Source organism: Pseudomonas sp. P9_35 (assembly GCF_034008205.1).
Lineage (GTDB): Bacteria > Pseudomonadota > Gammaproteobacteria > Pseudomonadales > Pseudomonadaceae > Aquipseudomonas > Aquipseudomonas kilonensis.
In genome coordinates, this window is sequence record NZ_CP125373.1 from 4232513 (window position 1) to 4346643 (window position 114131).

Genomic DNA, 114131 nt, shown 5'->3' on the forward strand with positions numbered 1-114131 from the left:
CCGCTGGCCGATGTGTTGCCGCAAAGCGTCGGCCATGCCGGCGGCGAAGCCAAGCACAGCCTGGAAATCGCCTCGGGCGCCATTGCCCTGTCGGGTATCCTGCTGGCCGCCCTGCTGTTCCTGGGCAAGCGTCGTTTCGTCACGGCGATCGCCAACAGCGGCATCGGGCGATTCCTTTCGGCCTGGTGGTTCGCCGCCTGGGGCTTCGACTGGATCTACGACAAACTGTTCGTCAAGCCATACCTTGCGATCAGCCACATTCTGCGCAAAGACCCGCTCGACCAGACCATTGGCCTGATCCCGCGCATGGCCAAGGGCGGCCACACTGCCCTGAGCCGTACCGAGACCGGTCAACTGCGTTGGTATGCGGCTTCCATGGCGGCTGGCGCCGTGCTGGTTATCGGCGCCATCGTGCTGGTAGCGGTCTGATATGAACCTTGCGAACTTGCGAAAGGAAACGAGCCCGTCATGATTCTGCCCTGGCTAATCCTGATCCCCTTCATCGGCGGCCTGCTGTGCTGGATCGCGGAGCGCTCCAGCTCCACGCTCCCGCGCTGGATTGCGCTGCTGACCATGTCCCTGGAACTCGCGCTCGGCCTCTGGCTGTGGGCGACCGGCGACTATTCATTTGCTCCGGCTCCTGGCGCCGATCCGACCTGGGCGCTTGAATTCAAGCATGCCTGGATCGCGCGCTTCGGCATCAGCGTGCACCTGGCCCTCGACGGCCTGTCGCTGCTGATGATCCTGCTGACCGGCCTGCTGGGTATCCTCTCGGTACTCTGCTCGTGGAAAGAGATCCAGCGTCACGTGGGTTTCTTCCACCTGAACCTGATGTGGATCCTGGGCGGCGTCATCGGCGTGTTCCTGGCGCTGGACCTGTTCATGTTCTTCTTCTTCTGGGAAATGATGCTGGTGCCGATGTACTTCCTCATCGCGCTCTGGGGTCACAGTTCTTCGGACGGCAAGAAAACCCGGATCTACGCGGCGACCAAGTTCTTCATCTTCACCCAGGCTTCCGGCCTGATCATGTTGGTGGCGATCCTTGGCCTGGTGCTGGTCAACTTCAACAACACCGGCGTGATTACCTTCAACTACGCCGACCTGTTGAAAGTGCAGATGTCCAAGACCACCGAGTACGTGCTGATGCTCGGCTTCTTCATCGCCTTCGCGGTGAAGCTGCCAGTGGTGCCGTTCCACTCCTGGCTGCCGGACGCCCACGCCCAGGCGCCGACCGCAGGTTCCGTGGACCTGGCGGGTATCTTGCTCAAGACCGCGGCCTACGGCCTGCTGCGCTTTGCCCTGCCGCTGTTCCCCAATGCGTCGGCCGAGTTCGCGCCGATTGCCATGACCCTGGGCCTGATCGGGATTTTCTACGGTGCGTTCCTGGCGTTCGCCCAGACCGACATCAAGCGCCTGATCGCGTTCTCCAGCGTTTCGCACATGGGCTTCGTGCTGATCGGGATCTACTCCGGCAGCCAGCTCGCCCTGCAAGGCGCGGTGATCCAGATGCTGGCTCACGGCCTGTCGGCGGCAGCGCTGTTTATCCTCAGCGGCCAGTTGTACGAGCGTCTGCATACCCGGGACATGCGTGAGATGGGTGGCCTGTGGTCGCGCATCGCCTACCTGCCGGCCATCAGCCTGTTCTTCGCGGCCGCTTCCCTGGGCCTGCCGGGCACCGGCAACTTTGTCGGCGAGTTCCTGATCCTGATCGGTTCGTTCGTCAGTGCACCGTGGATCACCGCCATCGCCACTTCCGGCCTGGTGTTCGGTTCGGTCTACTCGCTGATCATGATCCACCGTGCCTACTTCGGCCCGACCAAGTCGGACGAAGTGCTGCGTGGCATGGACGGTCGCGAACTGATCATGGTGCTTGGCCTTGCGGTGCTGCTGGTTTACCTCGGCGTTTCCCCGCAACCGTTCCTCGACACCTCTGCCGCCACGATGCATGGCGTGCAGCAGTGGCTCGGCACCGCCTTCTCTCAACTCGCTTCGGCCCGGTAAGAGCGCTATGGAATTCACGATTCAACACTTTATCGCGCTTGCGCCGCTGTTGATCACCAGCGCCACGATCATCGTGGTGATGCTGGCGATCGCCTGGCGGCGCAATCACTCACAGACCTTCCTGCTGTCGGTGGCGGGGCTGAACCTGGCCTTGCTGTCGATCCTGCCGGCCCTGAAAGTCGCGCCCCTGGCGGTCACCCCGCTGATACAGATCGACAGCTTCGCCTGCCTCTACATGGCGTTGATCCTGGTCGCCACCCTGGCCTGCGTCACCCTCGCCCACGCCTACCTCGGCGATGGCGGTTCGGGTTACCCGGGCAACCGCGAAGAACTGTACCTGCTGATCCTGATGGCCGCCGCCGGTGGCCTGGTCCTGGTCAGCGCGCAGCACCTGGCCAGCCTGTTCATCGGCCTGGAACTGCTCTCGGTACCGGTCTACGGCCTAGTGGCCTACGCCTTCTTCAACAAGCGCTCCCTGGAAGCCGGCATCAAGTACATGGTGCTGTCGGCGGCCGGTTCCGCGTTCCTGTTGTTCGGCATGGCCCTGCTCTACGCCGAAGCCGGCACCCTGAGCTTCGTCGGCATTGGCCAGGCCCTGGCGGCCACCGGCCTGCCTAGCCCGATCGCGCAACTGGGCCTGGGCATGATGCTGATCGGCCTGGCGTTCAAACTGTCGCTGGTACCGTTCCACCTCTGGACCCCGGACGTCTACGAAGGCGCCCCGGCGCCAGTGGCGGCGTTCCTGGCCACCGCGTCGAAAGTGGCAGTGTTCGCGGTCATGGTGCGTCTGTTCCAGATCTCGCCAGTGGCCAGCAGCGGTGTGCTGAGCAACGTACTGACCATCATCGCCATCGCGTCGATCCTGTTCGGTAACCTGCTGGCACTGACCCAGAGCAACCTCAAGCGTCTGCTGGGTTATTCGTCCATCGCCCACTTCGGCTACCTGCTGATCGCCCTGATCGCCAGCAAGGGCCTGGCCATGGAAGCCATCGGCGTGTACCTGGTCACCTACGTGATCACCAGCCTCGGTGCGTTCGGCGTGATCACCCTGATGTCCTCGCCGTACAACGGCCGCGACGCCGACGCCCTGTACGAATACCGCGGCCTGTTCTGGCGCCGTCCGTACCTGACCGCCGTGCTGACCGTGATGATGCTGTCCCTGGCGGGCATCCCGCTGACCGCCGGCTTCATCGGCAAGTTCTACATCATCGCCACCGGCGTCGAGGCTCACCAATGGTGGCTGGTCGGCTCCCTGGTGCTGGGCAGTGCCATCGGCGTGTTCTACTACCTGCGCGTCATGGTCACCCTGTACCTGATGGAACCGAACCTGCGTCGCCACGACGCCGAGTTGCACTGGGAACAGAAGGCAGGCGGCGTGATGCTGCTGGCCATCGCCGCACTGGCGTTCTTCCTCGGTGTGTACCCGCAGCCGTTGCTGACCCTGGTTCAGCAGGCTGGCTTGACGGGCTGATCGCGTAGCGGTAGCTCGTAGAAAACAGAAACGGCACCTTCGGGTGCCGTTTTTTTATGCGTGTTGCCCGATTTAGCTCATGACCCAGCCCGCCACGGTGCAAGCGCCCCTTCGAAAAGTGAAAAGGCTCCATGCAGGAAACGGTTGAAGCGAGCGGCATCACGCCGTAGCCCAGCCTGTTGACCGCCAATCAGGCACAGATGAGCCACCTGACCAATCACTTCTGCTTCGCCTGGCATAGGGACCAAGCGGCGACACGTCCGTATCGCGAAGTCCAGTCGTCTTGTGTCAACACGCTGCTGAAACTCGCCTACCAACGGATCGTGCAACGACCAGGCTCGGATGGAAACTTCCCGCCCAGGTTGTTTCTCAGCGGCAATACTCAAATAGCGTTTCAGGATTTCGCCCGCGCTACTGCCCTGCCCCGCATAAGCGAGCATGCGCTCCGTGTAGTCTTCTTCCCACGCAGCCAGCAGGGTGCGGACAAAATCTTCACGATTGCGGAAATGGTGATAGAACGATCCGCGGGTCACATTCAATCGGCGCGATAGACTCTCGGCCGAAACGCCGGTATGCCCTATTTGGTCGAGGGCCTCAAAACCAGCCGCGATCCAATGGTTACGAGTTAGCTTTCTCACCGGTCATTTCGCTCCCTATTTAGCACCATACAGACTGTGTAGGGTGCGTAACCGATCGATACGCTGCGAACACCCGCAAAGATGGCCGTTGCGTTCTGCACGCCAGCACTTTTCATGGAGTTCGCCTTGAAGAAAATCGTTCTGGTTGCTTTCGACCAATTCACTGATATCGACCTATTCCTGATGTGGGACATCTTAGGCCGCAACACTGAGGACTGGCACGTCCGAATATTGGGTTCCAGCCCTGTCGTACGATCGGCGCACGGCCTGCCTGTTTCGGTACACGGTCCACTTTCAGAGGCCAACAGTGCCGACGCGGTATTGTTCGTCAGCGGCAAGGAAGGGATACCCGCTGCACTGGCCGCCCCGGATTTCCTGCCGTCGTTTGAACTTGACGCCAGACGCCAGCGAATCGGCTCCATATGCGCCGGCGCTTTCATTCTTCAACGGCTTGGGCTGCTCCGCGACCAGGCAACAACACACCCGGATGCACGATCGGGCTTGCAAGCGCTGGGACTTGAGCCCGTGGACCAGCCTCTTGTATGCCAGGGCAACGTTGCAACCGCTGGCGGGTGCCTTTCGGCGCTCTATCTGGTGGGATGGTTGGTTGAATCCTGGTTCGATGCCGACAAGCGCCGTGCGACGTTGCTCCCTGTCCTGCCGGCTGGACAGCAAGCGCTGTACGATGTGCTGATCGGGCTCAGTATCCGACAAGGAGAAGTTGGCGCCGCCCAACAAGAAACGCGACATGGCATGTCATCCAATTGGTAGTTAGAACTCAGGAAGAGATCCCCGATGCCCCGAGAATTTGAGCTCATTACGCCCGTGCCAGTCCCCTCGAGGTCCGGCATCACCCACCTTTACAAGTCGACGAACCTGGCGGACGCTTTTGCGATTCGGCTCCCCGCGGGCACATCCAGCGACCCAGACTTGCTTGCGCGATTCATCCTTTCCCACCAGCCATCCTGGATCGGATGGCTCATGAAAGTCCGAGACACTGTCGTTGCCTGTTTTGGTCTCAAGACAGCCAGACATCTGGCGACACTTGCTCATCGGATTCAGATCTTCAAGGTCTACAGCACGAACCAGACTGAAATCGTGTTGGGAGAGGACGACAAGCACCTCGACTTCCGGATATCGATCCTGTGTTCTGAAGAGGCAGAGCCAGAAGGCAGTCGCCAACTGGTTTTTTCAACCGTGGTCCAGTGCCACAACCGTCTAGGCCGGGCCTACATCTTCGTTATTGCGCCCTTTCACCGCATGGTCGTTAAAGCCAGCCTCCTGCGTGCAGCACGTGTCGGTTGGCCTCTGGCTACCAGCCCCCAAGGCTGAGAGCGTGAGCGATCAAATCAAACCTGCACTATAAAAGCCCCTTCACCATCGGAACACACGCCAGTTGAAGCCCCGAAGGGGAATGGTAGATCGCAGGTACCTCACCCACGAAACCGCAGCGTCGGTAAAAGTCAGCCGCATTCAAAGTCGCATCAAGCTTGACTTCCTCCAGGCCCAACTCCCGCGCCAGGCATTCGAGGTGATCCAGGACTCTCCTGCCAATACCGCGCTGCATAAAGTCAGGATGCACAAAGATCGCGCCGATTTCGCTGTTCTCCAGGTCAAGCATTCCTGTCGCCACCGGCTCTCCGTCAATACAGCCCAGATAGAAGTGCTTCTCCATCAGCGTGTCATAGCCATCCTCGGCCGTACCAGCTGTCCAGGCTAATAGCTGCGCCTGGGTATAGGCGCCGATGCACTGATGCCGGATCGCTAGAAGGCGAATGTCGAATGCTGTCTGGGAATCGCTGTGGCTGGCTCGTCTAATCTCGAACATTTCATTCTCCGTCAGCCATGTTCGGACGGAGAACTGAAAAGCCCCGTCCATCTCTGGCGGGGCTTGGGGGTAACACGTCAAATTCTATGCACGCATGACCTCATGGCCCGCCAGAGGCGGTCATGGAGGAACACATCATGTTCATTCGGCGTATGTAAATCATGGTCGGATAGTGCTGAGGATGGCCAGACAAGTCAATCTCGAGGCGGCTTTGCACTACCTGCGCATGTTCCGACATGCTTTTGAGTATCCGGAGCTGTTACGAATGGAGTGCTTGACGCTACAACATTATTCAATATGATTCATTCTTAATCATTTCGCCGAACAAATATTCAGTACTATTCACCGATAGTAAGTAGCCCCGGAAGCGGTTGCTCAGAAGACTGGCTTGTACTGCCAATTGCCTAAGAGAAATCCACCATGACAACCACCGCGAAAACCCGGTCGGTCACAGCTCACGTCCCGGTGCACCTGGCCGAAAAAGTCGACCTGATGGCCGAGCGCCTTGAGCGCTCCAGGAACTGGATCGTCAAACAAGCGCTATCTGCCTGGATCGAGCAGGAGGAGGAGCGAAGCCGCCTGACCCATGAGGCCTTGGCCGATGTTGACGCTGGCCGAGTGATTGACCACCAGGCTGTCCAGGCTTGGGCCGATAGTCTCAGCACCGACGCCCCGTTGCCGGTACCGCGCTGATGGAGTTGAAGTGGACCAGCAAGGCGCTTTCCGACATTGCTCGACTTTATGAATTTCTGGCGTCGGTGAATCAACCCGCGGCCGCGCGAACAGTGCAACAACTCACGGCCGCGCCAACCTCTCTGCTGGCCAACCCGCGCATTGGTGAACGCCTGGAAGAGTTCGAAACTCGAGACGTACGCAGAATCCAAGTGGGGCGCTACGAAATGCGCTATGGAATAGTCGGTTCCACCCTTTACCTGCTACGCCTGTGGCACACACGTGAGGATCGATGACTTGGGCTCGAGCGGACTGACTGCCATCACGCAGAATCTTTTTTCATTCGACGACCGGCAGGGATGAGCGTCGATATCGAATGCGTGGTGGTCGGCGCAGGCGTCGTTGGCCTTGCCGTGGCACGGGAAATGGCCCGAGCCGGTCATGAAGTGCTGCTGATCGAAGCCGCCGAAGCCATCGGCATGGGCATCAGTTCGCGCAACTCCGAAGTCATCCACGCGGGCATCTATTATCCGCCGGGCAGTTTCAAGGCGCAGCTGTGCGTCGAAGGCCGGCACCGGCTGTATGACTATTGCGAAAGCCACGGCGTCGCCACCCGCCGGCTCGGCAAGTTGATCGTTGCCACGGATCAGCCGCAGGTGGCCGGACTCGAGACATTGCTTGAGCGGGGCTTGATGAACGGCGTGGACGACCTGCGCCTGCTCGACCAGGAACAGGCGCAGACTTTGGAACCGGCCCTGGCCTGTGTTGCGGCGCTGTATTCGCCTTCCACCGGTATCGTCGATTCCCACGCTCTGATGCTGGCCTTGCTGGGTGACGCCGAAGCGGCCGGGGCGGACATTGCTTTCCACACGCCGTTACTGGGCGCTCGCGTCATCACTGGGGGGTTCATGCTGGAATTGGGCGGCACAGCGCAGATGACCCTGTCCTGTCGCCTGCTGATCAACGCCGCCGGCCTCCAGGCACCCGCCCTCGCCCGCCGCATCGAAGGCCTGGAGATGCAATCGGTGCCCGAAGACTTTTTGTGCAAAGGCAATTACTTCAGCCTCACCGGGCGGGCACCGTTCCGGCACTTGGTCTATCCCGCCCCGGAAGCCGCCGGCCTGGGCATCCACATGACGCTGGACCTGGCCGGCCAGGCGCGTTTCGGGCCAGACACCGAGTGGGTCGAGTGCGAGGACTACCGAGTGGATCCGGCCCGGGCCGAAGCGTTTTACCCGGCGATCCGCAATTATTGGCCGGGCCTGCCGGACCAGAGCCTGCAACCGGCCTACAGCGGCATCCGCCCGAAGATCTCCGCCCCCGGCGAACCGGCCCGCGACTTTGTCATCAGCAGCGAGGCCGAACACCGGGTGCCAGGGTTGATCAACCTGCTCGGGATCGAATCGCCCGGGCTGACGTCCTGCCTGGCACTCGCCAGCCGGGTCCGACAACGGATCGAAAATGTTTAGCCACCAGCGCAAAGTGCAACGCGTTTTGCACCCCGCTCATGCAGCTTGCACGACCCGCGAAATTATTAGCCTTGCAACCTATTGTTTTTAGAGGGTTTTAAATCGATCTTCGGCTGGCACAGCTGATGCAATTCAGCTCCTACGCGGCGTTGGCGCTCGAAGCCTGCCCGCATCCGTGTATTGCCGAGGAGCTACCTATGAATGCCATCGATCTGTTGAAAGCCGACCACGAACGCGTCAAAGCCATCCTGACTCAACTGAGCGAGTCGACCGAACGCGCCGTGAAAAAACGTACCGACCTGTTGGCGAAACTGGAAATGGAAATTTCCATTCACACCCGCCTGGAAGAAGAAATTCTTTATCCGGCTTTCAAGCAGGCTGGTGGCAAGGACGAGGCCGAAATGTATTACGAGGCCAAGGAAGAACACCGTACCGTCGACTCGCTGGTGCTGCCGGACCTGAAAGCCACCGATCCCACCCAGCCGGAATTCGCCGGTCGAGTGAAAGTGGTCAAGGAACTGCTTGAGCACCACATCGAGGAAGAAGAAAAGGAAATGTTCCCCCACGCGAAAAAACTGCTGGGCAAGGCCAAACTCGATGCCTTGGGTGCAGACATGGAAACCATGAAAGCGCAGTACAAAAAAGAACTGAGCAGCGCCAACCTCGCCGCCTGATCAAAGCGCCGTAGATGCTTCAGCCGTCATGTGACGGCTGAATGCGTTGCGGCGCTTTATTGCATTTGTTCACGCAAGAATTCCACCAACGCCTGCACGGGGCGTGCACTTTGCCGATGCTGGGGATATACCGCCGACAGCGCCAGTGGTTCGGTCTCGAAGCCTTCCAGGACCTTGATCAGCCGCCCATCCTTCAAGGCATCGCCGAGGATGAAAGCGGGCAGATAGGTGATGCCCATGCCGGCGATGGCCGCGTCCCTGAGCAAATCCCCGTTATTGGCGCGCATGCGTCCCGTAACCTCCAGGGTCAGCGGTTTGCCGGCCCCCACGAAACGCCACTGCACCTGACGGCTGTGACCATAGGGCAAGCAGTAGTGATTGCGCAGGTCTTCAGGCCGCGCGGGTGTGCCTTTTTGCGCCAGGTAGGTCGGGCTGGCGCAGTACACCCGCTCGATGGTCGCGATGCGCCGGGCAATCAGCGTCGAATCCTCCAACACGCCGATGCGCAGCGCCAGGTCGTAGCCCTCTCCCAGCAGATCCACCGAGCGGTCGCTCAAGTCCACCTCGACGCTGACACCCGGATAGCGCTGCAAAAACAGCGGCAGCAAGCTGCCCAGGTGCGCCACGGCGAAGGACAGCGGTGCGCTGAGGCGAATGGTGCCGCGGGGCTCGCTGGTCTGGCCGCTGATGCCCTGCTCCACCTGTTCGACTTCATTGAGCAGGCGCAGCGCCGCTTCGTAATAGCGCTGGCCCAGCGGCGTGACGTCCAGCCGCCGGGTCGAGCGATTGAGCAGACGCACACCCAGGCGTTGTTCCAGTTCCATCAGCTTGCGGCTGACGAACTGCTTGGACAGCCCCAGTTTTTCCGCCGCGGCGGTGAAACTGCCCGACTCCATGACCTGGGCAAAGATGCGCATTTCTTCGAAGGGGTTCATTGTCATTCCAGGGGTGGACAGTCAGGGGGGATTGGCTGGACATTGTGGTCTTGGTAAGTCTGATTGCCTAGCTGTTGAATGTGCCACCGCTATCGCGAGCAAGCTCGCTCCCACAGGGTTCTTGTAATCACCAGGATCCCCTGTGGGAGCGAGCTTGCTCGCGATAGCGTCGGCACAACTTGCGAGGCGTTAACGCCAAACACAAAAACGCCCGCACAAGGCGGGCGTCATTCAGCATGGACCGCTTACTTGGCCGTCAGGGCCGAGTAGCTGTTCATCAGGTTGCGGTAGTTCGGAATGCGCTGGGACAGCAGGTTGCCCAGGCCTTCGATGTCGTTGCGCCAGTCGCGGTGCAGCTCACAGGCCACCGAGAACCAGTTCATCATCTGCGCGCCGGCAGCGGTCATGCGTACCCAGGCGGCCTGTTGCACGGTTTCGTTGAACGTACCCGAGGCGTCGGTCACGACGAACACGTCGAACCCTTCAGCCAGCGCCGACAGGGTCGGGAACGCCACGCAGACATCGGTGACCACGCCAGCGATGATCAGTTGCTTGCGGCCGGTGGCCTTGATCGCCTTGACGAAATCTTCGTTGTCCCAGGCATTGATCTGGCCTGGACGGGGGATGTACGGCGCGTCCGGGAACATTTCCTTGAGCTCCGGCACGATCGGGCCGTTGGGGCCTTGTTCGAAGCTGGTGGTCAGGATGGTCGGCAGCCCGAAGAACTTCGCCAGGTCAGCCAAGGCCAGCACGTTGTTCTTGAACTCGTTGGGCGAGAAGTCCTGGACCAGGGAAATCAGGCCGGTCTGGTGATCGACCAGCAGGACGACCGCGTCGTCTTTGTTCAGACGGTTGTAGGCGGGAACGTTGCTCATGGGATGACTCCTTTGGATGGTTTGTGACAAAACCCTGTGGGAGCGAGCCTGCTCGCGATAGCGGAGTGTCAGCTTGCGGCGATGTCGGGTGTGCCGACGTCTTCGCGAGCAAGCTCGCTCCCACAAGGGGAAATCCGCGTGTTAGTCAAAAGGCAAAGCAGGAACAGCCAAACGCGCCCCAGAAGCCTTGGAAATCGCTGACCGGGACGTTCGACAACCGCGCCCGTTCATGGCTGTGGGAGTGCACCGTGCACGGACCGCTGCACTGGTGGATCTGGGCCTGCAACGGTGACGCCGGGCGCCAGTGACCCGGGACCTTGACCACCGGCGACCAGTCGGGCAGCACCGGAACGCTGGCCGGCCCGAGTTTCTCGAAGTCGCCGGCGGCATACACCACCTTGCCGTCGACCACGGTCAGCACCGACTCGATCCACTTGATGGCTTCTTCCTCGACGCTGAAAAAGTCCGCGCTCAGGGCCGCCAGGTCTGCCAGTTGACCAACCTTGATCTGGCCTTTCTTGCCCTGCTCCGACGAGAACCAGGCACTGCCGTGGGTGAACAGTTCCAACGCGGTCAGGCGCGGCAAGCCCTCTTCGTGCAACGACAGGCCGCCGACCGTGCGCCCGCTGACCATCCAATACAACGAGGTCCACGGGTTGTAGCTGGAGACGCGGGTGGCGTCGGTGCCAGCGCCCACCGGCACGCCTTCAGCCAACATGCGCTTGATCGGCGGCGTGGCTTCGGCGGCCTTGGCGCCGTAGCGGTCGACGAAGTATTCACCCTGGAAGGCCATGCGATCCTGGATCGCAATCCCGCCGCCCAACGCCCGTACGCGCTCGATGTTCTTCGGCGTGATGGTCTCGGCGTGGTCGAAAAACCAGGGCAGGCCGTTGAACGGAATGTCGCGGTTGACCTTTTCGAACACATCGAGCATGCGGCTGATGGATTCGTCGTAGGTGGCATGCAGGCGGAACGGCCAGCGCTGCTCCACCAGGTGCCGGACCACCGGTTCCAGGTCTTGCTCCATGCCCGGCGGCAGGTCCGGGCGCGGCTCGAGGAAGTCCTCGAAATCCGCCGCCGAGAACACCAGCATTTCCCCGGCGCCGTTGTGCCGCAGGAAGTCATCGCCCTGGTGCAACTTGACGCTGCCGGTCCAGTTCTTGAAGTCGCTGAGTTCTTCCTTGGGCTTCTGGGTGAACAGGTTGTAGGCGATGCGCACCGTCAACTGCTGCTCGCGGGCCAACTGCTCGATCACCGCATAGTCGTCCGGGTAATTCTGGAAGCCGCCGCCAGCATCGATGGCACTGGTCAGGCCCAGGCGATTGAGTTCACGCATGAACTGGCGAGTGGAGTTGACCTGGTACTCCAGCGGCAGTTTCGGCCCTTTCGCCAGCGTCGAGTAAAGGATCATCGCGTTGGGCCGCGCCACCAGCATGCCGGTGGGCTCGCCCTTGCTGTCACGCACGATCTCGCCACCCGGCGGGTTCGGCGTGTCACGGGTGTAGCCGGCCACCCGCAGCGCGGCACGGTTGAGCAAGGCACGGTCATACAGGTGCAGCACGAACACCGGCGTATCGGGAGCGGCCTGGTTGAGTTCTTCCAGGGTCGGCATGCGTTTTTCGGCGAACTGGAATTCGTTCCAGCCGCCCACCACGCGTACCCATTGTGGCGTCGGCGTGCGGTCGGCCTGGTCCTTGAGCATGCGCAAGGCATCGGCCAGGGATGGCACGCCTTCCCAGCGCAGCTCCAGGTTGTAGTTCAGGCCGCCGCGGATCAGGTGCAAGTGCGAGTCGTTGAGCCCGGGAATGACGGTGCGGCCCTTGAGGTCGATGACCTGGGTGCCGCTACCACGCAAGGCCATGGCCTCGGCGTCGGTGCCGACCGCGACGAAGCGGCCCTGGCTGATGGCAACCGCGCTGGCGCGGGGCTTTTCACGGTCGACGGTATGGAACTGGCCATTGAACAGAATCAGATCGGCGTTCATCGGTTTTTCCTTCAACAATGGATATGCGGGCAAATCCGTGGCGAGGGAGCTTGCTCCCGCTGGGCTGCGAAGCGGCCCCAAAAAGAGCGGACGCTACGCGTCCAGCGGGAGCAAGCTCCCTCGCCACACAGTGCTTGTCACAAAAGCATCGGAGCTGCTTAGGGCTCCAGGTGCACGTGAGCTTTCGAGTCCTCAAGCCACGGCGCGAACAAACGGGTCGCCAGCGGCATGCACACGTACACCACCGAAAGCACGATGGTCAGGGTGATCAGGAACGTGGCCACCACGTAGTTGGAAAGAAAACTGTTGAGTTGCAGCAACGGCCCCCAGATCAGCGGCACCAGCAAGGTATGCGGCAGGATGACCAGCAGCGTCACGACGGCCTGCTTCCAGCGCGGCGGCGGTGTGGCCGCATCGGCCAGCGGGGTGAACCAGAATTCCTTGTGCGACCCGACTTCGGTCTGGTCACCGTCGGCCAGCAACGGCAGGGCCTCCTCCACCAGCTCGCGGCGCTCGGGCGAGTCCAACCAGCGCTGCATGGCCTCGGTGGAACAGAAACGCAGCACGCAAGTGAACAACGCTAGCCCGCCCTGCTTGCCCCTCACTACATCCACCCCCAAATGACCCGGCCACTGGCCGGCCACGCGCACCGTGCGACGCAACCAGGCCTCGTAGGCAGCCTCCTGGCCAACCTTGATCCGGTGCTTGACCACCAGGGTCACGATTTCATCGAAGCCGGGCCTGGCCGGGCTCGCGGTGGATTCAACGGTTTGAGACTCAGACATGGCGAAGCACTCCAACAAAACGCGTATTGATTGCCAGGCGTCCGGGCCCGGCGATAAACACACTGGTAAATATGATCAGCAGCAGCCAGCCGAACTGGCCTTCTTCAAGGCTCCATTGCGGGTGCACCAGCAGCAGCGCCACCGCCAGGAGCAACAGGATCGGCAGGCACGCCAGGCGCACCAACACACCGGCCATGATCAGCAGCGGACACAGCACCTCGGCGAAAATCGCCAGGATCAGGGTCGGTGCTGCGCCAAGGTGAAACGGGTCTTCGATGCGGGTCAGCTCGACGCTGTAGTGCAACAGCTTCGGCAGCCCATGGACCCACAGCAGAAATAGTCCGCCGCTCAAGCGCAGGAACAACAAGCCCAGGTCCTGCAGCGGGCGCTCATCGGTCATGTTCATCGGTGGGCTCCGTCCGCAGTTATCGAGGCCGCCGCTGGCAGCGGTTGGGACATGTGACTGGCAATGCGCGAACGCAGCCAGCGCTCGGCCGGGTCGTTGTCATGCACCCCGCTCCAGACCATCGACAGCTCGGCGGCATTGATATCGAACGGCGGGTCCTCGGCGCGCAGCGCGCAGCCTTCCACCAGCGCGCAGGCGGCATAGTCGGGCACGGTGGCGATCAACTCGGTGCCGGCCAGCAAGGCCCGCAGCCCACTGAATTGCGGCACCGCCAGCACCACTTTGCGGGTCCGGCCGATGCGGGCCAGGTCCAGGTCGATGTTGCCGCTCAGGTCGCCCGAAAACGAAACCATGGCGTGGGGCCGCGAACAGTATTCATCCAGGGTCAAAGGCCCCGGGCGCTTGTCGCCACGCAAGACTTTGCAAGGAATGTCCCGCAGTTTCTTGCGCTTGGCATTGGCCGGCAGATCGGTGGTGTAGCTGACACCGACGCTGATTTCACCGCTGGCCAGCAGCGATGACATCAGCAGGAAATTGGCTCGGCGCACCACCACGATGATCCCCGGCGCTTCTTCGCGCAGTTGGCTCAGCAACGGTGGAAACAGGCCGAATTCAGCGTCGTCGGACAGACCGATGCGAAACACGTCGCAACTGGTGGACGGATCGAACGCCTTGGCCCGGCTGACCGCGCCAGAGATGGTGTCCATGGCCGGTTGCAGCTCTTGCAGGATCGCCAGGGCCCGCGGCGTCGGCTCCATGCCGCGACCGTGGCGGATCAGCAACGGATCATCGAACAGATCCCGCAGCCGCCCCAGCGCCGCGCTCACCGCCGGCTGGCCCATGAACAGCTTTTCGGCGACGCGGGTCAGGTTTTTCTCGAACATCAGCGCCTCGAAGATCACCAGCAGGTTCATGTCGAGACGGCGTAAATCGTTGCGGTTCATGGGTGTGAGGTCCCGTTTTAACTGTGGGAGCGAGCTTGCTCCGGGCGGCGTTCCGACGATAGCGATGGGTCAGCTTGCATCGATGTTGAATGTAATGACGCCATCGCGAACAAGCTCGCTCCCACAGGTTTATGGCTTGATCAACCCTGGATGAATGCCAGCAGGTCCGCGTTCAGGCGGTCCTTGTGGGTGTCGGTCAGGCCGTGGGGGGCGCCGGGGTAGACCAGCAACTGCGAGTGCTTGAGCAACTTGGCGGCGGCAATGCCGGCAGCTTCGATGGGGACCATCTGGTCGTCATCGCCATGCACCACCAGGGTCGGCACGTCGATGTTGCGCAGGTCTTCGGAAAGATCGGTCTCCGAGAACGCCTTGATGCAGTCATAGGTGTTCTTGTGGCCGGCGAGCATGCCCTGCATCCAGAACCAGTCGATCATGCCTTGGGAGACTTTGGCGCCCGGACGGTTGGCACCGAAAAACGCGCTGGCCACATCTTTGTATAGCTGAGAACGGTCGGCCAGGGAGGCCTGGCGGAAACCGTCGAACACTTCCACAGGCAGACCGCCGGGGTTGGCCGGGGTCTTGAGCATCAGCGGCGTCACCGCCGAAATCAGGCCGAGCTTGGCGACACGGGCAGCGCCATGGCGGCCGATGTAGCGCGCCACTTCGCCACCGCCGGTGGAGAAGCCGAGCAACACCGCGTCCTTCAAGTCCAGCCGCTCGATCAGCTCGGCCAGGTCATCGGCGTAGGTGTCCATGTCGTTGCCGTCCCAGGGCTGGCTGGAGCGCCCGTGCCCACGACGGTCATGGGCGATCACCCGGTAGCCATTGGACGCCAGGAACATCATCTGCGCTTCCCAACTGTCCGAGTTCAGCGGCCAGCCGTGGCTGAAGACCACCGGTTGACCACTGCCCCAGTCCTTGTAGTAAATCTCGGTGCCGTCGCGGGTAATGAAGGTGCTCATGACGTGACTCCTTGAGGTGGGTGGATCGCTTTATGGTCCGGCCACGGGAGGCACCTGCGTGAGTTAAACGTTGTTAATTTTTTCGGAACCGGCGTGTTAAAAGCCTGCTTTTGTGGCGAGGGAGCTTGCTCCCGCTGGGCTGCACCCGTAGGAGCTGTGTAGGAGCTGTCGAGTGCAACGAGGCTGCGATCTTGTTCCAGACAATTGAATCGAGAGCGAAAGATCAAGATCAAGATCAAAAGATCGCAGGCTTCGCCAGCTCCTACAGAAGCCCAGCGGGAGCAAGCTCCCTCGCCACAGGTTCGGCGTCTGGAAGGCTGGAAGTAGAGCCTGCGCCGTTGCGCTTGACGCAAAACCTGAGGAATATGCTCGGGTAAAGCCCAGGCACCGGGACCAGAACATTGAGAGCAACATGAGCCAATACCTCAGCCTGCCCGTCGAACAGACGGTGCATTTCGGCCCTTACCGGGTCCATCCTCGCCAGCGCCTGGTGCTCGAGGGTGGGCAACCGTTGCGCCTGGGCAGGCGGGCCGTGGAGATTCTGCTGGTGCTGCTCGAGCACGCTGGCGAGGTGGTGAGCAAGCAGCAACTGATCGCCCGGGTCTGGCCCAGGAGCGTGGTGGAAGACACCAACCTGCGCGTACACGTCGCGGCACTGCGCAAGGCCCTCGGGGATGGCCAGGCCGGGCAGCGCTACATCGTCACCGTGGCGCAGCGCGGCTACAGTTTTGTCGCGCCGCTGTCATTCGAACCGCTCGACCAATGGGCGCACATCCCTCATCCGTCTTTGACGCGCAACCTGCCGCTGCAACGCACGCGCATGATCGGACGCCAGGCCCTGGTGGAAAACCTGGTGGGCCAGCTACCGCGAAAACGCTTCATTACCCTGGTCGGTACCGGCGGCATCGGCAAGACCACCGTTGCCCTGCGGGTCGCTGAACGGCTGATCGGCCAATACCGTGACGGCACTCATCTGCTGGACCTGGCATCGCTCAACGACGCGGCCATGATCGCCCCCAACCTGCGCGCATTGCTCGACCTGCCACTGCAGGACGGTGATCCGCTGGACGCCATCGCCCGGCAGCTCAAGGAGCGGCATCTGCTGCTGGTGATCGACAACTGCGAGCACCTGATCGACGCCATCGCCCTGCTCAGCGAAACCCTGCTGCGCGGCGCCCCTCACCTGCACATCCTGGCCACCAGCCGCGAAGGCCTGCGCGCCGAAGGCGAACACGTGCAGCGCCTGGACGCCCTGGCGTTCCCGCCTCGGGAGATGCCCATCGAGGGTTATCCCGCCCTGGAATACCCGGCGCTGCAACTGTTTGCCGAACGCGCGATGGCCAGCCGTGACGACTTCGAACTGACCGACCGCGAGGTGCCGTTGGTGATCGACATCTGCCAGCGGCTGGATGGCATTCCCCTGGCCATCGAACTGGCCGCTGGACAACTCGGCCGCTTCAGCCTGGAGGAACTTCACCGGCAACTGCAAGACAACGTCGCCCTGCTTCACAACGAAACCGATGCCGCCCCGCGCCAGCAAACCCTGCGCGCCACGCTGGACTGGAGCTTCGCGTTGCTCACGGCCTGCGAGCAGACCTGCCTGCGGCGGCTGGCGGTGTTCATGGGCAGTTTCAACCTGGCTTCGGCCGCCGCAGTAATCGTCGGCCAGTATGTCGCGCCCGACCAGGTGCTGGTGTCGGTCAGCCAGTTGGTCGCCAAATCGTTGCTCAATGTAGAGATCGGCGATGAAGAGGTGCGCTATCGCCTGCTGGACACCACCCGCCGCTATGCCCTGGAGCAACTGGCCGAGGCCGGCGAGCTGGCGGCCAGCCAGGAACGCCACGCCGAGCGCTGCCTGGCGCTCATGGGACAAGCGGAAAGCGCTTGGGAAAACACCCCCACCCGACTGTGGATCGCCCGCTACGCCGACTATCGCGACGACATCCGCGCGGCGCTCGACCGAGGCTTGGGCCCGCAAGGTTCACACGCCGTCGCGATCCGCCTGACCGCCCGTACCCTGCCCCTCTGGCAGGAGCTGTCGCTGCTCAAGGAACACGGCCTCTACGTCAACAAAGCGCTGCAATTGTTGCGGGCCAGCCCCGCGCCATGCCCGCGCTTGACCCTGGCCCTGGAACTGGCCCACGCCAGTTTCAACTACCACACCGAGGGCGGCACGCCGGCCACTGTCCGCGCCTTCGCCACGGCCCGGCAACTGGCCCGGCAATGCCAGGACCTGGCCGGCGAACTGCGGGCCGTGTCCGGGCAAATGACCGTCGACCTCAGTTGCGGCGACTACCAACAGGCCTTGGCACACAGCCTGGATTTCGACCGGTTGGGCTTGCAGGGCGACCCGACCCTGTCCTTGAGCACCCAACGCCTGCGGGTGCTGGCGTTGCATTTCACCGGCGACCAGGGCGCGGCGCGGCGCGAAGCCGAACAGGTGATCCAGCGCCTGGCCCAGAGCGGTCACCTCAGCCGCTTCAGCCACGGCTTCGGCGTGCAATACGATCAGAGCGTGGCCGCGCTGACGGTTCTGGCGCGCATCCTCTGGCTGCAAGGTTTTGCCGAGAAAGCCCGGCGCACCGCCAACCTGGCGCTGCAGATCGCCTTGCAGATCAACCACGGCATTTCGATCTGCTACACCTTGGCGCTGACCGGTTGCGTGATCGCCCACTACACCGGCGATCATTCGACTGCCCGGGAAAGGCTCGACCTGTTGAAGCAGCAAGCCAAGAAACATTCGGTGATGCTGTTCCATGACTGGGCTTGCCATTACGACCGCGCATTCGATGGCCTGCCCCTGGCAACACGCCCGACAAACGGCTTGGTCCAGGACATCGCCGTCACCCTGCGCAGCGACTTCGTCAGCCCGGCGCAAATCGAACGGGCGCGCAGCGGCGCCGCAGGCTGGTGTTCGGCGGAGATCCTGCGGGCCGATGCCGAGACCTTGCTGGCCCGCAACGAACCGTCTCTTGAAGAAGCAGCCGAAGCGCAACTGCTGGCCGCCCTGGACATCGCCCGTCGTCACCAGGCCCTGGCCTGGGAGCTGCGCAGCGCCACGTCCCTGGCCCGTTTGTGGCAGCGCCAAGGGCAGGCGCAAGCTGCGCAGGCGCTGCTCGGCCCCGTCTATCGACGCTTCACCGAAGGTTTCCAGACCCCCGACCTATTGGAAGCCGGCGCGCTGCTCCAGGCGCTGACTTGACGGTTGGGGCCTTGAATGCCGGACTCCCCAAGCGCCTTGCAACACGTAACGCCGATGAAACACAGGCCACTGACCACTGCGCCGCAGTTTGTCCATGGCATAGGCGCGAGTGGTGTGGAGCAGATGGAAGCGCACCCCTTCGGCAAGCGGCTCGACCATCAGCAGTGACACGCCCACCAGTCGCGACAGCAGCGAGGGTAATTGCCCGACGCTCAGTTCAGCGCAACTGATCACGGCCAGCGCCGCCTTGAGCGTAAACGGCCCCTCGAACACCGCCAGACGCTGGAATGCGGTTTTTTCGTCAGCGCTCAAACGCTCGAAACTCGAGTCCAACACCGCCTCCAGGCTGCGGTGCCGGGCCACCGCCGTACGCCGCCCATGGCTCAAGAGTGATAAACCGTGATCCAGTTGTTCCAGGACCCCAGCCACTCCCAGAGCATCAACCTGGGCCGCCGCCAGTTCCAACGCCAGCGGCAATCCGTCCAGGCGCTGGCAGATCTGCGCAAGCGTCGGCCAGTCGCGACCACCCGGCCTGAAACCCTGCTGCCGGGCGCCAACCCGCTCGATCAGCAACTGCACCGCCGGGCATGCCTCGATCTGGTGCGCAGGTTCCAGGGGCGACGTCACGGCCAGGCCCGGCAGTGACACAATCCTTTCGTCCGGCAAGTCCAAGGGTTCGCGACTGCTGACCAGCAGCGACACCCCGGGCGCCGTCGCAGCCAGTGTCTGGACCAGTTCGCGACAGGCATCGAGCAGGTGCTCGCAACCGTCGAGCACCAGCAACATCCGACAGGGTTCGAGAGCGCGGGCCAAAGCCCCCTGCTCCACGCCCAGCACACCGGCCACTTGCGCCACCACTTGTGAGGGATCGCTGACGGCCGCCAGGTCAACGAACCAGGCACCGTCCTTAAAGTGTTCGAGCAGCAGCTCCGCCACCCGCACCACCACGGTGGTCTTGCCGACCCCGCCGGGACCGGTCACGGTGGTCACGGCTTGACGGGGCACCTGCGCCAGTAACCGCCCCAGGACTTTGTCGCGCCCCACCACCGGGCTCAAGCGCGTGGGCAGGTTGTGCCGCTCGGTTTGTGGACTGAAAGGCAACTCAACGCGCTCTTGCGCTACCAGGGGCAGCGCAAGGCAATAGCCTTGTCGAGGATGATTGAGGATATAGCGAGCGCCGCCCCGTCCGTCACCGAAAGCCCGCCGCAGCGCCGCGATGTGCACCCGCAGGTTGATGGCCTCCACGACGCTGTCCGGCCAGACGTGGGCGATGAGTGTTTGCTTGCTGACGTAGTGGCCGGCGTGCTCCACCAGCACCTGCAGGACATCCAGGGCACGGCCGCCCAGCGCGAGGGGCTGGCCGTCACGGGTAACCAGCCGCTGCTGCCGGTAGAAGGCAAACGGACCGAAGCCCACCGCCGGCTCGCTATCGGGTTTGACGAAACTGTTCATGGGCGATCCAGCGCCGGATAACCGGTACGGGCGTCAGCGTGCGGATCACCGAACACGTCTGCCCTGGCTCCTGCGCATCCTTTCCAAAGGGTTCGCCGTTATCTTGGCAGGCGCAGGCCTCAGGACAATGCTGGCACAGGGAGCGCCACGGACATCACAGTGCCCTGGACGGACACCGATGGCTCAACTGAACTGCTGGCGATACTGCACCGGGGTCAGGCCGAGCTTTTCACCGAACAAAAAGCGCATGTGCCGCACGCTGCCGAAGCCGCTGCGAAACGCCACGGTCTTGAGCGGCAGTTCGGTGGTTTCCAGCAACTGACGCGCCCGGTCGATGCGCGCGCCTTGCAGGAACTCCATGGGTGTCATCTTCACCTCACGGGCGAAGACCCGGGCGAAATGCCGCGAACTCATGGCGGCCAACGCGGCCATGCGCTCGATGGTGAAGGGTTCTTCCAGATGTTCCATCACATGATTCTGCACGCGGGTAATGGCCGATTCCTGCGTCGACACCGCCGCCACCGAGGGGCTGAACTGCGCCTGTCCACCCTGGCGTTTCATCACCACCAGCAGCACCTTGGCGACGTCCAACGCGACTTTGCGACCGTGATCCTGGGCGACGATGGACAGGGCCAGGTCGATCCCGGCGGTGACGCCGCCGGAGGTGATCAGGCGCCGGTCCTGCAGGAAGATCCTGTCGGTTTCCACCAGGGCCTTGGGGAAACGTTGGATCAGGCGTTCGGTGTAATGCCAATGAGTGGTGACGCGATAACCATCAAGCAAGCCCGCCTCGCCGAGCACAAAGGCCCCGGTGCAGATGGAGCCGTAGCGCGTAGCCCGTTGCGCCGCGGCCCGCAACCAGGTGTGCAGCCCCGGATGCTGGTCGTTATAGGCCCCCGGCCCGCCCGGCACCAGCAACACGTCATAGGCTGCCCATGCCTGGTCGATATGGATATCGGCCTGCACCGTCACGCCGTTGGACGCCCGCAACGCCCCACGCTCGGTTCCCAGGGTCAGCAATTGATAACGCTGATCCGAAGCGAGGTAACGATTGGCGATGGAAAACACCTCCAGAGGCCCGGCCATGTCGAGCAGCAAAAAGTCCGGGAACAGCACCATTGCAATGGTTTTCATCGGGGATACGCCAAAAAATCCAGAAACGATAAATGCCCCTGTGGGAGCGAGCTTGCTCGCGATAGCGCTGAGTCAGTCACATCAATTCCAACTGACACGACGCTATCGCGAGCAAGCTCGCTCCCACAGGGTTTATCGTCAGCATTATGTCGAAGCGAAGCATCTGCCGGTAGGGCTCTCTATTGTCCACCCAAAGCGGACAGTCTTTCGTTTTCTACCTGCTTATTGAACATATGGATAACCATTAACCTTCTTCTGAACCCGGCGAACGGCCCAGCCGTTGCCCACAGACATCAGGAGAATTGACCATGCTGACCCTTCGCAAAGCTTCGGACCGCGGCATTGCCCGCCACGGCTGGCTGACCTCGTTCCACACCTTCTCGTTCGCCAGCTACCGTGACCTCAACGAACAAGGCTTCTCCGACCTGCTGGTCATCAACGATGACCGGGTCGCTGCCGCCAAGGGTTTCGGCCAGCATCCCCACCGGGACATGGAGATCTTTTCCTATGTGCTCGAAGGGGCGCTGGAACACAAGGACACCCTGGGCACAGGCTCGGTCATTCGCCCGGGTGACGTGCAGTTGATGAGCGCCGGCAGCGGCGTGGCCCACAGCGAGTTCAACCATAGCGCGGACGAGCTGGTGCACTTCCTGCAGATCTGGATCGTGCCCAACGTCAGCGGTGCAACACCACGCTACCAACAGGAGCATTTCAGCAGCGAGCAGAAACGCGGTCGCCTGCAATTGATCATCTCCCCCGACGGCACCGACGGCTCGCTCCAGGTGCGCCAGGATGCGCGGGTCTACGCCGGGCTGTTCGATGGCGAGCAAAGCGCCACCCTGACCCTGGCGCCGGAACGCTATGCCTACGTGCACGTGGCCCGAGGCGCTGTCGAGCTCAACGGCATACCGTTACAGGAAGGTGATGGCGTGCGGGTGCGCGAGGAGCAGGTCCTGACCTTCAGTAACGGCCAGGATGCCGAAGTGCTGGTGTTCGATCTGCGGCCGCGGGAACTGCCACAGATGCCATGAAGCAACCGTGACCCCTTGTGGGAGCGAGCCAGCTCCCACAAGGATTATCTTGCGCAATAAGCGAAGAAAGATTCGAAAGTCCTGAATCCATGATCAATAACGTATTTCAGGCGAAAAACATCTAAAAAAAGTCAGGCAACCTGAATAATTCAGGCTTTGATAATGGAGGGTGGTGCATTCGGAAAGATTCACTGGGCCGCCTCAAATGCGTTCGTCCGTTGCCACGAGCCAGGACGACCTATAAAGTTCCTGAAACAACCTTGTTTCTGACCAATGGTCGTTGGATGCTATCCAACGCAAATTGACCCAATGCACGCACCAAGGCAAAATGATTTCATTTTGCCATTGATTCTCCTGACTTGCTTATTCACGGAAGAAAGCATGAAAAACGCTATATCCCTCGCGTTACTCTCTATTGCGTGCAGTGCGGCCGCGGACGTCCAGAACATCAAGTACTTCTACGATGATTCGGATGCGGTGTACTCCATCGTTTCGTTTGTCGACAGCGGTTCAGCCATCCAGGCCACCGTACAAAGATCGGGCACTTACTTCACCAACTACACAAAGCTTGAACTCGACTGCGCCAACCGCAATGTTCGGCACATGGGGATGTACAACAGTCTTTCAGGGGTGGAAAAAGCTCAGTTCGACCAGATGGAAGGGCGAATCATCGACGGCTCGATAGCCGACGAAGTTGGCAAAGTGCTCTGCAACGACACCTCCTTGACCGCTTCGAAAGCCGCGCCACAAACTGAAGACCTGCCCACCGAAACACAAACAGACGATAACACCTGACTTGTATTCGTCGCGCAGGAACTGTGTGGGAGTAAAGCTTGCCCCCACATAGCTCCTGCGCTACGGCGCGGCAACGCCCTCTCCCCCCAAAAAACTCATCTCTGATCTGCCCGCATCTTCATCGCACGGTTTGCTTGCGCTCCGATTTCGAGCGATAGCTACCAGGCGGCACACCAAAAAAATCCCGGAAACGACGCTGGAAGTGCGGGGAGCTGACGAAGCCCGTCGCCACGGCGATTTCGGTCACGGATCGATTGGTTTGCTGGATGAGCTGGCGGGCACGCGTCAAGCGCAGTTCCAGGTAATAGCGCGTGGGGGTCGCACCAAGAAAACTGCAGAACCGCCGCTCCAACTGCCGCTTGGAAATCTTGACGCACGCCGCCAGCTCATCGATGGTCAACGGCTCTTCTACGTTTTGCCACATCAGTTCCAGAGCCAGCTTGAGGCTTTCCGGCAACGTCGGGTCAGTCTCGACGAAGACCGGCGGCAAGTCCGTCGCATCATCGCCGGACTCGTCACAGCGAAGAATTTCCTCGATGGCGCCCACGAGCGCCGCCCCGCCCGTCTGGCGAATCAATTGGAGCATCATGCGCAGCGAACTGTTGGCACCCGCGCAACTGACCCGCTCCCGATCAACCACATAGGCCCGGCTGGACACCTTCACATGAGGAAACACCTCCGCCATCATGGCGCGGCTTTCCGGGTGGACAGCGCATTCGAAACCGTCCAGCAGATTGGCATCGGCCACGAAAAAGGCACCGTTCCACAACCCGCCCAGGATCGCCCCGCACGCCCCATGGGCGCGGAGCTTGCGGCGCAGCAAGGGATGGCCTTGCAACTTCACGCGAAAGCCCCCGGCGACAATCAGCACGTCCTGGTTTTCCGGCATCTGCGCCAGTTCGATGTCGGTCGAGATGACAATGCCCAGGTCGCTCGTGACTTGCCCACCTGAAACCCCCACCGTCAGCACCTCGTAGAGGGGCATGTCGCTCATCAGGTTGGCGGTCACCAGCGCATCCACCGCACCGGTGAAGGACATCATCGAGAAATTATCCATCAATACAAACGCGACGCGGATCGGCGCCTGGCTGGCTGGCGCCGCGCCGAGCGGGCGATAAGCCATGTTCTTGTTCTTGAGTACGCTCTCGAATGCGCTTGGCATAGGGCCTCGTTTATACATTAAAGACGATGAGGATTTGCTGCACGAGAGTGCCTTGAACCCCAGGGCGAAGGCGCAGGGCAAACCACGCTATCTTCCAGACTAGTGAAGCCGGCTGCAATCGCGCCTGCGCCGTCTACCGATCATCCCGCGCCAAAATGGCAAGCCTCAAGTGCCTACAACTTTGGTCGATACACTGGCAGTAGGCATGGGCGCTTTTCCCTTCCAGAGACTCGCAACGCCAACCACTGCTGTTTCCGCCGTTCCAACACTTAAAATATTCCGCGGGAGAAGTCATGAATATCAAACAGAAGCTGACATGGGCGTTCGCGGCCATCGCCTGCCTTCCGGTTATCCTGGTGGCGGTGCTTGTCGTGCTGAACCTGCGCGACGCCGCAAAAGCCAACTTCCTGGACAGCAGCGGTCGTGAAATCCGTCAGATCGACAACGGCATGAAGCAGTTTTTCGATGGCATCAGCCAGAACGTCGAACTCTTCGCCAGGGATCCGCGGGTCATCGCCGCCAAGGGCTTGAAAAACTATTCCAGCGCCGACGCCGCACAAGCCCCCTTCCCTGAGATCAATCAACAGCTTCTGGAGATCTTCGAAAGATTCGCCAAGAGCCATCCAACCACCGCCTATCTTTCCGTGGGCATGGATGACGGCGGCTACGCGAGCTGGCCGGACGATCCCAAAATGGCCAAGTACGATCCGCGCGTGCGTCCATGGTACAAGGCCGCCATGGCCGCACCGGGCACGACTGTGCGCACAGATGCCTATTACTGGGCGCCGGATGATGTGTCGCTGATCGGCACCGTACAAACTGTCGCTGACGCCAGCGGTAAATTGGTGGGTGTTGTTTGCCTGGACGTGTCGCTCAAGCAGCTCACCGAACTGGTCAAGAACATCAAGCTGGGTGAAAGCGGCTACCTGATGCTGGTCGAAGCCAACGGCAACGTCCTGGTGGATGCTGCCGATGCCAAGCACAACTTCAAGCCGTTGGCCGACTTGGGCCCCAACTATGCCGCGCTGGCCAAAAGCAGCGATGGTGTGACCCAGATCGAAATCGACGGTGTGCCCTACATGGCCAACGTGGTCAGCTCCAAAGGGTTGGGCTGGCGCTTCATCGGCCTGATCAAACGCGATGAAGTGATGGCCGAGGCTTCGAGCCTGACTTGGCTGATCGCCGCCATTGCTGCCGTACTGGCTGTGGTGTTCGCTTTGGTAGGCGCCAGTTTCGCCAGCGTGATCGTGCGGCCGATTCGCGGTGTTGCCAACGGCCTGCAGGAAATCGCCGAAGGTGAAGGCGACCTCACTCGCAAGCTCTCGGTGCAAGGCAAGGACGAAACGGCGACCCTGGCGGGCTGGTTCAACCAGTTCCTGGGCATGATCGCGCAACTGATGCAGCGCATCGGCAACGCCTCTTCCGACCTGCAAACTGCCGCAGCCGATACCAGCCACGTGGCCCAGAACATGAACGACGCTGCCGGGCGCCAGCGCCAGGCCGTGGAACTGGTGAGCACCGCGTTCAACGAAATGGTCGCCACCGCCAACGAAGTGGCCCGTTCCTGCAGCCAGGCCGCCTCCAGCGCGGACGAAGGCTATCGCGACGTACACGATGGCCAGCATCACATCGGCGAAGCCACCGGCAGCGTGATGAAACTGAGCGACGACCTGCAAAAGTCGACCCAGACCATGCAGGCGCTGGAGCAGGACAGCAAGAACATCAACACCATCCTCGACACCATCCGTTCGATCGCCGAACAGACCAACCTGTTGGCTCTGAACGCCGCCATCGAAGCTGCACGGGCCGGCGATCAAGGTCGCGGGTTTGCCGTAGTCGCCGATGAGGTCCGAGCGCTGGCCCGGCGTACCGCCGATTCCACCGGCGAGATCGACAGCCTGCTAGGCAACCTTGCTCGGCGCACCCAGGAAGTCACCCAGCAGATGCAAAGCAGCCTGCAGGTGTCGCAAACCAGCGTGGAACGCATCCAACAGGCCCGCGACAGCTTCGACAAGATCCGCAACTCGGTAGACTCGATTCGCGACCAGAACACCCAGATCGCCACAGCGGCAGAGGAGCAGCACCAGGTGGCCGAAGACATCAACCGGCACATCGCGCAGATCCATGCCGATGCCCAGTTGGTCGAGGAATTCGCCCACTCGGCGCAGACTGGCTCGGGGCGTCTGACGGATATTTCCGGTCAGCTCAAGGGTTTGGTGGGACGCTTCAAGTTCTAAACCGGGCTGACGTCCGCTGAAGACCAAATGTGGGAGCGAGCTTGCTCGCGAATGCGTTGTCACAGCCAATGAATATGCTGGATGTGCCGACCTCTTCGCGAGCAAGCTCGCTCCCGCAGGGAATCTGGGGTGTTCGACGCAGGCCCCTTGTGGGAGCGAGCCTGCTCGCGATGGCGGCGGCACAGTCAATATTGATGCAAGCTGACCCACCGCTTTCGCGAGCAGGCTCGCTCCCACAGGGAATATGCGCTCGATGGAAACAGGCCGCTTTGCTCAGGAACTAATAGCCAGATCGTTGAGTATCTGCCAGACCACTACCCTTTCGCTTTGATCGCATACATCCCACCCGCAATCACCAGGCACGCACCCACCACCGTCCAGGTGTCTGGCAGCTCGCCGAATACCAACAGGCCAATCAGCGTGGCAAACACCAGCAGCGCGTAGTTGAACGGCTGGAGTGTGGCCGCCGTTGCAAACTTCAGTGCCTGGAGAAATAACAGCTGGGCCACCACGCCTGTCGTGGAAAGCACCGCAATCAGGCCCCATTGCATCGGGCTCGGCGCCACCCATCCGGGAAGGCCCAACAACGTGATGGTGATCGCGCCAAAAAAGCCCATGTAAAGCATGTTCGTGGCGAACGAATCGTGTTGGCTGATCCGACGGGTCAGTACGCTGAAGACAGCGAACCCCAAGGCAGACAAAAGCGGGATCAGTGCTACAAGCTCGAAAACACCGGTGCCAGGCCGAAGGATAACCAGCGTCCCCGTGAAGCCTATGGCCGCGGCAACCCATCGACGCACACCGATGAACTCACCCAGAAATACCCCAGCCAACGCCAGAGTCATCAACGGGAACACCGCATACAGGGCATGCATTTCCGCCAGCCCCAGATAGCGCAACCCCAATCCAAACAAGACAATTTCGCCCACCCCAATCAGGGCACGGATGACCTGCTGGTAAGGATGACGGCTTCGGCACGCGGTCCGCAGGCTTCCCTGGTAGACGCTATAACCGACAGCAAAAGCCAGGAATACCCAATAACGCATCATCACCAACTGCGCGACCGGGAGGTCTTTGACCAGCACCTTGGTGATCCCATCCTGGCTGGCAAACACCAGCATGGAGAGCAGGCACAAGAGAATGCCGAACTGGGGCCGGGGTACATCGTAAGCAGGTGCCGCACTGTCCAACTGATTACTCATAGACCATTCCATCTGAAGGAGACTGCGGCTTCGTGATGACAGACATCATTCACGCCCGGCACACCATTCACATAATCGTAAGTCCAGGCCCATCGTCAGGCGAGGTCAGATTCGAGAGCGATCAATGGCTCAAGAGCAACCTTGAGTACATCGATTTTATCAGCGGACAAACGCGCCAAGGGACGACGTGGATTTCCCGCCCCATAGCCAGTGATCTCGGCAGCGGCGTAGACCGACTGCACATAATCACCCTGCCAGATCAACGACATCACCGGCTCGATCGACCGCCAGATCTCCCGGGCAAGTGCCCAGTCCCGCTTCATGGCGGCATCCACCACGGCAACGCACGATCGCGGCGCCATGTTCGCCCCACCCCAGATCAGGCCTGCGGCACCGGCGAAGAGCGCGTAGGGCGCCAGCGGATCGGCGCCATTCATCGTCGGCAGACCTGTGCGGATCAGCGAGGCTTGGGCGGCGAGATCACCACTGCTGTCCTTGATCGACACGAAGTTCGGAATCTCGCTCAACTGGCGAAACAACGACGGGGTCACTTCTACCCCCACCGCCTGAGGCACGTTGTAGCCGATGATTGGCAACCCGGCTTCAGACACTGTGGAATAGAAATCGACGATGCCCTGGTCGTCAGTTGGGCCTTCGAAAAACGGTGGCAGCACCATGACGCCATCGGCGCCACATTCAGCCGCATGGCGGGTGCGCTGCACCACCTCGTCCGCTAACAAGGCAGACGTTTGCACGATGACGCGAGCACGCCCATTGATGACTTTCGCGCCAAAGGCAACCAGTTGCCTGGATTCTTCCTGGCTCAGGTAGACATGCATGCCGGTTCCGGAACTCAGGACAAAGCCCTGCACGCCGGCAGCGAGATAGCGCTCGAGCAAGGTCTCGAAGCGTGGATAGTCGATCTTGCCTTGGGCATCGAACGGTGTGGTAACGGCCAGGTTGAGGCCGGAAAAAGCGAATGCGGACATTGGATCGAGCCCCCTTTATTCTTCTTGATCGGACGCACCCACAGCCCTTCCCGGGCTGTTTGCACGCAGTCGCCATGGCCAACGCAGAAAGCGCCGGCCATCGTTGCAAGAAAATCAATCCACCGATGTGAGTGGAATCTGGGCCTGGAGGCGCGTCAGCAGGGTTTCGCAGTACCAATCGTCAAACTGGCAGACACCATTTTCCGCAATGTCCGAAAAAGGTCCCGGCTCGTAAGACGGTGAGGTCACACCGGCCTGCGTTCCTTCCACCAAACGACGGTCTTGATCGTTGGTGGCCAGCCAAACCTTCGTCAGCCGGTCAATCTCGTAGTCAACACCTTCAACAGCGGTATTGGGCACAAGCCATTTGGTGGTCACAAGCGTTTCGCCAGGCCCGATCGGGAGTACCCGGAAGCTCAATGCGTGATCGCCGAGAAAGTGGTTCCAGGTGGACGGGTAGTTAAAGTAGAGCAAGGCGCCAATATCCGGCTCGCCGCTTTTATCCAGGCGCCCCGCAACAGCCGGTTTACCGTCCATGGTGTAACTCACGGCACCCGCGGAAAGGGGGATGCGCGTCATACGAAAACGGCCCTTCGGGTCCATGACAAGCTTGCTGGGCATACCGGCGATTTCGCAGCGATTCCAGTGGGCGGTCAGTTCCGGATCATCTTCGCCCCCGACGCCTGCCACCGAAAGGTTCTCGACAAAAGAGTTCATCAACTCGGGATGGGTACCGTCACAGTGGAAACACTCGCGGTTGTTTTCAAACACGAGCTTCCAGTTACCTTTTTCCACGAGGTTGGACTCGAAAGCCACCTTGCAGTTATCCAGGAAATGGGGGGCGATGAAAGGGCTTACAGAATTCCTGAAACTTTCGAACTCAGGCGCCTCGTCAGCGACGCAGACATAAATGTAGGCATGAACAATTTCACAGTGAACAGGTTTCAGGTTGTATTGAGACCTGTCGAAATCGGCCCCCATATTACCGGCGAACAAAAGACTGCCGTCCAGTTCGAAAGTCCATTTATGATAAGGACAAACTAATTTTGCGACTTTGCCTTGGGCGTGCTCACAAACTTTAGAGCCACGATGACGACAAGCATTGTGGAAAGCCCGGACTTGGCCACTTTTATCCCTGATGATTAAGACTGGATAATCACCAATCTGCAAGGTCAAGTATTGCCCGGGCTTTTCAAGTTCAAAAGTATGCCCGGCAAAAATCCAATCCTTGTGCCAAATCTGCTCAAGATCCTGACGAAAAACCTCAGGTTCAATATACAGTTCACGGGGAAGCGCGTGGCGCGCCTTACGCTTTTGAATCAGGTCGATCACGGATGCCTTGGTATTCATTATTATCCTCTACGCATCAACCTGACGGTTAATGGCAAGTACGCCCAGAAAACGGTGTCATGGCCAACGAATCCTGCGCGGAAAACCGTCCAACGCAACCGCTGAATACGCATGTTTTAGCCATGTTTAACACAAAGGGTACGACAGCCTATCCAGTTGGCAAAACTACATTTTCGTCGCTCAACTGATAACTTAACGTTATGACCCACTGAATCCAGACAATACTTTGCTTACCATTACCACCGACCGAGCAGACTTAAATACTCATACGCTCCACCTGGAAAACTTCGAAAGAATCCAGTCCCGCACTCTCCGACAGGCATCTTCGTATTCAGTCCTTTCATTACAGGCCACATAATGAAGACTGTTTCGAAGCGTCACCTGATGCTCGACGGGACGAACGAGCTGCCCTCTCTCGACCATTGCGCCGACAAGCTGGTTCCAGCCCAGTGCAACGCCTTGATGAGTCAAGACCATGTTCATGATGAGGTTGTAATCATTGGCATGAAAAATGGGCGGGCAGTCGGCAGGACGCTCATCGATATCAACGTTCAGAAACGCCAGCCACACCCCCCAGTCCACATGCTCAGCCACGCCCGACCGTCCATAGGGACTTAGATTGAGTAGCGAAGAATCGCGCACCCCTTCAAGCGAGGTCAGTTCGGGATGCATATCCAAAAACGCCGGCGAGCACACCGGGTAGATAATATCGTGGCACAACTGATAACTCTTATACCCATCCCCCACCTTGCTAATCTTTGAGATGATGATGTCCGGTTCTATGCCAGGCTCCATATTCACAAAGTTTTGAGTGGTGATCAGGTTGAACTCAATATCCGGGTTAGTCGCCCGAAACTCTGGAAGATGTTCGGACAGCCATAATGCAGAGAATGCGGGTGAACAACAAACCGTCAGTATATGTTTCTGCGTCGGAGCGGTACGAATCCTTTCGGCCGCCTGTGCAATATTAACGAACGACAGTTGCGCCGCTTCAAAAAAAATTTTTCCTTCGGCGGTTAGTTCTACCGTGCGCCCGGCACGCATAAACAACTGAGCGCCCAACGACTCCTCAAGCTCTCGAATCTGACGACTGATCGCTGCTTGCGATACACACAGTGCCTCCGCCGCCCGAGTGAAGCTTTCATATTTAGCGGCGGCGACGAATGCTCGGACAGCCCGAAGGGAAGGCATTCTTAGCAGTAATGTATCGGGGTCAACGTGTCTGCTGAGCATGGTAAGCCCTCATACTCCTATCATCCGCGAAAGCGGCGGAGCGTAACCCAATAGCCTAGCCCAGGCCATACAAAAGCGTCGTGATTGCACCAAGACGGTCGTTTCGGCGGGCCTCGATAACGTTAGGTTATCCATAAAGCCCTGTAAATGTTGTTGGATTTAAGATCGGGATACTTATAGATTGAAAAAAAGCCCGAGCCCAAGGGCAAACAATAAAAAACAGGTACGTGTCATGCGCAGATCTATCTCTTATTACTGCCCGCCTAAATTACCAACGCTCGAGCTCAATTCGATTTCGTGTGCTTGTAGCGTTACACGCAAAGGAGGGACGCGATGACTAGTCCAGACGAAATCATTTCTGTTAAGAACGTTTTTAAAATATTTGGTGCACAGCCAGAAACGGCGATGAAAATGCTCGCCGCCGGGGCAAGCAAAAAAGAAGTCTTTGAGAAAACCGGCCAAGTTATTGGTGTTTTCGACGCCAGCTTCGCGGTCAAGCGTGGCGAAATCTTTGTGATCATGGGGCTCTCAGGTTCTGGGAAGTCGACGATGGTGCGATTGTTCAACCGTCTTATCGAGCCCACGTCAGGCAGTATTTACCTGAACGGTCGCGAAATTACCGGGCTGGCTGATAAAGCCCTCCTTGATGTCCGCCGCAAAGAGATGGGCATGGTGTTCCAATCCTTTGCCTTGATGCCGCACATGAGCGTCCTGGAAAACACCGCCTTTGGCCTGGAGATTTCCGGCATCAGTGAAAAGGAACGTCATTGCCGTGCCAGGGAAGCCCTCGCCCAAGTCGGTCTTGCCGGGCAGGAGCACAGTTATCCGCATCAACTTTCCGGCGGCATGCAGCAACGGGTGGGCCTGGCCCGAGCGCTGGCCAACGACCCGACCATCTTGCTGATGGACGAAGCCTTTTCCGCCCTTGACCCCCTTATCCGCAGCGAGATGCAGGGAGAACTCATTCGCCTGCAAGCCGAGCAAAAGCGGACCATCATCTTCATTTCCCACGACATCGAGGAAGCCGTTCGTATCGGTCATCGCATCGCGATCATGGAGGGCGGCCAGGTGGTACAGATCGGCACACCTCAAGAATTGATCAGTCAACCGGCCAATGACTATGTACGCACGTTCTTCAAAGGCTTCGACAGCTCCCGGATTCTCAAGGCCGGTGATGTGGCCAGGCTTGATCCGGAGTCGGTTCGTAAAGCGAATGGCCAAGCCCCGCATTTCAAGGCCGGCCTACCGTTTGGTTATTTGATCGACGAACTGGGGCAGCTCCTCGGAGTCGTCGATATCGATACCAGCGGCGCGGGTGGCAGCACCCACTACACCCAACACAAACAGCAGCCCGTGTTTACCGATACCCCCCTGCACGAAGTACTGGAGATTGCGGCCAACCTGCCGTACCCGGTCCCTGTACTCGACCGTTCGGGCGCACTTACCGGGACCCTGTCAAAGAGCGAGTTACTGCAAACGCTGAGCCGCCATTAATACAGGCGCGTCCCTGACCTGAAGTACCTGCGGCCTTCATAACGCCGCTGCGGTGATGATGAAGAGGTAAGCCCCGATGTCCGATTTCAGTTTTCTCGACCCGTTTCAAGCCCTCACTATTCCATTGGGTGATTGGGTGGAAAGCACCCTCAATTTTCTGGTGCACAACTTTCGCGATGTGTTCCGCGCCATCCGCTGGCCGATTGACCAAGTACTGAACGGCGTCGAATACACGCTGCAAAGCATTCCACCCAGCATCGGGATCCTCCTGTCTTCATTGCTGGGATGGCAGCTAGCCGGCAAACGCATGGCGTTGCTGTGCTTTGTGACGCTCACGCTGCTGGGCCTTATCGGTGTCTGGTCCGAGTCGATGACCACCCTGGCGCTCGTACTGACGTCGGTGCTCTTTTGCGCCCTGCTGGGTATACCCCTGGGTATTCTCTGCGCCCGCAGTGACAATTTGGAAAAGGTCCTGCGGCCCGTACTCGATGCCATGCAGACATTGCCGGCGTTCGTTTATCTCGTGCCTGTCGTCATGCTGTTCGGCATCGGCAACGTGCCGGGCATCCTGGTGACCATTGTCTTCGCCCTTCCCCCTCTGGTGCGCCTGACGAACCTGGGCATCCGCCAGGTACCGGAGGACAAAATAGAAGCCGCCCGCGCTTTTGGCTGCACACCGCGGCAGATGCTGACCCGCGTTCAGTTGCCACTGGCGACGCCAACCATTATGGCGGGACTCAATCAGACCCTGATGCTCTCGCTGTCGATGGTGGTCATCGCTTCGATGATCTCGGTGGGCGGCCTTGGCCAAATGGTCCTGCGCGGCATCGGCCGCCTGGACATGGGCTTGGCCACGGTCGGCGGGACTGGCTTGGTGCTGCTCGCCATCTTCCTTGACCGTTTGACCCAAGCCATGGGCGCGCGCACCGGAGCCGATCCGAGCCTGCGCTGGTATCACACCGGTCCCGTAGGCCTTCTGCTGCGCCTGTTTGGCACGAGACAGCCCGGGGGACGGAGCAAGACCGCTTGAACCTTCCTATTCGAATCTGCCGCTCTTGAAGATAAAAACCCAAAAAGGTACGCGACAATGTCTGAATTCAAGCTTTCCCGCAGCATTCTCAATTGCGCTACAGCCCTCGCCATTGCGGCCATGTCCCTGTGCGCAAACGCGGCGAACCAACCGGGAGACGGGGTAAAGGTCACCCCCATCTTCCCTTCTATCGCTGAAGAACGATTCCGTGGCGAAGTGGCGATGGAAGGTCTCCGCGAGCTGGGTTACAAGGTGCAGGAACCCAAGGAGACCGAGTACGGCGTCATGATGATGGCGCTGAGTAGCGGTGATGCGGACTTTACGGTGCACCTGTGGGACAAATTGCACGATAAGTTCTACCAGCAGGCCGGGGGCGATAAGACCATGGTCAAGGCGGGCGACATCATGCCCGGTGTACTCCAAGGTTATTTGATCGACAAAAAGACCGCTGACGCCCATGGCATCAAATACATCACCGACCTGAAAAAACCGGAAATCGCCAAACTGTTCGACACCAACGGCGACGGGAAAGCAGACCTGACGGGATGCAATCCTGGCTGGGGCTGCGAGCTGGTCATCGCGCACCACATGAAGGCCTACGGCCTCGAAAAAACGGTAACCGTCAACCAGGGTTCTTATTTCGCCCTGATGGCGGACACCATCACGCGTTATAAGGAAGGGCAGCCGATTCTCTACTTCACCTGGGTCCCACAGTGGATCGCTACTGTTTTGGTCGAAGACAAGGATGTGGTATGGCTGGAAGTACCGAAAACCGACTTGCCTGATGGCAACAATGATGTCGACACGATGTACAAGGGCAAGAATCTCGGCTTTGCAGTAGACAAAATCCAGGCCGTCTTGAACAAAGACTTCGCCGAGAAAAATCCGGCGGCCTTGAAGTTCCTTTCGGTCATGCAAATTACCACGGCCGACGAAAGTGCCCAGAACTTGAAAATGCAACAGGGCGAGAAAAAGCCTGCGGATATACGCCGTCACGCCAAGGAATGGGTAGCCGCCCATCGCCAGCAATTTGATGCATGGTTGCAAACCGCTCGCGCTGCGGCGACACAAGCCAGCAAATAATAGGCATACCGAGGTGGGGCACGTCGATGACGGCCCCGTCCTTTAATAGCATTGCGTTCGTAGCCGCACTTCGCCTCACAACATAGTTAATTGAACTGCAAAGTCTTAACACTTACGTCCGTTGGATTCTCAGCTCACGTGAAGTTATCGAGCACCCTTTTTTGCATGACTGGCATCGGCTCGGTTGAATGAACAGGATCTTGAAATGTTGAAAGTCTCTTCGTTACCTGCCGATGATCAAACTTGCGGGTGGTACCACTTGAGCAAGGGGCGCCAGATCAAGCCCGCCCATCAAGGCCATAGCAGCGCCCGTTGGGTCATTGTCGGTGCCGGCTTCACAGGGCTTGCCGCTGCCCGTCAGCTCGCGGCTCATTTCCCCGACGATCAGATCGTGTTGATTGACGCCCAGGAAGTGGGTTTTGGTACTTCCGGTCGCAATGCCGGGTTCGCGATCGACTTACCCCATGACATCGCCGCCGAGGATTACATAGGCGACATCGCCACGGCCAAAACAACGCTAAAGCTGAACCTGAGTGGCCTGGGCTATTTAAAAGAGTTGGTTGAACGCCACGGCATCGATTGCCAAATGAAGCATTGCGGCAAATATCAGGCCGCCGTTGAACCAAGAGGCATCGCCGTCCTGGAGGCCTACCGTCGCGGACTCGATAAACTGGACCAGCCCTACCAGATGATCGAGGCCAGCGAACTGCCCGAACACATCGGCACGCACTTCTACCGCAAAGCGTTATTTACGCCGGGGACTTCTTTGCTCCAGCCTTCGGCGCTGGTCAAAGGGTTGGCCGACAGCCTTCCCAGCAACGTTACGCTTTATGAAAACACTGCGATCACTCATGTGGAGTACGGCACCAAGACGGTGCTCAAGCACGCCGCGGGGTCAATCACCGCCGACAAACTGATCCTGACCAATAATGCCTTTGGCATGAGTTTCGGCTTCCTGAAGGGGCGCATGCTGCCGGTGTTCACCTATGCCAGCCTGACCCGCCCCATGACCGAGCAAGAACAAGCTCGCCTTGGCGGCCGACCTTATTGGGGGGTCATTCCTGCGGATCCATTCGGTACCACGGTACGTCGCACACCGGACAACCGTCTGTTGATCCGTAATAGTTTCAGCTTTAACCCGGACGGGCGCAGCGATGCAAAATACTTGAAACGCTTTGTCGCCCGGCATCAGGCCTCTTTCGAGCAACGCTTTCCCATGCTGCCTGAAATGAAGTTCGAATATACCTGGGGCGGCGCACTGGCTCTTTCACGTAACCATATGGGTTATTTCGGCGAACTTTCACCTAACGTCTATGGGGCACTGTGCTGCAACGGATTAGGTGTTACTCGCGGGACGGCGACCGGCAAACTCTTGGCTGATTGGCTGGCGGGGGAACAATCCGAGCTCATCGACTTTGTCTTGAAATCACCCGGCCCCTGCCCTAACCCACCCGCGCCGCTAGTTTCAGCAGGCGTCAATATAAGTTTGCGATGGGGACAGTACCGAGCGGGTAAAGAAAGTTGATCCGGCCCGACAAACTTGAAGAAGTTGAGTCCACTTGTTCGATCGTCAGCAAGCGGCCTTCCTTGGTTTAAAAATTGGCTGCGCTGACTCTGTCGAGCTAGCGCCGCTTGATAGGCAGTGACACTAACTGGAGCGAGATTAATGAAATTTGAAGGCATTTACACACCGGCCGTTACGCCTCTGACCGCTGACGGCAGTATCGATAAGACCGCCTTCGCCGACGTCCTGGAGTATCTGGTGGACTCCAAGGTACACGGCATCATTATCGGCGGCTCAACCGGCGAATATTATGCCCACACCGCTCAGGAGCGTTTCGACCTGGCCGCCCAGGCCAAGGACGTGCTGCGCGGCCGTCTGCCGCTGATCGTGGGTACCGGCGCCATCCGCACTGAAGACTCGGTCGCCTACGCCGAAGCGGCGAAGGCCATCAAGGCCGATGCGTTGTTGGTGGGCTCGCCACCCTATGCACTGCCGACGCAAAAAGAGATCGCCCTGCATGTCAAGGCGGTGGACCGCGCCGCCGGTCTGCCCATCATGCTTTACAACTATCCAGGCCGCATGGGCGTGAGCATGGGCGAGGAGTTCTTTGACGAAGTCCGCGATGTGAAAAACATCGTTGCCATCAAGGAAAGCTCCGGCGACATGGCCCAGATGCACCGCTTGGCCTGCAAATACCCGCACATCGCCCTGTCGTGCGGCTGGGACGATCAAGCCCTGGAGTTTTTCGCCTGGGGCGCCCGCAGTTGGGTGTGTGCCGGTTCCAACTTCATTCCCCGCGAGCACGTCGCGCTGTACGAGGCCTGCGTTGTCGAGAAAAACTTCGACAAAGGCCGCCGCATCATGGCAGCGATGATGCCGCTGATGGACTTTCTGGAAGGCGGAAAATTTGTCCAGTCCATCAAGTACGGGTGTGAACTGAACGGCTTGAGCACCGGTGGCCTGCGCGCCCCTCTGCACGGCCTGGACCCTGAGGAAAAGCAGGCGCTGCAAGGCGTCGTCACCGAGCTCAAGCGCAACATCGCGCAGATCACTGGAGGTGTCTGAAATGGCTGATTTACTGAGCAAAAAACAGTACGCGGCCATCGCCGCCAAATTGGAGTTCCCGACCCAGGCATTCATCAACGGCGAGTTCCGTGATGCACTCTCTGGAAAGACCTTCATCACGACGAACCCGGCCACGGGTGAACAGCTTGCAGAGATAGCGGCGTGCGATACCCGTGACGTCGACGTTGCCGTGGCGGCCGCCAAGCAAGCCTTCGAGGATGGTCGCTGGCATAAGCTGTCGCCCGGCGCACGTAAGCAGGTGCTCCTGCGTTTCGCCCAATTGCTGGAAGACAACGCCCACGAGCTCGCCGTGCTGGAAAGCCTGGACAGTGGCAAGCCGGTCAGCGAATGCCAGAACGTCGACGTGCCCGATACTATCCATACCTTGCGCTGGCACGCGGAGTTGATCGACAAGGTGTACGACAGCACCGCGCCGACCGGCCACGGTGCCGTGACCCTGGTGGTGCGCGAAGCGATCGGTGTCGTCGGCCTGGTCCTGCCTTGGAACTTCCCCTTGTTGATGCTGGCCTGGAAGATTGGTCCCTCCTTGGCCGCCGGCTGTTCCATCGTGGTCAAACCAGCCAAGGAAACCACCCTGACCGCGCTGCGTGTTGCCGAGCTGGCCCATCAGGCCGGTATTCCGCCAGGCGTGTTCAACATCACCCCTGGCGGCGGCCGGGAGGCTGGCGAGCCAATCGGTCGGCACATGGATGTGGCGATGGTCAGCTTCACCGGTTCGACCGATACGGGCCGGTTGTTCCTCAAGTACGCGTCCGAGTCGAACCTCAAGCGCGTGGTGCTGGAACTGGGGGGTAAAAACCCCGCCGTGGTGATGAATGACTGCGAAGACCTTGATCAGGTTGCCCAGTATGTGACGGCTGGCGCTTTCTGGAACATGGGCGAGAACTGCTCGGCCTCCTCGCGGCTGATTGTCCATAAAGACGTCAAGGATGAGCTGCTGCAACTGATCGGCAAGCATCTGCGCGATTGGAAAATGGGTGACCCGCTCGATCCTGAAAATCGCCTCGGCGCCATGATCAGCAAAACCCATTTCGACAAAGTTCGTTCTTATCTGGAATACGCAGCCGAGCACAAACTCAACGTGATGCAAGGGGGCGAGACCGAGTCCGGCGTGTTCGTGCAGCCGACGATCATCGATGGCGTCGAACGTGACAGTCGCCTGTTTATCGAGGAGATCTTCGGGCCGGTCCTGAGCGTGACCAGCTTCAGCACGATCGACGAAGCCATCGAGCTGGCCAACGACACGGTCTACGGCCTGGCGGCCTCTGCCTACACCGGCAGCCTGCGCAATGCCTTGCGCCTGTCGCGGGAGATTCGGGCGGGCGTGGTCACGGTCAACTGTTTCGGTGAAGGCGACGCCTCCACGCCGTTCGGCGGCTACAAGGAGTCTGGCTTTGGTGGTCGCGACAAATCCGTCTGGGCGCACGATCAGTACACCGAGCTGAAGACCATCTGGATTGACGCTTCGTAACCCGATCGAGATCGCGATTTGTGGCGGCTGTACTGGCCTCATCGCGAGCAAGCTCGCTCCCACAGGGTCATGTGTAAGCCGAAGGAATATGGGTGCCAGCTTGCCCCATGTGTACGCCGCAGGAATGTGGGAGCGAGCTTGCTCGCGATGAGGCCGGCACAGCTGGCAATACCTCAAGCAGACTGAACACTGGACGCCACCATGACAACTTCACCTTTTTCGATTCCAACCAATGCGCGGCGCATCGACCCGGCCAGGCAGCGTGCAACTGCATTAAAAAAAGATGGCTCCGTCAATGACAACGACCGCGTCGAAATAGGCCCCACTCCCCTGGCGTTCGCGGAATGGGAGCGTTTGGGCCTGGAGCCGCCCCACTTGCCCACCCTGCGTACGTACCGATTGCAACGAATAGTGGATCAGTTGGTCGCCCGTGACTTGGGCGGCATTCTGTTATTCGATCCGCTGAATATCCGCTACGCGACCGACACCACCAACATGCAGCTGTGGACGACACATAACCCCGCACGGGCATGCTTCGTCGCCGCCAGCGGGCATGTTGTTTTGTGGGACTTCCATGGCTGCGATCACCTTTCCGCCCACTTGCCGCTGGTGACGGAGTTGCGCAGCGGTGCATCTTTTTTCTTTTTCGAGACGGGCGAGCACACGGATCGACACGCCAGGCATTTCGCCGCACAAATCGACGAGTTGCTGCGCCAACACGCCGGAGCCAACCGCCGGCTAGCGGTAGACCGAATCGAAGTCGCCGGCGTGCGCGCACTGGATGCCCTGGCGATCGAGATGTGCAGCGGCCAGGAAGTGACCGAGTTCGCGCGCATGATCAAGGGCCCGGATGAAATCAAGGCGATGCGCTGTGCGGTGGCCTCGTGCGAAGCCGCAGTGGCCGAAATGCACCAGGCGATGCGCGCCGGCGTGACCGAAAACGATGTCTGGGCCGCCCTGCATGCCGGCAATATTCGCCGCGGTGGCGAATGGATCGAGACGCGAATCCTCAGTTCCGGCCCTCGCACCAACCCCTGGTTCCAGGAGTCTGGCCCACGGGTGTTGAGCGACGGCGACCTGCTGTCATTCGACACGGATCTGATCGGCACCTACGGCATGTGCGTGGACATGTCCCGCAGCTGGATTTGCGGAGGGTTGGAGCCCACGGCCGAACAGAAGCGCCTGTATCGGATTGCCCATGACCATATCACCCACAACACCGAGCTGATCAAGCCTGGCGTGCGCTTCACGGAACTGACCGCCAAGGCGCATCGGCTGCCCGAGCCCTGCCGCGCCCAGCGGTACGGCGTGCTGTTCCATGGTGTCGGCCTGTGTGACGAGTACCCCAGTATCCGCTACCCCGAGGACCTGGAATCCTACGGGTACGAGGGCGAGCTGCAAGCAGGCATGGCCCTGTGTGTCGAAGCGTACGTGGGTGAAGTGGGCGGCCGCGATGGCATCAAGTTGGAGAACCAACTGCTGGTTACGCAGTCCGGTTATGAATTACTCACCCACTACCCTTTCGATGACAGCTTCCTGCGGGATACGAAGCACACCTCATGAACCAGATGATTGAGCCCCAGAAAACATCGAGCGTGGGGTTCCTGTTGCTCGATAACTTCTCCCTGACGTGTTTCACCCAATGCCTGGACGTGCTGGTGACCGCCAACCTCATCCAGCCCGGGTCGATAAAAATCCATACCTTCAGTCGAAACGACTCTGAAGTGATTAGCGACCTGGCAATCCCCATCAGACCAGACACACCGTTGACCGATATCAGGATCGCGGCACTGGATTTGATGATTGTATGCGGCGGGCTACGCACGCCCAGGGTACTCCCCAACGGGTTGGTAACGCTTTTGACCAAGCTTGCGAACATGCCCATTGCGCTCGGCGGGTTATGGAACGGCGCCTGGTTCCTGGGCAAGGCAGGATTGCTGGATGGTTACCGATGCGCCATTCATGCAGAACAACGAATGGCCCTGTCAGAGTGTGCACCGAAGACGACGGTGACGCTGGATACGGTGGTGTTCGACAGGGACCGATTCACGGCGTCAAACCCTGCCGGCGCATTTCAAATCATGATGAAGTGGCTTTACGCCGCGCTCGATCAGAACGTCGCGAATGCCGTGTTTGAACTGTTGGATCATGAGTCTCGATTCCGTACCTCGGCAAAGATGCTGGACCGCAAAGTCAGTGCATCCCTGCGAGAAGTCATTGCATTGATGGAGTGCAATCTTGAAGAACCATTAGGCCTGGATCTGCTCGCCCAATGCGTTCAACTTTCCAAGCGTCAGATCCAACGTCTGTTTCGAAAACAAATCAATATGTCTCCCCAACGGTATTATCTGGAGCTACGGCTGACCGAGGCACGACGCCTGCTACAGAACTCCAGGCTGAGCGTCACTGATGTCGCCATTGCCTGCGGCTTCGTTTCCACCCCGCACTTCAGCAAGTGCTACAGCACGCTCTTCGGCTGTCCGCCTTCAAAGGAAAGTCGTTACGAAATATAGTCTCTGCTGACGAGCCGCCAGGTATTTCCTGGAAACGTTTCTCCTGTCTCGCGCCTATCAAGGCACACCATTGCTACCGCACTCTTTGCGAAGCCGTCGTGCAATGCTGTGGCGTTTCGTGTCTTTGTCCAACAGTTCGACCGCTACAAACTCTTCGATACCCGCCCCGGCCTCAACCTTCTCAATAAAAGTCAGAATGGCCTTTTTCATGAACCAGTGGGACGTTCGGTCCAACTTGGCAGACGCCGACTTCAGCCTCGCCCGCGTTTCTTCGTTCAACTTTACACCTTGCGTGGTGACCCTCATCTTGCCTCCTCTGAATGGCGAGCTCATTGACTTTTATAACGAGGCACTAATGCATCAGGCCCCACAGTGCCAGTAGCGGGACATCCGTTGAACTCATCGCGTGGACACAGGATGGCGGATTGAATACAAAGCCCCCTGCCCCGGGACTCCACCAGCCCACGTCCTCCCGATACCAGTCGCCCGGCGAAAGAACGAGGTAGAACTCGGCAGGCGGGTGTTGGTGATAGGGGTAGCGGGTCTCGGGCATCATCAGCGCCAACCCCAAGGTCAAGGTGGAACATTCAAATAGCGCTCCAGGGCCAGCGATCATCCCGTGGCGATGCCGCTCCACGAAAGCGCTGTCCTGGTCGGCCCGGGCTTGGCGGTTTATCCAGGGAAGATGGGGCAAGAGCGTGCTCAGCGCAGCCAGTATCGATATCAGGTCATCATCGGTCCTGGGCGCAGCGTCAAGCGCCTCGGAGAGATGGCGCTCCAAATAATCTGGCAGCGCCTTTGAAACCTGCGCAGTCTTGCTGATATTCCATTGGGCCGTACTTAGAGACGCGGCATGTGCTGGCGCCTCATCGCAACCGCAGCCCGACAGGACGCTCTGGAGCGAACGCCTGAGCAACTCTGCGCTACGGATAATGTCCTGGTCCCACGATGGATCTTCAGTGCTGTTCATCATCGTTTTCGATCCCATTTCCTGAGCAATATATCGAACTGGCTTACAGACGGCTCAGCTGTTCCAACAGGTCAACGGGAACACTGATCCCATCATTCTGTGCGGTGAGCGTTGAGTGTTGCCGTTCCCATCCCGGCCTGTGGACGCCTATCTGCGTCAGGCGGCTCAGTTGGCTGGAAAGTCGCTGTTCAAACCCGTTTGAAAAGAATTCCGGCGCCAGGAGCAGGATCAACAGGCCACAGCCAGGCGTCTGGGTTCCTTGATTGAAAGCCGGCGCATCCAACGACCAGTTGGCACCCGTGAGCCCCGCCGCCAGGACCTCGACCATGAGCATCAGATTGGCCCCACGGTGACCACCAAAAGGCAGCAGCGCACCGCTCAGCGCCGCCAAGGCATTACGTGTGCCGTTGCCCTGTTGGTCCACCGCCCAACCGTCAGGGATATCGCTGCCCGTCGAAGCGGCGTGGGCGATATTCACGAATGCCGCGGCACTGCACGCCTGGTCGAACAGCAGCGGGATGCCATCGACTGAAGGCGCGGCAAATGAGAGCGGATTGGTCGAGTAGGTCTTGCCCTTGGCACCAGGAACGGCGACCAGGGCCGGCCCGTTTGCGACCGCCAATGCAATCAGCCCGGCCTGGGCAAACCGCAACGTGTAGTCACCCAGCTCGCCGCTGGTGAAACTGTTGCACTGGCTCAGCGTGGCCATGCCATTGGCGTGCGCGGCATGGCACAACGAATCGAAGCATCGATCGACACCCAGCTGGGCAATTCCGCCTCGGGCATCGGACTTGAAGATAATCGCGCCAGCGCGGGAGATGCGTGGTTCGGCACGTGGATTGATTCGTCCGGAAGAAAAGCCCGGCAAGTAATCGGCGAGGTGCCGAAACCCCACGGCCTGGTTACCGCGCGCTTGCGCCGCTACGGTGGCGTGGGCCAATGAGTTGGCAACCGCCGGTGAGCAGCCCTTCGCTTCGCAGAGATGCGTCACCCAGTCGATCGCTTCATCAACGGTAAAGCGACGATAAGTTGTGGTCTTCAAGGGTATCGCCTGAATATTCGTTCGATGCATCCGATGCCCTTCACCAAGGGCACCGGACTGCAACACAACTATTGGAAAGCAACGATCTTACTGGGACGGTGTGGCGGAGGCGGTCTGACTGCCGAACATCGCCTCGAAGCGAGGCTTGTTGGCGGCGTAGTACTCTGCAACGACTTTGTCTGCCGAGCTGTCACGAGCGGTCGACATCAACTTCTCAAGGTCAGCCTTGGGGATCTTGAAGTTGGCGAAGAACCGGGCGACATCAGGATGCTCGGCGCTGAAGCCTTTGCGAGCAACCGCATGGATTTGTTCAGCACCACCGAAAATCTGCTTCGGATCATCCAGGTAGCGCAGCGGCCACTTGGCGAACATCCAGTGGGGACTCCAGGCGTTGATCAACGCCCATTTGTCGCGCTTGATGTTGCGATCCAGCTCGCTCAGCATTCCAGACTCTGAAGAGGCGACCATCTTGTAACCATCGAGCTTATATTCCTGGATGGCCTTTTCCGTGAGCTTGTATTGGCCGTTACCCACTTCCGAAGTCAGGATCTTGCCGCCAAGTTTCTCCCGCACTTCTGGCTTATTCAGATCCTCGACACTGGCGAGTTCGCTGGTGGGAATAGAGGTTGGCACGGCCATACCGATCCGACCTTCATACAGCACGCCGAGGTCTTCGAGCTTGTCCTGGTATTTGTCGTAAAACGCCTTGTGAGTGCTCGGCAGCCAGACCATCGGAATCAGGTCGATATTGCCGTTAGCCAGGGCCTGGAACTGAATGCCAATATCGGCGAGTACCAATTTGACCGGTTGCTTCAAGTGGTCGCGCAATGCCGTATCTGCCAGCTTCACAGCAATTTCCGTATCCGACCAATTCACCCATCCAATACGGATAGGCGTGGGTTCCTCGGCCTGGGCCATCAGGCTGCCGGCGACCATCGCCAGGCCGGCAAGCCAGCCGATACAAGTTTTACTGGACAACGTCATCATGGTGCATCTCCGCGTACTGTATTAATAGTTATTGGCAGGGCAGCAGAAGAATTAACGTTCCCTCATCAAAGCAGAGCCATTACACCCTCGAGGGATCTTATGTTGTGCATGGATAAATTCTAGTTATGGGAAAACCCTTCATGTATTCCGGTGGTTCGGCCCTCCTCCGCCCTTTGGCGGAACTTATGAATGCAAACACTCACAATGCTTTTTCAAGTGCCGGTAATGCTTCGAACAAATCCGCCACCCACATGTAATCCGCCACCTGGGCAATCGGCGCCTCGGCGTCCTGGTTGATCGCAACAATGACCTTTGAGCCGCTCATGCCCGCCAGATGTTGAATGGCGCCGCTGATACCCGCGGCGATGTAAAGCTCTGGCGCGACGATTTTCCCCGTCTGCCCGACCTGCAAATCATTGGGGGCAAAACCCGAATCCACTGCGGCACGCGAGGCCCCTACGGCACCGCCCAGCTTGTCCGCAACGCGCTCGATCAGGGCGAAATTTTCTTTGCTCTGCATCCCACGGCCACCGGACACGACGACGCGGGCGCTGGACAGATCGGGCCTTTCGCTGGCCGTCAGTTGTTCGCTCACGAAACGCACGTTGCTTGCGCTTTGCCCGCCCTCCACCGCCACCACTTCGCAACGATGTTCATGGGACAAGGCCTGGGTGAACGCCGAGGCACGAACGGTCAGCAACTTGAACGGGTCAAGGGACTGCACCGTGGCGATGGCATTGCCGGCATAAATGGGACGCTGGAAGGTGTCCGCCGAGACAATCTGGGTGACGTCGGAGAGCATGCCGACATCCAGGCTGGCCGCGACCCGTGGCAACAGATTGCGACCCATGCTGCTGGCGTCGGCAACGACGTGCGTATACCCCTCGGCCACCAGTGAAGTGATCAGCGGTTGGGCATTTTCAGCCAGGGCGTTTTCGAACATCGCACCTTGTGCGAGCAGCACCCGGTCCAGGCCCTGGGCCAGCGCCGCTTGTTGCGCCACTGCCGATGCGTCCGTCCCGCCCATCACCAGCAAATCCGTCTCGGCACCCAGCGCCATGGCAGCGGTCACGGCACTCCACGTACCTGCCGTCAGCTCACCTGCACTGTGCTCGGCGATCACCAATGTGCGCATCAAATCACCCCCGCAACGTTCTTCAATTTATCCACCAGCTCGGCCACCGAACCGACGTTGATGCCCGCTTTGCGCACCGCAGGCGGGACCACCCCTAATAATCGAGCGTGTTCCTTCACGCTCGCGCCCAAGGTGTCAGCGGCAATGATTTCAAGCGGTTTTTTCTTGGCTTTCATGATGTTCGGCAACGAGGCATAGCGCGGTTGATTCAGGCGCAAGTCACACGTCACCACGGCCGGCATGGCGAGGGCGAGCATCTGGCTGCCACCGTCGACCTCACGCTCGACGACCCATTGCCCGTCGACGTGATTGATTGCCGAGGCGTAAGTGGCCTGACCGCTGCCAATCAGCTGCGCAACCATTTGCCCGACCTGGTTGTTCTCCTGGTCGATCGCCTGTTTGCCGAACAGGATCAGTTGCGGCTTTTCCTGATCGATCACTCTGCTCAGGTACTTGGCGACGTTGAGCGGCTCGAGTAGCGCACTCGCCTCGACCAGCAGCGCCCGGTCCGCACCGAGTGCCAATGCCGTGCGCAGTTGCTCCTGGGCGGCCGAAGTGCCCACCGAGACCACCACCACTTCGGATGCCAGCCCTTTCTCCTTGAGGCGAATCGCCTCTTCCACCGCGATTTCGCAGAACGGATTCAAGGCCATCTTCACGCCATTGAGCTCAACGTCTGAACCGTCGGCTTTCACCCGGACTTTCACATTCGGGTCGATGGCGCGCTTTACCGCAACGAGTACTTTCATGGTTCTTCGCACAGCCCCTTGCACTTTGGATCGATGCGCGATGGCCGGCCGCACGAGCCGGACCACCCCTGTTTCGACTGGATGGTAATCCTGGTTTTTCCGCCACGCAAGAAAAATGTACACCAGTGTCTCAATCGTTGACACACATGAACATTCGACATACCGTTATGTCAAACCAAGCCTGATGTTCTGTTCCCGGAGCGCAACACCATGTCCAGCGATCCTCTGCTGCAGCCCTATAAGATCAAACACCTGACCCTCAAGAACCGGATCATGACCACCTCCCATGAGCCGGCTTATCCTGTCGACGGCATGCCGAAGGATCTGTACCGCGCCTACCACGTTGAACGCGCCAAGGCCGGCGTGGCGCTGACCATGACGGCGGGCTCCGCCGCCGTTTCCCGGGACAGCCCGCCGGTGTTCAACAACGTGCTGGCGTACAAGGACGAAGTGGTCAAATGGATGAAGGACCTGACTGACGAATGCCACGAACACGGCGCGGCGGTGATGATCCAGCTGACCCACCTGGGACGGCGCACACGCTGGGACAAGGCCGACTGGCTCCCGGTCGTCTCGCCGTCCCATCGCCGCGAAGCGTCCCACCGGGCCTTCCCGAAAAAGATGGAAGAATGGGACATCGACCGGATCATCAAGGATTACGTCGACGCCGCCGAACGCATGAAGGCCGCCGGTCTTGATGGCTTGGAACTGCAGGCCTACGGGCACCTCATGGATCAGTTCTGGTCGCCACTGACCAACGATCTCGACGGGCCCTACGGTGGTTCGCTGGAAAACCGGATGCGCTTCACTTTTGATGTGTTACGCGGCATTCGCCTGCGTTGTGGCGAGGATTTCCTGCTCGGGGTGCGCTACACCGGCGATGAAGACCTGCCCGGCGGCTTCGGTGCCAGCGACGGCCTGCAGATTTCCCACATGCTCAAGGACAGTGGGCTGGTGGACTTCCTCAACGTCGTTCGCGGGCACATCGATACCGATGCCGGCCTCACCGACGTGATTCCGATCCAGGGCATGCGCAACTCACCGCACCTGGATTTTGCCGGCGAGATTCGTTCGGCCACCGGTTTCCCGACGTTCCATGCGGCCAAGATCCCGGACGTCGCCACGGCGCGACACGCCATCGCCTCCGGCAAGGTGGACATGATCGGCATGACCCGGGCGCACATGACCGACCCGCACATCGTGCGCAAGATCATCGAGAAGCGTGAAGAAGAAATCCGTCCCTGCGTCGGCGCCAACTACTGCCTGGACCGCATCTATCAGGGCGGCGCGGCGTATTGCATCCACAACGCCGCCACTGGCCGCGAAACCACCATGCCCCACGAAATCCCCAAGGCGTCGGTCAAGCGCAAGGTGGTGGTGATCGGCACCGGCCCGGCGGGCCTGGAGGCGGCACGGGTGGCCGGCGAACGTGGCCACGACGTCACGGTGTTCGAGGTGGCGGATCAGCCCGGTGGGCAGATCCGCTTGACTGCCCAGAGCGAGCGTCGCCGCGAAATGATCAGCATCATCGACTGGCGCATGGCGCAATGCGAACGGCTGGGGGTGAAGTTCCAGTTCAACACCTGGGCCGAAGCCGAGACCGTCATGGCCGAAGCGCCGGACGTGGTGATCGTCGCCACCGGCGGCTTGCCCCATACCGAGGTACTCAAGCACGGCAATGAACTGGTGGTGTCGACCTGGGACATCATTTCCGGCGACGTAAAGCCCGGCCAGAACGTGCTGATCTTCGACGACGCCGGCGACCACGCGGCGCTACAAGCGGCCGAGGTCATCGCCAACAGCGGTGCGAAACTGGAGATCGTCACGCCGGACCGGTCGTTTGCGCCGGAGGTGATGGCGATGAACCTGGTGCCTTACATGCGCAGCCTTCAAGACCTGAACGTCACCTTCACGGTCACCTATCGGGTCGATTCCGTGGAGAAACGCGATGGTCAGTTGGTGGCCAACTTCGGCAGCGATTACGGCCAGGTGCACAAGCAGCGTGTGGTCGATCAGGTGGTGGTCAACCACGGCACCCTGCCCCTGGACGATTTGTACTTCGAACTGCGCCCGCATTCGAGCAATAACGGCGCAGTGGAACAGCACGACCTGATCGCCGGGAAAACCCAGAATATCGTGACCAACCCGCAGGGCCGTTTCCAGTTGTTCCGGATCGGCGACGCGGTGTCGGCACGCAATACCCACGCGGCCATCTACGATGCGCTGCGGCTGGTCAAGGACATCTGAAGTCATGCCCCTGATCGTAAGGGTCAGGGACTGATGTTGCATTTAAGGCGTTCGATGAACCTGTGGCGAGGGAGCTTGCTCCCGCTTGAGTGCGAAGCACTCACAGAATGGGGCTGCTGCGCAGCCCAGCGGGAGCAAGCTCCCTCGCCACGGGTTTATCGCTCTCTCAAGTAACAGCATTGCAATTAACACGAGGCTCTTCCATGTCAGCACAGACCTTGAAATCAAGGGCTGCGGTCGCATTCGCGCCCAATGAACCGTTGCGGTTGGTCACCATCGATGTGGCGCCGCCCAAGGCCGGTGAAGTCCGGGTTCGCATCATCGCCACTGGCGTTTGCCATACCGACGCTTTCACCCTTTCGGGCAGCGATCCCGAAGGCATTTTCCCCACGGTGCTGGGGCATGAAGGTGGCGGTATCGTCGAATCCATCGGCGAAGGCGTAACGTCGCTGCAAGTCGGCGACCACGTGATCCCGCTCTATACGGCGGAATGCCGGCAATGCAAATTCTGCCTCTCGGGCAAGACCAACCTCTGCCAGGCTGTCAGAGCCACCCAGGGCAAAGGCTTGATGCCCGACGGTACCTCGCGGTTTTCCTATGAAGGTCAGCCGCTGTTCCATTACATGGGCTGCTCGACTTTTTCCGAATACACGGTGCTGCCGGAAATTTCCCTGGCGAAGATTTCAAAAGATGCGCCGCTGGATCAGGTTTGCCTGCTCGGCTGCGGGGTGACCACGGGGATTGGCGCGGTACTCAACACGGCAAAAGTCGAAGCGGGTGCCAGCGTGGCGATCTTCGGCCTGGGCGGTATCGGCCTGGCCGCGATCATCGGCGCAAAAATGGCCAATGCCGGACGCATCCTGGCCATCGACATCAACCCAGCCAAGCGCGACGTTGCCCTGTCATTGGGCGCGACGGACTTCATCAACCCCAAGGACGATGACCGCCCCATCCAGGACGTCATCGTCGAACTCACCGACGGTGGTGTGGATTACTCCTTCGAATGCGTCGGCAATGTGCAACTGATGCGCGCAGCGCTGGAGTGCTGCCACAAGGGTTGGGGCGAGTCGATCATCATCGGTGTGGCCGGTGCCGGCCAGGAAATCAGCACCCGCCCGTTCCAGCTCGTCACCGGTCGCGTATGGCGCGGCAGCGCCTTCGGCGGCGTGAAGGGCCGCACCGAACTTCCCAGTTATGTGGAGAAGGCCGCTCGTGGGGAAATCCCGCTGGAAACCTTCATCACCCACAACATGCCCCTGGACAAGATCAACGACGCCTTCGAGTTGATGCACAGCGGGCAAAGCATTCGCACCGTCATTCATTTCTGAGTGTCGGTCGATCGTCCAACTACCCCATAGAAAGGAAACCAAGATGTCTGTTTTTACCCATGTCACCGTCGGCACCAACAACCTGGCAAAAGCACGTGCGTTTTATGATGCCACCTTGAAGGAGATCGGCCTCAAGCGTGTTGCCGATCTCAACGAGGCCGGTTCCATCTGGGGTGTCGATAAGCCTTCGTTCTTTGTACTCAACCCGGCCAATGGCAGTGCGGCGACCATTGGTAACGGTGTTACGGTGAGCTTCGAGGCACCGAACCGTGCTGCGGTTCTGGCGTTCCATACGGCTGCCTTGGCGAACGGTGGCGTATGTGAAGGCCTGCCTGGGCCGCGTGGCTGGGCGGACAATGCCTATGCGGCTTATGCTCGGGATCTGGATGGGAACAAGCTGGCGGTGTATTGCTTCAAGGCTGAATAGGATTTGAGGTTGGCTTGAGGAAAACGGCGCCTTTCGTTTTTGGAGGAGTGCCGTTTTTTTGATTTTTTTATCTGGGGGGTGGGGGTGAATATCCGTTGCTGCGGTAACGGCGGCTGGCGGTTCCGCTCTTACAGCGGCTCACTTTTGAAGAGCCCGGGAGCCGGCCCAGTCAAAAGTAAGCAAAACGCTTTTGCCCCACCACTCGGCACCTCGCCTAGGCTCGGTGTGCCTGAACGAAGGCATTGCTCCGTGGGCCGCCGCGAAGGGCCATCCATGGCCCAGCGCGGCTAACCCGGCATCCATGCCGGGTTGCCCACTGCGCAATACCTTCATTCAGCCAGCGTGGTTAACGGGGCGGCCGAGATCAACGTCCACCGCGAGGCGGCCTAACAGCCGACCTGGTTCTTGGTGGGATCGCGTTTTTCCTATGGGAGCGAGCTTGCTCGCGATGCGGTGGTGGCCGTTACCCGACCCCGATCGTTTTATCAGGCTTGAAGCCCCTTGCGGGCCACCGCGGCACCTGCTTGCAACGCCCTTCCAATCTGCTCTTCGAAATGCCCCTGGGTCATTGCCTGCAAGGCGGCGGCCGTTACACCGCGGTAGGCCACCAAGGCGTCGATCATCTGCTGGGCATCACGGTTGGCCAGCAACTGGCTGCTGTTGACCACGACATTTTTCGCCGCAAGCTGGGCGATATCGCCAGGTATACCGGCCAGCATCGCCTGATTGACCAGCGCCGTCATCAACAAGGCCGCAAAGGCCGGGCCAGTACCTGAGAGTGCCGAGAGGTAATCGATGAAGTCTTCTTCCTGGACTTCAGCAGCGGTGCCCACACCTTCAAACAAGCGCTGCACCAGGATTTTCGTCGTCGCCTCTACCCCGCCCGAACAATACCAGGGCGTAAAGGACTGCTCGATTTCCACCGCCGCATTGGGCATCGCCCGTACGACTGCCGCAGCCAGGGTCTGTGTAGCAATTGCCTGTGCCGTGATGCCGGCCATCAAGGAGATCACGGTTTTGCCCGTCGCATTGATGTTCAAGCTGGCGAACTGCTCGGGGCGAACCGCGATGATCACGACGGCGCTGCGATCCACCAGGTCCTGGTTGTCCGTGACCAGGCTGGCACCTTGTTGGACCAACGGGTGGTTTCCCGAACGATTGGAAATGATCAGGTTTCCCGCCGGCACCAGTCCCTTTGCCAGGACGGCCTTGGCAATCGCGCCGCCCAGCCAGCCGGTTCCGCCAATGATCCCCACGATCTCATTGATCATCGCTGCTGCCTTCGAACGTGTCTGTCAACGGAACAAACACCCCGGGCTCTTTTTCGGCATAGCCGAACTTCCCATAGAAACGGTCCAGCTCACGCTGCTTGGGGACTTTGCCGGTGAAGATGCTCACGTAATGAGGAATGCGCTGGAAACGCACGGTGATCAGCTCACTCGTATTCATGGTGATATAGCCGATTTGAGTCAGATAAATCGTTCGGGCCCGGGTATCAGCTCCCTGGCTGTCATAACCAAAGCGCTTGAACATGTTCGCCAGGGCGTTCATCCGCTGCTCGTCTACCGCAGCGACCTCTTGGGCCACTTCAGCGGACTGCAACGCCCAGCTGCGCACGGCAAACTCGAACTGCGAGTCGAACAATTGTGGGTTGAGCCAGCACTCGAACACATTCAGGATCGCCTCGGAGATGCTTTCGGCATAGCTTTCACTTTGCCGGATCAAGCCCCCTGTATTGGTTTCTCGCCAACGAGACAGCAACGCCGCCAGCAGTTGCTCGCGATCTTCGAAGAACCAGTAGAAGCTGGTGCGTGACAAGCCCAGGCGCTTGGCCAGCGGCATGACTCGAACAGCATCGATGCCCGATTCCTTCAGGGCCTCGTAGGCCGCTTCCAGCCAGCCCTCCGGCGAGCCCCGCCAGCCTGCGTCCTGGGCCTTACTACGTGCCTTCCCTACCTGGGGCATCGTGCGCCTCCTTCTTCAAATACGTGATTGAAATGTACTCTGATGATTCTTTAATGTACACCTGAGTACATTTTGTTGACTTGATCGTCTAGAGCACTTAAAGTCCAACGTCATGGAGAGCTGACCATCGTTCCAATCGAACAAGCCGGACTCAGGCATGAAACAACATGTCCGTGAGACGCGCCTGATTGATCTCTCCGAGAGGCAAGGACTCTAAAACAACAACAACGAGCCGCCATTATGATTTTTTGCTGCACACCTCTGAAAGAACTTCGACATCCGGCCAAAGAATGCCGGAACGACTGCCTTTGTCATACCGTTCAGCTGTCATCCACTGCCCAAATTTAGATAACTGCCAAGACGAGTTCATCGCGCAGGCGCTCTGTGCTGCCCGAACCCTTGGCCCACAGATATCAACCATTTGAAGCGAGGTCATAGATGCTCCAGCCAGGACAGAACCTAGCGCCCGCCAGGTAATTTGCATCGCCAAGCGATAACAGAACTCCAAGCCCGCCGTGCGATTGGATCAGCCGTACAGTCCTGTGCCCAGGTGGTTGCGTTCGCCAGTCTTTCTTCCATCAGCCGGATTAGTGATATGTGGATTACACAAGAGAAACTTCCCCTGGGCGAAATCATTGCCCGGTATGTCGATTGGTTGACGCAGCATGGCGCAGACGTATTTGACGCTATATCGCTGGCGTTGTCCGGGACCATCACAGCTTTCACTCAGGCCCTCCTCTGGTTCAACCCCCTGGCTTTAATCGCGATATTTGCGCTCCTGGCTTATTACATCCAACGCAAGGTCAGCCTGACGCTCTTCGTCGCCGTCTCATTCCTGTTGATCCTCAACCTGGGCTACTGGCAGGAAACCATGGAGACCCTGGCCCAAGTGACGTTCGCCACACTCGTGTGCGTGATCATCGGCGTGCCGCTGGGTATTGTTGCCGCGCACAAGCCGATGTTCTACACCCTGATGCGTCCGGTGCTCGATCTGATGCAGACCGTGCCGACCTTCGTTTACCTCATTCCTACCCTGACCCTATTCGGGCTGGGTGTGGTCCCAGGCCTGATCTCCACGGTGGTGTTCGCGATTGCCGCGCCCATCCGCCTCACCTACCTGGGCATCCGCGACGTACCGGACGAACTGATGGACGCCGGCAAAGCCTTCGGCTGCTCCCGCCACCAACTCCTGTCACGTATCGAACTGCCCCATGCGATGCCGAGCATCGCCGCCGGTATCACCCAGTGCATCATGCTGTCGTTGTCGATGGTGGTGATCGCCGCACTGGTGGGCGCCGACGGGCTTGGCAAACCAGTGGTCAACGCCTTGAACACCGCCGATATCTCAATGGGTTTTGAAGCCGGCCTGGCGATCGTGCTGCTGGCCATCATCCTCGACCGAATCTGCAAACAACGTGAAGCCGTGAAAAGAGGTGACGTATGAGCATCATCCGTTTTGAAGACGTTGACGTCATCTTCTCTACCCGTCCGAAGCCCGCCCTGGATCTACTCGACAAAGGTTTTTCCCGCCCGGAGATTCTTCAGAAAACCGGTTTGATCGTAGGCGTGGAGAAAGCCAACCTGGAGATCAACAAAGGCGAGATCTGTGTGCTCATGGGCCTGTCCGGCTCCGGCAAATCCAGCCTGTTGCGCTGCATCAATGGCTTGAACACCGTCAGCCGCGGCAAGCTGTTCGTCGAACACGAAGGCCGGCAGATCGACGTCGCCGCCTGCACCCCCGCCGAACTGAAGATGATGCGCACCCAGCGCATCGCCATGGTGTTCCAGAAGTTCGCCCTGATGCCTTGGCTGACAGTACGCGAGAACATCAGCTTCGGCCTGGAAATGCAGGGCCGCCCTGAGAAAGAACTCCGCAAGCTGGTGGATGAGAAGCTGGAGCTGGTGGGGCTGACCCAGTGGCGCAACAAGAAGCCCGACGAGTTGTCCGGTGGCATGCAGCAACGGGTCGGCCTGGCCCGTGCCCTGGCGATGGACGCCGACATCCTGCTGATGGACGAACCTTTCTCAGCCCTCGACCCGCTGATCCGCCAGGGTCTGCAAGATGAGTTGCTCGATCTGCAGCGCAAATTGCACAAGACCATCGTGTTCGTCAGCCATGACCTGGACGAAGCCCTGAAGCTGGGCACGCGCATCGCCATCATGAAAGACGGCAAGATCATCCAGTACAGCAAACCCGAAGAGATCGTGCTGAACCCGGCCGACGACTACGTGCGTAACTTCGTCGCCCACACCAACCCGTTGAATGTGCTGTGTGCGAAAAGTTTGATGACCCCGCTGGACCAGTGCGTTTTCGTCCGCGACGAATATTGCCTGGATACAGCTCAGAACCTGTGGATGGTGGTGAACCCGCAGCGTCATTTGACCAGCCTTCGAAAAGGCGCCACGGCGGCTCACGTCCAACCATGGAATCCGACCCAGCAAATCGAGACCCTGGCTCGACAGCCCACTTGCGTGCCGGCGGCGACCACCATGCGCGACGCCCTGCAGATTCGCTACGAAACGGGCCATCCCTTGATCGTGCGGGATGAGGCCGATACCGTCCTGGGCATCTTGGGCGACGGTGAACTGTATCGGGCACTATTGGGGCACAACCTGTCCCACCCCGTGCCTGCTGAACCCGCAAGAGAATCTTCGGTGGCGTGAGTTACCAGGCACGGCGTTGGAACACACCTATGCAACCCAAAGATATCGATAAAAAGGTCAAGGGCTATCGGCGGTTGATACCGTCGATGACAGCGCTGCTGGAATTCGAAGCCGTAGCACGCTTGGCCAGTTTCACCCTGGCCGCCCAAGAGCTGGGCGTGACCCAGGCCGCCGTCAGCAAACAGATCCGGTTGTTGGAAGATACCCTGGGGACCAAGCTGTTTCATCGACTTCATCGGTCGATCAAGCTGACTCACGAAGGCTATGTCCTGCATCTGGTCGTCGCAGAGTCCATTCATCGCATGGCCAGTGTCTTCGACAAAATTGCCGAGGGCATTGGTGAACAAGAGATCACCATCGCCTGCACGGAAGCGTTTTCCCACTCGAGAATACTCCCCCGGTTGATTGCACTGCGCACCCTGCAACCGAAGCTGAAGTTGCGCTTGCTGACGCAACAGGTTTCGCCCAGTTCATACCGGGATGACGTCGACCTGGCCATCCGTTTCGGCAACGGGAAATGGGAGGATGGAAGTTCGGTTTTCCTGTTCGATGAAGAAGTGTTTCCCGTTTGCTCGCCGGCCTGGCTGGCCGCCAACGCGGCCCCTTCATCCGTTGCCGATTTTTTGGACACGGCGCTGATTGACTCCGATTCCACCCTGGAAGGCTGGATGACCTGGAACCGTTGGTGCCGGGAACTCGGCGATACGCGCCCCAAGCTCAACTATTCATTTCGCTGCAGTTCCTACAACGATGCGATCGAGGCGGCTATCCAGGGCCACGGCATTGCACTGGGCTGGAGTCGGCTGATCGCGCACCGGCTCAACAGCGGTGAACTGATCAGAATCACGCCCTACGTGGTCAAGCCAAAAGACGCTTATTACCTGGTCATTCCGAGCGGTCGGAAACTTGAGCCCCTGACCCAGGCACTGGTCGATTGGTTGCGCGATGACAGTTATATAACCAACTGATAATTAAAAATTTAAAGTCAAACTTCACGCATAACGCAAAGTTATGCGAGCGTGAAAATAAAGCGCGTTGACGGTCTTATCCCACCTTTCCAAACTGTACTCGCCGCCTGATCAACTTTGCGTTTGAGCGAGACCCATAATGACAATTAATACCGTGAAGACCCATCGTGAACTCCTGGCCGACCGCACGCCCGGCCATGGCATGCCAGGCGGTTTGTTTGGTCGCCAGGATATTTTTGAAACCGACGTCGATGTCTTCTTCACCCAGCATTGGATTCTGGTGGGTGTCACCAGCGACGTCCCCGAACCCGGTGATGTCTCCACCCTTGATATCGGCAAATCATCCATCCTCCTGGTGCGCGACGATGACGAGCATGTGCAGGCATTTCGCAATGTCTGCCGGCACCGCGGGGCTCGCCTGAAACAGGCCGGCAAGTCGACGGTGGGCATGCTGGTCTGCCCCTACCACCAGTGGAGCTACGACCTGGATGGCAGCCTGAAACACGCGGCACACATGGGCAAGGACTTCGACCCTAAATGCAAAAGCCTGATCCCTGTGCACACCCGGGTGATCGGCACCCATGTCTTTGTCTGCCTGGGCGACGAACCACCAGAAGACATCCTGTACCTTGACCAGGTCATGACGCCGCGTTTCGCCCAATACGACATCGCCCACTCAAAGATCGCCTACGAATCGGAGATCATCGAGAACGGCAATTGGAAACTGGTGATCGAGAATAACCGCGAGTGTTATCACTGCGCCGCCACGCACCCGGAATTGACCGCTTCTTTCCTGCCCGAAGATTTCGGTTTCTGCACCGATGGGCTGGGCGAGGATTCACTTCAGGCACTGGCCGAATATCACCGCCGCAATGCCGACACCAAGGCCAACTGGGAGCGCGAAGGCTATATCTGCGATGCCATCGAACACCTGGGTGAAGATGCCGTGACCCAATTCCGCTCGCAGCGACTGGCCATTGCCGGCAATGGCGAATCCCAGACCCTGGACACCCGCGTGGCGTGCACCCGGCTGTTTGGCGACCTCACCCGCCGCGACTTGGGCGACGTGCATCTTTGGACGCACAACTCCTGGACCCACATCATGAGCGACCATGCCGTGGTCTCCTACATCATCCCGCTGGCGCCCGATAAAACCCTGGTGCGCACCAAATGGCTGGTCCATGCCGATGCCGTCGAAGGCGTCGACTACCAGGTGGATAAACTGACCGAAGTCTGGGCGGCGACCAACCTGCAGGACGCCAGCCTCGTCGGCATCACCCACAGCGGCACCCAGGATCCCGCCTACACGCCCGGGCCGTTCTCGGCCTTTACCGAAACCTATGTCGACCAGTTCTCGCGCTGGTACGCGGCGCGTCTGGCCGCCCACGGCGTGTGAGGAATGAACATGACGACTTACGAAAACCTGCCGTGCCCTGGAAACACCAGCGCGGTCCAGCGCTTTACCGACCCGACCACCTGGAGCACGTTCGGCTCGCAATGGCACAGCGGTGAACAGAAAACCCTGCAATGCTGCGCCGTACGTCAGGAAACCCATGACGTAAGAACCTTCATTTTTCGCTGTGCGGACTTCAGCGCACTGAGTTTCGAACCCGGTCAATTCATCACGATCTCACCGGTCATTGGCGGGCAGACCCTCTTCCGTTGCTACACCCTGTCGTCCTCCCCGACCCGGCCCTTTGCGTTTTCCATTACCGTCAAGCGCGTACCGGGAGGCGCGGTATCTAACTGGCTGCATGACCATCTCAAGCCCGGCGACAACCTGAAGGCGTCCGGTCCGGCGGGCAGCTTTACACCGGTCGGTCATCCTGCAAGCAAGTTGTTGTACCTGTCGGCCGGCTCGGGTGTAACGCCCCTGATGTCGATGACCCGGGCCGCCTGCGACATGGCCGGCAACCTCGACATTGTTTTTGTACACAGTGCCCGCACGCCCACCGACATCATCTTCCATGCGGAATTGACGCGCATGCAGGCCGCCATGCCGGGACTGCGGCTCATCAGTGTGTGCGAAGGACTTGGCGACACCGCTCAATGGCAGCAACCGATAGGCCGGCTCGATTTGCCGTTGCTGAGCCAGCAAGTGCCGGACTACAAGGAACGGGAAATCTTTACCTGCGGTCCCCAGGGCTACATGGAAGCGGTCAAGTCGCTGCTCAGGGAAGCGGCGTTCGATTTCGCCCACTACCATCAGGAAAGCTTCGACATCACCGCACTGAATGAAGAACCGTTGCTCGAGCAGGCCGCTACGCCCAATCAGCAGGACGTGTTCACAGTGACCCTGTCGCGTTCAGGAAAGACATTCAGCATGCCGGGCAACCAGACCGTGCTGGCCGCCGCAAAGAAAGCCGGCGCCATCGTGCCCTCCTCCTGCAGCCAAGGCGTTTGTGGCACCTGCAAGACCGCCCTGCTACAGGGTACGGTCGAGATGAATCACAACGGCGGTATCAGGCAACGGGAAATCGACAAAGGCCTGCGTCTGCTGTGCTGCAGCAAGCCCACCTCTGACCTGGTCCTTGATCTTTAGCCTTGCCTCAAGCGTCAACCGCTTGCGCCAGTGACTGATGGCGCCTCTGGCAGATACGGTCGACGCTTGCGCCAGGCGACCTAGCCGACTTTCACATTCATGGTGATGCGCGCCGTGAAGACCTTCACCCCAGCCTCGTCGAAGATCTCGACCGGGACAATCTTGTCGCCCGAAGTCTGCCAGTCGATTTCGCTACCGTCGGCAATCGCATGGATGGAGCTCTTGGCCTTGGCCAGGTATTCGACGGTCATGCCTTTGGGAATCCAGCGCGCGCCGCCGGGAATGGACACCTCGGTCATCATGCCGCCCGCCAACTCTGCCGCGTTGCACAGCGCGATCGCGTGAACGGACGCCAGGTGATTGGTGATCTCCTTGCGAAACGGCACCTTCACTTCACCGCGGCCGGGGGTCAACACAGAAATTTCCGGGTTGATGGTACCGAAATACGGTGCCATCTGGCAGGCCATATTGCTGAAAGCGGACGGGCCAACGCTTTGGTACATGCTGAGAGTCTGGCTCATGGGGGATCTCTGGTCAGGTGGATTGAAGTCACGGACAGAACATCACTCCATTACAGAATATTGCTCTGTTACAGAACAATATTCTGTAAATATCCCTCCTGTCAATCGCTCGTGCCTGGTCGTCGTTTCAATTACCATGGCCCCTTTTTGCCTGGGCCGAAAAATGGAACCTGTCGATCTCCTCGAGCGTTGCTACCCAGGGCGCCGTGCCGAGTCCAAGCGGCACATCCTGCGATGTGCCCTGGCGTTGTTTAATCAACAGGGCATAGAAGCGACCACCATTGACATCATCCGGGCCGAAAGCCAGATGAGCGTGGGAGCGATCTATCACCATTTCGATAACAAGGAAGGCTTGGTCGCGGCGTTGTACATGACCGCCCTGGATGACCAGGCACGGCTCAGGGACAGCTACCTCGGCGCTGTCACGTCAACCAGGGAATGGGTCCACGCCTTGGTGTTCAGCTACGTGGATTGGGTGGTCAGCCAACCCGATTGGGCGCGGTTCCAGTACCAGGCTCGCTTTGCGGTCGCACGCAGCAGCTTCAACGAGCGGCTCGCCGAAGCGAATGCCGCCAGGAACGCCGCGCTCAAGCAGTGGTTCAGCGACCCTGCCCACCAGCAGGATTTGCAGGACCTGCCTTTTGAACTGATCCCGTCACTGATCATCGGTTCAGCGGAGAGCTATTGCCGCGCCTGGCTCTCGGCCCGAGTCAAACGCAGCCCTGAACTCTACCGGCAGCAACTGGCCGAGGCCGCCTGGCGCGCCGTTGGCATCCCCCCAAGCCCCTCGCCCTGAGGTTCTGATCCATCCGAACAGACTCACTGCCTAACTTCCCAATCTCAGTTACGTACTGTCGTCCATGGCTGATAGCCGGAACTGGTCGTAGGGCACGGACCTGCTATCTTGGATACAGACCTGAGTAGTTGCGATCCCATACGTATTCAGGTTTGAGCAATGGAGTGATGAAGTTGGAAGCAGTGGAACTGCTCGTTATTGATGAATGGAGCACATCATCTCTACGTGGCGAGTGTGATGTGATCATCGTCAATTACAATGCCGGTGAACTTTTGTTGGCGTGTGTAAGGTCGGCGTTTGCCGCCGGCGCTTCGAACGTGATCGTGGTGGACAACGATTCCCACGACGATAGCCTGATGCTGGTGGAGCGAACCCACGCTGCCGGCGACTCGCTTCAAATCCTACGCAATACCGCCAACCTCGGCTTCGCCGTGGCCTGCAACCAAGGTGCCCGCCTGTCAGCGGCCCCCAATTTATTTTTCTTGAACCCGGACACCGTGCTGGCCGCCGATGCCATAGACCACTTGCTGCTGGCCCTGCGCAGCGCGCCGGAGATCGGCATGGTCGGAGGGTTCCTGTGCAACCCGGACGGCAGCGAGCAAGCCGGTGGGCGCCGGGTATTTCCAACGCCCAGACGCGCCTTCATGCGGGCTTTCGGACTTTCGCGGCTCTCAGCACTTTTCCCATCACTGTTGTCCGACTTTTTATTGCACAAGGAGCCGTTACCCAGTGTCCCCATTGTCGTTGAGGCCGTCTCCGGGGCGTGCATGCTGGTCAAGCGCGAAGCGATCGAGAGTGTCGGGTTGTGGGACGAAGACTATTTCCTTCATTGCGAGGACCTGGACTGGTGCATGCGCTTCCATCAGGCCGGCTGGCGCGTACTGTTCGTGCCAGATGCCCGTGTGATGCATGTATTCGGTGGCTGCAGTCGCCAGCGTCCCTATTTCGTCGAATGGCACAAACACCTGGGGATCCTGCGTTTCTATCGCAAGTTTTTTCGCCGCAAATACCCCGCAGTGCTATGGGTCAGCGTGGTGATCGGGGTCTGGTTTCGATTCAGCCTGATGGTCCTTCGCCACGCAGTTACCCGGTTTAAACATGCATGGAGCCTAAGATAAGAGACCTCAATTGCGGATAGGAATATTGGGCGGCTCCAGCCTCTTGGGCGAGCACGCCCTGCCATTGCTGGCACAAACCGGTCTCCCGACGAGCGCCTTCACTCGAAGCCTGCCCACGGTGTCATGGCCCGGTGTGACGTGGCGAAATGCTGACGACTGGCACGGGCTGACGCTGGACACCTTCCTGTCCTTTGCCCCTATCTGGGTGTTACCCGACTATCTGGAGCGCCTGGCCAGCACCCACGTCAAACGCGTTGTCGTGCTGTCCTCCACAAGCCGTTTTGCCAAGCAAGCATCGCCCGATGCTCGGGAACGGGACGTGGCGCAACGCTTGATACGCGCAGAAGAACAGCTCGAGCAGTGGGCGATCGAACGGCAAGTCGAATGGGTGATCCTGCGGCCGACCATGATCTATGGCTTTGGTCGCGACAAGAACATCTCGCAAATAGCCCGTTTCATTCAACGCTTCGGATTTTTCCCGCTTATCGGGGGTGGTACCGGATTGCGCCAGCCGGTGCATGCTGATGACGTGATCCAGGCGTGTCTGTCCGCCATGAGTACGCCTGGCCTGCCCAGTGGCGGCTATAACCTCTCAGGGGGGGAAGTCTTGCCGTATCACACAATGGTGAGGCGAATATTCCAGGCCATGGGGCGTCCGGAGCGAACGCTGCCCCTCCCTGCCCAGGTGTTAAGCCGGGGCGTTTCGATCATGCGGTGTCTGCCGCGTTATCGACATCTTTCAAGTGCGCTGGTGGGGCGGATGAACGAGGACTTGGTGTTTGACCATTCGCCCGCCAGTGACTGGCTTGGTTTTGCTCCTCGGGCGTTTCATCTGATGGGTGAGGATTTGCCTGGGCGCTGAGATAGTTTTTGGTGAATAGGCGGATGGTGCTTCTCTGGGGCGGGGGATATCCGTTGCTGCGGTAACGGCGGCTTAGGGTTCCGCCCTTACGGCGGCTCACTTTTGAAAAGCCCGGAAGCCGGCCCAGTCAAAAGTAAGCAAAACGCTTTTGCCCCACCACTCGGCACCTCGCTTAGGCTCGGTGTGCCCTCACTCCGGCATTGCTCCGTGGGCCGCCGCGAAGGGCCATCCATGGCCCAGCGCGGCTACCTCGGCATCCATGCCGAGGTGCCCACTACGCAATACCTGCGTTCGGCCAGCGTGGTTAACGGGGCGCCCGAGATCAACGTCCACGCCGAGGCGGCCTAGTAGCCGACCTGGCTCTTGGTGGGACCGAGTTTCTCCTGTGGGAGCGAGCTTGCTCGCGATGGCGGTGCGTCAGTTTTTGGTGATGTTGGATGTGTCGACGTCATCGCGAGCAAGCTCGCTCCCACAGGGTTCTGCGGCGTGTATGCATTTTGTGGCTGCCGAAAATCCATGTGGGAGCGAGCTTGCTCGCGATGGCGGTGCGTCAGTTTTTGGTGATGTTGGATGTGCCGGCCTCATCGCGAGCAAGCTCGCTCCCACAGGGTTCTGCGGCGTATATGCATTTTGTGGCTGCCGAAAATCCATGTGGGAGCGAGCTTGAACTGGTCAAGTAAATCCGGACACCAGTTACGGTGTTTATGCTGCTTTTTGCTCCATGGCTATTGGCGATAGGTAGTCGTTGTAGCTGTGGAGCCTGGTGCGGTTGTAGTACATGAAGAAGCGCACCATATCGGTTTGTGCTTCCTCGCTCGTGCTGTAACCGTTGCGAGGGACCCATTCTGACTTCAGGGTGCCGAAAAAACGTTCTGTTGGAGCATTGTCCCAGCACTGCCCGCGATGACTCATGCTTTGCAAAATGCCATTGCGCATCAACTCTTCTTGAAACTTGCGGCTGGTGTACTGACAGCCCTGATCCGAATGAAACATCAATCCAGGTGGGCATGTTCGAAGCTCTATCGCCATGCGTAACGCCTTGCTGACCAGGTTGGCGTCATTGATCAGCGAAAATGCCCAACCAATGACCCGGCGAGCAAACAAGTCGATCACGATGGCCAGATGAACCCAGCGTTTACCCACCATCAAGCTTGTAACGTCGCCACACCAGACGCACACCAGACCTGATTGACCACGGTCGGCTTGAAATTACGCTTGAGCAGATTGGGTGCGACAAATGCTTCAACTCCTTTGGACCTGAATGGGTGAGGCTGGCGTTGTTTACTGACAATGTTGGCTTCCCTCATCAGTGTTCTAACAAGGCTTCTGCCGACCGCTATGTTTTGGGCCTTCAGATGCTTGCTGATCGTTCTGGACCCCATGGCTTCCCGGCTTTCGCTGTGTAGTTCAACCACCTTCCCCTTGAGTTCTTCGCGCTCGATCTTAGGCCGCGAGAGCCGCTGTAGCCACTCGTAAAAGCTGCTGCGCTTCACATCGAAAACGCGACACAGGATGGCGGTCGGGAATGACTCTCTTAGCTCCGCGATCATCGAAAACGATCGGGATCCGACATCAAGAGAGCGGTAGCCTTTTTTAAGATTTCGGCTTCCATTTCCATGCGTTTGATCTTGGCTTTCAGATCCTGAATCTGCCGTTGATCCTCAGTAATGGCCTTGGTGCCTTGAACTGGCTGACCTTTTTGTGAGGTGGTCAACTTTTTCCGGACACCTCAATCGGTGTTTTCAGGCTGTTTGCCGCTCGTACTGATTGGGCGGCAAATAGTCTAACGATGAATGCATTCGTCGTTCATTGTAGAACCGCACAATGTAATCCGTGACGTCCTTGATTGCTTCATCATGGTTGGCATAGTCCTTCCTCCAAACGCGCTCCATCTTCAGGTTCAAGAAGAAACGCTCCATGACTGCGTTGTCCCAGCAGTTGCCCTTGCGGCTCATGCTGCAGCGCAAGCCATGTCGTGTCAGCAAGGTTTGGTAAGTAACGCCTGCATACTGGCTGCCCCGATCTGAGTGCGCGATCAGACCCGGTTCAGGCTGTCTCTGTGTGATGGCCAGTTGCATAGCGCCGCACACCAACTCTGCGCGCATATGCGGTGCCATGGCCCAGCCCACGATCTTGCGTGAATACAAATCCATGACAGCCGCCAAGTACAGCCAGCCGCTTCGGGTGCGAATATAAGTGATGTCAGCAACCCATGATTGGTTGATCTGCTCGGGGTTGAACTGGCGGTTGAGCAGGTTCTCAGCTACCGGGAAATTATGATTACTGTCGGTGGTATGAACGAACTTGCGCTTCCAGATCGGGCGTAAATCCTGTTGTTTCATCAGCCGACGGACCTTGTGCCGCCCAATGGATACGCCATCGCTACGCAGCGCTTTCATCACCCGACGACTGCCATAACAGTGCTCATTGGTCATGAACGTAGCTTTGACCCGAGCTGCAATCGGACAGACAGCTTTTGGCTTAAAAGACCGCTGACGAGCTTCATAGAACCCCGAACGGCTGATCCGCAAAACCCGGCAGATACGTATTAGCGGGTAGGCCTTGCATTGCATTTGGTGAACCAATTGGTGGATCACTTCAATTCGCGGGCAAAGAAGGCCGTAGCTTTTTTTAATATGTCGTTGTCCGTCTTCAGCTCGCGGATCTGCTGCTCAAGCTGACGAATACGCTGTTGCTCGCTGGTTAACGGTTTGCCAATCCCTGTACCACCTAACTGCTCGGCTTGGTACTGCTGGACCCAGCGGCGCACGGCCGTGTCACTCAAGTCTAAATCGGTACAAACGGAGTTCACGCTCAGGCCCTGGTCAACAATCATCTTGCAGACTCTTAGCTTGAAAGCGGCGTCGAATTTTCTGTACTTCTTGGTCATGGAATACTCCTCAATAGGTGTAGTTTCACCTATTGAGGTGTCCGGGACTATTAGACCAGCTCACTTGTCCCCCGTTTCCACCCCAGGCTCGTCGCGATGAACGTGGGCTTGCCAAGCGCCCCATTTGCTTTCGAAGTACGCCTGGTTTTTGTCCCAGAGGGCCTGGTACTCACCACTGGCGATCAGCTTCCTGAACGATGCCTGCCCGTAATGATGGATAAACGCGTCTTCGGCGCAGACCGTCCGGTAGCCGGCCGCCTGCACGCGACGGCTGTAGTCGTCGTCCTCGAACATTCCGATACCGAATGCTTCATCCAGATACCCCACCTCTTCGAGAATGCCTCGGCGAAAGGCGACACAGAACATGGCGAGCATCGAGATGTCGAACGACTGCCCCTTGTGGGCTTCGGTGTAGCGGTCTGCAAAATCTTGCATCTGTTGAATGTCGGTGTAGGAAACTTCGATTTTCGCTTCGTTTCCTACCGCATTCGTGACCGGTCCGATCAAGCCGATACTCGGGTCGCTCAAATGCCTGACCAGCGGATCCAGCCAGCCGTCAGGCACTACCGTGTCGTTATTGAGCAACAGCAGGATGTCACCGTCGGCTTCTCGCAAGCCCTGGTTATTGGCCGCAGCGAAGCCTCGGTTGTCTGGGTTGAGGATGACCTTCGCGGTCGGCACTTCCTGGCGCAGGCGCTCGAGATAATCGCCCGTACCATCCTCCGAGCCGTTGTCGACGACAATGAGCTGGTAATTGGGCCAGGTGGTATTGCGCAGAATGCTGTTTACACATTGAATCGTCAGATTGAGGTTGTTGTACGTCACGAGCACGATGGAGACTTTTTCATACAGCCCGACGATAGCCAGTTGCATGCTATCGAATCGATCTTTCCAATCATTGGCCCGGGCAAGTTCTACGCGTCGTTTGTACAGGGCCAGGTCGCGCTCGGCCAAGGCACCCTCGATCTGCTCGATGAACTCATCGACTCCGGTTGCGAAGTACAACAGGTCTTTGTAAATGCTCATCTCCGCCAAAGGCGTGGAAATCACCGGTTTGCCTGCACTGATGTACTCGTAGAACTTCACCGGATCGACCGCGTGCGTCACGTTGTAGAGCCTGAAAGGAATCAGGCAGGCATCGAAATGATCCAGGTAAAGCGGCATTTGCGAGTAAGGCTTCCTGCCCAACAACTGGACATTGGGCTTGTGCTCAAGGCCCGCCAGATCGTCGACAAAAATATCCCCCACCAGGATGAAGTTCCACTCTGGCCGCCTGTCCGCCAACGCTGCCAGCAAAGGATAATCGAGCCATTGCGCCAGGGCGCCGTAGTAGCCAATGACAGGCCCGGCAAGCCCGCCCAGCACATCATTGGTAAAGCAGTGCTGCCGAAAAAAAGCGAAATCCACCGCGTTTCGCACCAGTACGCAACGTGGGTTATGGGTGCACCACTTTTGGTAAAGCAACGCGGCGGAAACGGTCACCAGGTCGGCCTGGGCAATCAGGGTCTTTTCCTCGCTCAGCAGCTGTTCGCCGATGTTCGGGAAACCATCCCAGTCATCCATGCAGTCATAAAGAATACGCCAGCCATGCATGGCGCGCAGGCTGCGTGCCACGGGGCTCCAGTAGGCAATATGCACCACCGCGAGGGCGGTTCTTATCTGCATATCGGCGACCAGTGCGGCCATCGCGAGCAGCAAAGCCTGATGATTCTCAGGCGTCACTACTTTTTCGTAATACGCTTCTTGCACATCACGCTGCAGCGCCACTTCAAAAACATTGGGCGCCACTGAGGTCAACCGATAGAGCTGTCCCTGTTCCGGCACGCTGGAGGGGACGATATAAAACACCCGGTAACCATTGCTCGCAAACTGGTTCATCAACTGCTGCGGGCGCTGGAAGCGTGCAGCCCACTCAATGTTGGCGAAGCAGAGAATATCCAGGCGCCCTTTCGTGGCAAAATCCGGGTCCACGTCAGGGTTGGGCAACGGCTGCGGTGCGGCCGGGTAGACGATTGCAGCGGCCGTCTCGGGGAATTCCTGCATGGCGCTAAAACCATAACGCATCAACCGGAAAAGCGAGCGCAGTGGTCGGGTGAAACGCCACGAACGGGTGTTTTGCAGGAAGTCGACTTTTGCCAAGGCAATATCGCGCTCATTGATGGCCGCATCTCTTTGAGCCAAGGCGGCGTCGCGGTCGATCAAGGTGCTGTCGAGCTTAAGCACGTGGGTATCCATGCAGTGGAGTGCTGTCGCCCGGCGGCCACATGGAACTGAGGGACCCCGGTCGGTAGAACGTTGCCGTCAGGCTGCGGCGGGAGGAATGGCAGCCGCTCACCACGGGCGTGACCGCATGCCAGGAGTTATCCGAACGCACCAGGATCGCCGAGTTGCCCACCAGGGGCTCGATCTCGGCCGCCACGGCAGTGGGATCGTTGCGGTGCAGGATGTTCAGGCACCCGCCGTCGTTGCGGTCCCAGGACTCATTGAAATACAGGATATGGGTGACCAGTTTATCGGGCAGGTCCGGATGGGCTCCCAGGCTCGCGCCAGGACCGTAATGAAAAACGTTGACCTCCATCGGCACGCTGCGCAGATCAATCCCGGTCAGCTCCGACATGGCCTCTCGATAGCCGGCCGAGCCAAGGTCCTGCGCCAGCCTCAACCATGCCTCGCTCAGTTCTTCGGGGAAAGCGATGGTATGGGTGCCCATGCCTACCAGGGCGCGGGCCTCATAGTCATAGTTTTTTTCGCCACCATAACCACTCACCGTCTTGAAGTGATCATGAGGGAAGGACGCCGCCAACGCGGCGGCATCCTCGGTCGAATACAGACTGCCAATTTCAGCCCATGAGAACGGGTGAGACTTTAGCGCCGCTGGCGTGAGACGAGAGAGATCTAGCATTGTCTGTTCTTGTTCGCTGTCAGGTTTCTGATACCACGGGCGATGGAACGCAGTGGTGCGGTCATTCGGAATGAATTGGAGTTCTGCAACTCAAGCATCCTGGCGTCACTGAGGGCCAGTTGCTGACTGAGCTGGGCGATCTGTTGCTGCTGGGCAAGCGCTTGTACTGCCGGCTCCGGCGTCGGTTCGATGACCTCAGGCTCCGGCATGGCGGGGCTTGCCGGACATTCAGCCGACATTTGATCACGCCCCTCGGCCGCGGCTTCGAGCAGGTTGGGTAGATGTTGTAGAAATGCACCCAACACCGGCTGGGACGAGGTTTTGCCCTGGCGAATGATCGCAGCGACACGGTCCCAATGCTCGACCAACCGATCCGCCGCCGCACGCGCCGCGGGCGATGGATGGGTCTTGCCCACCCGCGCTAGAAACCATTGCGGATCGACCGTCGCCGCGTCCGGCAACGCATGGAGTGAATCGAACTCCGCCAGCGCCGTGTACTTGCCCGTCGTCAGATCCGCCGAGCAGAACACCGGGACGCCAAACGCCAGAGCGGTGATTGCCAGGTGGTAGCTATGGCCGATCACCGCTTGGGCCTGGCTGAGAATTTCCGCCATCAGCAACGGCTCTGGCCAGAACGACAAGGTGATTGCCTGGGGCAGGCGCGCCGCAATGACCGACGGATCGTCACCCAGGACAGGGCCAATCGGCACCACCAGGAACTGATAGCCCTGGAATGCCTCGGCGTGGTCTTCGAACAGTTTTACAAAAGATTCCACCACATGAATGGCGTGGATCACGATGTAGGGCCCGGTCAGCCCGGCGTGCTCGCGCAGGCGAATGAACTCAGCGGAGGGCTGCTGCTCATCGATCAGGCGGGGCAAGCCGAACGCGGTATCGGGCAGCACTTCAATCTCGACCTGCCGGGTGAGCGCGCCGAGGGCATCGCGCGACAGTGCATCACGGACGCGCACGTACTGGCTCTGCTCAAGAGCCATCGTCAACAACGGCCTGGCCCAGTCGGGAATACTGTTGCAATGCATCCCGGGGGCATTCCACATGACCGGAACCCCGTGCTGCTGCGCGATGAGCGCAGGGGTCAGCCAATAACCGGTAGGGTGATGGATATTGGCGGTTGTCGGACCATAGCCGTGGGCAACGACTTTATCGAATCGGATCAGGAAGCCACCACCGATCAAAACGCCATCCAGGCTGGCCGCTACATGAGGCAACTGCGTCAACGACGTCACCGCATAGGGCCATTGCGATCGGGTTTTCCCGTGATAGGAAAACCGATGCAGGTTGACTGAACCCAAGCGCCGGGCCAACTCCGCCTCGGCGATGATCGGAAACAGCAGGTCACCGTAGTTTTCTACATCAAAGGTGCCGAATATTGCGACCTGCCACGTGCGCTCGTCCAGGTGTTGCGTCAAAACCTTCTCTCCTTGAGTCCCGCAGGCCTTGGCAAGCGACTCGACTGGTCGAGGGTCGATCCTCTGCAATCCCAGGTCAACCATGCCCAGGAAACTCTTGTGGTTCGGCAACATGTCGAACGCCAAGGGCGCCACCTGTTTCTCGATCAGTTGCGAGGTGTCTTCCGTCGCGCCGTGCAACAGCTTGAGCGTGACATGATAGCGCCCCTCGGCGAGGTTGGCCGGGAAGCGCACCGTGATCGCTGCACGCCGCCAGCCATTCTCGGCCGGGCCTGGTTGCAGTGCGAAGTTGCCCCCGCCGATCACCAGCAACCTGGCTTCCTGGATGGTGAAGCTGAGGTTGGGTTGCGTGATCGACTCATGCAGCAACGCCTCGACGCGAATCTCGATGTCGTCGCCATACAGGTAACTGGAGGAGAGCTGCTGGGTATTGGTGAAGCAGGCAGCGCTGATGTGCCCCTCTTCGGTCCCGAAGGCCATCCCCTCCTGCCCGCCCATGAATGACTTGCGCGTAACCGGTATGACTCCGCCACTGGCCCAGCGGCGTTGCTCGTCGCGCATGTCGAGCAAATGCAGCTCGGCCATTTCATCGGGCGAACCACTGGCAACGACCCGGCCTGCGCGCAGGTAGATGACCCGGTGGCAGAAGCGCTTGACCATGCTCATGTCATGGGAGACGAACAGCAGGGTCGTGCCTTTGGCCGCCAGTTCTTCCAGCCGATTCAGGCATTTGAATTGAAAGGATGCATCGCCGACGGACAGGGCTTCATCGACGATCAGGATCTCGGGCTCGACACAGACCGAAACGGCGAAGGCCAGCCGTACCAGCATCCCGCTGGAATAGATTTTGGTGGGCTGGTCGATAAAGTCGCCGATATTGGCAAAGGCGAGGATATCTTCGAAGCGGGCGTCGATTTCCGCGCGACTCAAGCCCAGCACCGCCGCATTCACATAGACGTTTTCCCGACCGGTGAACTCCGGATTGAAACCGGACCCCAGCTCAAGCAACGCGGCAATCCGGCCATGCCCCTGGACACTGCCCCGGGTTGGCATCAACGTTCCGCAGATCAGTTGCAACAGGGTGGATTTACCACTGCCATTACGGCCGATGATACCGACGGTCTCCCCCCTTGCGATGGTCAGGGAAACATCGTCCAGCGCCCAGAACTCGCGATAGAAACGCTTCCTGCCGCGTACCAGCATCTGCAACAGGCGGTCCTTGGGGGCATCGTAAATCTGATAACACTTGCTCAGGTTTTCGGCGCAGATGGCCACTTCAAACGACATCGGTAAAACCCTTCCATGAATCACGGCCATTATTGCGGCGTTACTGAATCAGTCCTTCGCTGGGGGCTGCGGATGAGTTAAGCACAGATGGGATAAAAAACTGCGAATGAATCTACACTAGACCTACCCTCCATGAGGATGCACTCAAGGAGCATTCGATATTGTCTTTAGGATCAAGCACCGATGCAGTCGTTCAGCACGTCCCCTGCCGCCATGGTCAAGAGTGTCCTGATCAATCGAATATTGATCTACGTGTTGATCCGCAGAGAAGTCATCGGCCGCTACAAAGGCTCGATGCTCGGAATTCTATGGTCGTTCTTCACGCCGGTTTTCATGCTGGTGGTCTACACGTTCGTGTTCAGCGTCGTGTTCAAGGCCCGCTGGTCTGGCGGCGGTGAATCCAAGAGCGAATTCGCCCTGGTGCTGTTCGCCGGCCTGCTGGTGTTCAACCTGTTTTCCGAATGCGTGAACCGAGCGCCGGGCCTGGTGCTGGCCAATACCAACTACGTCAAGAAAATTGTGTTCCCACTGGAAACCCTGCCCCTGGTGTCGCTCGGCGCAGCGCTGTTCCACATGGGTGTCAGCGTCCTCGCCTGGCTGGTCTTCTATATCGTCCTGTTCGGTACCCCTCCGGTAACGGCTCTTCTGCTGCCGGTGGTGCTGTTCCCGTTGGTGCTGCTGACGCTGGGAATCTCCTGGTTTCTCGCCTCGATAAGCGTCTACCTGCGCGATATAGGCCAGTTCATCGGCATTATCATCACGGCGATGCTGTTCCTCTCACCGATTTTCTATCCACTTTCGACACTGCCCCAAAGCTACCAGGCCATCTTGCAGGCAAACCCCCTGACGCTGCCGGTGGAAATGGTTCGCGATGTCCTGTTCTGGGGCAAGACGCCGCAATGGGAGCACCTGGCCGCTTATTCGGCGATTTCCGTGCTGATTGCCTGCTCAGGGTTCGCCTGGTTCCAGAGGACCCGCAAAGGCTTTGCCGACGTCATATGACGTTTGTATGCGTGGCGCCCCGTCCAGCAGCCGCTATGATGATTGATGGCACGGCTGGAGCCTGGGCCTGTCTGTTGATTGAAGCCAACGTCGATCCTGCAAGACCGAGTATGCGTTGCCGTATTAAATAAAGGACCAGAAAACCGCATGGACCAGATCAACCGTCTTGTTGATTGCATTGACAAATTGACTCGCTCAACACAATCCAGATCCATTGAAGCCTTGCAACTGGTCAAGGAAATCGAGAATCGAGATCGGCTTATCAAACAACTGAACCTTGATTCAAAAGCGCTTCGCACCCGTCTGTCGCTTCAAGAAGGCAAGACCGGGCGGCTGCGCGAGCAATTGCGGGTGGCCGAACAGCGCCTCAAGGACGCCGAGGCGTTAATCCAGACAAAGGAAAGCGAGGCTGTCGTGCTTTCCGATTGGGCGGTGGATCTACGTGCGCAACTGGCGGCCAAGCAGGCCGAGCTGTTCAAGATTTCTGATTGGGGCAACGCCATCGAACGCGCACCGCTGCGTTATTCGATACGCAAGCAGTTGTATAAATTATCGCGCCGGGTCTACGCCTGGTTGCCACTCACCGCACAGCAGAAAAGCAAACTGGCACGTCGACTTCGAAGCTGGTTGAAACCCGGCAAGGCAACACCAGGCGAATCATCGGCAGACGCTGGTTTTGCCCTGCAACCTCTGCCACCGCCCGTAAACCTTGCAGTACCGTCTAGCCTCGGGCAGCCCATGATCCTGATGTTCGGCGTGATCGACTGGCACTTTCGCATCCAACGCCCACAAAACCTTGCCAAGGAGTTGGCCCGGGCCGGACAAACGACCTTTTATATCTCGAACGACTTCATCGACGACGATGCCCCCGGCTTCGAAGCAGAGCCCTTGGAGGGCTCCAACCGGCTGTTCCAGATCCGTTTCAAGGTGCTCGGTGCACCGGCCATTTATCATGCCCCGCCGTCAGCAGCCGCCATTCGCCAGTTGTGCGAAGGCCTGGCCATGCTCCTGCAATCGGCGAACGTCGATGCCGTGGATTGCATTGTCCAACACGCCTACTGGTTCCCGCTGGCAAGGCGTGTCCCCAACGCCACGCTGGTCTATGACTGCATGGATCACCACGAAGGCTTTGGCAACGTTGCCCAGGAGTTGCTCGACCTGGAAATCGCCCTGATGCGCAGGGCCGATCTGCTGGTGGCGACATCCGACTGGATCGAACAACACGGCAAGCGGGAAAACCGCAACGTCGAGGTGATCCGCAACGCCTGCGAGTTCAGTTTCTTCAGCCGACGTCCCGACAAGGTCTACCGGGCCCCCACCAACAGAAAGATCATCGGTTACTATGGCGTCATTGCCGAATGGTTCGACCTGGACCTGGTCAAGCGGGTCGCCCAATCCTTCCCACAGCACCTGATACTGTTGATCGGCAGCGATACCGTCCAGGCGAAAAAATACTTCAAGGCCTGCCCGAATGTGGTCCTGGAAGGCGAAGTCCCGTATACCTCCCTGCCTTACTACCTCCACGCCATGGACGTTTGCCTGCTTCCGTTCAAGGTCATGCCGTTGACCCTCGCCACCAACCCGGTCAAGGTCTATGAATACCTGAGCGCGGGGAAACCGGTGGTGTCGGTGAAACTGCCGGAGTTGAACCAGTTTGGCAAATTGGTCTGGGCAGTTGAAGAGCCGACGGAGTTCATCTCTACCCTACGCGGTGTCCTGGGCGCACTGCCAGAGGCCAGCGCCACGCTGGAGGCCCGTCAATCGTTCGCCCGGGGCCAGACCTGGCAGCATCGGGCCGCCAGCCTGCGCGAGGCCATTGCGACATTGCCCCTGCCCAAAGTCAGCGTGGTGGTGTTGACCTACAACAACCTCGAACTGACCAAGGCCTGCCTCGACAGCCTGTTGACCCAGAGCCAATACCCGAACCTTGAAATCATCGTTGTCGATAACCACTCCAGCGACCAGACCCCGGCCTACCTCACCGCCTGGGCCAAGGGACACCCAGACCGGATCGTCATCCTCAACCCGGACAACAAGGGATTTTCCGCCGGCAACAACCTGGGCCTCGCGGCAGCCAGTGGCGACTATCTGGTCATCCTGAACAACGACACGGTCGTCACCGCTGGCTGGATCAAAGGCTTGATCCGTCATCTGCAGGACAACAAGGAAATCGGCATCATCGGCCCGATCACCAACAACATCGGCAACGAGGCCAAAGTCAGCACCCGCTATGACCGGCTGGATGACATGCCCGCCGAAGCCGCGCAAATGACCCGCGCTCGCATGGGTGAGTGGTTCGAAATCAACACCCTGGCGTTTTTCTGCGTGATGTTCCCGCGTTCGACCTACGAGCAAATCGGTGGCCTGTGCGAAGAGTATGGCCTGGGGTTCTTCGAGGATGACGATTACTGCCGTCGCGTGCAGCGTCGTGGCATGCGCGCGGCCTGTGCCGAAGACGTCTTCGTTCACCACCACCTGTCCGCCTCGTTCGACGCCTTGGGTGCCAAGAAAAAACAGGCGCTTTTCGAAAAGAACCGGGCGATCTACGAGAGCAAGTGGGGATCCTGGGTCCCGCACACGTACCGAGATGTATAAGCAGCCCCTTTGCATGCAATGCCATTTATTCAAGGGAGCTGATGAATCCGTGGCGAGGGAGCTTGCTCCCGCTGGGCTGCGAAGCGGCCCCGAACCCAGCCTCCGCAGCGTGTCAGGTTGGTCGCATCCTGCCTTTTTGGGGGCTGCTGTGCAGCCCAGCGGGAGCAAGCTCCCTCGCCACGGATCCTGGTTTGCCTCAATGGACAGCATTGCCCCTTTAGCCGAGACGATATTTTGCCCAGATTCAGCCTGAAATACGCAGTGGTGTTGTTGGTTTTACTGGCGAGTTCGGTGGTCGGCGTATACGGTTTTTCGACGCTTGAACTGGCGTCCATGAACAGCGGCACCCGGACGATATTGCTGTCACTGGCAAGCCTGGCCGCCCTCACCGTCTTCACTCGCAAGCCACCGATCATTCTTTGCCTGGGTTTGCTGGCGTGCCTGTCCATTGCCTGCGCACAGATTTGGCCGGTGATGGTCGTCGCGGCGTTCGCACTGTCTTCGACCGTACTCGGCAGGTGGATGCTCAGGCAAGAAACCTTGGCCGACTGGAGCGTCCACCTGCTGGTGGGAGCCGGTACGTTCGGCACACTGACAGGCCTGGCGGCCTACTTGCCGATCAACTACCCCTGGCTGTATGGCGCGCTGCTGTTGTTGCCGCTTGTATTGGGGCGTAGACACGTCACCTCGATAGGCCGTGAACTGTTGCGGCAGATCCGGGCCAGCCGCTCAGCGCAAACACCCCTCCAGACGGGGCTCGACGTGCTGATCGGCAGCTTCGCCTGCCTCTATGTGTTGGTCGCCTTCATGCCGGAGGTCGGGCATGACGCGTTGGCCATGCACCTCTTTGTCCCGTCACACCTGGCCCAACAGCATCAATGGAAGTTCGATGCGAACACCTATGTGTGGGCGGTCATGCCCATGCTGGCCGACTGGATCTACAGCATTGTCTATATGCTGGCCGGTGAAACCGCCTCGCGCCTGAGCAACAGCGCGTTCACCCTGCTGCTGGCGTGGCAGATTCGCAACATGACCCTCTGGGCCGGAGGCTCCGCCACAAGCGCCCGCTGGGCCAGCCTGATCTTTCTGTCAACGCCCCTCGCCTTCGCCGAAAGCAGCAGCCTGCACATCGAATCGGCGTGGACCGCCTTCATGATGGCCGGGACGCTGGCGATCCTGAAGGTCTCAAGCTCTACGCCGGAGCCCAGGGAGCGCCTGTCGCAATTGCTCCTGGCGGGCCTCCTGCTGGGCTTCGCCATGGCGACCAAGGCCGTGACCCTGAGCGTCCTGCCGGTCCTGCTGGTGATCCTCTTGCTGCACTACAAGGCCTGGGCCGTCCAAGGGATCGTCAAGACGCTCCTGCTGGGCTGTGTCGCCCTGATACTGGCCGGTGCGACCCCTTACGTCTCTGCCGGGTACTTGACCGGCAACCCCGTGTTCCCGTTTTTCAATGCCATTTTCCATTCGCCGCTCTGGCCGAACATCAATTTCGAACCACCGGCCACTTTCGGTACCGGGGTGACCTGGGACACCCTCTATCGAATGGTCTTCAAATCGCCTCAGTTCATCGAAGGGCGGGTTGGCGCGGCGGGCTTTCAATGGCTGCTGCTGCCCACGGCTGCCGTCGCCGTGCTGTTGAGCGGCAACAAAAAAGCCCTGTGCATCCTCCTGGTCGGCGCCGGCGCGATGTTCATGACGTTCCACTCAACGGCCTACCTGCGTTATGTGTTCCCCTCCTTCGCGCTGTTCTCAGTGATCCTGGCCCTGCCCTTTTCCGACGCCAGGATCTTCCCGCGCAGCCTCGCCATCGTGGCCGGTGCCGTGTTGATCCTGACCAATACCCGTTTCATCCAGGCCGCGACTTACTATGGCGAAATCAAACCCTCTGCACTGTTGAGCACGGCAGGTCGGGATGCCTATCTATTGGAACGCCTGCCCATCCGGAAAATGGTCGACACCGTCAACGCCTTGAATACCGGGCATCAGCCCGTGGCGGTCTTTGCGTCGCCCTTGATGGCGGGTTTGCATGGCGATGCCCTCTACGCGTCGTGGTACAACCTGAAATGGAAAAGCGAATTCGATTCGGCGGCCTCGCCATCAGAACTTGCCCAGCGCTTGCGCCGGCGCCAGGTAAGCTGGCTGGTGATCGACCTCAAGTCCCTGCCCCAGGCGCCACTCGATCGGCTGCTCACGGTGTCCACGTCGTATGCCAGACTGGGTGACATGGAACTGCGCAAACTCAATGACACGCGCTACGAACACCTGCTCAACCCAGGGCTGTCCAGCCTCGAGGGCTGGAGCCTGACGTCACCCTCGACCTATGACGCGGCGCGCAAGATCCTGACCGTCAGTGTCAAGACACCGGCAACCCAGCGTGTCGACGTGACGCCGGGGCTGACCTACATCAACAGCGTGTCGGCACGCTGCGCAACGACAGCCACGGCCGGAAGAATCCAGGCCAATTGGATGGACGAACAAGGCGACTTCATTACCACCAGCATCGAGACGTTTGACTGCACCACGCAATGGGAGACCCATGAGATGAACGTCGTAGCCCCTGCCAATGCCACGTCCGTGATCATTTACGCATCCGGGCATACCGACACTCCCCTGGAGTTCAAGTCACTTTCATTCAGGCAATAGTTGGCGATATCGATGAACTCAAAAACAGCGCTTTTCACGGACGAGCAACGCGTCGCCGTCGTCATCCCCAGCTATCGGGTTACCGCTCATATAGGCGCCGTCATAGCGGCCATAGGGCCGGAGGTCTGGCGCATCTACGTCATCGACGATGCCTGCCCGGACGGTTCAGGCGGGCATGTCCTGGCCTCCTGTAACGACCCCCGGGTCAAGGTGCTGCCCCATGACGTCAACAAAGGCGTGGGCGGTGCGGTCATGACCGGCTATCGAGCCGCCCTCGACGACGGCGCAAGTATCATCGTCAAAGTCGATGGGGACGGCCAGATGGACCCGACCCTGATCCCGCTGTTCATCGAGCCGATCCTGGCGGGAGAAGCCGACTACACCAAGGGCAATCGGTTTTTCGATCTGGAAGAGGTCCAATCGATGCCGCGCATTCGCCTTTTCGGCAATGCCGTGTTGTCGCTGATGGCCAAACTGTCGACGGGTTACTGGGACCTGTTCGACCCCACCAACGGCTACACGGCGATTCACCGTGACGTCGCCAGGCTTTTACCCCTGGACAAGGTCAGCCAACGCTACTTTTTCGAGACCGACATTCTGTTCCGCCTGAACACCGTGCGCGCCGTCGTGGTGGATATTCCGATGGAAGCCCGATACGGCGATGAGGTCAGTCACCTCAATATCTCGAAAATCGTCGGTGAATTCCTGTTCAAACACCTGCGCAATTTCACCAAGCGCGTGCTCTACAACTATTATCTGCGCGACATGTCCCTGGCTTCGATCGAACTGCCGATCGGGATTCTCATGTTCTTGTTCGGCACCCTTTTCGGCAGTTATCACTGGTATGAATCGGCGCGCAATGGCATCGCGACGCCAGCCGGCACCGTGATGCTCAGCGCACTGCCCATGCTCATGGGGTTGCAACTGATCATGGCGTTCCTCGGTTATGACATCGCCTCCGTACCCAGCAGGCCAAGGCAATCCAGGCGTGGTAGAGCAACCTCATTGCGGGAAGAAAACTCATTAAAGCGCTAAGAGATTTTTTAACGGACCCGTCGCTCAAGGCACTGGATGTCGATGGCAACGAACGCCTCGAACTTCACGGCAAAGTGCTTGAGCGCAAGCGGATGCTTCGGGAAGTATTCGTGGAGTTCCACCACGCGTTTCATCGCCTGGCAGACCGCTATTTCAAGGTCGAAGGTCTTGAGGTGGAGTTGGGGGCAGGCATCGCACCCATGCGCAATTCGTACCCTGAAGTATTGGCGACGGACATTGTCGCCACCGAGCAACTGGACATGGCGCTCAATGCCGAGGCAATGAGCCTGGACGATCACTCGGCGAGGGCCTTTTACGGCCAGAACTGCTTTCACCACTTCCCTCATCCCGATCGTTTCTTCACGGAGCTGGAAAGAACCCTCAGGATCGGCGGCGGCGCCATTTTGATCGAACCCTTCCACGGTCCCTTTGCCGCTTTTCTCTATAAGCGCCTGTTCAAGTCCGAAGGCTTCGACATGCACTTCCCTTCTTGGGAAACCCCGTCGACCGGGCCCATGAACGGCGCCAACCAGGCCCTCAGCTACATCGTCTTCGTTCGCGACAGGCAGGCGTTCGAACGCAAATACCCAGGCTTGGAAATCGTCCACCAGGAAATCTGCGGCAACTATCTGCGTTACCTGGTTTCCGGCGGCTTGAACTTTCGCCAGTTGCTGCCCGACGCGCTGATCCCTGTGCTCAAGGTCATCGAAAAACTGCTGTATCCGTTGAGGCGAGTATTGGCGCTGCACCACATCGTGGTCATCCGGAGGAAGTCTTGACCTTTATCCGGTACGGCACCATCCAACTCGTGGCTTATGCGCTGGACATGGGGACCTTCTTGCTGTTGATGGCCTTGTTCAACGATCAACCCATCCTGGCCAACATCGCCGGTAAAGGCGTCGCCGGTGTGTTCGCGTTCTTTTTGCATCGGCACTTCACGTTCCAGTCGACCGGCGGCAGCAGCAAGGTTCAAGCGGTGCGCTATTTCTCGTTGCTTGCCATCAATATTCCACTCGCTTCGGCGCTGTTCAGCGTGGGGCTGTATTTCGTCAACAGCCCTGCCCTGGTGAAATTTGTCTCCGATGTGGCCTGCGTGGTGCTGACTTACTGGATCAGCAAACTGTTCGTGTTTCATTCCGCTGCGCACCCGCCTGTTCCCACTGACCGCGCCGAAGGCGCATGACGATGAAGCTACTGATTACCGGCGCGACAGGCTACATCGGACAGCGCTTGTCAGCCCTCGCGGCGGCCAGCGGACACGAGGTCATGTGCGCCACGCGCCAGCCGTGCCCCGCCACCTACGCCTGGCTCCCTTATGACCTGCGGGGCCCGGCGCCCAAGTGCCCGGCGGGCACCCAGGTGTTGATCCATTTGGCGGCCGACACATCGACAGCTGCCACCGGCGCAGACGACGAAGTCAAGGCGGCCCAGGCGCTGATCCATTGCGCCCAACAAGGCTCGGCCAGGTTCATCTTCATCTCCAGTCAAACCGCCGAGGCCACGGCTCCTGGCGCTTATGGCCGGACCAAGTGGCGTATCGAGCAGCACGTGCTGGCCGCCGGGGGCACCGTGATCCGTCCCGGCCAAGTGTATGGTGGCCCCGAACGCGGGCTCTTTGGCTTGTTGTCAGGGTTGGTGCGCCGAAGCCCGTTTATTCCGATCCTGATGCCGGCACCAGGCGTGCAACCTATTCATGTCGACGACTTGGCAGCCTCGATATTAGCGGTCGTCGAACGGAATGACATTCACGCCGAGATCCTCAATCTGGGCGCCGTGAAACCGATTGCCTTTGGCCGCTTCCTGATGTCGATTGCGGAGCACCGGGTGCGTGCCGCTCGTCTGCCAGTCCCTCTGCCGGTGGCATTGCTCAGGCTATTGCGCCTGTCACTCGGACGATCCTTGAGCGCGAAATTGGGCCTGGAGCGGATTTTTTCCCTCATCCACCTGCCGCCCATGGACAGCGCGCGGTCCCTGCAAAAACTCGGCATCCAGTTGCGCCCCCTTGCCCACGGCATGCATCGATCCGGCCATGGGCAACGTCGCGGGCTTCTGCAAGAAGCCGCGGGCCTCTTGCACTACCTGCTCAAACGCCCGCCGCAAAGAAGCCTGGTCAGTCGTTACGCCAGGGCATTGGAACGTGCGGGTAAAACCCGACCCATCATTCATTCACGCTTGCTGATGCGCTGGCCGATACTCCTGGCGCTCCTGGACAATCCCGGTGTCCTGCACAAGCCCGACGGCCAGGAACTGGCCTGGCGCCTGCAGGTTGCACTCGGTATCGCCGAAGCCAGCCCCCAGGGCGCGCAGGTGTTTCTCGGCGCCCAACAGCCGTGCAGCCTGGTCGCCACGCTGGTTGCGCTGGGACTCACCTCGGTCAAAGCGCTGGCGTGGAAGATAGCGGCGCTGTTAGGCCGCCCCTTTGCCCGCCAGTTGTTGCGTGGAAGTGAAGTCCACCGTGAAGCCTGAATTTGATGTGATCATTGTCGGCAGCGGCCCGGCCGGGACTTCGGCAGCCTATCCGCTGGTCAAGGCGGGCCTGAAAGTCCTGATGGTCGATGCCCAGGCCGATACAGGCTCAGCGACGCCGCCGACGCGTCCATTTCTCAGCGCCAGGGCAAACGATGAGCATCAGTGGAAATGGATGATCGGCGAAAACTTCCACGCCTTGAACCAACTGGACGCGGTATCGCCCAAGCTGAAGACGCCGACCCACGCCCATGTTTTCGAAGGGTTCAGCGCCCGCAATCGCATCGAGACCGACAACTTTATCGGCATCGGTTCACTGGCCACCGGAGGCCTGTCCAATGCCTGGGGCTGCGGCGTGGCAACGCTTGGGGCCAGCGACTTTACCGGGCTGCCCATCGAATATTCCGAGATGCAGGCGTCCTATGAAACGGTAACTCGCCGGATCGGTATCAGTGGCCGGATCGACGATGACCTCTCAAGCTACTTCGGCCTCGATGAGTGGTCGCAACCGCCCCTGCCATTGGACACACTGCACCAGCGCCTGCTCGATCACTACACCCGGCGCCGACCGACGTTTCCCGAACAGGGGTTTCGCCTTGGCCGCTCCAGGGTCGCCGTCTTGAGCCAGCCGCTGGACGAGCGCAAGGCCTGCGACCTGTCTGGAAACTGCTTGTGGGGCTGTCAGAACCAGGCCTTGTATAGCGCCTCGCAAGAACTGCAAAAACTCAAGCAATACCCAGGGTTCCAGCACGTCCAGGACTTCCTCGTGGAGGACCTGCAGAAACTGGACGGTGCATGGGCGATCACCGACCATCGCTCCGCCCGGCGCTTCTGCGGTACGCGCCTGCTGCTGGCGGCGGGGACCCTGGCCACGACCCGGCTCGCCCTCAAGGGCCTGAACCATACGGCCGCGATCCCACTGCTGTCATCACCGACGGCGGCTTTCCTGCTATGGCTGCCGAAAATGCTCGGAACCCCAAGGGTGTCGACATTCGGCCTGGGCCAGCTATCGTTCGCCCTGGAGCTGACGGCCAGCGCCACGGCGTTCGGTTCGACGTTCAGTACCACAGGCTTGCCGATGACCGAGTTTGTCAGCCGGATCCCCATGAGCAAACGCTACAGCATCGAACTGCTGAAAAACCTGCTCAGCGCATGCCTCGTCGGGAACATCTTCCTTCCCGGGCACCTGTCCAACAACACCGCGGTCTTGCGCCCCGACGGTTCGTTGCGCATCGAAGGCCAAGTGCATCCCGAGCTCCCCGGGCTCATGAAAACTGCCGAGGCGAAGCTGCGCCGGGTCTATTGGAAAATGGGCGCACTGTTGATGCCCATGAGCTTCACCGTCGGCAGACCGGGGGCGGATATCCATTATGCGGGGACCCTGCCCATGCACTCGACGCCCCGGATCGGGCAGACCGATCGCCTTGGCGAAGTCGCGGGCCTTGGCGGTGTGCATATTGTCGATGGCGCCTGCCTGCCCAGCCTTACCGAGAAATCCCACACGCTGACTCTCATGGCCAACGCGGACCGGATAGCACGCTCGCTCGTAACAACGATAGGAAATCACAAGGCATGACCCGCAAGGTACTCTGCATCGTCGGTACGCGTCCGGAGGCCATCAAAATGGCCCCCGTGATCAAGGCGCTCCAGGCCGAAAAGAATATCGTTTGTCGGGTGCTCGCTACCGCCCAGCACCGAGGCTTGCTGGACCAGGTGCTTGAGGGTTTCGCAATCACTGCCGACCTGGACCTGGACATCATGCGCCCCAACCAGTCATTGGCGGCGCTGACCTCACGCTTGCTGCTTGGACTCGACGGCGTACTGCAAGCCGAGAAACCGGATGTCGTGCTGGCCCAAGGCGACACGACCACGGTCATGAGTGCTGCACTGGCGTGTTTCTACCTGCAGATTCCCTTTGGCCATGTCGAAGCGGGCCTGCGTACCGGGGACCTGCGCACTCCGTTCCCCGAAGAAGCCAACCGGGTGATCACCGGCAAGCTGACCCGCTGGCATTTCGCGCCTACCCAGCAGGCCGTGGACAGCTTGCTGCGCGAGGGTGTCGCCACCAGCGATATCACCCTGACCGGCAATACCGTGATCGATGCCTTGCTGATGACTGCCGCACAAGACTCAGCCCTGACTGTCCCACTGGATGCCAGCAAACGCCTGGTGCTGGTGACCGCCCATCGCCGGGAAAATTTCGGCGAACCGTTCCAGAATATCTGCCAGGCACTCAAGCACCTGGCCGAACGGAACCCGGACATCCAGATCCTCTATCCCGTCCATCCCAACCCGAACGTCAAGGATGTCGCGCACCAACTGCTTGGGCGGACCCCGAACATCATCCTCTGCGCACCGCTGGATTACGCACCGTTCATCGCGGCAATGAAGCGCTCGTACCTGATCATCAGTGACTCGGGGGGCGTGCAGGAAGAAGCCCCGGCCCTGGGCAAACCGGTGCTGGTCCTTCGAGAGGAAACCGAACGCCCGGAGGCGGTCGACCTCGGCGTGGTCAAGCTGGTCGGCGCCAACCGGGACACCATCGTCGAAGCAGCACAGCGGCTGCTCGATGATCCGCAGGCTTATCAGGCCATGGCACGTGGGGTTTCCCCCTATGGCGACGGCAAGGCCGCCGCGCGCATCGTCGACGTTTTAAGGCAGCACTTCCAGCCATGCGCATGATCTACCTGTCCCCGGTGCCATGGGCCAGCTTCAGCCAGCGCCCCCATCACTTCGTCAACTGGTATCAAAACCAGACCGGGGCGCCAGTACTCTGGATCGATCCGTACCCGACGCGTTTACCCACGCTGAACGATTTCAAGCGCAAGCCGCCTGTTGCCGATCAGCAAAACGTCGCCGTTCCACCCTGGTTGCAGGTCTGCAACCCCCGGAGCTTACCCATCGAGCCCATTCCGGGCTCGGCAATAATCCTCAAGCGACTGTGGCGCAACCTGTTCAAAGAGGCTGCGGCATTTTCCGCAGAAGGCCCATGCATGATCTGTGTCGGAAAACCTTCCGAACTGGCCCTGCAACTGCTCGCCCTCATCCCTGGAAGCCATGCCGTCTACGATGCCATGGATGATTTCCCGGCCTTTTATCAGGGCCTGTCACGCAGGTCCATGGAACGCCGCCAGGCCCAGCTCATTCGACGGGTCGCCAAAGTACTGGCGTCCTCCAGCGCCCTTCGCGACAAACTCCTGGGCACAACCGACCAGGTAGAACTGGCCCTCAATGCCTGTGACATGCACGCACTGGCGCCGGTCGAAAGCCTGGACTTCGGTGCCAAACAACAGGTACTCGGCTACGTTGGCACGCTGGGGGGGTGGTTCGATTGGGAGCTGGTCATCGCGCTGGCGCAGGCCAATCCTGGAAACCAGATCCGGCTGATCGGCCCCCTCTTCACACCGCCGCCTTGCGTATTGCCCGCCAACATCGAGCTGCTACCCGAATGCTCCCACGCCGGTGCAATCGCGGCCATGGCAACGTTTTCGGTGGGTTTGATCCCGTTCAAGCTCAACCGCCTGACCGCTTCGGTCGATCCGATCAAATACTACGAATACCGCGCCCTCGGCCTGCCCGTCATCTCCACTCGCTTCGGTGAAATGGCCCTGCGCGACCGGGAACCAGGGGTCTGGATCGTGGATGAAGGCACCGATCTGGGTAAAACCGCCATGCAAGCACTCGCCAGCCAAAGCGACCGCTCGACTGTTCATCAATTTCGTCAGGCGCACCTTTGGGCTCAGCGTTTTTCTGCGATCAATCTCAAAAACGGCAAATAACGGCCGATACCCAGGATAAGACCCCGCGACTGGGGCGCAGGACAGAACGGTAGGTCAGTCATGACAGAGATTTATTTGCTGATAGCGCACGGCACGGACCAGGGCGAAGCTTACGTCCTGGGCTGGTTCGATGACCGGAGCAAAGCCCGGGAAGTGGCCGAGCAGAAAGAATGGGAAACGTACCGCGCCAGCCTGAAGGAGAAACATCCATGGTCCAGCCACAAACCGCTGGCGCCGGACCAGACGGACTATCGCCGCTACTGGATCAAGACCATTTCAAAATTCGAGCATGTGCCGGTGCCAAGGTCCTTTGCGGTTCATTGATCACCACGTATGAATATTCAACGAAACGAGCGTTATCGGTAGCGGTCTAGACGATTAAGCCCATCCGATGAGAGCGTTTTTATGTTGAAATTCCTTGGCGGTACCGTAGGTATCATTTTCCTGATTGGCCTGATCGTGGTGATTGCGCTGTTCAAGTTCATTTTTTGAGCGTGGCGGCGGCGACCAATGGCTTGGCTCTGTAGGAGCTGGCGAAGCCTGCGATCTTTTGATCTTTCGCTTGGGCCCCAAGTGTCTGGGGAAAGATCGCAGCCTCGTTGCACTCGTCAGCTCCTACACGGCTGCTACAGGCTCAGTGGAGCTGGGCTCTGGAGGTTCGCGGACCTCATCCTCACCGTACTTTGGCTCGTAGGCATTCAAAGTAGTCGCTATTCACTGGAACAATGGGAGCAGACTCCACCCCAGCCAATACCAGACCGCGCAGGTGCTGTCGATTCTGATCCTTGCGAATCAGCTCTCGCACATATTCGCTACGGGTGCTGTAGCCTCGCAGGCTAACCTGATCATCCACGAAGGATTTGAGAGCGTCCGGCAGAGAGATGTTCAGGGTACTCATGACTTCGTCTGCTTTTGGAAAAATTTTGCCGAAGTTTACACTCTTGGCCCGACCTCTCCAGTGTCGGCTCGCGGAAAAAAACTGTAGTCCTTGGCTAGCAATGACAGATGTTCAGGTCTCAACAAAATGACAGACATAGAGACGGCTATTGCTGACTGGGCGCCGCTGCAACTTGAATGGCATCAAGGTTTCGCCTTCGTCGACGGCATGCTGCTGGGCGACGGGCAAGTGCCTGATGTGTACATCATGCTCAACCCTCAAGGCACACCACCCGGCGAGTTAGCACAATCTGCCAGCGCTGGGCACTTTCCGCCCTCGCCCTTGCTTGCCGATCAGCCGGTTTGGCGACATCGACGCAACCCTTGGGTCTTGCGCGACACGCTGCGCGATTATTACCTGCTTCCAGCCTACCGGGAGCGCCATGGCTACCACGCGCTGCAGGCCCTGCCGTTTCGCTTCGACAACGGCCTGGAAAGCCTCGGCTACCAGTACTGGCGTGACGCAACCGGCGCCTATTGGTTCGGCGACTACGCGATCAGCCAAATCCCGGAAGCACGCCCCGACAGCCTGGCCCTGTTGCCACCGTCCCCCGCCTCGGTGACTTCAGCGTCTGCCCTGTTCAGCGACGGAGTGAACATCTTTCTGCAAGGGCAATTTATCGCCAGCGCCACGCCGCGGGTGCGGTATTGCAACAACCCTTCCTATCGAGTGATCGACGGTCAGGTCTACAAGGGCTTCAAGCCCCTGCACCAGAAAGACAGCACGCCGCTGCCGATCGCAAACCCGGACGACTTCCAGATGCTCGCCCATCGCTGGGGCACCGATGGGCAGTCGATCATCGTGCAAGCGCAGCAAGGTTCGAGCATTTCCTATGAATACTTCTACCGCATCGACAATGCCGACCTGGCGACCTTCACCGTGCTTAACGAGCGCTACGCCAAAGACCGACACCGCGCCTATTACCTGACCGGCAAGAACATTCGCTACGTTGGCGATTTCCACCTGCTCAAATGCTCGCAGCCAGTGTTTGATGAGTGCGGCCGCGTGGTCAGTGCCGGCGAATACGAGGATGACTATTTTGCCGTGGACGACACGTTCGTCTACGCCGCCGGAACCCGCTTGCGTGATGCCCATGGTCCGAGTTTTCGCCACTTGGGGTTCGACTATTACCGTGATCACCAGCACGTCTACAGGCGCCAGAAACGCCTTGATGTCGACGCGGAAAGCTTCGTCGTGACCCAACCCTGTCGCAATGACCAGGATTACGCCCCCGTGCTGGCAGGTGACAAACACGGCCCGCTGGGCTCTGACGGCATCATCGATGCGGCCATGCAAGAGGCATGGGCTCCTTACTTCGAAGCCCATCCGCAGTTGAAGAACTATTGGTGGCACCGTCTACAGGCCTTGCCTGAAGAATCGCAAACGCCTGCGGAAACACTGCCCTTACGTGCCATCGGTCTCGGTTTCGAACTGGGCGACCAGGTGTATTTCCATGGTCGCGTGATCAACGGGCTGGACGCGGCGAGTTTCAAATTGCTGGACACGCACTTGTGCGGCGATGCCCAGGGCTTGTATCTGATCCCTTTTCATAATGCGCAAACGGAAGTGCCCGAACGATTTTCCCTGGAACCCGCGGAGCACTTCCGCTCACTCGGGTCGCCCTACCTGACAGACGGCAAGACCGTGTTCTGCCACCGGGTTTTCTATCATCCTCCCGAACCGATTCGTAAGGCGCAAGCGGCCACGTTCGAGTCCTGCGGTCATGGTTGGGCCAAGGATCGGGATGCGGTGTATTACTACGGCGAGGCGAAAAAGCGGCTACATCCCTCGGATACCCGCATTCTCGGCACCTATGCCGTCAGCCCTAGCCTGATTCTCTCGGAAGGCAAGCCGCTGGAGGTGGCATTCGACCCTGATGAAGTCCGCGTGCCCCATCCCGACTTCCTGCAACTGGGCACGCGCAAGTTGTTCTGCCACCGACGCCCGCTGAGCGCCAAGCGGATCGACTTGACCACGCTCGAATTCCTGGATGAGCGCTATGCCCGTGACCAACATCGCATCTATCACTACGACGGTTACGCGACCTTGACCGAAGTCGACGAAGCGCATTATCGGGAATCCCTCGGCCAGCCGTCGACGAACACCTAGAACTGCGTCACGACCGTAACGCCTGCCGTGTCAAACCGATCCATGTTCATGAGCGCATCAATCGATTGTTCGAGGCTGATGGTTTTGCCGACCAGTTTTTCAGGCGCCAGCTTGCCGGACGTGATCATCTCCATCATCGCGCCGTAACGGTGAGCCTGCATGCCATGGCTACCACAGATCTCCAGCTCGTAGGCAATGACCTTGCTCATGGGGATTGCCGGCGTGCTGTGGTCGGCCAGCATCAAACCGACCTGGACGTGCCTGCCGCGCCGTCTCAGATTATTGATGGAGTTGAAGCAGGTCGTAGGATGGCCCAGGGCATCCAGCGAAACGTGAGCGCCACCCTTCGTAATCTCGAGCACCGCCTCGGTCACGTCCGCCACCCGGCTTGCGTTGACCGTCGCGACGGCACCAAACGACTGGGCAAGCTTGAGCTTATCGTCGCAGATGTCGATGGCGATAACGTTCGCCCCGATAGCGTGGGCGATCATCACCGCGGACAACCCCACACCGCCACAGCCATGAACCGCCACCCACTGGCCCGCCGAGACCTTGCCTTGATCGACAACCGCGCGAAACGAGGTGGCGAAGCGACAGCCCAGGCTCGCCGCCGTGGCGAAATCCATGTTTTCAGGCAGCGCGACCAGGTTCAAATCCGCCTTGTGGATCCCCACATACTCGGCGAAAGACCCCCAATGGGTGAAGCCCGGCTGAAACTGGCTGTGGCACACCTGCTGGTTGCCGCTATTGCATTCCGGGCACGCCCCACAGCCACCGACAAAAGGCACGGTGATGCGATCGCCCACCTTCCACCGGGTGACATCCCTCCCCACCTCCGCCACGATCCCCGCCAATTCGTGACCGGGCACGTGGGGCAGTTGAATATCAGGGTCATGACCTTTCCAGCCATGCCAGTCGCTTCGACATACGCCTGTGCCAAGGACCTGAACCACCACACCGTGACGCTCGGGGGTCGGGTCTTCGACAGTCATCAAACGAGGGGGTTGGGAAAAGGCTTCGTAAACTACGGCTTTCATGAGGATCCCTCTACTTTGGAAAAGCGCGATGCCTGAAACCGGGTTCGCGGACAGGCCTTGCCGCGAACCAACGCCAACAGTAACCACAAACTCCCTGACACGTAAAAATCTCTGTCGCTTAGAGGTTGCAGCTGTACTGGTATTCGAAGGGGAAGAATACTGTATCGACCACCGACGCTTTCGCTAAAAACGAGTCACCCCTTCCAAGTCACTAACGTAGCCACCGCAGCCTAGTTGGTGCGCTTACGCACCACGCTCCATGCCGGGCGCGCAAAACGTGGACGTGAAGAAGATGCGCAATGTATAAATCGGCTTTTTTACAACCACGGAAGGGATCAACAAACGATGCACAAACAACTTTTAATGGCTGCAATGTCACTGACTTCTTACTGTACCTCTGCAGCAGCCGACTCCTATTCGGACCTTAACACCCCCGACAAATCGGGTTACATGTGGGGGAAGGTCTATCAGCATACAAAAGCAGCGTGCGGCACCTTGCCCGAAGATCTCGAAGACGACTATGCGAAAGCAATCCGACTCCTTTCGGAGGCCAGTCCTGAGTTTGGCCCAACCTATCAAGATGGCCTGAAACCCAGCACAAAGAAGGATCCTTTGAGGTCAGCCGAGGAACTGGAGGATTTATGCGTAAAAGGTCAGGTAGGCCTTAGAACCCAGGTGAAGCTCGCACGATACTGGTTTTCTGCAAAATGGTAGGCGGGCGGGCAGACCGTCGGCCAGCCATGCCAGTCGATTCGGCATACGCCCGTGCCTAGGACCTGAACAACCACGCCATATGGCTCTCTGCCACCCATTTCAGCGTCCACACTTTCAATCGGACGGTGTATTCACTACATTGAGCGTAACCCTGCTCTGTCGACACGGACCGTCATGACTACCCTAACCCCGATCAGCCCTGCCATTCCCATCCAGATCCCGACTCGCTCTGCCGTCGCGGCATCACCTGCAACAGTGATAGAGAGCACTGATGTCTTGCCGGCTCGACCAGCGGCAATCGTCAGCCTGGGCAACCCCGTGGCCGATGTCGAATCACAGACCTATTCCCGACTCGGGCAACTGCCCGGCCAGGAGACTGTCCGTGTCTGGGAAAAGGCAGGTCAGGACGCTGTCACTAACATCATGGGGACCAATCCCAAATCGCTGTCGATCGCCAACCGCTTCCACGGCCTGGGTGCAGCCTTGGTGGAGCAGTTCGCCAAGAGCGGTTCGAGCATTTCCCAGTCAGTGCTCCATACCACCCCGGACAAGGCTCACAACGCCGCCGAGATAAAATCCGAACAGGCGCTGCTGCACAATAAAGCCGATAACCTGATCAGCCTCAGCATCAAGACCGCCAGCGGCAAGACGGTTACCTTCAGCCTGACCAGCCAGGACGATGGACTTGGCGTTCAGGCTACGGTGGACGGGGGCCCGCTGAGCGAGGACGAACTCAAGGCGATTGGCGTTCTGGGCGGTGCCTTTCAGGCCGCTGTCGACGGGTTGACGGCCGAGCCTCCCAAGCTCGACCTGGGCAAGCTGACGCAGTTCGACTCCAGCGTATTGGCATCCATTGATCTGAACGCCAAGCTCAAGGGCGTGGACGGTGAGGACCTGATCCTTGCCTACCGCGCCGACAGCCAGAGCCGCACCACGCAAATGAGTGGTCCGGATGGCGAATTGAACCTGAGCGTGGATCTGAAGAACAGCGCAATCCTGGGCGATGCCAAGCAACAGGCCAACGCACTGAACAGCTACCTCGCCCAGTTTGATCGGGTGCAGGAGCGTGGCAGCGCAAGGGCCGCCCTGATGGAGATGTTCAAGGACGCCTTCAGCGCCATGAACAGCCACTATCCAGAGGGCGCGACCCCGTCACAGCCACTGACCCGCAACGCGACGGACAAAGGCCTGCTGACTGGGCTGGCAGACTTCGAGGCGTCCATCAAACAAACCAACGACGCGTCCAACCCGATGCGACCATCCGAAGTCGATAGCTTTGCCTATACCCTGTCGCAGAAAACTGTCGTTGCAGGTTCCATAATGAGCAATCGCAGCGTCGATCAAGTCCAGCAATCGAGTCTAGCGGCCAGTTACCACAAGAGCCTGAAGGGCGGGAAAGCACCCGCGCTAGGCACAACTAGCGACTCGCAGAACTATCTCTACGTAGAAGTGAATGACAAGGCCAGCAGCTCGGCCAGCCTTGCCTACAAAGACGGCCGACTGACCAGGGCTTCTGTCACGCAAAACGCCAGCCAGAACACCCGGACACAGCAGTACGTCATGGGCAAAATGGTTGAAGAGACCGTGGTACCGAAGGAAGTTTCAACCAGCCGCAGTCACTTGGTATTGCTGGAATACGCCGCCAAGGAAAGCAAGAAATCCCAGGAGGCGCAGGAACAATCCATGTTGAAGGAAGCGCTCGCCACCCTCCACGGTTCGGTGATGTTGCAGGAAAACCCTTCGGCGCTGGCGCGTTGAAACACACATATGTGCACGCCAATGCACACGTCAACACTCTGCAATGACATGCTCCCTAGTGGACTCGGCCGAACAGCTTGATAAGCGGGCCAGAAAAAAGAATGGTGGTCACGGCTGGGTTGTTGCTGAGCGTGGCTGCCAAGGCTTTTCTCCGGGCGTAAAAAAACCGCCCGAAGGCGGCTTCTTGTCATTGCATGGTGGGTGATAAATCCATGCTCATCGCTGAGTCTATGGATATCCTGAATTTCTTTGTGCTGCCCGCCTTGATGCTGGTTTCCCGTTCTTTTAGGCCGCTTCCGCAGGATGACGCCGAGACAATGTGCTCACCCGGAGCAACACGGAATTTCGCCGTCTCGCCGGAACCGATCTCTGCCGCCCGGCGGCCGTCGATGCTCAACGTCGTATTACAGCCGGCGCCCACAAAGCCCTTGTCCCGAGTAACGACAAGGGTCGAATCACCTTGAGTCTGGGCTTGAAACGCAAACAGCCTGGATGACGGGACCGGGTCAGCTTCGCTGGAGGGAACTGGAGAGGTTGCGCACCCCACCAGCAAAGCAACAGCTACCGCGCCCACTAACAATCTCATGTGGTCACTCCTGTGGAAGATGGCCCCAAGATATCAGAAATGAAAAAGCCCAGCGGGTGGGCTGGGCTTTAGAGGTGCTGCGATATCGACAGGTATGACATCTATTTCGCGTTGATCACTACTGTCGAGGCGAGCATGTCACCCAATCTTTTCCGAGCCCCAAAAAAGATGAATACCCAATCTGCAAAAAGCAGAAAAAACTTCAAAAAATTTCGGACGAATGATTGAAGGTAGCTGCACCCTAAAAGACTCAATTCATCAACAGCTGAAATTTTCATCACCTTCTTGCCAATGCTCTGGCCATCCCAGATAGCGTCAGAAAATAAAAAATATCCGCCGCCCACTACCAGCCCCAAGAGCGAGGCAATGCTGTGCAGGCCTACAAAGCTTAAAACTACGACGATGACGACCATAAGAAAGAACGCGATAGCAGTGTCAATGACCTGAGCACCTAATCGACGAACTGGGCCGGCCAAGTCGAGGGAATGTTGTTGCGCGCGTCCATCACTTCTGAATTCCATGTTGTCTCTTGATTGCCGGATCGATATAGGAAAAGTCTACCAAGTCATAATGCTCGATCTGAATGGGTGGCTGTTCCTGTACGAATCACCAGTAACGCCCCGCCTCGCTCCGATAGTAGCTTCTTGGCATGTGGTTAAAGCTGCGAACAGGGTATCAGCAACCGATTCGCGTGGACCGGCACGGACAATCTTGAAGAGGAAGCAGGCGTGAAAAATCGAGGAGTCACGCAAAAGTAACACACATGAAAAAGGCCAATGCTGTGAACATTGGCCTAACTCATTGAAGAATATGGTCGGGACGGAGTGATTCGAACACTCGACCCCTAGCACCCCATGCTAGTGCGCTACCGGACTGCGCTACGCCCCGACTAGGCGTGAATCTTGTTCCGCTTCTCAACGGAACGCTCAGGAATATATCGCAAGCTTTTGAAAACTGGAAGTATTTAAAAGCAGAAATTTATTTCTTGAGCACCACCAGTACATCTTCGAGCTCGGCGATCATCTGGCGGATCATCTGTTTGTACTGGGTTGTATCGTCTTTGGCCTCATCACCGGAGAGGCGCAAGCGCGCTCCGCCGATGGTGAACCCCTGGTCATAGAGCAGCGCGCGGATCTGCCGGATCATCAGCACGTCTTGTCGCTGATAATACCGACGGTTTCCGCGGCGTTTGACCGGGTTGAGTTGAGGAAACTCCTGCTCCCAATAGCGCAGCACGTGCGGTTTTACCGCACACAGCTCGCTGACTTCACCAATGGTGAAGTAGCGTTTGCCCGGGATGACGGGTAGTTCGTCGTTATGACTTGGTTCCAGCATAAGCCTCAACTCGGGCCTTCAACTTCTGCCCTGGACGAAAGGTGACCACACGGCGAGCCGTGATCGGGATTTCTTCTCCCGTTTTCGGATTGCGGCCAGGCCGCTGGCGTTTGTCCCGCAGGTCAAAATTGCCGAAACCGGACAATTTGACCTGTTCGTTGTCTTCCAGAGCGTGCCTGATTTCTTCGAAAAACAGTTCGACCAATTCTTTGGCCTCCCGTTTATTCAGGCCCAGCTCCTCATACAGACGTTCCGCCATCTCAGCTTTCGTCAGAGCCCCCATACGTCACTTCCTTAACGTGGCGTTCAACCTGGTTTCGAGCGAGGTGAGGATATTCTGCGTTGCGGTATTCACCTCATCGTCATTAAGAGTGCGCGATGGATGCTGCCAGGTCAAGCCAACTGCAAGGCTTTTTCTATGCGGATCAATGCCTTTACCCTGATACACGTCAAATAGCCTGAGGTCCGTCAGCCATTCGCCTGCATTTTCACGAATTACCTCCAGCACGGCGCTGGAAGCAACGTCACGGTCGGCCAGCAACGCAAGGTCACGACGCACTTCAGGAAAGCGCGATAACTCCTGGAATTTCGGCATTTTCCCCAGTGCCACTTCGGCCAGAACCAGCTCGAAAACGAAGACCGGACGATCAAGGCCCAGGGTTTTCGACAGTTCAGGGTGAATGGCACCGACATAGCCGACTTCACGCCCGTCTCGCTCGATGCGTGCGGTCTGCCCCGGGTGCAGCGCCGGGTGCTTGCCAGGGGCGAAAGTGAATGCGTCGAGCGCGCCGGCGAAGCCCAGCACCGCTTCGACGTCAGCCTTGACGTCGAAGAAATCGACGACATCGCGACCTTGCGCCCAGCCTTCCGGCAAACGGCTGCCACAGACGACACCGGCCAGCATCGGCTCTTGCTTCAAGCCATCCAACTGACCGACAAAACGCAGGCCGCTTTCGAACAGCCGCACGCGATCCTGCTGACGGTTCAGGTTGTGCTGGAGCGACTTGACCAGGCCCGGCCACAGGGACGAGCGCATGGCGGCCATGTCGTTGGAAATCGGGTTGGCCAGCAACAGTGGCTCGACACCCGGACTGAACAGCTCGAACTGGCGTGGATCGATGAAGCTGTAGGTGATCGCTTCCTGATACCCACGGGCCACCAGCAGGCGGCGCAGTTCTGGCAGGTCGCTGCGGGCTTCAGCCTTGGCCTGTGGGGCCAGGCGTGCTTGCGGGTAGCGAACCGGCAGGCGGTTGTAGCCGTACAAGCGGGCCAGTTCTTCGATCAGGTCGACTTCCAGGCTGATATCGAAGCGATGGCTTGGCACTTCGACGTGCCACTGCCCTGCCCCATCGGCGCTGATGTTCAGGCCCAGGGCGCTGAGCAGGCGTTCGACTTCGACCGGGTCCATTTCCATGCCCAGCATCTGGGTGATGCGCTGCGCACGCAGCGTGACCGGGGCAATCTTGGGCAGGTGCTGTTCGCTGACGGTCTCGATGATCGGGCCAGCTTCGCCACCGGTGATGTCCAGCAGCAGGCCTGTGGCGCGCTCCATGGCTTCACGGGCCAGCTGCCAGTCCACACCACGCTCGTAACGGTGCGAGGCGTCGGTGTGCAGGCCATAGGAGCGGGCCTTGCCAGCGACGGCGATCTGGTCGAAGAACGCACTTTCCAGGAATACATCGCGGGTCGTGGCGGAGACGCCACTGTGCTCGCCGCCCATCACGCCGGCAATCGCCAGGGCGCGGGCGTGGTCGGCAATCACCAGGGTGTCGCTGCGCAGGGTCACTTCCTGGCCGTCGAGCAGGACCAGCTTCTCACCCTCTTCGGCCATGCGCACGCGGATGCCACCGTTGATTTCGGCGAGATCGAACGCATGCAGCGGCTGACCCAGCTCCAGCATCACATAGTTGGTGATGTCGACGGCGGCGTCGATGCTGCGCACGTCGGCGCGACGCAGGCGCTCGACCATCCACAGCGGCGTCGGCTTGGACAGGTCGACGTTACGGATCACACGGCCCAGGTAACGCGGGCACGCGGCCGGCGCGAGGACTTCAATCGAACGCACTTCGTCGTGCACGGCCGGCACGCTCGCAACCACGGGACGCGTCACGGGAGCGGCATACAACGCGCCGACTTCACGGGCCAGGCCGGCCAGGGACAGGCAGTCGCCACGGTTCGGCGTCAGGTCGACCTCGATGCTCGCATCGTCCAGGCCCAGGTATTCACGGATGTCCTGGCCCACCGGCGCATCTGCCGGGAGCTCCATCAGGCCATCGTTGCCTTCGCCAATCTGCAGTTCGGCCTGGGAGCACAACATGCCGTTGGACTCGACGCCGCGCAGCTTGGCTTTCTTGATTTTGAAGTCGCCCGGCAGTTCGGCACCGATCATGGCGAACGGGATCTTCAGGCCCGGGCGCACGTTGGGCGCGCCGCAGACAACCTGGAAGGTTTCCACGCCATTGCTGACCTGGCAAACCCGCAGTTTGTCAGCGTCCGGGTGTTGCTCGGTGCCCAGCACCTCGCCCACGACCACACCGCTGAAATCACCGGCGGCCGGCGTTACGCTGTCGACCTCAAGGCCGGCCATCGACAGGCGAGCAACCAGCTCGTCCCGACTTACCTGCGGGCTTACCCAGCCGCGCAGCCATTGTTCACTGAATTTCATCCTGCTCTCCTATTAGATTCGTTACGGACCGGCGACCTAGCGAAATTGCGCAAGGAATCGCAAGTCGTTGTCGAAGAACAGGCGCAAGTCATTCACACCGTAACGCAGCATGGCCAGGCGTTCGACGCCCATGCCGAAAGCAAAGCCGGAGAACTCTTCCGGATCGATCCCGGACATACGCAACACGTTCGGGTGAACCATGCCGCAGCCCATGACTTCCAGCCAGCCAGTCTGCTTGCAGACGCGGCAGCCTTTACCGCTGCACATTACGCATTCCATGTCGACTTCAGCCGATGGCTCGGTGAACGGGAAGTACGAAGGGCGGAAACGCACGGCCAGTTCTTTTTCGAAGAACACCCGCAGGAACTCTTCGATCGTGCCTTTCAGGTCGGCGAAATTGATGTCGCGATCAACCAGCAGGCCTTCGACCTGGTGGAACATCGGCGAGTGGGTGATATCGGAGTCGCTGCGGTACACACGGCCTGGGCAGACGATGCGGATCGGCGGCTGTTGCGATTCCATGGTGCGGACCTGTACCGGCGAGGTATGGGTGCGCAACAACATGTTCGCGTTGAAATAGAAGGTGTCATGCATCGACCGGGCCGGGTGATGGCCTGGGATGTTGAGCGCTTCGAAGTTGTGGTAGTCGTCTTCGACCTCAGGGCCTTCGGCAATGCCGTAGCCGATGTGGGTGAAGAACTGCTCGATGCGTTCCAGCGTCCGGGTCACCGGATGCAGGCCACCGGAAGTCTGGCCACGGCCAGGCAGGGTCACGTCGATGGACTCGGCGGCGAGCTTGGCAGCCAGATCCGCCTCCTCGAACAACGCCTTGCGCGCATTGAGGACCTCTGTGACACGCTCCTTGGCAACGTTGATCAGCGCACCGACCTGCGGACGCTCTTCGGCTGGCAGGTTCCCCAGGGTCTTCATCACCTGAGTCAACTCGCCCTTCTTGCCAAGGTAGTGAACCCGGATTTGCTCCAGGGCATTGATATCTTCAGCGCTTTGCACAGCCTCTAGTGCTTGAGCGACCAGCGCGTCCAGGTTTTCCATGTACAGACTCCAGATACGAAATAGGGGAAGAGCTTTAAGGCTCTTCCCCTATTTATGACGTTTGACACCTGGGCCCACAGATGTAGGCCCCGGTGACTGCCGGGGGTACTTAAGCCAAGGTGGCTTTAGCTTTCTCGACAATCGCAGCAAACGCCGCTTTTTCGTTCACTGCCAGATCAGCCAGAACCTTACGGTCGATCTCGATGGACGCTTTTTTCAGGCCAGCGATGAAACGGCTGTAGGACAGACCGTTAACACGAGCACCAGCATTGATACGAGCGATCCACAGAGCGCGGAACTGACGTTTTTTCTGACGACGGTCACGGTAGGCGTATTGGCCTGCCTTGATTACCGCTTGCTTGGCAACACGGAATACGCGGGAACGCGCGCCGTAGTAGCCTTTAGCAAGTTTCAGAATTTTTTTGTGACGCTTACGGGCAATGACGCCACGCTTTACACGAGCCATGAGTTACTTCCTCTATTCTTGATCCAAAAATTAACGAAGGCGCAGCATGCGCTCGACTTTTGCCACGTCAGACGGATGCAGCAAGCTGCTACCGCGCAGTTGACGCTTACGCTTGGTCGACATTTTGGTCAGGATGTGGCTCTTGAAAGCGTGCTTGTGCTTGATACCGTTAGCAGTTTTCAGAAACCGCTTAGCAGCACCACTTTTGGTCTTCATCTTTGGCATGTTCGGATACTCCGCATTCAGTTGATAAACATAATCGCAAGGCCTGCCGTGCCCTGGTGATTACTTCTTCTTTTTCGGGGCGATGACCATGATCAGCTGGCGTCCTTCCATCTTAGGATGCTGTTCGACCGAACCGTACTCGAGCAGGTCTTGTTCAACCCGCTTGAGGAGTTCCATCCCCAGCTCCTGGTGGGCCATCTCACGGCCGCGGAATCGCAAGGATACCTTGGCCCTGTCCCCATCACTCAGGAAACGTACCAGGTTGCGCAGTTTTACCTGGTAATCCCCTTCCTCCGTCCCTGGACGAAACTTGATTTCTTTTACCTGAATCTGCTTCTGGTTTTTCTTCGCCGCGGCAATCTGCTTCTTCTTCTCGAAGATCGACTTGCCGTAGTCCATCACCCGGCAAACCGGTGGGACTGCGTCTGCGGAAATTTCTACCAGATCAAGCTTGGCTTCTTCAGCAATACGAAGCGCTTCATCAATCGAGACGATGCCAATCTGCTCGCCGTCAGCGCCAATTAACCGAACCTCGCGTGCCGAGATATTCTCGTTGATCGGGGCTTTCGGTGCAGCTCGTTTATCTTGTCTCATTTCACGCTTAATAATAATTACTCCAAATCTGGGCGACCACGCCGGGAAACCGCTTGCGCGAGAAACTCAGCGAATTCGGCGACGGGCATCGAGCCCAGGTCAGCACCTTCACGAGTACGCACAGCGACAGTCTGCATCTCGACCTCCCGATCTCCGATAACCAAGAGAAAGGGAACCTTGAGCAAAGTATGCTCGCGGATTTTAAAGCCGATCTTTTCATTTCTCAAGTCGGACTTGGCACGAAATCCGCTTTGATTGAGAGTTTTTTCGACTTCGGCGGCAAAATCTGCCTGTTTATCAGTGATATTCATGATCACTGCCTGGGTCGGCGCCAGCCACGCAGGGAACGCACCCTCGTAGTGTTCGATCAGAATCCCGACGAAACGCTCGAACGAACCGAGGATCGCGCGGTGAAGCATGACCGGGTGCTTGCGACTGTTGTCTTCGGACACATATTCAGCGCCCAGACGGATCGGCAGGTTGAAATCGAGCTGCAAGGTACCACACTGCCACACACGACCGAGGCAATCTTTCAGCGAGAATTCGATCTTCGGACCGTAGAAGGCCCCCTCGCCCGGCTGCAGGTCGTACGCAAGGCCCGCGCTATCAAGGGCGGCGGCCAGGGCCGCTTCGGCGCGATCCCACAGCTCGTCGGAACCAACGCGTTTTTCCGGACGAGTGGACAACTTCATCTCGACTTCGGTGAAGCCGAAGTCACGATAGACGTCCATGGTCAGCTTGATGAAGGCGGCGGATTCGGCCTGCATCTGCTCTTCGGTGCAGAAGATGTGCGCATCGTCCTGAGTGAATGCACGCACGCGCATGATGCCGTGCAGCGCACCCGATGGCTCGTTGCGGTGGCAGGCACCGAACTCGGCCAGGCGCATCGGCAGCTCGCGGTAGCTCTTCAAGCCCTGGTTGAACACCTGCACGTGGCATGGGCAGTTCATCGGCTTGATGGCGTAGTCGCGGTTTTCCGACTGGGTGGTGAACATGTTGTCGGCGTAGTTGGCCCAGTGCCCGGATTTCTCCCACAGGCTGCGGTCCACCACTTGCGGCGTCTTGATTTCCAGATAGCCGTTTTCACGCTGGACCTGGCGCATGTACTGCTCGAGCACCTGGTACAGGGTCCAGCCGTTCGGGTGCCAGAACACCATGCCCGGGGACTCTTCCTGGGTATGGAACAGGCCCAGGCGCTTGCCGATCTTGCGGTGATCGCGCTTCTCGGCTTCTTCAATGCGCTGGATGTAGGCCGCCAGTTGCTTCTTGTCCGCCCAGGCGGTGCCATAGACGCGCTGCAACTGCTCGTTCTTCGCGTCGCCACGCCAGTAGGCGCCGGACAGCTTGGTCAGCTTGAAGGATTTCAGGAAACGCGTGTTCGGCACGTGCGGGCCACGGCACATGTCGACGTATTCTTCGTGGTAGTACAGGCCCATGGCCTGCTCGTCCGGCATGTCTTCCACCAGACGCAGCTTGTAGTCCTCGCCACGGGCCTTGAAGACTTCGATGACTTCGGCGCGCGGGGTGACCTTCTTGATGACGTCGTAATCTTTCTCGATCAGCTGCTGCATGCGCTGTTCGATGGCCGCCATGTCTTCCGGCGTAAAAGGACGCTCGAAGGCGATGTCGTAATAGAAGCCTTCGTCGATGACCGGGCCGATGACCATCTTCGCGCTCGGGTACAGCTGCTTGACCGCATGGCCGACCAGGTGCGCGCAAGAGTGGCGAATGATCTCCAGCCCCTCTTCATCCTTTGGCGTGATGATTTGCAGCGTGGCGTCGCTGTCGATGACGTCACTGGCGTCGACCAGCTTGCCGTTGACCATGCCGGCCAGGGTGGCCTTGGCCAGGCCCGCTCCAATGGATGCGGCGACCTCGGCTACGGAAACCGGGTGATCGAATGAACGTTGACTGCCGTCGGGAAGAGTAATAGTTGGCATGGCGCCTCCTCTCCTAGTGGTGACCCCTACCAAAGGTCACGTGGGTTGGGATGAGCCAGTACAAGATCCAGTCCAGGCCATTCAATGACGAACGCCTGCCTTACAGCGGCAGGAGCCTTGCGGCCAACCGGGAAAACCGAACCAGAGTGACTGGGATTCAAATCAGGGTTATTTCGAACATTTACCACCGGGACGAGTTGTCATCCGCAGCCTGGAAATACCCGAGCCCGGCATGCTAGCACAGATGAACGGTCATCGCCGCGCTCGAATTGAAGCAGGCGTAAATCCACGGTTTTTATGCCAGAGTGCTGAACTGAACCGAGCGCAACGCCTCAGATATCAAGACATCGACCCGAAAGGAGCATCTTCGCATGCGTCTCAATACATTGTTTGCAGTAGTCGCCCCCCTCGCCCTGCTGCTTCCTCTGACCGCCCATGCCGACTGGCCCAAAGGCGAGCGCGAAAAATACATGGCCCAATGCACGGAGGCGGCAACGCCCCAGATCGGCCCGGCCGCTGCCAAGGCTCATTGCGCCTGTGGCGCCGATGCGATCAAGTCCTATCCAGCCTCGGACATCCAGGCCTTGATGGACAACAAGGCCACCCCGGATCTGCAGCAAAAGGCACTGGGCCAGATCGCAAAATGCAAGGCCGACAACAAGGCGAAAAAGTGAGAAAACAGGCTTCCTGAGCGGGCCCGGCAGGGTTGAAAAACACTGATTTCAGGCTTTTTTGAACGATTTATTCAGGTTTTACAGCTTTTTTTATCGTCTTTACTTTCAGCTGAAAGCCTTTAAAACCGGGCCTTTCAGCGGGTAAAGGCAGTAAAGTAAACACGACTGATTGGCAAACAGCGCGTCTGGGGGGGTCCCAAATCGAACATTTCGACTATGATACCCGGGTGTGCCCAGTTGGCCTGAGCAGCACAGTACACTGAAAATATATGTTTCTTGGAGATACACCATGTCTAATCGCCAAACCGGCACCGTTAAATGGTTCAACGATGAAAAAGGCTTCGGCTTCATCACTCCTCAAGGTGGCGGTGACGACCTGTTCGTACACTTCAAAGCTATCGAAAGCGACGGTTTCAAAAGCCTGAAAGAAGGCCAGACCGTTTCCTTCGTGGCTGAGAAAGGCCAAAAGGGTATGCAAGCTGCACAGGTTCGCCCAGAGTAATTTCTCGGCGCACTAAAAAAACCCCGTCCATGTGACGGGGTTTTTTATGGGCGATTGAAAACCGCCTGTCAGCCGCAGTTCACCCGGTTGACCACCAGGTTGGCATCGGTATTGAGGTTCAGGCGATCGGAGCGGTACTCAAGCGTCACCATGTCGTTGGGCTTGAGGATCCGGGCAATCTGCGCGCCGGCACGGGTACGAGCCTGCTCCAGCAATTGTGGCGAGGCCTGCTTGCCAATGGCGAACTCGGCGCCCTTTGCTTCGCAGCGGCCGTTACCGGTCTCGGTCGCCACGGGTTCGGGGGTCGTTTCCGAGGTGCTGCTGCAACCGCTCAAGACCACGGCGGCCAGCAGAGTACTCAATGACGCGAGCTTCCAAGGCATGAAGCCTCCTTTTTCTATAGATAAACAGAGAGCGTGCGACAACCCAAACGGCGCTTGGTTTCAACACCGGAGGTCTCGGCTTGGCTCATCCGGAAAACCGGCAGTTTGCCTGAGCCGCCACTGCTGTTCAGACATGAATCGTGACTGGATATGAACACCGCTCAATAAACGTCGATGTAATCGAACGGAGGATTGGGCCAGTTATCCTTCAGCGCATTGTAGATCTGCATGACCCAGACCTCGTCGCTGGCAGCGACCCGCCCAACGTATCCCGAGCCCTTCGCCCAGGTCTCGAGCCGAAACAGCAAGCCATCGATGTCCGCACCACCGACCACACCCGTGGACAAATAGGCGACACCGCCCTTGGTCACGCGCAGCTGGGTATGCTCGTCGTCACTGGCCGAGGCCAGCAATTGACGAACCGCTTCGAGGGTCAGGCCATCCGGAGCGTTCAAATCGATCTGCACGGCGGGGCTCCTTTAAAAACAAAAAAAAGAGTGTCGCACAGCCCTCTTCCAATGCCTAAGTCGCAGTGCCAAACCGGGGGCAAAAATGCTTAACTCCACTTACAGCCCTCCAACTCGCGAGCCCTACGATGAGCACCGTCAGCATCGAAGCCACCATCAATGCCAAATGGTCGGAGGGCCATAGCTCCTATAGCCCGAGCAGCCCCGAGGAATTGGCAATCATCGGCATAGAATTGCTGGTGAGGGAACTGGGGACGGAGGTCGCCCGCAACTTCATCCAGCAGGCATTCGAACGCTACCCGAGCGTCGTCGACGCCGTGGACTGAAGCTCACGCACCCGCAGGCCCAACCTGCGGGCGCATAGCCAGGCAGGTTACTTGAGGCGCGCCAGGCGCTCGGTCAGCAGGTCGAAGAAGCCCTGGGCATCACCGTTTTCCACCCAGAACGCGTTCTTCGGCGCTTTCAGGCCATCGTACCAGTCGACGATGGTCTGACCGAACGTCGGGCCCTCGCGACTGTCCACGACGACATTGACCGAACGACCAGTGAACAACTGCGGCTTGAGCAGATAGGCAATCACCGTCGCGTCATGCACCGGCCCGCCCGTCATGCCGTAGTGCTCCATGTCGCCCTTGACGTATTCGTTGAGGATATCGCCCACCAGCTTGCTGGCATGGTTGTTCAGCGCCGCGATCTGCTTCAGGCGCGCTTCGCTGGTGAGGATCTTGTGGGTCACGTCCAGCGGCAGGTACGTCAGCTTCACGCCGCTCTTGGCCACGACCTCGGCCGCCTGCGGGTCGGCGAACAGATTGAATTCAGCCACCGGCGTGATATTGCCGCCGTTGAAATGCGCACCGCCCATGATCACCACTTCCTTGATGCCCTGGACGATGTCGGGCTCCTGCACCAGTGCCAGGGCCAGGTTGGTCTGCGGGCCAAGCATGGCAATGGTGATGCTGTGGGGCTTGGCCGCCTTGAGGGTGTCGATCAGGTAGTTGACGGCATTGCCTTCGGCCAACCCCTTCTTCGGCTCGTGCACGGTGACACCCGACAGGCCTTCCTTGCCATGGATGTTTTCCGCGTAGATCGGCGTGCGCATCAACGGTTTCGGCGCCCCGGCATACACGGGCACGTCTTCGCGCCCCGCCCATTCCCGCGCCAGGCGAGCGTTGCGAGAGGTCTTGTCCAGGCGCACATTGCCGGCAACGGTGGTCAGCGCGCGGATATGCAGCTCCTCGGGCGACGCCAGGGCGAACAACAGCGCCACCACGTCATCGGCCCCCGGATCGGTGTCGATGATCAGGTCGATTTTTTCCGCCGCCTGGGCGCCCGTAGCAGTGATCAATGACAAAAGCAGCAGACTCCGGATCAGTTGATGCATTTTCTGAGCATAGCGGTGCATGGCGCACTCCTTGTGCAGGGTTGAACAGGGTTAGAACGTCACTCCAGCGACCAGCACGATATTGCAGTACGCAGAGCACTCGCCTGTGCGAATGATCGCCCGCGCCTGTCGGCTGATGATCTTGAATTGTTCATGGCTGACCAGCGCCCGCTCGCCCAGCGCACCATCGGCATGCAGCGCCTCCAGGGTCGTCAGGGCCGACGGTTGTTTTTCGAGGATCTCCTCGGCCAGTACATGGCTTTCCACCTGCATTTCGCTGAGCACCACCTTCAAGGTGCTGACAAAGTCAGGAATGCCATGGGTCAGGGCCAGGTCGATCAATTCGACCTGGGGCGGCACGGGCAGGCCGGCATCACCGATGACCACCTTGTCGCCATGGCCCAGGGAAGCGATCAGTCGTGACAGTGCCACATTCAACAACGGCGTCTTTTTCATGATTTGAAAGCCTGTACTTCCAGCAACGTGGGGATTGAAGGCTGCGCGCCCGCGCGGGTGACCGACAGCGCGGCGGCGGCCTGGCCGAAACGAATCGCGTCGACCTCGCTTTTGCCGCTCGCCAGGGCTGCCGCGAAACCGCCGACAAAGGTGTCTCCGGCCGCCGTGGTGTCCACTGCCTTGACCCGCGGGGCCGGGAAGTGTTCGAAACTGGCACCGTTGGCGAACATCAACCCCTGGGCACCCAGGGTCACGATCACCTTGCCGGCGCCAGCGGCGATCAGATGCGCCGCGGCGGCTTCGGCGGTTTCCAGGGAATCCACCGCCAGCCCGCTCAAGACCGCTGCTTCGCTTTCATTGGGAATCAGGTAGTCGATGCAGGTGTACCAGTCGGCCGGCAACGTCCGGGAGGCTGGCGCCGGGTTGAGGATGACGATTTTGCCCAACTCGCGAGCGCGCTTGAGGGCGTGGCCGACGGTGGCATCCGGCACTTCGAGCTGGCAGATGATGACATCGGCGCCTTGCAGCACTTCATCGACACTGTCCAGGACCTCGGCGGTGAGCGCACCGTTGGCACCGGCAACGATAACGATCGCATTCTGGCTGTTGTCGTCGACGACGATCAGCGCCACGCCGCTGGCCCCCTCCACCACGCTGACCGCCTGGCAGTCGATGCCCTCGGCCAACAGCCCGCCACGCAACTGTTCGCCGTAGGCATCATTGCCCACGCAACCAACCATCGATACCTGCGCCCCCAGGCGCGCGGCGGCCACCGCCTGGTTGGCACCCTTGCCGCCCGGGATGGTTGCGAACGACTCGCCGATCAGTGTTTCACCACCGCGCGGCAGACGCGGCGCCCGGGTCACCAGGTCCATGTTCAGGCTGCCTATTACCACTACTTTTGCTGGCATACATCACTACTCATCAATTCGGTTCAGCGGTATTGGGCGAATGTACCGGACAGCGGTGCAGTCGACTCTCGCAGGACAATACTTGGCGTCACGATCCGCTGCTCGGTGGCAAGGCCCGGCGTCGCAATTCGTCGCAGCAGCACTTCGGCCGCCATCTCGCCGAGCTGCAGGATCGACTGCCCTACCGTGGTCAACGCCGGGTAGACATAACGGCTCATCTGGATGTCATCGAAACCGATGACCGACAGTTCGCTGGGCACGCGCACGTTGCGTTCAGCGGCGGCGCGCAGTACACCGATGCCGATCATGTCGTTGGCCGCGAAAATCGCGCTCGGCGGCTGCTGTTCAAGCAGTTGCGCGGCGGCGCGGTAGCCACCGGTACTGGTGAAATCGCTCTCGAGCATGCGCTCGACGGGCAGCTCGATCCCGGCCTCTTTCAGCGCACGGCAGTAACCGGCCAGACGCATTTGCGCCACGCTGGTATCGGCCGGGCCACCGATGAAGGCGATATCGCGATGGCCCAGCTCCAGCAGGTGCCGGGTCGCCAGGTAGGCGCCGTATTCATGATCGATGCGCACCAGGTCTGCGTCGACGCCGTCGAGCCCGCGGTCGACGATCACCATGGGCGTGCGCACGTTGGACAGCCCCTCGGCCAGGCCGACATCACCGCCGGCGGACGCGAAGATCAGGCCGTCGATGCGTTTTTCCAGCAGCACCCGCAGGTAGCTGCGTTGCTTGTCCGCGTTGTCGTCGGAGTTGCACAGGATCACGCAATAGCCGTTGCGCTCACAGTAATCCTCGATACCCCGGGCCAACTCGGCAAAGTAAGGGTTGAGGCTGTTGGGCACCAGCAGGCCGATGGTCGCCGTGGTCTTGGCCTTGAGCGACCGGGCCACGGCGCTGGGCACGTAGTCCAGGCGCTCGATGGCCGCCTCGACCTTGAGCCGCACTTCCTCGCTGACCGGCCGCGTCTTGTTCACCACGTGGGACACGGTGGTATAGGAAATCCCGGCGAGCGCTGCTACATCCTTGATCGTCGCCATGGTTCAGCCCCGCCGACTGGCGCGCTGGCTGCGATAGGTATCGAGCACGACCGCCACCACGATCACCGCACCGGTAATAATGCGCTTGGTCGGCTCAGTAGCGCCGATTTGCGCCAGGCCCGCCGCCAGCACGGAGATGATCAGCACGCCAAAGAAGGTACTGATGACCGAGCCGCGCCCACCCATCAGGCTGGTGCCACCGATGACCACGGCAGCGATGACTTGCAGCTCAAGCCCTGAACCGGCGTTCGGATCCGCCGCTTCCAGGCGCGAGATCTGGAACAGCGCGGCCACACCGGCCAGCAAGCCCATCAGGCTGAACACCAGGATCTTGTAAGGCTTTGGATTGATACCGGCCAGGCGCACGGCTTCTTCATTGGTGCCGATGCCGATCAGGTAGCGGCCGAACACCGTACGGGTCAGCACGGCCTGGGCAATGAAGATCACCAGCAAGGCGATGATGAACGAAGGTGAGATACCAAAGGCGATGGGGTTGGACAGCCAGGCGAACGAGTCGCCGATGTAGGCAGTCCGCGAGCCGGTCATCTGGTACGCCAGGCCCCGGGCCATTTCCAGCACGCCGAGGGAGACGATGAACGATGGAATCCGCCACGCCACGGTAATCGAACCGGTGACAGTACCCGCCAGCGCCGCCACGGCCATGCCGAGCAAGGCCGATGGCCACACGCTCCAGCCCCAGCCGAGCACGGCCACGCTGACCGTCGATGCCGCAAGCGCCAGCACCGATCCCACCGACAGGTCGATGCCACCGATGATCAGGATGAACGTCATGCCGACCGCCAGCACCATCAGGTCCGGAATCTGGTTGGCCAAGGTGCTGAAGGTGTCATAGGACAGGAAATGGCTGCTCAGGGCCGAGAACAGCGCGACCATGGCCAGCAGCGCGCCAGCCAGGCCCAGGTAGGTCCCGAGGCCATAGAAATTGCCACTCGATTTGCCGACGGCAGATGCGGTTTTCATGAAAAATCCCTAGGCGCTGCTTCGTTGAGCAACGCATCACGTTTTTGGTAGCCGGCGAATGCGGCGGCAAGCAAGTCATCCTGGGTCCAGCTGTCGCGCTCGAAGGTGTCGATCAGGCGCCCGGCGGACAGTACGCCGATCCGGTCACAGATCAACATCAGCTCCCGCAGGTCGCTGGATACCACGACCAGCGCCTTGCCCTGGCGAGTCAGCTCGCCGAGCAGCGCGTAAATGTCGAATTTGGCGCCGACATCGATGCCACGGGTCGGCTCATCGAACAACATGACCGCGCAATCGCGTTCGAGCCAACGACCGATCACCACTTTCTGCTGGTTGCCGCCCGACAGCTCGGACACCAACTGGGTCGGGCTGGAGCTGCGGATGCGCATGGCATCGACCTGCCGCTGTGCCAAGGCCAGTTCAGCATCGCCATTGACCAGGCCGGCGCTGGAAATCTCCGGCATGTTGCCCAGGGCAATGTTGGCGGCGATGGATTGGGTCAGCAGCAGCCCTTCACCCTTGCGGTCTTCGGTGATCAACGCGATGCCATGGGCCACCGCATCGGCCGGGGAGCGAATGCTCACGACCTGGGCCGGCGAACCCAGCGCCACCGTGCCACTGTCGGCGGTATCGGCACCGAAGATCAACCGCAGCAGTTCGGTGCGCCCTGCCCCGATCAGGCCGGAGATACCGAAGATCTCGCCACTGCGCACCTCAAAGGACACGTCGCGAACCTTGTCGGAGCGTGTCAGGCCTTTAACGGTCAGCGCCGGCGCGCCGATCTGGCGTGGACCCAGGTCGATATGCTCGCCCAGCTCCCGGCCAACCATCAGGGTCACCAGTTGCTCGCTGTTGTAGTTGGCCATCGGCTCGACGCAGACCAGGTTGCCATCGCGCAGCACGGCAATGCGCTGAGCGACCCGCGCCAGTTCTTCGAGGCGATGGGAAATGTAGATGATCGAGACGCCGCGAGCCTGCAGACGAGTGATCTGTTCAAAGAGCATCTCGACTTCGCGGGCCGTCAGCATCGCCGTCGGCTCATCGAGAATCAGCACATGGCAATCGCCAATCAGGTTGCGGGCGATCTCGACCATCTGCTGGTGACCGATCCCCAGTTCGCCAACCAACGTGTCAGGATCGATTGCATCGAGCCCCACCTGGGCCATGGCTTCGATGGCCGCCTTGCGCAATTGCTTGCGACTGATCCAGCCGCCGTGGTTGGGCAGGTTGTCGAGAAACAGGTTCTCGGCCACGGAAAGGGTCGGCAGCAGGTTGAGTTCCTGCATCACCATGCGCACGCCCAGTTCTTCAGCCTGGGTCCGGCTGCCAGGGCGATAATCCTGACCTTGAAATTGCATCTGCCCGGTCGTCGGCGTCACCAACCCGCCGATGATCTTGGACAAGGTGCTTTTGCCGGCGCCATTTTCGCCGGTCAGCGCCAGCACTTCACCGCGCATCAACGTCAGGTTGATGTCGGTCAGTACCGGTTGGGCATAGGTCTTGCCGATACCGCTGACGCACAGGACAGCGTTCGGGTCGCGAACGGACATAACAAACTCTCCAATGCGCTCGCCCGGATGGGCGAGCACCGTTGTGTCGCCAGGATAACTACTTGGTCACCAGCTCGACCGGAGTTTCGATAACGCCGTTGGTACCGCTGTCGACTTTTTCGCCCTTGAGGATCTTCAGCGCCGTCTCGATGCCGAACACGGCCTGCTTGGCGGCGAACTGATCGGCCGTCGCCAGGACACGACCGTCCTTGAGCATCGGCTTGATGGCATTGATGTTGTCGTAGCCGACCACCTGCACCTTGCCCGCCTTGCCCGCCGCGCGCACGGCCGATACAGCGCCGACCGCCATGCTGTCGTTACCGGCCAGCAGTGCCTTGATGTTCGGGTATTCGCTGAGCATCGACGCGGCAACCTGGTTGCCCTTGTTGATTTCCCAGTCGCCCGATTGCAGGGAAACGACCTTGACCTGCGCCGCTTCCATCGCATCCTTGAAGCCCGCGGTGCGTGCCTGGGCATTGGTGGTGGTGGACACGCCTTCGATGATGCCGACTTCGTCACCGGCCTTGAGCTGCTTGGCCAGGTACTCGCCCACCAGGCGCGCCCCCTTGCGGTTGTCCGGGCCTACGAACGGCACGTTGATGTTCTTGCTTTTGACGACGGCCGGATCGAGCTGGTTATCGATGTTGATCACGGTGATGCCAGCGTCGACGGCTTTCTTGATCACCGGCACCATGGCCTTGGAATCCGCTGGCGCGATGATCAGCGCATCGACCTTGGACACGATCATCTGCTCGACGATGCGGATCTGGTTGGCGGTGTCGGTTTCATCCTTGATCCCGTTGGAGATCAGGTCGAAATCGGCGGAGTGTTCCTTCTGATACGCCTTGGCGCCGTCTTCCATGGTCAGGAAGAACTCGTTGGCCAGGGATTTCATGACCAGGGCGACCTTGGGTTTTTCTGTGGTCTGGGCGAATGCCGAGGAGATAGGCAGCGCAGCGGATGCGGCCGCGAGCATGGCGACAGCGAGAAGACGTCCAGCGAATGGCAACTTCATGGGTTCACTCCGATCTTATGATTATTGTGAGCAAATCAATGCACGGAACGCCGCGCAAACGTTTGCGTGAAGTGAACTATGGTAAGGCTTCGGGGATTTGTCAACGTTGCGGTTTCATCCGCAACGTCGCAGCTCAACGTCCAGGCTCAGGCCGTCGTATTGACCACCGTACCCGAACTGGCGCCCTTTGCCAGCTCCGTGACCAAATGGCCGGTGACCTCCAGCAACGCGCCACTGGTGTCGGCGATCTGTCCCTGAATCGCCATGACCGAAGAGTTCTTGGCTTCCGGGGTTGGATAGGTCTGCGCCTGTGCGGCGGCCAGTTGTTGCTGCTGCTCCCTGAGCTGTTGCTGAAGCTCTTGCATCCGCTTGAGTAAAATCTGGACGGCAATGCTCTGGGTGCTGCCGCTCTCTTGTGCCTGACCGGTCGCTTCCGCGCCCGTCCCCGTCCGGACTTTGCCGGGCGTTGGCGTCTCGCCAAGGGCCTCATCGGCGGCCTCGGTACTCGCCTCGTTCAAGGCCTTCAGGGTAGCTGCGGACTGACCGCCAATGGTCACGGCCGCCGCATTGGGAAAGCCGATAGAAAACGACATGACAAAACTCCATGGATGGGATTCCTACGCAGGACATCGCCCGCTGAGACAATTTCTTTAGCACTCGCGCAAATCCGCCACAGGCCAGAGCGGTTGAACCACCCGTTTATGCCAGCTAATAAAAAATTCCTTTCTCCTACACCAAAACGAAAAAAGTGCTGTCAGACGATTTTCTTTAATTTTAAGCAGTTGCGTAATTGCCTACGGTTAAATACTGTACGCACGTACAGCTTAATAAGGATAATCCTGTGGCCCCGCCCTCCGCTGCAACTACCCCTTTAGATTCCTATACACGACTCGGCCTGCGGGTCTCGAAAATCATCAACGCCCCCACCGCGCAAAAAGCCAAGGCAGCCCTGATCTTCCGCCTTCCCGACGAGCCGGTGGATGAGTGGGAGCGCCTGCTGGAAGAAATCGACGAGAACGACAACGTGACCCTCGCCTATCGCGACGATGGTGGTGTGCAGGTTTTCTGGGTTGTGCCGAAGGAAGATTGAGTCTGATGAGTGTTCGCTGTTTAGCTTTTTTGCTTGTGTTTTTCGCCATGGGCGCACAGGCCGGTGCTCCGCGCACCTTCAACGAAGCCAAGAAAGTCGCCTGGAAACTCTACGCACCACAATCCACCGAGTTTTACTGTGGCTGCAAATACACCGGCAATCGCGTGAACCTGGCCGCCTGCGGTTATGTACCGCGCAAGAATGCCAGCCGCGCCGCTCGCATCGAGTGGGAGCATATTGTCCCGGCGTGGCAGATCGGCCATCAGCGTCAATGCTGGCAACAAGGGGGTCGCAAGAACTGCACCCGCTATGACCCGGTCTATCAACGGGCCGAGGCCGACCTGCACAACCTGGTGCCGAGCATCGGGGAAGTGAATGGTGATCGCAGCAATTTCAGTTTCGGCTGGTTGCCGGTGCAGAAGGGTCAGTACGGCTCATGCCTGACCCAGGTGGACTTCAAGGCCAAGAAGGTCATGCCCCGCCCTTCTATCCGAGGGATGATCGCCCGGACCTATTTCTACATGAGCAAGCAATATGGCCTGCGCCTCTCGAATCAGGACCGGCGCTTGTATGAGGCCTGGGACAAGACCTACCCGGTCGAGAGCTGGGAGCGTCAGCGCAACCAGAGCGTGGCGTGCGTCATGGGCCGTGGCAACGAGTTCGTGGGGCCGGTGGACATGAAGGTCTGCGGCTGACCTGGCTTGTATGAAACTGTGGGAGCGAGCTTGCTCGCGATAGGGGCATGTCAGCCAACATCGACATTGGCTGATCCACCGCTATCGCGAGCAAGCTCGCTCCCACAGGTTTTGTTCTGTCCGGTTATGGAGTGGTCGGGTAATCCACCACCAACGTCTCGATGTTGCGTTTTTTCGCCCGGACCAGGGCAGCCGTCACCTGTTCCTGCTTGGCTTCAGCCTCGGCCTTGGAACTGAAAGGACCGACCAGGACGCGCTCCTTGCCGTTTTCCCGCACCACGTTCGACATGAAGCTGTGTTCGATGAGCCAGCCGGTCAGGTCGCTGACCGCCTGCGGCGTTTCGCCGCGAACCTCGACGGCCCACTGCGGGGCGGCAGCGGCGGCCGGTGCGGAGGTCGCTACGGGTTTGGGTTTCGGTGCTTCGACGTCACGCCCTTCACCGCATCCTGCCAGCACCAATACCGCAATAACCCAAGCCAATTTGCGCACAACGTTTCCCCCGGAAGACATGAGGCACGGATTTTAGCACCCGTGCCCCTCAAGATCGCCGCAAACAGTGCTCAAAACACGAGAATCCTGCCCGGCGTCTCTGTATAGTCGCACCCTGGGAATTAATGCTGCATCTGCACGTCAGAAAGAGGCACCCACATTGTGACACTTAGCACTAATCTATAAGCAGTACCGACATCTGCACTGTCTGAATCAGGTGCCCTATAAAGCAATCAAGGAGAACACCATGCTGATACTCACCCGCAAAGTCGGTGAAAGCATAAACATTGGTGACGACATCACGATCACCATTCTGGGCGTAAGCGGCCAACAGGTCCGGATCGGCATCAACGCCCCGAAAAACGTTGCGGTGCATCGCGAAGAGATTTACCAGCGTATTCAGGCGGGCCTCACTGCCCCCGACAAGCCGCAAACTCCCTGAGCCTTGCTGCAGTCCGTAGCCAGCCCGTTTGCATCGTCGCAATGGCTGGCTAAAGATTCTGGTCGACCGTACCTCACCCTGCCCCCACCTTTTTTCGTCCTGCCCGTTGAATCGATACTAATGACATGGCGCTTGGCATGGCTGTCAGACGTTTCGTTTTAATGATGACGAAGCAGGCGTTCGCGGTCGGTCAACCCAGGCTCACGCCGCGTGCCATGCCCGTGGCGGCGATCACCATCAAGATCAGCAACAAGGCTTCGATGTGGCTGATCCGTGCAAACCGGCCGGCTTTCGAAGGATCGATCGCAGCCCCTTTGCCCAGCGCCATCCGCCATTTGATCAGGGCGATCATTGGCGCGATCTCAAGCAACAGGATCAGCAGGAACAAAGTCATCTTCAGGTGAAACAGCGGTTGGTGCAGGTAATAATCCGTGCCTTTTTCGTACCCGCCAAACGCCCGCATCCCACCCGTCACCAACAACACCAGCGCCGACAGGCCCCACAGGTTGTCAGCGACCAAGACACCCCGAACCGCATCCACACCGCTCGCCAGTCGTCGCAGTGCCGTGCCGCGCGTCAGCACCGCCCAGAACCCGAGGGCGAAGGCCAGCAGATGAATTGCCGCGAGAGACCAATGAGCCAACATGGAAGAACCCTGTCAGAGAGAACGTCGAATCGACCTGACAGTACTAGCTCATAAAACAATGATTGCCAGGCTGGCCACAAAAAAATGTGGGAGCGAGCTTGCTCGCGATGGCGGTGTATCAGTCGACAACAATGTTGCCTGACATTCCGCTATCGCGAGCAAGCTCGCTCCCACAGTGGGTACTGCGTAAGGCTTAGTCCGCCAGACGCCAGGTCGTGCCGCCCTTCCCATCCTCCAGCACCACGCCCATGGCGGTGAGCTGGTCGCGGATGCGGTCGGATTCGGCCCAATCCTTGTTGGCACGTGCAGTCAGGCGTGCCTGGATCAACGCCTCGACTTCGGCGGCGTCCACGCGGCCTTCGGCACCGGCCTGCAGGAAGTCATCGGCTTCGAGCTGCAACACACCCAGTACGCTGGCCAGTTCTTTCAGGCGAGCCGCCAGACCAGCCGCCGCGTTGAGATCACTCTCACGCAGGCGGTTGATCTCACGCACCATCTCGAACAGCACCGCGCACGCTTCCGGCGTGCCGAAGTCGTCGTTCATCACTTCGGTGAAACGCGCCACGAAGGCTTCGCCACCAGCGGCCGGCACGCTCGGCAACCCCTTCAACGCGTGATAGAAACGCTCCAGGGCACCCTTGGCGTCCTTGAGGTTGTCTTCCGAGTAGTTGATGGCGCTGCGGTAGTGGCTCGACACCAACAGATAACGCACGACTTCCGGGTGGTACTTGTCGAGCACGTCGCGGATGGTGAAGAAGTTGTTCAAGGACTTGGACATCTTCTCGCCATTGATGCGGATCATGCCGCAATGCATCCACGCGTTGGCGTAGGTCTTGCCGGTGGCTGCTTCGCTCTGGGCGATTTCGTTTTCGTGGTGCGGGAACTCCAGGTCACTGCCGCCGCCATGAATATCGAAGGTCTCGCCCAGGCAGCAGGTGGACATCACCGAGCATTCGATGTGCCAGCCCGGACGCCCGGCGCCCCACGGCGACGCCCAGCTCGGCTCACCCGGCTTGGCGCCCTTCCACAGCACGAAGTCCAGCGGGTCTTCTTTCGACTCGTCGACTTCGATACGCGCGCCGATGCGCAGGTCTTCGATCTTCTTGCGCGACAGCTTGCCGTAGCCCATGAACTTGGCGACGCGGTAGTACACGTCGCCATTGCCCGGTGCGTAGGCGTAGCCCTTGTCGATCAAGGTCTGGATCATGCTCAGCATGCCAGGGATGTGGTCCGTGGCACGAGGCTCCAGGTCCGGCTTGAGGATATTGAGGCGCGCCTCATCCTCGTGCATGGCCTTGATCATCCGCTCGGTCAGCGCATCGTAAGGCTCGCCGTTTTCACGGGCACGGTTGATGATCTTGTCTTCGATGTCGGTGATGTTGCGCACGTAGGTCAGGTCATAACCGCTGAATCGCAGCCAGCGGGTTACCAGGTCGAAGGCGACCATGCTGCGGCCATGACCAATGTGGCAGTAGTCGTACACGGTCATGCCGCAGACGTACATGCGGACCTTGTTGCCATCCAGCGGCTTGAAGACTTCTTTGCTCTTGGTGAGCGTGTTGTAGATCGTAAGCACAGGGTTTCCCTTAAGACTTGATCACTGACCCCAGGAATCGCGCAAGGTCACGGTACGGTTGAATACCGGAGCACCGGGTTTCGAGTCCTTGATATCCGCGCAGAAGTAACCTTCGCGCTCGAACTGGAAACGGTCTTCCGGCTGTGCATTGCCCAGCGAAGGCTCGGCACGACAACCAGTGAGTACTTGCAGGGAGTCAGGGTTGATGTTGTCCAGGAAGCTGGCGCTGTCTTCGGCCTTTTCCGGGTTCGGCGAACGGAACAGGCGATCGTACAGGCGCACTTCGCACTCGACGCTGGCGGCGGCCGGCACCCAGTGGATCACGCCCTTGACCTTGCGACCTTCCGGGTTCTTGCCCAGGGTGTCGGGATCGTACGAGCAACGCAGTTCGACGATGTTGCCGTCGGCGTCCTTGATGGCCTCGTCGGCGCGGATCACGTAGCTGCCA

At 59.3% G+C, this 114131-nt stretch carries 111 protein-coding genes, 1 tRNA gene and 2 pseudogenes (2 of these 114 running past the window's edge); 54 read left to right on the forward strand and 60 right to left on the reverse strand.

The window, feature by feature from the left end; all coding sequences use genetic code 11:
- The 3 genes in view from nuoL to nuoN are tightly spaced (at most 39 nt apart) and all read left to right on the forward strand, a layout consistent with a single transcriptional unit that may run on beyond the window.
- On the forward strand, positions 1-429 hold the end of the coding sequence (nuoL, locus tag QMK47_RS18490; protein WP_253476227.1) for an NADH-quinone oxidoreductase subunit L. 1425 nt of this gene lie to the left of the window's left edge; 429 of the gene's 1854 nt are visible here — the last part of the coding sequence; its start codon lies beyond the left edge, outside the window; it ends in the stop codon at positions 427-429.
- A gap of 39 nt (positions 430-468) precedes the next feature.
- A complete protein-coding gene (gene nuoM / locus QMK47_RS18495; protein WP_253476229.1) occupies positions 469-2001 on the forward strand; it encodes an NADH-quinone oxidoreductase subunit M in 1533 nt (510 codons plus the stop codon).
- 7 nt (positions 2002-2008) lie between these two features.
- A complete protein-coding gene (nuoN, locus tag QMK47_RS18500; protein WP_253476231.1) occupies positions 2009-3472 on the forward strand; it encodes an NADH-quinone oxidoreductase subunit NuoN in 1464 nt (487 codons plus the stop codon).
- 77 nt (positions 3473-3549) lie between these two features.
- Here nuoN and QMK47_RS18505 read toward each other — a convergent pair whose 3' ends face one another.
- Complete coding sequence (locus tag QMK47_RS18505) at positions 3550-4110, reverse strand: TetR/AcrR family transcriptional regulator (protein WP_253476233.1); 561 nt, start codon at positions 4108-4110, stop codon at positions 3550-3552.
- An 81-nt stretch (positions 4111-4191) separates the two neighbouring features.
- On the opposite strand from QMK47_RS18505, the gene QMK47_RS18510 reads away from it, so the two are divergent.
- Both QMK47_RS18510 and QMK47_RS18515 read left to right on the forward strand, forming a co-directional pair.
- Positions 4192-4881, forward strand: coding sequence for a DJ-1/PfpI family protein (locus tag QMK47_RS18510; protein WP_413817735.1), 690 nt, complete (start codon positions 4192-4194; stop codon positions 4879-4881).
- 24 nt (positions 4882-4905) lie between these two features.
- Positions 4906-5442 (forward strand): DUF2867 domain-containing protein, encoded by a 537-nt coding sequence (locus QMK47_RS18515; protein WP_214512774.1) that lies wholly within the window; start codon positions 4906-4908, stop codon positions 5440-5442.
- A 28-nt stretch (positions 5443-5470) separates the two neighbouring features.
- On the opposite strand, the gene QMK47_RS18520 is transcribed toward QMK47_RS18515, so the two are convergent.
- The gene (locus QMK47_RS18520; RefSeq protein WP_320389006.1) at positions 5471-5938 is read right to left on the reverse strand and encodes a GNAT family N-acetyltransferase; all 468 of its coding nucleotides are present in this window, start codon (positions 5936-5938) and stop codon (positions 5471-5473) included.
- A 420-nt stretch (positions 5939-6358) separates the two neighbouring features.
- On the opposite strand from QMK47_RS18520, the gene QMK47_RS18525 reads away from it, so the two are divergent.
- The 4 genes from QMK47_RS18525 to QMK47_RS18540 all read left to right on the forward strand — a co-directional run bounded on the left by QMK47_RS18525 (position 6359) and on the right by QMK47_RS18540 (position 8753).
- Positions 6359-6631 (forward strand): CopG family ribbon-helix-helix protein, encoded by a 273-nt coding sequence (locus tag QMK47_RS18525; RefSeq protein ID WP_014337668.1) that lies wholly within the window; start codon positions 6359-6361, stop codon positions 6629-6631.
- Complete coding sequence (locus tag QMK47_RS18530) at positions 6631-6906, forward strand: type II toxin-antitoxin system RelE/ParE family toxin (RefSeq protein ID WP_253476243.1); 276 nt, start codon at positions 6631-6633, stop codon at positions 6904-6906. Before QMK47_RS18525 ends, QMK47_RS18530 begins: the two co-directional genes overlap by 1 nt.
- A 63-nt stretch (positions 6907-6969) precedes the next feature.
- Positions 6970-8079 (forward strand): NAD(P)/FAD-dependent oxidoreductase, encoded by a 1110-nt coding sequence (locus QMK47_RS18535; RefSeq protein ID WP_253476245.1) that lies wholly within the window; start codon positions 6970-6972, stop codon positions 8077-8079.
- 197 nt (positions 8080-8276) lie between these two features.
- Complete coding sequence (locus QMK47_RS18540; protein WP_003203396.1) at positions 8277-8753, forward strand: hemerythrin domain-containing protein; 477 nt, start codon at positions 8277-8279, stop codon at positions 8751-8753.
- A 56-nt stretch (positions 8754-8809) separates the two neighbouring features.
- On the opposite strand, the gene QMK47_RS18545 is transcribed toward QMK47_RS18540, so the two are convergent.
- The 7 genes from QMK47_RS18545 to QMK47_RS18575 all read right to left on the reverse strand — a co-directional run bounded on the left by QMK47_RS18545 (position 8810) and on the right by QMK47_RS18575 (position 15644).
- Complete coding sequence (locus QMK47_RS18545; protein ID WP_320389008.1) at positions 8810-9688, reverse strand: LysR family transcriptional regulator; 879 nt, start codon at positions 9686-9688, stop codon at positions 8810-8812.
- Positions 9689-9933: 245 nt separating this feature from the next.
- Positions 9934-10563, reverse strand: a complete 630-nt coding sequence (gene ycaC, locus QMK47_RS18550) for an isochorismate family cysteine hydrolase YcaC (RefSeq protein ID WP_030141308.1) — start codon at positions 10561-10563, stop codon at positions 9934-9936.
- Between the two features lie 145 nt (positions 10564-10708).
- Positions 10709-12547, reverse strand: coding sequence for an amidohydrolase (locus QMK47_RS18555; protein WP_253476251.1), 1839 nt, complete (start codon positions 12545-12547; stop codon positions 10709-10711).
- A 158-nt stretch (positions 12548-12705) separates the two neighbouring features.
- Entirely contained in the window at positions 12706-13332 is a 627-nt protein-coding gene (locus QMK47_RS18560) for an antibiotic biosynthesis monooxygenase (protein WP_253476253.1), read from the reverse strand.
- Positions 13325-13738: a DoxX family protein gene (locus QMK47_RS18565; protein ID WP_253476255.1), complete on the reverse strand. Its 414-nt coding sequence runs from the start codon at positions 13736-13738 to the stop codon at positions 13325-13327. Before QMK47_RS18565 ends, QMK47_RS18560 begins: the two co-directional genes overlap by 8 nt.
- Positions 13735-14682: a LysR family transcriptional regulator gene (locus tag QMK47_RS18570; protein ID WP_253476257.1), complete on the reverse strand. Its 948-nt coding sequence runs from the start codon at positions 14680-14682 to the stop codon at positions 13735-13737. The genes QMK47_RS18565 and QMK47_RS18570 overlap by 4 nt, the downstream gene beginning before the upstream one ends.
- 140 nt (positions 14683-14822) lie before the next feature.
- On the reverse strand, positions 14823-15644 hold the full coding sequence (locus QMK47_RS18575; RefSeq protein WP_253476259.1) for an alpha/beta fold hydrolase: 822 nt from the start codon (positions 15642-15644) through the stop codon (positions 14823-14825).
- Between the two features lie 412 nt (positions 15645-16056).
- Here QMK47_RS18575 and QMK47_RS18580 point away from each other — a divergent pair, with 412 nt between their 5' ends.
- A complete protein-coding gene (locus tag QMK47_RS18580; RefSeq protein WP_320389009.1) occupies positions 16057-18846 on the forward strand; it encodes an ATP-binding protein in 2790 nt (929 codons plus the stop codon).
- Here QMK47_RS18580 and QMK47_RS18585 read toward each other — a convergent pair.
- Both QMK47_RS18585 and QMK47_RS18590 read right to left on the reverse strand, forming a co-directional pair.
- Complete coding sequence (locus QMK47_RS18585) at positions 18808-20298, reverse strand: ATP-binding protein (RefSeq protein WP_253476263.1); 1491 nt, start codon at positions 20296-20298, stop codon at positions 18808-18810. The two genes, QMK47_RS18580 and QMK47_RS18585, sit on opposite strands and share 39 nt — an antisense overlap.
- A gap of 183 nt (positions 20299-20481) precedes the next feature.
- Positions 20482-21432 (reverse strand): GlxA family transcriptional regulator, encoded by a 951-nt coding sequence (locus QMK47_RS18590; protein ID WP_253476272.1) that lies wholly within the window; start codon positions 21430-21432, stop codon positions 20482-20484.
- 308 nt (positions 21433-21740) lie between these two features.
- Here QMK47_RS18590 and QMK47_RS18595 point away from each other — a divergent pair, with 308 nt between their 5' ends.
- Positions 21741-22463, forward strand: a complete 723-nt coding sequence (locus tag QMK47_RS18595) for a pirin family protein (protein ID WP_253476274.1) — start codon at positions 21741-21743, stop codon at positions 22461-22463.
- 381 nt (positions 22464-22844) lie between these two features.
- Positions 22845-23258: a hypothetical protein gene (locus QMK47_RS18600; RefSeq protein ID WP_253476276.1), complete on the forward strand. Its 414-nt coding sequence runs from the start codon at positions 22845-22847 to the stop codon at positions 23256-23258.
- 118 nt (positions 23259-23376) lie between these two features.
- On the opposite strand, the gene QMK47_RS18605 is transcribed toward QMK47_RS18600, so the two are convergent.
- Complete coding sequence (locus tag QMK47_RS18605; protein WP_214512787.1) at positions 23377-24420, reverse strand: GlxA family transcriptional regulator; 1044 nt, start codon at positions 24418-24420, stop codon at positions 23377-23379.
- Positions 24421-24713: 293 nt separating this feature from the next.
- On the opposite strand from QMK47_RS18605, the pseudogene QMK47_RS28775 reads away from it, so the two are divergent.
- Positions 24714-25796: pseudogene (locus QMK47_RS28775) on the forward strand (cache domain-containing protein); the annotation flags it as partial.
- A 93-nt stretch (positions 25797-25889) separates the two neighbouring features.
- Positions 25890-26657: a methyl-accepting chemotaxis protein gene (locus QMK47_RS28780; protein WP_371914652.1), complete on the forward strand. Its 768-nt coding sequence runs from the start codon at positions 25890-25892 to the stop codon at positions 26655-26657.
- A gap of 314 nt (positions 26658-26971) precedes the next feature.
- On the opposite strand, the gene QMK47_RS18615 is transcribed toward QMK47_RS28780, so the two are convergent.
- From QMK47_RS18615 to QMK47_RS18630, 4 genes are all read right to left on the reverse strand, one after another.
- Positions 26972-27847 (reverse strand): DMT family transporter, encoded by an 876-nt coding sequence (locus QMK47_RS18615; protein ID WP_320389010.1) that lies wholly within the window; start codon positions 27845-27847, stop codon positions 26972-26974.
- A 107-nt stretch (positions 27848-27954) separates the two neighbouring features.
- On the reverse strand, positions 27955-28848 hold the full coding sequence (locus QMK47_RS18620) for a dihydrodipicolinate synthase family protein (RefSeq protein ID WP_320389012.1): 894 nt from the start codon (positions 28846-28848) through the stop codon (positions 27955-27957).
- 114 nt (positions 28849-28962) lie between these two features.
- Positions 28963-30198, reverse strand: coding sequence for an aromatic ring-hydroxylating dioxygenase subunit alpha (locus QMK47_RS18625; RefSeq protein ID WP_320389014.1), 1236 nt, complete (start codon positions 30196-30198; stop codon positions 28963-28965).
- Between the two features lie 264 nt (positions 30199-30462).
- Positions 30463-31431: a LysR family transcriptional regulator gene (locus QMK47_RS18630; RefSeq protein ID WP_214512792.1), complete on the reverse strand. Its 969-nt coding sequence runs from the start codon at positions 31429-31431 to the stop codon at positions 30463-30465.
- A 333-nt stretch (positions 31432-31764) separates the two neighbouring features.
- Here QMK47_RS18630 and QMK47_RS18635 point away from each other — a divergent pair, with 333 nt between their 5' ends.
- The 8 genes from QMK47_RS18635 (at position 31765) to QMK47_RS18670 (ending at position 41612) form a co-directional block, all read left to right on the forward strand.
- Complete coding sequence (locus QMK47_RS18635) at positions 31765-32925, forward strand: glycine betaine/L-proline ABC transporter ATP-binding protein (protein WP_320389015.1); 1161 nt, start codon at positions 31765-31767, stop codon at positions 32923-32925.
- A gap of 76 nt (positions 32926-33001) precedes the next feature.
- Complete coding sequence (proW, locus tag QMK47_RS18640) at positions 33002-33955, forward strand: glycine betaine/L-proline ABC transporter permease ProW (RefSeq protein ID WP_320389017.1); 954 nt, start codon at positions 33002-33004, stop codon at positions 33953-33955.
- A gap of 57 nt (positions 33956-34012) precedes the next feature.
- On the forward strand, positions 34013-35038 hold the full coding sequence (gene proX, locus QMK47_RS18645; protein ID WP_320389019.1) for a glycine betaine/L-proline ABC transporter substrate-binding protein ProX: 1026 nt from the start codon (positions 34013-34015) through the stop codon (positions 35036-35038).
- 205 nt (positions 35039-35243) lie between these two features.
- Positions 35244-36563 carry an FAD-binding oxidoreductase gene (locus QMK47_RS18650; protein WP_320389020.1) on the forward strand — a complete coding sequence of 440 codons (1320 nt, stop codon included), beginning with the start codon at positions 35244-35246 and terminating at the stop codon, positions 36561-36563.
- 141 nt (positions 36564-36704) lie between these two features.
- Positions 36705-37607 (forward strand): dihydrodipicolinate synthase family protein, encoded by a 903-nt coding sequence (locus QMK47_RS18655; protein WP_320389022.1) that lies wholly within the window; start codon positions 36705-36707, stop codon positions 37605-37607.
- A 1-nt stretch (position 37608) separates the two neighbouring features.
- On the forward strand, positions 37609-39099 hold the full coding sequence (locus tag QMK47_RS18660) for an aldehyde dehydrogenase (RefSeq protein ID WP_320389024.1): 1491 nt from the start codon (positions 37609-37611) through the stop codon (positions 39097-39099).
- A gap of 201 nt (positions 39100-39300) precedes the next feature.
- Positions 39301-40662: a dimethylsulfonioproprionate lyase DddP gene (gene dddP, locus QMK47_RS18665; RefSeq protein WP_320389026.1), complete on the forward strand. Its 1362-nt coding sequence runs from the start codon at positions 39301-39303 to the stop codon at positions 40660-40662.
- Positions 40659-41612, forward strand: coding sequence for a GlxA family transcriptional regulator (locus tag QMK47_RS18670; RefSeq protein WP_320389028.1), 954 nt, complete (start codon positions 40659-40661; stop codon positions 41610-41612). The genes dddP and QMK47_RS18670 overlap by 4 nt, the downstream gene beginning before the upstream one ends.
- Before the next feature lie 57 nt (positions 41613-41669).
- Here the strand turns inward: QMK47_RS18670 and QMK47_RS18675 are convergent, their stop codons facing one another.
- The 6 genes from QMK47_RS18675 to QMK47_RS18700 all read right to left on the reverse strand — a co-directional run bounded on the left by QMK47_RS18675 (position 41670) and on the right by QMK47_RS18700 (position 46495).
- A complete protein-coding gene (locus QMK47_RS18675; RefSeq protein ID WP_320389029.1) occupies positions 41670-41918 on the reverse strand; it encodes a transcriptional regulator in 249 nt (82 codons plus the stop codon).
- A 46-nt stretch (positions 41919-41964) separates the two neighbouring features.
- Entirely contained in the window at positions 41965-42582 is a 618-nt protein-coding gene (locus QMK47_RS18680) for a dimethylsulfonioproprionate lyase family protein (RefSeq protein WP_320389031.1), read from the reverse strand.
- A gap of 43 nt (positions 42583-42625) precedes the next feature.
- Positions 42626-43654, reverse strand: a complete 1029-nt coding sequence (locus tag QMK47_RS18685) for an Ldh family oxidoreductase (RefSeq protein WP_413817736.1) — start codon at positions 43652-43654, stop codon at positions 42626-42628.
- 57 nt (positions 43655-43711) lie between these two features.
- Positions 43712-44611: a glycine betaine ABC transporter substrate-binding protein gene (locus tag QMK47_RS18690; RefSeq protein ID WP_320389034.1), complete on the reverse strand. Its 900-nt coding sequence runs from the start codon at positions 44609-44611 to the stop codon at positions 43712-43714.
- A 199-nt stretch (positions 44612-44810) separates the two neighbouring features.
- Positions 44811-45746: an electron transfer flavoprotein subunit alpha/FixB family protein gene (locus QMK47_RS18695; RefSeq protein ID WP_320389036.1), complete on the reverse strand. Its 936-nt coding sequence runs from the start codon at positions 45744-45746 to the stop codon at positions 44811-44813.
- Positions 45746-46495, reverse strand: coding sequence for an electron transfer flavoprotein subunit beta/FixA family protein (locus QMK47_RS18700; RefSeq protein ID WP_320389037.1), 750 nt, complete (start codon positions 46493-46495; stop codon positions 45746-45748). Before QMK47_RS18700 ends, QMK47_RS18695 begins: the two co-directional genes overlap by 1 nt.
- A 210-nt stretch (positions 46496-46705) precedes the next feature.
- Between QMK47_RS18700 and QMK47_RS18705 the strand changes: the two genes are divergently transcribed.
- From QMK47_RS18705 to QMK47_RS18715, 3 genes are all read left to right on the forward strand, one after another.
- Positions 46706-48742 carry an NADH:flavin oxidoreductase gene (locus QMK47_RS18705; protein ID WP_320389039.1) on the forward strand — a complete coding sequence of 679 codons (2037 nt, stop codon included), beginning with the start codon at positions 46706-46708 and terminating at the stop codon, positions 48740-48742.
- Positions 48743-48945: 203 nt separating this feature from the next.
- Entirely contained in the window at positions 48946-50070 is a 1125-nt protein-coding gene (locus QMK47_RS18710) for an S-(hydroxymethyl)glutathione dehydrogenase/class III alcohol dehydrogenase (RefSeq protein ID WP_320389040.1), read from the forward strand.
- A gap of 43 nt (positions 50071-50113) precedes the next feature.
- The gene (locus QMK47_RS18715) at positions 50114-50497 is read left to right on the forward strand and encodes a VOC family protein (protein WP_320389041.1); all 384 of its coding nucleotides are present in this window, start codon (positions 50114-50116) and stop codon (positions 50495-50497) included.
- A gap of 485 nt (positions 50498-50982) precedes the next feature.
- On the opposite strand, the gene QMK47_RS18720 is transcribed toward QMK47_RS18715, so the two are convergent.
- Both QMK47_RS18720 and QMK47_RS18725 read right to left on the reverse strand, forming a co-directional pair.
- Positions 50983-51768, reverse strand: coding sequence for a pyrroline-5-carboxylate reductase family protein (locus QMK47_RS18720; protein WP_320389043.1), 786 nt, complete (start codon positions 51766-51768; stop codon positions 50983-50985).
- The gene (locus QMK47_RS18725) at positions 51758-52462 is read right to left on the reverse strand and encodes a TetR/AcrR family transcriptional regulator (RefSeq protein WP_320389044.1); all 705 of its coding nucleotides are present in this window, start codon (positions 52460-52462) and stop codon (positions 51758-51760) included. The genes QMK47_RS18720 and QMK47_RS18725 overlap by 11 nt, the downstream gene beginning before the upstream one ends.
- Before the next feature lie 595 nt (positions 52463-53057).
- On the opposite strand from QMK47_RS18725, the gene choW reads away from it, so the two are divergent.
- From choW to QMK47_RS18750, 5 genes are all read left to right on the forward strand, one after another.
- Entirely contained in the window at positions 53058-53906 is an 849-nt protein-coding gene (choW, locus tag QMK47_RS18730) for a choline ABC transporter permease subunit (protein WP_320389046.1), read from the forward strand.
- Complete coding sequence (gene choV / locus QMK47_RS18735) at positions 53903-55126, forward strand: choline ABC transporter ATP-binding protein (RefSeq protein ID WP_320389047.1); 1224 nt, start codon at positions 53903-53905, stop codon at positions 55124-55126. The genes choW and choV overlap by 4 nt, the downstream gene beginning before the upstream one ends.
- Positions 55127-55155: 29 nt before the next feature.
- Positions 55156-56094: a LysR substrate-binding domain-containing protein gene (locus QMK47_RS18740; RefSeq protein WP_320389049.1), complete on the forward strand. Its 939-nt coding sequence runs from the start codon at positions 55156-55158 to the stop codon at positions 56092-56094.
- A gap of 139 nt (positions 56095-56233) precedes the next feature.
- Positions 56234-57490: an aromatic ring-hydroxylating dioxygenase subunit alpha gene (locus QMK47_RS18745; protein ID WP_320389051.1), complete on the forward strand. Its 1257-nt coding sequence runs from the start codon at positions 56234-56236 to the stop codon at positions 57488-57490.
- A 9-nt stretch (positions 57491-57499) separates the two neighbouring features.
- Positions 57500-58636: a hybrid-cluster NAD(P)-dependent oxidoreductase gene (locus QMK47_RS18750; protein ID WP_320389052.1), complete on the forward strand. Its 1137-nt coding sequence runs from the start codon at positions 57500-57502 to the stop codon at positions 58634-58636.
- Positions 58637-58716: 80 nt separating this feature from the next.
- Here QMK47_RS18750 and QMK47_RS18755 read toward each other — a convergent pair whose 3' ends face one another.
- On the reverse strand, positions 58717-59157 hold the full coding sequence (locus QMK47_RS18755) for a hotdog fold domain-containing protein (protein ID WP_214512802.1): 441 nt from the start codon (positions 59155-59157) through the stop codon (positions 58717-58719).
- Between the two features lie 163 nt (positions 59158-59320).
- Between QMK47_RS18755 and QMK47_RS18760 the strand changes: the two genes are divergently transcribed.
- The 4 genes from QMK47_RS18760 (at position 59321) to QMK47_RS18775 (ending at position 62281) form a co-directional block, all read left to right on the forward strand.
- Complete coding sequence (locus tag QMK47_RS18760; protein ID WP_253476280.1) at positions 59321-59953, forward strand: TetR/AcrR family transcriptional regulator; 633 nt, start codon at positions 59321-59323, stop codon at positions 59951-59953.
- Between the two features lie 173 nt (positions 59954-60126).
- The gene (locus QMK47_RS18765) at positions 60127-61071 is read left to right on the forward strand and encodes a glycosyltransferase family 2 protein (protein ID WP_320389054.1); all 945 of its coding nucleotides are present in this window, start codon (positions 60127-60129) and stop codon (positions 61069-61071) included.
- 25 nt (positions 61072-61096) lie between these two features.
- Entirely contained in the window at positions 61097-61933 is an 837-nt protein-coding gene (locus QMK47_RS18770; RefSeq protein WP_320389056.1) for an NAD-dependent epimerase/dehydratase family protein, read from the forward strand.
- Positions 61934-62140: 207 nt separating this feature from the next.
- Positions 62141-62281 (forward strand): hypothetical protein, encoded by a 141-nt coding sequence (locus tag QMK47_RS18775; protein WP_214510703.1) that lies wholly within the window; start codon positions 62141-62143, stop codon positions 62279-62281.
- A gap of 354 nt (positions 62282-62635) precedes the next feature.
- Here QMK47_RS18775 and QMK47_RS18780 read toward each other — a convergent pair whose 3' ends face one another.
- The 8 genes and pseudogenes from QMK47_RS18780 to QMK47_RS18815 all read right to left on the reverse strand — a co-directional run.
- Positions 62636-63079, reverse strand: a complete 444-nt coding sequence (locus QMK47_RS18780) for an IS3 family transposase (RefSeq protein WP_320412944.1) — start codon at positions 63077-63079, stop codon at positions 62636-62638.
- On the reverse strand, positions 63079-63483 hold the full coding sequence (locus tag QMK47_RS18785; protein ID WP_320412945.1) for an IS3 family transposase: 405 nt from the start codon (positions 63481-63483) through the stop codon (positions 63079-63081). Before QMK47_RS18785 ends, QMK47_RS18780 begins: the two co-directional genes overlap by 1 nt.
- The gene (locus QMK47_RS18790) at positions 63480-63647 is read right to left on the reverse strand and encodes a hypothetical protein (RefSeq protein WP_320389058.1); all 168 of its coding nucleotides are present in this window, start codon (positions 63645-63647) and stop codon (positions 63480-63482) included. The genes QMK47_RS18785 and QMK47_RS18790 overlap by 4 nt, the downstream gene beginning before the upstream one ends.
- Before the next feature lie 28 nt (positions 63648-63675).
- Positions 63676-64823, reverse strand: a protein-coding gene (locus QMK47_RS18795) for an IS3 family transposase (protein WP_253470795.1) whose coding sequence is annotated in 2 segments (ribosomal slippage) — positions 63676-64568 and positions 64568-64823 — 1149 coding nt in all. Because the reading frame shifts where the segments join, the coding sequence is not laid out codon by codon here.
- A gap of 60 nt (positions 64824-64883) precedes the next feature.
- Positions 64884-67046, reverse strand: coding sequence for a glycosyltransferase (locus QMK47_RS18800; protein ID WP_320389059.1), 2163 nt, complete (start codon positions 67044-67046; stop codon positions 64884-64886).
- Positions 67039-67725: a 2OG-Fe(II) oxygenase gene (locus QMK47_RS18805; RefSeq protein WP_258688780.1), complete on the reverse strand. Its 687-nt coding sequence runs from the start codon at positions 67723-67725 to the stop codon at positions 67039-67041. Before QMK47_RS18805 ends, QMK47_RS18800 begins: the two co-directional genes overlap by 8 nt.
- The gene (locus QMK47_RS18810) at positions 67719-69239 is read right to left on the reverse strand and encodes a polysaccharide pyruvyl transferase family protein (protein ID WP_320390538.1); all 1521 of its coding nucleotides are present in this window, start codon (positions 69237-69239) and stop codon (positions 67719-67721) included. The genes QMK47_RS18805 and QMK47_RS18810 overlap by 7 nt, the downstream gene beginning before the upstream one ends.
- Positions 69219-70442 (reverse strand): annotated as a pseudogene (locus tag QMK47_RS18815) (ABC transporter ATP-binding protein); the annotation flags it as partial. The gene QMK47_RS18810 and the pseudogene QMK47_RS18815, both read right to left, overlap by 21 nt.
- 183 nt (positions 70443-70625) lie before the next feature.
- Here QMK47_RS18815 and QMK47_RS18820 point away from each other — a divergent pair.
- The 11 genes from QMK47_RS18820 (at position 70626) to QMK47_RS18870 (ending at position 84286) form a co-directional block, all read left to right on the forward strand.
- The gene (locus QMK47_RS18820; RefSeq protein ID WP_253476289.1) at positions 70626-71444 is read left to right on the forward strand and encodes an ABC transporter permease; all 819 of its coding nucleotides are present in this window, start codon (positions 70626-70628) and stop codon (positions 71442-71444) included.
- A 147-nt stretch (positions 71445-71591) separates the two neighbouring features.
- Positions 71592-74039, forward strand: a complete 2448-nt coding sequence (locus QMK47_RS18825) for a glycosyltransferase (RefSeq protein ID WP_320389060.1) — start codon at positions 71592-71594, stop codon at positions 74037-74039.
- Positions 74040-74273: 234 nt separating this feature from the next.
- Positions 74274-76682 carry a phospholipid carrier-dependent glycosyltransferase gene (locus tag QMK47_RS18830; RefSeq protein WP_320389062.1) on the forward strand — a complete coding sequence of 803 codons (2409 nt, stop codon included), beginning with the start codon at positions 74274-74276 and terminating at the stop codon, positions 76680-76682.
- Between the two features lie 12 nt (positions 76683-76694).
- Complete coding sequence (locus QMK47_RS18835) at positions 76695-77717, forward strand: glycosyltransferase family 2 protein (protein WP_320389064.1); 1023 nt, start codon at positions 76695-76697, stop codon at positions 77715-77717.
- Positions 77718-77809: 92 nt separating this feature from the next.
- Positions 77810-78496, forward strand: coding sequence for a class I SAM-dependent methyltransferase (locus QMK47_RS18840; RefSeq protein ID WP_320389066.1), 687 nt, complete (start codon positions 77810-77812; stop codon positions 78494-78496).
- Positions 78493-78900, forward strand: coding sequence for a GtrA family protein (locus tag QMK47_RS18845; RefSeq protein WP_253476312.1), 408 nt, complete (start codon positions 78493-78495; stop codon positions 78898-78900). Before QMK47_RS18840 ends, QMK47_RS18845 begins: the two co-directional genes overlap by 4 nt.
- A gap of 2 nt (positions 78901-78902) precedes the next feature.
- Positions 78903-80183: an NAD-dependent epimerase/dehydratase family protein gene (locus tag QMK47_RS18850; RefSeq protein ID WP_320389067.1), complete on the forward strand. Its 1281-nt coding sequence runs from the start codon at positions 78903-78905 to the stop codon at positions 80181-80183.
- A complete protein-coding gene (locus QMK47_RS18855; protein WP_320389069.1) occupies positions 80173-81759 on the forward strand; it encodes an FAD-dependent oxidoreductase in 1587 nt (528 codons plus the stop codon). The genes QMK47_RS18850 and QMK47_RS18855 overlap by 11 nt, the downstream gene beginning before the upstream one ends.
- Positions 81756-82865, forward strand: a complete 1110-nt coding sequence (gene wecB, locus QMK47_RS18860; RefSeq protein WP_320389071.1) for a non-hydrolyzing UDP-N-acetylglucosamine 2-epimerase — start codon at positions 81756-81758, stop codon at positions 82863-82865. The genes QMK47_RS18855 and wecB overlap by 4 nt, the downstream gene beginning before the upstream one ends.
- On the forward strand, positions 82856-83962 hold the full coding sequence (locus QMK47_RS18865) for a glycosyl transferase (protein ID WP_320389073.1): 1107 nt from the start codon (positions 82856-82858) through the stop codon (positions 83960-83962). The genes wecB and QMK47_RS18865 overlap by 10 nt, the downstream gene beginning before the upstream one ends.
- 60 nt (positions 83963-84022) lie before the next feature.
- A complete protein-coding gene (locus QMK47_RS18870) occupies positions 84023-84286 on the forward strand; it encodes a hypothetical protein (RefSeq protein ID WP_258688790.1) in 264 nt (87 codons plus the stop codon).
- A gap of 349 nt (positions 84287-84635) precedes the next feature.
- Here QMK47_RS18870 and QMK47_RS18875 read toward each other — a convergent pair whose 3' ends face one another.
- Positions 84636-84860: a type II toxin-antitoxin system ParD family antitoxin gene (locus tag QMK47_RS18875; protein ID WP_320389075.1), complete on the reverse strand. Its 225-nt coding sequence runs from the start codon at positions 84858-84860 to the stop codon at positions 84636-84638.
- Positions 84861-84986: 126 nt separating this feature from the next.
- On the opposite strand from QMK47_RS18875, the gene QMK47_RS18880 reads away from it, so the two are divergent.
- The gene (locus QMK47_RS18880) at positions 84987-87008 is read left to right on the forward strand and encodes a DKNYY domain-containing protein (protein WP_320389077.1); all 2022 of its coding nucleotides are present in this window, start codon (positions 84987-84989) and stop codon (positions 87006-87008) included.
- Here QMK47_RS18880 and QMK47_RS18885 read toward each other — a convergent pair.
- Positions 87005-88045, reverse strand: coding sequence for a zinc-dependent alcohol dehydrogenase family protein (locus tag QMK47_RS18885; protein WP_320389079.1), 1041 nt, complete (start codon positions 88043-88045; stop codon positions 87005-87007). The two genes, QMK47_RS18880 and QMK47_RS18885, sit on opposite strands and share 4 nt — an antisense overlap.
- 345 nt (positions 88046-88390) lie before the next feature.
- On the opposite strand from QMK47_RS18885, the gene QMK47_RS18890 reads away from it, so the two are divergent.
- The gene (locus QMK47_RS18890; RefSeq protein WP_258688793.1) at positions 88391-88759 is read left to right on the forward strand and encodes a hypothetical protein; all 369 of its coding nucleotides are present in this window, start codon (positions 88391-88393) and stop codon (positions 88757-88759) included.
- Positions 88760-89077: 318 nt separating this feature from the next.
- Entirely contained in the window at positions 89078-90517 is a 1440-nt protein-coding gene (locus tag QMK47_RS18895; RefSeq protein WP_320390539.1) for a lactate dehydrogenase, read from the forward strand.
- Positions 90518-90704: 187 nt separating this feature from the next.
- On the opposite strand, the gene QMK47_RS18900 is transcribed toward QMK47_RS18895, so the two are convergent.
- The 11 genes from QMK47_RS18900 to thrS all read right to left on the reverse strand — a co-directional run bounded on the left by QMK47_RS18900 (position 90705) and on the right by thrS (position 99381).
- Positions 90705-91103 (reverse strand): hypothetical protein, encoded by a 399-nt coding sequence (locus tag QMK47_RS18900; RefSeq protein ID WP_320389081.1) that lies wholly within the window; start codon positions 91101-91103, stop codon positions 90705-90707.
- Positions 91104-91204: 101 nt separating this feature from the next.
- Positions 91205-91624, reverse strand: a complete 420-nt coding sequence (locus QMK47_RS18905; protein WP_320389083.1) for an RDD family protein — start codon at positions 91622-91624, stop codon at positions 91205-91207.
- A 290-nt stretch (positions 91625-91914) separates the two neighbouring features.
- A tRNA-Pro gene (locus QMK47_RS18910) sits at positions 91915-91991 on the reverse strand.
- 90 nt (positions 91992-92081) lie between these two features.
- Positions 92082-92438, reverse strand: coding sequence for a MerR family transcriptional regulator (locus tag QMK47_RS18915; protein ID WP_003179985.1), 357 nt, complete (start codon positions 92436-92438; stop codon positions 92082-92084).
- Complete coding sequence (gene ihfA / locus QMK47_RS18920) at positions 92419-92721, reverse strand: integration host factor subunit alpha (RefSeq protein WP_002553164.1); 303 nt, start codon at positions 92719-92721, stop codon at positions 92419-92421. The genes QMK47_RS18915 and ihfA overlap by 20 nt, the downstream gene beginning before the upstream one ends.
- 3 nt (positions 92722-92724) lie before the next feature.
- On the reverse strand, positions 92725-95103 hold the full coding sequence (gene pheT, locus QMK47_RS18925) for a phenylalanine--tRNA ligase subunit beta (RefSeq protein ID WP_320389085.1): 2379 nt from the start codon (positions 95101-95103) through the stop codon (positions 92725-92727).
- Positions 95104-95139: 36 nt separating this feature from the next.
- On the reverse strand, positions 95140-96156 hold the full coding sequence (pheS, locus tag QMK47_RS18930) for a phenylalanine--tRNA ligase subunit alpha (protein ID WP_003203624.1): 1017 nt from the start codon (positions 96154-96156) through the stop codon (positions 95140-95142).
- A 109-nt stretch (positions 96157-96265) separates the two neighbouring features.
- Positions 96266-96622 (reverse strand): 50S ribosomal protein L20, encoded by a 357-nt coding sequence (gene rplT, locus QMK47_RS18935; protein WP_002553161.1) that lies wholly within the window; start codon positions 96620-96622, stop codon positions 96266-96268.
- Positions 96623-96652: 30 nt separating this feature from the next.
- A complete protein-coding gene (gene rpmI / locus QMK47_RS18940) occupies positions 96653-96847 on the reverse strand; it encodes a 50S ribosomal protein L35 (RefSeq protein WP_002553160.1) in 195 nt (64 codons plus the stop codon).
- A gap of 60 nt (positions 96848-96907) precedes the next feature.
- Positions 96908-97459, reverse strand: coding sequence for a translation initiation factor IF-3 (gene infC / locus QMK47_RS18945; RefSeq protein WP_169432615.1), 552 nt, complete (start codon positions 97457-97459; stop codon positions 96908-96910).
- Positions 97459-99381: a threonine--tRNA ligase gene (thrS, locus tag QMK47_RS18950; RefSeq protein ID WP_320389086.1), complete on the reverse strand. Its 1923-nt coding sequence runs from the start codon at positions 99379-99381 to the stop codon at positions 97459-97461. The genes infC and thrS overlap by 1 nt, the downstream gene beginning before the upstream one ends.
- Positions 99382-99752: 371 nt before the next feature.
- Between thrS and QMK47_RS18955 the strand changes: the two genes are divergently transcribed.
- Both QMK47_RS18955 and QMK47_RS18960 read left to right on the forward strand, forming a co-directional pair.
- Positions 99753-100055: a hypothetical protein gene (locus tag QMK47_RS18955; RefSeq protein ID WP_214510657.1), complete on the forward strand. Its 303-nt coding sequence runs from the start codon at positions 99753-99755 to the stop codon at positions 100053-100055.
- 289 nt (positions 100056-100344) lie between these two features.
- Complete coding sequence (locus tag QMK47_RS18960) at positions 100345-100557, forward strand: cold-shock protein (protein WP_003179963.1); 213 nt, start codon at positions 100345-100347, stop codon at positions 100555-100557.
- A 68-nt stretch (positions 100558-100625) separates the two neighbouring features.
- Here the strand turns inward: QMK47_RS18960 and QMK47_RS18965 are convergent, their stop codons facing one another.
- Both QMK47_RS18965 and QMK47_RS18970 read right to left on the reverse strand, forming a co-directional pair.
- Positions 100626-100940 (reverse strand): I78 family peptidase inhibitor, encoded by a 315-nt coding sequence (locus tag QMK47_RS18965; RefSeq protein WP_253476347.1) that lies wholly within the window; start codon positions 100938-100940, stop codon positions 100626-100628.
- Positions 100941-101101: 161 nt separating this feature from the next.
- Complete coding sequence (locus QMK47_RS18970; RefSeq protein ID WP_320389088.1) at positions 101102-101407, reverse strand: hypothetical protein; 306 nt, start codon at positions 101405-101407, stop codon at positions 101102-101104.
- A 128-nt stretch (positions 101408-101535) separates the two neighbouring features.
- Here QMK47_RS18970 and QMK47_RS18975 point away from each other — a divergent pair, with 128 nt between their 5' ends.
- The gene (locus QMK47_RS18975) at positions 101536-101733 is read left to right on the forward strand and encodes a hypothetical protein (RefSeq protein ID WP_003203634.1); all 198 of its coding nucleotides are present in this window, start codon (positions 101536-101538) and stop codon (positions 101731-101733) included.
- Positions 101734-101780: 47 nt separating this feature from the next.
- Here QMK47_RS18975 and QMK47_RS18980 read toward each other — a convergent pair whose 3' ends face one another.
- From QMK47_RS18980 to QMK47_RS19015, 8 genes are all read right to left on the reverse strand, one after another.
- The gene (locus tag QMK47_RS18980) at positions 101781-102809 is read right to left on the reverse strand and encodes a nucleoside hydrolase (protein ID WP_253476352.1); all 1029 of its coding nucleotides are present in this window, start codon (positions 102807-102809) and stop codon (positions 101781-101783) included.
- Between the two features lie 30 nt (positions 102810-102839).
- The gene (gene rbsD, locus QMK47_RS18985) at positions 102840-103244 is read right to left on the reverse strand and encodes a D-ribose pyranase (protein ID WP_320389090.1); all 405 of its coding nucleotides are present in this window, start codon (positions 103242-103244) and stop codon (positions 102840-102842) included.
- Complete coding sequence (rbsK, locus tag QMK47_RS18990; RefSeq protein ID WP_320389091.1) at positions 103241-104155, reverse strand: ribokinase; 915 nt, start codon at positions 104153-104155, stop codon at positions 103241-103243. The genes rbsD and rbsK overlap by 4 nt, the downstream gene beginning before the upstream one ends.
- A 23-nt stretch (positions 104156-104178) precedes the next feature.
- Positions 104179-105198: a LacI family DNA-binding transcriptional regulator gene (locus tag QMK47_RS18995; protein WP_258688802.1), complete on the reverse strand. Its 1020-nt coding sequence runs from the start codon at positions 105196-105198 to the stop codon at positions 104179-104181.
- 3 nt (positions 105199-105201) lie between these two features.
- Complete coding sequence (locus tag QMK47_RS19000; protein WP_013693780.1) at positions 105202-106179, reverse strand: ABC transporter permease; 978 nt, start codon at positions 106177-106179, stop codon at positions 105202-105204.
- Positions 106176-107729, reverse strand: coding sequence for a sugar ABC transporter ATP-binding protein (locus tag QMK47_RS19005; protein WP_063320392.1), 1554 nt, complete (start codon positions 107727-107729; stop codon positions 106176-106178). The genes QMK47_RS19000 and QMK47_RS19005 overlap by 4 nt, the downstream gene beginning before the upstream one ends.
- Before the next feature lie 58 nt (positions 107730-107787).
- Positions 107788-108744 carry a sugar ABC transporter substrate-binding protein gene (locus QMK47_RS19010; RefSeq protein ID WP_214510651.1) on the reverse strand — a complete coding sequence of 319 codons (957 nt, stop codon included), beginning with the start codon at positions 108742-108744 and terminating at the stop codon, positions 107788-107790.
- 146 nt (positions 108745-108890) lie between these two features.
- Positions 108891-109337 (reverse strand): hypothetical protein, encoded by a 447-nt coding sequence (locus QMK47_RS19015; protein ID WP_320389093.1) that lies wholly within the window; start codon positions 109335-109337, stop codon positions 108891-108893.
- A 248-nt stretch (positions 109338-109585) separates the two neighbouring features.
- Between QMK47_RS19015 and QMK47_RS19020 the strand changes: the two genes are divergently transcribed.
- Positions 109586-109834: a DUF1654 domain-containing protein gene (locus QMK47_RS19020; protein ID WP_003203653.1), complete on the forward strand. Its 249-nt coding sequence runs from the start codon at positions 109586-109588 to the stop codon at positions 109832-109834.
- A 5-nt stretch (positions 109835-109839) separates the two neighbouring features.
- On the forward strand, positions 109840-110529 hold the full coding sequence (locus QMK47_RS19025; protein WP_253476365.1) for an endonuclease: 690 nt from the start codon (positions 109840-109842) through the stop codon (positions 110527-110529).
- Between the two features lie 124 nt (positions 110530-110653).
- Here the strand turns inward: QMK47_RS19025 and QMK47_RS19030 are convergent, their stop codons facing one another.
- The gene (locus tag QMK47_RS19030) at positions 110654-111019 is read right to left on the reverse strand and encodes an SPOR domain-containing protein (protein WP_214510648.1); all 366 of its coding nucleotides are present in this window, start codon (positions 111017-111019) and stop codon (positions 110654-110656) included.
- Between the two features lie 247 nt (positions 111020-111266).
- Between QMK47_RS19030 and csrA the strand changes: the two genes are divergently transcribed.
- Entirely contained in the window at positions 111267-111461 is a 195-nt protein-coding gene (csrA, locus tag QMK47_RS19035) for a carbon storage regulator CsrA (RefSeq protein WP_003179932.1), read from the forward strand.
- 190 nt (positions 111462-111651) lie between these two features.
- On the opposite strand, the gene QMK47_RS19040 is transcribed toward csrA, so the two are convergent.
- The 3 genes from QMK47_RS19040 to QMK47_RS19050 all read right to left on the reverse strand — a co-directional run.
- Positions 111652-112107, reverse strand: coding sequence for a DUF2214 family protein (locus QMK47_RS19040; RefSeq protein WP_024617932.1), 456 nt, complete (start codon positions 112105-112107; stop codon positions 111652-111654).
- A 193-nt stretch (positions 112108-112300) separates the two neighbouring features.
- On the reverse strand, positions 112301-113683 hold the full coding sequence (cysS, locus tag QMK47_RS19045) for a cysteine--tRNA ligase (protein ID WP_320389094.1): 1383 nt from the start codon (positions 113681-113683) through the stop codon (positions 112301-112303).
- Between the two features lie 21 nt (positions 113684-113704).
- Positions 113705-114131, reverse strand: the 3' portion of a protein-coding gene (locus tag QMK47_RS19050; RefSeq protein ID WP_053180562.1) for a glutamine--tRNA ligase/YqeY domain fusion protein. It continues 1271 nt past the right edge of the window; only the last 427 of its 1698 coding nucleotides appear in the window; its start codon lies off the right edge, out of view; its stop codon occupies positions 113705-113707.

Excerpts from the sequence above, each read along its gene's own strand:
- QMK47_RS18905 (WP_320389083.1), bottom strand. The coding sequence starts at position 91,624 with ATGGAATTCAGAAGTGATGGACGCGCGCAACAACATTCCCTCGACTTG.
- QMK47_RS18760 (WP_253476280.1), top strand. The coding sequence starts at position 59,321 with ATGGAACCTGTCGATCTCCTCGAGCGTTGCTACCCAGGGCGCCGTGCC.
- QMK47_RS18835 (WP_320389064.1), top strand. The coding sequence starts at position 76,695 with ATGAACTCAAAAACAGCGCTTTTCACGGACGAGCAACGCGTCGCCGTC.
- QMK47_RS18825 (WP_320389060.1), top strand. The coding sequence starts at position 71,592 with ATGGACCAGATCAACCGTCTTGTTGATTGCATTGACAAATTGACTCGC.
- QMK47_RS18720 (WP_320389043.1), bottom strand. The coding sequence starts at position 51,768 with ATGATCAATGAGATCGTGGGGATCATTGGCGGAACCGGCTGGCTGGGC.
- QMK47_RS18700 (WP_320389037.1), bottom strand. The coding sequence starts at position 46,495 with ATGAAAGTACTCGTTGCGGTAAAGCGCGCCATCGACCCGAATGTGAAA.
- QMK47_RS18605 (WP_214512787.1), bottom strand. The coding sequence starts at position 24,420 with ATGCCAAGCGCATTCGAGAGCGTACTCAAGAACAAGAACATGGCTTAT.
- QMK47_RS18890 (WP_258688793.1), top strand. The coding sequence starts at position 88,391 with ATGCACAAACAACTTTTAATGGCTGCAATGTCACTGACTTCTTACTGT.
- QMK47_RS18595 (WP_253476274.1), top strand. The coding sequence starts at position 21,741 with ATGCTGACCCTTCGCAAAGCTTCGGACCGCGGCATTGCCCGCCACGGC.
- QMK47_RS18705 (WP_320389039.1), top strand. The coding sequence starts at position 46,706 with ATGTCCAGCGATCCTCTGCTGCAGCCCTATAAGATCAAACACCTGACC.
- rplT (WP_002553161.1), bottom strand. The coding sequence starts at position 96,622 with ATGGCTCGTGTAAAGCGTGGCGTCATTGCCCGTAAGCGTCACAAAAAA.
- QMK47_RS18565 (WP_253476255.1), bottom strand. The coding sequence starts at position 13,738 with ATGAACATGACCGATGAGCGCCCGCTGCAGGACCTGGGCTTGTTGTTC.
- QMK47_RS19010 (WP_214510651.1), bottom strand. The coding sequence starts at position 108,744 with ATGAAGTTGCCATTCGCTGGACGTCTTCTCGCTGTCGCCATGCTCGCG.
- pheS (WP_003203624.1), bottom strand. The coding sequence starts at position 96,156 with ATGGAAAACCTGGACGCGCTGGTCGCTCAAGCACTAGAGGCTGTGCAA.
- QMK47_RS18750 (WP_320389052.1), top strand. The coding sequence starts at position 57,500 with ATGACGACTTACGAAAACCTGCCGTGCCCTGGAAACACCAGCGCGGTC.
- QMK47_RS18715 (WP_320389041.1), top strand. The coding sequence starts at position 50,114 with ATGTCTGTTTTTACCCATGTCACCGTCGGCACCAACAACCTGGCAAAA.
- QMK47_RS18900 (WP_320389081.1), bottom strand. The coding sequence starts at position 91,103 with ATGAGATTGTTAGTGGGCGCGGTAGCTGTTGCTTTGCTGGTGGGGTGC.
- QMK47_RS19000 (WP_013693780.1), bottom strand. The coding sequence starts at position 106,179 with ATGAAAACCGCATCTGCCGTCGGCAAATCGAGTGGCAATTTCTATGGC.
- QMK47_RS18685 (WP_413817736.1), bottom strand. The coding sequence starts at position 43,654 with ATGCATCGAACGAATATTCAGGCGATACCCTTGAAGACCACAACTTAT.
- QMK47_RS18625 (WP_320389014.1), bottom strand. The coding sequence starts at position 30,198 with ATGAATACCAAGGCATCCGTGATCGACCTGATTCAAAAGCGTAAGGCG.
- QMK47_RS18865 (WP_320389073.1), top strand. The coding sequence starts at position 82,856 with ATGCGCATGATCTACCTGTCCCCGGTGCCATGGGCCAGCTTCAGCCAG.
- QMK47_RS18510 (WP_413817735.1), top strand. The coding sequence starts at position 4,192 with ATGGCCGTTGCGTTCTGCACGCCAGCACTTTTCATGGAGTTCGCCTTG.
- QMK47_RS28780 (WP_371914652.1), top strand. The coding sequence starts at position 25,890 with ATGAACGACGCTGCCGGGCGCCAGCGCCAGGCCGTGGAACTGGTGAGC.
- QMK47_RS18915 (WP_003179985.1), bottom strand. The coding sequence starts at position 92,438 with ATGCTGGAACCAAGTCATAACGACGAACTACCCGTCATCCCGGGCAAA.
- QMK47_RS18670 (WP_320389028.1), top strand. The coding sequence starts at position 40,659 with ATGAACCAGATGATTGAGCCCCAGAAAACATCGAGCGTGGGGTTCCTG.
- QMK47_RS18600 (WP_253476276.1), top strand. The coding sequence starts at position 22,845 with ATGAAAAACGCTATATCCCTCGCGTTACTCTCTATTGCGTGCAGTGCG.
- QMK47_RS19015 (WP_320389093.1), bottom strand. The coding sequence starts at position 109,337 with ATGTCGTTTTCTATCGGCTTTCCCAATGCGGCGGCCGTGACCATTGGC.
- rbsK (WP_320389091.1), bottom strand. The coding sequence starts at position 104,155 with ATGCCAGCAAAAGTAGTGGTAATAGGCAGCCTGAACATGGACCTGGTG.
- ihfA (WP_002553164.1), bottom strand. The coding sequence starts at position 92,721 with ATGGGGGCTCTGACGAAAGCTGAGATGGCGGAACGTCTGTATGAGGAG.
- QMK47_RS18880 (WP_320389077.1), top strand. The coding sequence starts at position 84,987 with ATGACAGACATAGAGACGGCTATTGCTGACTGGGCGCCGCTGCAACTT.
- QMK47_RS18555 (WP_253476251.1), bottom strand. The coding sequence starts at position 12,547 with ATGAACGCCGATCTGATTCTGTTCAATGGCCAGTTCCATACCGTCGAC.
- QMK47_RS19025 (WP_253476365.1), top strand. The coding sequence starts at position 109,840 with ATGAGTGTTCGCTGTTTAGCTTTTTTGCTTGTGTTTTTCGCCATGGGC.
- QMK47_RS18575 (WP_253476259.1), bottom strand. The coding sequence starts at position 15,644 with ATGAGCACCTTCATTACCCGCGACGGCACCGAGATTTACTACAAGGAC.
- QMK47_RS18980 (WP_253476352.1), bottom strand. The coding sequence starts at position 102,809 with ATGCACCGCTATGCTCAGAAAATGCATCAACTGATCCGGAGTCTGCTG.
- proX (WP_320389019.1), top strand. The coding sequence starts at position 34,013 with ATGTCTGAATTCAAGCTTTCCCGCAGCATTCTCAATTGCGCTACAGCC.
- QMK47_RS18850 (WP_320389067.1), top strand. The coding sequence starts at position 78,903 with ATGAAGCTACTGATTACCGGCGCGACAGGCTACATCGGACAGCGCTTG.
- rbsD (WP_320389090.1), bottom strand. The coding sequence starts at position 103,244 with ATGAAAAAGACGCCGTTGTTGAATGTGGCACTGTCACGACTGATCGCT.
- QMK47_RS18660 (WP_320389024.1), top strand. The coding sequence starts at position 37,609 with ATGGCTGATTTACTGAGCAAAAAACAGTACGCGGCCATCGCCGCCAAA.
- QMK47_RS18540 (WP_003203396.1), top strand. The coding sequence starts at position 8,277 with ATGAATGCCATCGATCTGTTGAAAGCCGACCACGAACGCGTCAAAGCC.
- QMK47_RS18590 (WP_253476272.1), bottom strand. The coding sequence starts at position 21,432 with ATGAAAACCATTGCAATGGTGCTGTTCCCGGACTTTTTGCTGCTCGAC.
- QMK47_RS18620 (WP_320389012.1), bottom strand. The coding sequence starts at position 28,848 with ATGTCCGCATTCGCTTTTTCCGGCCTCAACCTGGCCGTTACCACACCG.
- QMK47_RS18530 (WP_253476243.1), top strand. The coding sequence starts at position 6,631 with ATGGAGTTGAAGTGGACCAGCAAGGCGCTTTCCGACATTGCTCGACTT.
- csrA (WP_003179932.1), top strand. The coding sequence starts at position 111,267 with ATGCTGATACTCACCCGCAAAGTCGGTGAAAGCATAAACATTGGTGAC.
- QMK47_RS18785 (WP_320412945.1), bottom strand. The coding sequence starts at position 63,483 with ATGATCGCGGAGCTAAGAGAGTCATTCCCGACCGCCATCCTGTGTCGC.
- nuoM (WP_253476229.1), top strand. The coding sequence starts at position 469 with ATGATTCTGCCCTGGCTAATCCTGATCCCCTTCATCGGCGGCCTGCTG.
- QMK47_RS18655 (WP_320389022.1), top strand. The coding sequence starts at position 36,705 with ATGAAATTTGAAGGCATTTACACACCGGCCGTTACGCCTCTGACCGCT.
- wecB (WP_320389071.1), top strand. The coding sequence starts at position 81,756 with ATGACCCGCAAGGTACTCTGCATCGTCGGTACGCGTCCGGAGGCCATC.
- QMK47_RS18710 (WP_320389040.1), top strand. The coding sequence starts at position 48,946 with ATGTCAGCACAGACCTTGAAATCAAGGGCTGCGGTCGCATTCGCGCCC.
- dddP (WP_320389026.1), top strand. The coding sequence starts at position 39,301 with ATGACAACTTCACCTTTTTCGATTCCAACCAATGCGCGGCGCATCGAC.
- thrS (WP_320389086.1), bottom strand. The coding sequence starts at position 99,381 with ATGCCAACTATTACTCTTCCCGACGGCAGTCAACGTTCATTCGATCAC.
- QMK47_RS18885 (WP_320389079.1), bottom strand. The coding sequence starts at position 88,045 with ATGAAAGCCGTAGTTTACGAAGCCTTTTCCCAACCCCCTCGTTTGATG.
- QMK47_RS19040 (WP_024617932.1), bottom strand. The coding sequence starts at position 112,107 with ATGTTGGCTCATTGGTCTCTCGCGGCAATTCATCTGCTGGCCTTCGCC.
- QMK47_RS18545 (WP_320389008.1), bottom strand. The coding sequence starts at position 9,688 with ATGAACCCCTTCGAAGAAATGCGCATCTTTGCCCAGGTCATGGAGTCG.
- QMK47_RS18810 (WP_320390538.1), bottom strand. The coding sequence starts at position 69,239 with ATGGTTGACCTGGGATTGCAGAGGATCGACCCTCGACCAGTCGAGTCG.
- QMK47_RS18740 (WP_320389049.1), top strand. The coding sequence starts at position 55,156 with ATGCAACCCAAAGATATCGATAAAAAGGTCAAGGGCTATCGGCGGTTG.
- QMK47_RS18870 (WP_258688790.1), top strand. The coding sequence starts at position 84,023 with ATGACAGAGATTTATTTGCTGATAGCGCACGGCACGGACCAGGGCGAA.
- rpmI (WP_002553160.1), bottom strand. The coding sequence starts at position 96,847 with ATGCCAAAGATGAAGACCAAAAGTGGTGCTGCTAAGCGGTTTCTGAAA.
- QMK47_RS18635 (WP_320389015.1), top strand. The coding sequence starts at position 31,765 with ATGACTAGTCCAGACGAAATCATTTCTGTTAAGAACGTTTTTAAAATA.
- QMK47_RS18690 (WP_320389034.1), bottom strand. The coding sequence starts at position 44,611 with ATGATGACGTTGTCCAGTAAAACTTGTATCGGCTGGCTTGCCGGCCTG.
- QMK47_RS18515 (WP_214512774.1), top strand. The coding sequence starts at position 4,906 with ATGCCCCGAGAATTTGAGCTCATTACGCCCGTGCCAGTCCCCTCGAGG.
- QMK47_RS18725 (WP_320389044.1), bottom strand. The coding sequence starts at position 52,462 with ATGCCCCAGGTAGGGAAGGCACGTAGTAAGGCCCAGGACGCAGGCTGG.
- QMK47_RS18675 (WP_320389029.1), bottom strand. The coding sequence starts at position 41,918 with ATGAGGGTCACCACGCAAGGTGTAAAGTTGAACGAAGAAACGCGGGCG.
- QMK47_RS18580 (WP_320389009.1), top strand. The coding sequence starts at position 16,057 with ATGAGCCAATACCTCAGCCTGCCCGTCGAACAGACGGTGCATTTCGGC.
- QMK47_RS18535 (WP_253476245.1), top strand. The coding sequence starts at position 6,970 with ATGAGCGTCGATATCGAATGCGTGGTGGTCGGCGCAGGCGTCGTTGGC.
- QMK47_RS18520 (WP_320389006.1), bottom strand. The coding sequence starts at position 5,938 with ATGTTCGAGATTAGACGAGCCAGCCACAGCGATTCCCAGACAGCATTC.
- pheT (WP_320389085.1), bottom strand. The coding sequence starts at position 95,103 with ATGAAATTCAGTGAACAATGGCTGCGCGGCTGGGTAAGCCCGCAGGTA.
- nuoN (WP_253476231.1), top strand. The coding sequence starts at position 2,009 with ATGGAATTCACGATTCAACACTTTATCGCGCTTGCGCCGCTGTTGATC.
- proW (WP_320389017.1), top strand. The coding sequence starts at position 33,002 with ATGTCCGATTTCAGTTTTCTCGACCCGTTTCAAGCCCTCACTATTCCA.
- QMK47_RS18995 (WP_258688802.1), bottom strand. The coding sequence starts at position 105,198 with ATGGCGACGATCAAGGATGTAGCAGCGCTCGCCGGGATTTCCTATACC.
- QMK47_RS18755 (WP_214512802.1), bottom strand. The coding sequence starts at position 59,157 with ATGAGCCAGACTCTCAGCATGTACCAAAGCGTTGGCCCGTCCGCTTTC.
- QMK47_RS18975 (WP_003203634.1), top strand. The coding sequence starts at position 101,536 with ATGAGCACCGTCAGCATCGAAGCCACCATCAATGCCAAATGGTCGGAG.
- QMK47_RS18805 (WP_258688780.1), bottom strand. The coding sequence starts at position 67,725 with ATGCTAGATCTCTCTCGTCTCACGCCAGCGGCGCTAAAGTCTCACCCG.
- choW (WP_320389046.1), top strand. The coding sequence starts at position 53,058 with ATGTGGATTACACAAGAGAAACTTCCCCTGGGCGAAATCATTGCCCGG.
- QMK47_RS18560 (WP_253476253.1), bottom strand. The coding sequence starts at position 13,332 with ATGTCTGAGTCTCAAACCGTTGAATCCACCGCGAGCCCGGCCAGGCCC.
- QMK47_RS18955 (WP_214510657.1), top strand. The coding sequence starts at position 99,753 with ATGCGTCTCAATACATTGTTTGCAGTAGTCGCCCCCCTCGCCCTGCTG.
- QMK47_RS18840 (WP_320389066.1), top strand. The coding sequence starts at position 77,810 with ATGCTTCGGGAAGTATTCGTGGAGTTCCACCACGCGTTTCATCGCCTG.
- QMK47_RS18680 (WP_320389031.1), bottom strand. The coding sequence starts at position 42,582 with ATGAACAGCACTGAAGATCCATCGTGGGACCAGGACATTATCCGTAGC.
- QMK47_RS19005 (WP_063320392.1), bottom strand. The coding sequence starts at position 107,729 with ATGTCCGTTCGCGACCCGAACGCTGTCCTGTGCGTCAGCGGTATCGGC.
- QMK47_RS18875 (WP_320389075.1), bottom strand. The coding sequence starts at position 84,860 with ATGAGTACCCTGAACATCTCTCTGCCGGACGCTCTCAAATCCTTCGTG.
- QMK47_RS18960 (WP_003179963.1), top strand. The coding sequence starts at position 100,345 with ATGTCTAATCGCCAAACCGGCACCGTTAAATGGTTCAACGATGAAAAA.
- QMK47_RS18570 (WP_253476257.1), bottom strand. The coding sequence starts at position 14,682 with ATGAACCGCAACGATTTACGCCGTCTCGACATGAACCTGCTGGTGATC.
- QMK47_RS18965 (WP_253476347.1), bottom strand. The coding sequence starts at position 100,940 with ATGCCTTGGAAGCTCGCGTCATTGAGTACTCTGCTGGCCGCCGTGGTC.
- QMK47_RS18585 (WP_253476263.1), bottom strand. The coding sequence starts at position 20,298 with ATGAACAGTTTCGTCAAACCCGATAGCGAGCCGGCGGTGGGCTTCGGT.
- QMK47_RS18650 (WP_320389020.1), top strand. The coding sequence starts at position 35,244 with ATGTTGAAAGTCTCTTCGTTACCTGCCGATGATCAAACTTGCGGGTGG.
- QMK47_RS18780 (WP_320412944.1), bottom strand. The coding sequence starts at position 63,079 with ATGGTGGGTAAACGCTGGGTTCATCTGGCCATCGTGATCGACTTGTTT.
- QMK47_RS18820 (WP_253476289.1), top strand. The coding sequence starts at position 70,626 with ATGCAGTCGTTCAGCACGTCCCCTGCCGCCATGGTCAAGAGTGTCCTG.
- choV (WP_320389047.1), top strand. The coding sequence starts at position 53,903 with ATGAGCATCATCCGTTTTGAAGACGTTGACGTCATCTTCTCTACCCGT.
- QMK47_RS18745 (WP_320389051.1), top strand. The coding sequence starts at position 56,234 with ATGACAATTAATACCGTGAAGACCCATCGTGAACTCCTGGCCGACCGC.
- QMK47_RS18695 (WP_320389036.1), bottom strand. The coding sequence starts at position 45,746 with ATGCGCACATTGGTGATCGCCGAGCACAGTGCAGGTGAGCTGACGGCA.
- QMK47_RS18525 (WP_014337668.1), top strand. The coding sequence starts at position 6,359 with ATGACAACCACCGCGAAAACCCGGTCGGTCACAGCTCACGTCCCGGTG.
- QMK47_RS18630 (WP_214512792.1), bottom strand. The coding sequence starts at position 31,431 with ATGCTCAGCAGACACGTTGACCCCGATACATTACTGCTAAGAATGCCT.
- ycaC (WP_030141308.1), bottom strand. The coding sequence starts at position 10,563 with ATGAGCAACGTTCCCGCCTACAACCGTCTGAACAAAGACGACGCGGTC.